The organism is Halomonas sp. 25-S5, assembly GCF_029889845.1.
Lineage (GTDB): Bacteria > Pseudomonadota > Gammaproteobacteria > Pseudomonadales > Halomonadaceae > Halomonas.
Window position 1 is genome coordinate 55,342 of record NZ_JARANV010000004.1, and the last position, 115,343, is coordinate 170,684.

95 protein-coding genes and 3 tRNA genes (2 of these 98 only partly in view) are annotated in these 115,343 nt (G+C 68.3%); 28 read left to right on the top strand and 70 right to left on the bottom strand.

Going from position 1 to position 115,343, the window contains the following annotated elements; all coding sequences use genetic code 11:
• From OP498_RS04640 to guaB, 3 genes are all read right to left on the bottom strand, one after another.
• Window positions 1-616 carry the 5' portion of a restriction endonuclease gene (locus tag OP498_RS04640; RefSeq protein WP_280552786.1) on the bottom strand. 320 nt of this gene lie to the left of the window's left edge, so only the first 616 of its 936 coding nucleotides appear in the window; its start codon is at window positions 614-616; its stop codon lies beyond the left edge, outside the window.
• Window positions 617-693: 77 nt separating this feature from the next.
• Window positions 694-2,271, bottom strand: a complete 1,578-nt coding sequence (guaA, locus tag OP498_RS04645) for a glutamine-hydrolyzing GMP synthase (RefSeq protein ID WP_280552787.1) — start codon at window positions 2,269-2,271, stop codon at window positions 694-696.
• A gap of 95 nt (window positions 2,272-2,366) precedes the next feature.
• Window positions 2,367-3,836 carry an IMP dehydrogenase gene (guaB, locus tag OP498_RS04650; protein ID WP_280552788.1) on the bottom strand — a complete coding sequence of 490 codons (1,470 nt, stop codon included), beginning with the start codon at window positions 3,834-3,836 and terminating at the stop codon, window positions 2,367-2,369.
• A gap of 190 nt (window positions 3,837-4,026) precedes the next feature.
• Here guaB and xseA point away from each other — a divergent pair, with 190 nt between their 5' ends.
• On the top strand, window positions 4,027-5,406 hold the full coding sequence (gene xseA, locus OP498_RS04655) for an exodeoxyribonuclease VII large subunit (protein ID WP_280552789.1): 1,380 nt from the start codon (window positions 4,027-4,029) through the stop codon (window positions 5,404-5,406).
• Between the two features lie 158 nt (window positions 5,407-5,564).
• A complete protein-coding gene (locus OP498_RS04660) occupies window positions 5,565-6,218 on the top strand; it encodes a peroxiredoxin (RefSeq protein ID WP_280546240.1) in 654 nt (217 codons plus the stop codon).
• Between the two features lie 62 nt (window positions 6,219-6,280).
• Here OP498_RS04660 and glrR read toward each other — a convergent pair whose 3' ends face one another.
• The 6 genes from glrR to OP498_RS04690 all read right to left on the bottom strand — a co-directional run bounded on the left by glrR (window position 6,281) and on the right by OP498_RS04690 (window position 14,246).
• On the bottom strand, window positions 6,281-7,675 hold the full coding sequence (gene glrR / locus OP498_RS04665) for a two-component system response regulator GlrR (protein WP_280552790.1): 1,395 nt from the start codon (window positions 7,673-7,675) through the stop codon (window positions 6,281-6,283).
• Between the two features lie 15 nt (window positions 7,676-7,690).
• Window positions 7,691-8,263 (bottom strand): hypothetical protein, encoded by a 573-nt coding sequence (locus tag OP498_RS04670; protein ID WP_280546244.1) that lies wholly within the window; start codon window positions 8,261-8,263, stop codon window positions 7,691-7,693.
• The gene (locus tag OP498_RS04675; protein WP_280552791.1) at window positions 8,260-9,765 is read right to left on the bottom strand and encodes an ATP-binding protein; all 1,506 of its coding nucleotides are present in this window, start codon (window positions 9,763-9,765) and stop codon (window positions 8,260-8,262) included. Before OP498_RS04675 ends, OP498_RS04670 begins: the two co-directional genes overlap by 4 nt.
• A gap of 834 nt (window positions 9,766-10,599) precedes the next feature.
• Entirely contained in the window at window positions 10,600-11,913 is a 1,314-nt protein-coding gene (argA, locus tag OP498_RS04680; RefSeq protein ID WP_280552792.1) for an amino-acid N-acetyltransferase, read from the bottom strand.
• Between the two features lie 313 nt (window positions 11,914-12,226).
• Window positions 12,227-13,492, bottom strand: a complete 1,266-nt coding sequence (locus OP498_RS04685; RefSeq protein WP_280552793.1) for an inorganic phosphate transporter — start codon at window positions 13,490-13,492, stop codon at window positions 12,227-12,229.
• A gap of 73 nt (window positions 13,493-13,565) precedes the next feature.
• Window positions 13,566-14,246: a TIGR00153 family protein gene (locus tag OP498_RS04690; RefSeq protein ID WP_280546250.1), complete on the bottom strand. Its 681-nt coding sequence runs from the start codon at window positions 14,244-14,246 to the stop codon at window positions 13,566-13,568.
• A 104-nt stretch (window positions 14,247-14,350) separates the two neighbouring features.
• Here OP498_RS04690 and OP498_RS04695 point away from each other — a divergent pair, with 104 nt between their 5' ends.
• On the top strand, window positions 14,351-15,235 hold the full coding sequence (locus OP498_RS04695; protein WP_280552794.1) for a CYTH domain-containing protein: 885 nt from the start codon (window positions 14,351-14,353) through the stop codon (window positions 15,233-15,235).
• 28 nt (window positions 15,236-15,263) lie between these two features.
• Window positions 15,264-16,196 carry an ion transporter gene (locus OP498_RS04700; protein ID WP_280552795.1) on the top strand — a complete coding sequence of 311 codons (933 nt, stop codon included), beginning with the start codon at window positions 15,264-15,266 and terminating at the stop codon, window positions 16,194-16,196.
• An 18-nt stretch (window positions 16,197-16,214) separates the two neighbouring features.
• Here the strand turns inward: OP498_RS04700 and OP498_RS04705 are convergent, their stop codons facing one another.
• Window positions 16,215-16,838 (bottom strand): L-threonylcarbamoyladenylate synthase, encoded by a 624-nt coding sequence (locus OP498_RS04705; protein ID WP_280552796.1) that lies wholly within the window; start codon window positions 16,836-16,838, stop codon window positions 16,215-16,217.
• Window positions 16,839-16,909: 71 nt separating this feature from the next.
• Window positions 16,910-17,812, bottom strand: a complete 903-nt coding sequence (locus OP498_RS04710) for a PHP domain-containing protein (RefSeq protein ID WP_280552797.1) — start codon at window positions 17,810-17,812, stop codon at window positions 16,910-16,912.
• A 121-nt stretch (window positions 17,813-17,933) separates the two neighbouring features.
• Between OP498_RS04710 and OP498_RS04715 the strand changes: the two genes are divergently transcribed.
• Together OP498_RS04715 and mnmC are read left to right on the top strand one after the other, a co-directional pair.
• On the top strand, window positions 17,934-18,233 hold the full coding sequence (locus tag OP498_RS04715; RefSeq protein WP_280552798.1) for a YciI family protein: 300 nt from the start codon (window positions 17,934-17,936) through the stop codon (window positions 18,231-18,233).
• Between the two features lie 158 nt (window positions 18,234-18,391).
• Window positions 18,392-20,437 carry a bifunctional tRNA (5-methylaminomethyl-2-thiouridine)(34)-methyltransferase MnmD/FAD-dependent 5-carboxymethylaminomethyl-2-thiouridine(34) oxidoreductase MnmC gene (mnmC, locus tag OP498_RS04720; RefSeq protein ID WP_280552799.1) on the top strand — a complete coding sequence of 682 codons (2,046 nt, stop codon included), beginning with the start codon at window positions 18,392-18,394 and terminating at the stop codon, window positions 20,435-20,437.
• A 7-nt stretch (window positions 20,438-20,444) separates the two neighbouring features.
• Here mnmC and OP498_RS04725 read toward each other — a convergent pair whose 3' ends face one another.
• The 13 genes from OP498_RS04725 to ccmA all read right to left on the bottom strand — a co-directional run bounded on the left by OP498_RS04725 (window position 20,445) and on the right by ccmA (window position 35,230).
• Window positions 20,445-20,714: a YheU family protein gene (locus tag OP498_RS04725; RefSeq protein WP_280546261.1), complete on the bottom strand. Its 270-nt coding sequence runs from the start codon at window positions 20,712-20,714 to the stop codon at window positions 20,445-20,447.
• Window positions 20,711-22,756: an NAD-dependent DNA ligase LigA gene (ligA, locus tag OP498_RS04730; RefSeq protein WP_280552800.1), complete on the bottom strand. Its 2,046-nt coding sequence runs from the start codon at window positions 22,754-22,756 to the stop codon at window positions 20,711-20,713. Before ligA ends, OP498_RS04725 begins: the two co-directional genes overlap by 4 nt.
• Before the next feature lie 175 nt (window positions 22,757-22,931).
• Window positions 22,932-24,413 (bottom strand): cell division protein ZipA, encoded by a 1,482-nt coding sequence (gene zipA / locus OP498_RS04735; RefSeq protein WP_280552801.1) that lies wholly within the window; start codon window positions 24,411-24,413, stop codon window positions 22,932-22,934.
• 226 nt (window positions 24,414-24,639) lie between these two features.
• Window positions 24,640-28,134, bottom strand: a complete 3,495-nt coding sequence (gene smc / locus OP498_RS04740) for a chromosome segregation protein SMC (RefSeq protein ID WP_280552802.1) — start codon at window positions 28,132-28,134, stop codon at window positions 24,640-24,642.
• A gap of 4 nt (window positions 28,135-28,138) precedes the next feature.
• Complete coding sequence (ccmI, locus tag OP498_RS04745; RefSeq protein ID WP_280546268.1) at window positions 28,139-29,383, bottom strand: c-type cytochrome biogenesis protein CcmI; 1,245 nt, start codon at window positions 29,381-29,383, stop codon at window positions 28,139-28,141.
• Window positions 29,380-29,847 carry a cytochrome c-type biogenesis protein gene (locus tag OP498_RS04750; protein WP_280546269.1) on the bottom strand — a complete coding sequence of 156 codons (468 nt, stop codon included), beginning with the start codon at window positions 29,845-29,847 and terminating at the stop codon, window positions 29,380-29,382. Before OP498_RS04750 ends, ccmI begins: the two co-directional genes overlap by 4 nt.
• Window positions 29,838-30,365, bottom strand: coding sequence for a DsbE family thiol:disulfide interchange protein (locus OP498_RS04755; protein ID WP_280546270.1), 528 nt, complete (start codon window positions 30,363-30,365; stop codon window positions 29,838-29,840). The genes OP498_RS04750 and OP498_RS04755 overlap by 10 nt, the downstream gene beginning before the upstream one ends.
• Window positions 30,362-32,365, bottom strand: coding sequence for a heme lyase CcmF/NrfE family subunit (locus OP498_RS04760; protein WP_280546271.1), 2,004 nt, complete (start codon window positions 32,363-32,365; stop codon window positions 30,362-30,364). The genes OP498_RS04755 and OP498_RS04760 overlap by 4 nt, the downstream gene beginning before the upstream one ends.
• A 12-nt stretch (window positions 32,366-32,377) precedes the next feature.
• The gene (ccmE, locus tag OP498_RS04765; RefSeq protein ID WP_280546273.1) at window positions 32,378-32,875 is read right to left on the bottom strand and encodes a cytochrome c maturation protein CcmE; all 498 of its coding nucleotides are present in this window, start codon (window positions 32,873-32,875) and stop codon (window positions 32,378-32,380) included.
• Window positions 32,865-33,101, bottom strand: a complete 237-nt coding sequence (gene ccmD, locus OP498_RS04770) for a heme exporter protein CcmD (protein ID WP_280546275.1) — start codon at window positions 33,099-33,101, stop codon at window positions 32,865-32,867. Before ccmD ends, ccmE begins: the two co-directional genes overlap by 11 nt.
• Window positions 33,101-33,841 carry a heme ABC transporter permease gene (locus tag OP498_RS04775; RefSeq protein WP_280546276.1) on the bottom strand — a complete coding sequence of 247 codons (741 nt, stop codon included), beginning with the start codon at window positions 33,839-33,841 and terminating at the stop codon, window positions 33,101-33,103. The genes ccmD and OP498_RS04775 overlap by 1 nt, the downstream gene beginning before the upstream one ends.
• 14 nt (window positions 33,842-33,855) lie before the next feature.
• Entirely contained in the window at window positions 33,856-34,557 is a 702-nt protein-coding gene (gene ccmB, locus OP498_RS04780; RefSeq protein WP_280546395.1) for a heme exporter protein CcmB, read from the bottom strand.
• 28 nt (window positions 34,558-34,585) lie between these two features.
• Entirely contained in the window at window positions 34,586-35,230 is a 645-nt protein-coding gene (gene ccmA, locus OP498_RS04785) for a cytochrome c biogenesis heme-transporting ATPase CcmA (RefSeq protein ID WP_280546279.1), read from the bottom strand.
• Between the two features lie 205 nt (window positions 35,231-35,435).
• Here ccmA and lexA point away from each other — a divergent pair, with 205 nt between their 5' ends.
• Together lexA and OP498_RS04795 are read left to right on the top strand one after the other, a co-directional pair.
• Window positions 35,436-35,906, top strand: a complete 471-nt coding sequence (lexA, locus tag OP498_RS04790) for a transcriptional repressor LexA (protein ID WP_280546281.1) — start codon at window positions 35,436-35,438, stop codon at window positions 35,904-35,906.
• A complete protein-coding gene (locus OP498_RS04795; RefSeq protein ID WP_280546282.1) occupies window positions 35,906-36,550 on the top strand; it encodes a YigZ family protein in 645 nt (214 codons plus the stop codon). The genes lexA and OP498_RS04795 overlap by 1 nt, the downstream gene beginning before the upstream one ends.
• A 31-nt stretch (window positions 36,551-36,581) precedes the next feature.
• Here OP498_RS04795 and OP498_RS04800 read toward each other — a convergent pair whose 3' ends face one another.
• From OP498_RS04800 to OP498_RS04810, 3 genes are read right to left on the bottom strand one after another with little or no spacing between them, the layout of a single operon-like run.
• Window positions 36,582-37,907 (bottom strand): sodium ion-translocating decarboxylase subunit beta, encoded by a 1,326-nt coding sequence (locus tag OP498_RS04800; RefSeq protein ID WP_280546283.1) that lies wholly within the window; start codon window positions 37,905-37,907, stop codon window positions 36,582-36,584.
• Window positions 37,908-37,918: 11 nt separating this feature from the next.
• Complete coding sequence (gene oadA / locus OP498_RS04805; protein ID WP_280546284.1) at window positions 37,919-39,760, bottom strand: sodium-extruding oxaloacetate decarboxylase subunit alpha; 1,842 nt, start codon at window positions 39,758-39,760, stop codon at window positions 37,919-37,921.
• A 50-nt stretch (window positions 39,761-39,810) separates the two neighbouring features.
• Window positions 39,811-40,065, bottom strand: a complete 255-nt coding sequence (locus OP498_RS04810; protein ID WP_280546285.1) for an OadG family transporter subunit — start codon at window positions 40,063-40,065, stop codon at window positions 39,811-39,813.
• Between the two features lie 171 nt (window positions 40,066-40,236).
• Between OP498_RS04810 and OP498_RS04815 the strand changes: the two genes are divergently transcribed.
• Entirely contained in the window at window positions 40,237-41,211 is a 975-nt protein-coding gene (locus tag OP498_RS04815) for a tRNA-dihydrouridine synthase family protein (protein WP_280546286.1), read from the top strand.
• 206 nt (window positions 41,212-41,417) lie between these two features.
• Here OP498_RS04815 and OP498_RS04820 read toward each other — a convergent pair.
• The 9 genes from OP498_RS04820 to OP498_RS04860 form a co-directional block, all read right to left on the bottom strand.
• Window positions 41,418-41,494 (bottom strand) — tRNA-Arg (locus OP498_RS04820).
• Window positions 41,495-41,565: 71 nt separating this feature from the next.
• Window positions 41,566-41,642: transfer RNA gene (locus tag OP498_RS04825), tRNA-Arg, on the bottom strand.
• A 21-nt stretch (window positions 41,643-41,663) separates the two neighbouring features.
• A tRNA-Ser gene (locus OP498_RS04830) sits at window positions 41,664-41,756 on the bottom strand.
• 113 nt (window positions 41,757-41,869) lie between these two features.
• Window positions 41,870-42,064, bottom strand: coding sequence for a carbon storage regulator CsrA (gene csrA, locus OP498_RS04835; RefSeq protein ID WP_089712664.1), 195 nt, complete (start codon window positions 42,062-42,064; stop codon window positions 41,870-41,872).
• A 199-nt stretch (window positions 42,065-42,263) separates the two neighbouring features.
• The gene (locus OP498_RS04840; RefSeq protein ID WP_280546290.1) at window positions 42,264-43,514 is read right to left on the bottom strand and encodes an aspartate kinase; all 1,251 of its coding nucleotides are present in this window, start codon (window positions 43,512-43,514) and stop codon (window positions 42,264-42,266) included.
• 105 nt (window positions 43,515-43,619) lie between these two features.
• Window positions 43,620-46,229, bottom strand: coding sequence for an alanine--tRNA ligase (alaS, locus tag OP498_RS04845; RefSeq protein WP_280552803.1), 2,610 nt, complete (start codon window positions 46,227-46,229; stop codon window positions 43,620-43,622).
• A gap of 301 nt (window positions 46,230-46,530) precedes the next feature.
• Window positions 46,531-47,025 carry a regulatory protein RecX gene (locus OP498_RS04850; protein WP_280546294.1) on the bottom strand — a complete coding sequence of 165 codons (495 nt, stop codon included), beginning with the start codon at window positions 47,023-47,025 and terminating at the stop codon, window positions 46,531-46,533.
• A 3-nt stretch (window positions 47,026-47,028) separates the two neighbouring features.
• On the bottom strand, window positions 47,029-48,096 hold the full coding sequence (gene recA, locus OP498_RS04855) for a recombinase RecA (protein ID WP_280546295.1): 1,068 nt from the start codon (window positions 48,094-48,096) through the stop codon (window positions 47,029-47,031).
• A 131-nt stretch (window positions 48,097-48,227) separates the two neighbouring features.
• Window positions 48,228-48,740 (bottom strand): CinA family protein, encoded by a 513-nt coding sequence (locus tag OP498_RS04860; RefSeq protein ID WP_280552804.1) that lies wholly within the window; start codon window positions 48,738-48,740, stop codon window positions 48,228-48,230.
• A gap of 144 nt (window positions 48,741-48,884) precedes the next feature.
• Here OP498_RS04860 and mutS point away from each other — a divergent pair, with 144 nt between their 5' ends.
• Both mutS and fdxA read left to right on the top strand, forming a co-directional pair.
• Window positions 48,885-51,473, top strand: coding sequence for a DNA mismatch repair protein MutS (gene mutS, locus OP498_RS04865; protein WP_280552805.1), 2,589 nt, complete (start codon window positions 48,885-48,887; stop codon window positions 51,471-51,473).
• Between the two features lie 163 nt (window positions 51,474-51,636).
• A complete protein-coding gene (gene fdxA / locus OP498_RS04870; protein WP_280546298.1) occupies window positions 51,637-51,960 on the top strand; it encodes a ferredoxin FdxA in 324 nt (107 codons plus the stop codon).
• Between the two features lie 497 nt (window positions 51,961-52,457).
• On the opposite strand, the gene eno is transcribed toward fdxA, so the two are convergent.
• The 12 genes from eno to pilM form a co-directional block, all read right to left on the bottom strand.
• Window positions 52,458-53,750, bottom strand: a complete 1,293-nt coding sequence (gene eno / locus OP498_RS04875) for a phosphopyruvate hydratase (RefSeq protein WP_280552806.1) — start codon at window positions 53,748-53,750, stop codon at window positions 52,458-52,460.
• A 35-nt stretch (window positions 53,751-53,785) separates the two neighbouring features.
• Window positions 53,786-54,658 (bottom strand): 3-deoxy-8-phosphooctulonate synthase, encoded by an 873-nt coding sequence (gene kdsA, locus OP498_RS04880; RefSeq protein WP_280546396.1) that lies wholly within the window; start codon window positions 54,656-54,658, stop codon window positions 53,786-53,788.
• Window positions 54,659-54,672: 14 nt separating this feature from the next.
• Window positions 54,673-56,328, bottom strand: a complete 1,656-nt coding sequence (locus OP498_RS04885) for a CTP synthase (RefSeq protein WP_280546301.1) — start codon at window positions 56,326-56,328, stop codon at window positions 54,673-54,675.
• A 400-nt stretch (window positions 56,329-56,728) separates the two neighbouring features.
• Entirely contained in the window at window positions 56,729-58,150 is a 1,422-nt protein-coding gene (locus OP498_RS04890) for an FAD-dependent oxidoreductase (RefSeq protein WP_280552807.1), read from the bottom strand.
• A gap of 118 nt (window positions 58,151-58,268) precedes the next feature.
• A complete protein-coding gene (gltB, locus tag OP498_RS04895; RefSeq protein WP_280552808.1) occupies window positions 58,269-62,717 on the bottom strand; it encodes a glutamate synthase large subunit in 4,449 nt (1,482 codons plus the stop codon).
• A 408-nt stretch (window positions 62,718-63,125) separates the two neighbouring features.
• Window positions 63,126-64,232 carry a 3-dehydroquinate synthase gene (gene aroB / locus OP498_RS04900; RefSeq protein WP_280552809.1) on the bottom strand — a complete coding sequence of 369 codons (1,107 nt, stop codon included), beginning with the start codon at window positions 64,230-64,232 and terminating at the stop codon, window positions 63,126-63,128.
• Between the two features lie 4 nt (window positions 64,233-64,236).
• Entirely contained in the window at window positions 64,237-64,779 is a 543-nt protein-coding gene (gene aroK / locus OP498_RS04905; RefSeq protein ID WP_280546308.1) for a shikimate kinase AroK, read from the bottom strand.
• Entirely contained in the window at window positions 64,779-66,854 is a 2,076-nt protein-coding gene (gene pilQ / locus OP498_RS04910; RefSeq protein WP_280552810.1) for a type IV pilus secretin PilQ, read from the bottom strand. The genes aroK and pilQ overlap by 1 nt, the downstream gene beginning before the upstream one ends.
• Window positions 66,855-66,914: 60 nt before the next feature.
• On the bottom strand, window positions 66,915-67,445 hold the full coding sequence (locus tag OP498_RS04915) for a pilus assembly protein PilP (protein WP_280552811.1): 531 nt from the start codon (window positions 67,443-67,445) through the stop codon (window positions 66,915-66,917).
• Window positions 67,442-68,074: a type 4a pilus biogenesis protein PilO gene (locus tag OP498_RS04920; RefSeq protein WP_280552812.1), complete on the bottom strand. Its 633-nt coding sequence runs from the start codon at window positions 68,072-68,074 to the stop codon at window positions 67,442-67,444. The genes OP498_RS04915 and OP498_RS04920 overlap by 4 nt, the downstream gene beginning before the upstream one ends.
• The gene (locus OP498_RS04925) at window positions 68,071-68,631 is read right to left on the bottom strand and encodes a PilN domain-containing protein (protein WP_280552813.1); all 561 of its coding nucleotides are present in this window, start codon (window positions 68,629-68,631) and stop codon (window positions 68,071-68,073) included. The genes OP498_RS04920 and OP498_RS04925 overlap by 4 nt, the downstream gene beginning before the upstream one ends.
• Window positions 68,628-69,689: a type IV pilus assembly protein PilM gene (gene pilM / locus OP498_RS04930; protein ID WP_280552814.1), complete on the bottom strand. Its 1,062-nt coding sequence runs from the start codon at window positions 69,687-69,689 to the stop codon at window positions 68,628-68,630. The genes OP498_RS04925 and pilM overlap by 4 nt, the downstream gene beginning before the upstream one ends.
• 264 nt (window positions 69,690-69,953) lie before the next feature.
• Between pilM and OP498_RS04935 the strand changes: the two genes are divergently transcribed.
• Window positions 69,954-72,482 carry a penicillin-binding protein 1A gene (locus OP498_RS04935; protein WP_280552815.1) on the top strand — a complete coding sequence of 843 codons (2,529 nt, stop codon included), beginning with the start codon at window positions 69,954-69,956 and terminating at the stop codon, window positions 72,480-72,482.
• Window positions 72,483-72,617: 135 nt separating this feature from the next.
• On the opposite strand, the gene OP498_RS04940 is transcribed toward OP498_RS04935, so the two are convergent.
• Window positions 72,618-73,889 carry a malic enzyme-like NAD(P)-binding protein gene (locus tag OP498_RS04940; RefSeq protein ID WP_280552816.1) on the bottom strand — a complete coding sequence of 424 codons (1,272 nt, stop codon included), beginning with the start codon at window positions 73,887-73,889 and terminating at the stop codon, window positions 72,618-72,620.
• A 264-nt stretch (window positions 73,890-74,153) separates the two neighbouring features.
• Window positions 74,154-74,366 carry a 50S ribosomal protein L31 gene (gene rpmE, locus OP498_RS04945; protein WP_280552817.1) on the bottom strand — a complete coding sequence of 71 codons (213 nt, stop codon included), beginning with the start codon at window positions 74,364-74,366 and terminating at the stop codon, window positions 74,154-74,156.
• Between the two features lie 159 nt (window positions 74,367-74,525).
• On the opposite strand from rpmE, the gene OP498_RS04950 reads away from it, so the two are divergent.
• The 13 genes from OP498_RS04950 (at window position 74,526) to tatC (ending at window position 87,091) form a co-directional block, all read left to right on the top strand.
• Window positions 74,526-76,766: a primosomal protein N' gene (locus OP498_RS04950; protein WP_280552818.1), complete on the top strand. Its 2,241-nt coding sequence runs from the start codon at window positions 74,526-74,528 to the stop codon at window positions 76,764-76,766.
• A 210-nt stretch (window positions 76,767-76,976) separates the two neighbouring features.
• Window positions 76,977-78,662 (top strand): arginine--tRNA ligase, encoded by a 1,686-nt coding sequence (gene argS, locus OP498_RS04955; protein WP_280552819.1) that lies wholly within the window; start codon window positions 76,977-76,979, stop codon window positions 78,660-78,662.
• Between the two features lie 3 nt (window positions 78,663-78,665).
• The gene (locus OP498_RS04960; RefSeq protein WP_280552820.1) at window positions 78,666-79,382 is read left to right on the top strand and encodes an SPOR domain-containing protein; all 717 of its coding nucleotides are present in this window, start codon (window positions 78,666-78,668) and stop codon (window positions 79,380-79,382) included.
• Between the two features lie 145 nt (window positions 79,383-79,527).
• Window positions 79,528-80,046 (top strand): ATP-dependent protease subunit HslV, encoded by a 519-nt coding sequence (gene hslV, locus OP498_RS04965; protein WP_280552821.1) that lies wholly within the window; start codon window positions 79,528-79,530, stop codon window positions 80,044-80,046.
• Between the two features lie 2 nt (window positions 80,047-80,048).
• On the top strand, window positions 80,049-81,371 hold the full coding sequence (hslU, locus tag OP498_RS04970; protein WP_280552822.1) for an ATP-dependent protease ATPase subunit HslU: 1,323 nt from the start codon (window positions 80,049-80,051) through the stop codon (window positions 81,369-81,371).
• Between the two features lie 129 nt (window positions 81,372-81,500).
• On the top strand, window positions 81,501-81,884 hold the full coding sequence (locus OP498_RS04975) for a DUF971 domain-containing protein (protein WP_280546330.1): 384 nt from the start codon (window positions 81,501-81,503) through the stop codon (window positions 81,882-81,884).
• A gap of 254 nt (window positions 81,885-82,138) precedes the next feature.
• Window positions 82,139-82,894 carry a bifunctional demethylmenaquinone methyltransferase/2-methoxy-6-polyprenyl-1,4-benzoquinol methylase UbiE gene (gene ubiE / locus OP498_RS04980; protein ID WP_280546331.1) on the top strand — a complete coding sequence of 252 codons (756 nt, stop codon included), beginning with the start codon at window positions 82,139-82,141 and terminating at the stop codon, window positions 82,892-82,894.
• A complete protein-coding gene (locus tag OP498_RS04985; protein WP_280552823.1) occupies window positions 82,894-83,550 on the top strand; it encodes an SCP2 sterol-binding domain-containing protein in 657 nt (218 codons plus the stop codon). Before ubiE ends, OP498_RS04985 begins: the two co-directional genes overlap by 1 nt.
• Window positions 83,547-85,169 carry a ubiquinone biosynthesis regulatory protein kinase UbiB gene (gene ubiB, locus OP498_RS04990; protein ID WP_280552824.1) on the top strand — a complete coding sequence of 541 codons (1,623 nt, stop codon included), beginning with the start codon at window positions 83,547-83,549 and terminating at the stop codon, window positions 85,167-85,169. The genes OP498_RS04985 and ubiB overlap by 4 nt, the downstream gene beginning before the upstream one ends.
• A gap of 44 nt (window positions 85,170-85,213) precedes the next feature.
• Entirely contained in the window at window positions 85,214-85,549 is a 336-nt protein-coding gene (locus OP498_RS04995; RefSeq protein ID WP_280546335.1) for a phosphoribosyl-ATP diphosphatase, read from the top strand.
• Between the two features lie 52 nt (window positions 85,550-85,601).
• A complete protein-coding gene (gene tatA, locus OP498_RS05000; protein WP_280552825.1) occupies window positions 85,602-85,880 on the top strand; it encodes a Sec-independent protein translocase subunit TatA in 279 nt (92 codons plus the stop codon).
• Between the two features lie 6 nt (window positions 85,881-85,886).
• Window positions 85,887-86,327 carry a Sec-independent protein translocase protein TatB gene (tatB, locus tag OP498_RS05005; protein ID WP_280546338.1) on the top strand — a complete coding sequence of 147 codons (441 nt, stop codon included), beginning with the start codon at window positions 85,887-85,889 and terminating at the stop codon, window positions 86,325-86,327.
• Window positions 86,324-87,091, top strand: coding sequence for a twin-arginine translocase subunit TatC (tatC, locus tag OP498_RS05010; protein WP_280546339.1), 768 nt, complete (start codon window positions 86,324-86,326; stop codon window positions 87,089-87,091). The genes tatB and tatC overlap by 4 nt, the downstream gene beginning before the upstream one ends.
• A gap of 93 nt (window positions 87,092-87,184) precedes the next feature.
• On the opposite strand, the gene elbB is transcribed toward tatC, so the two are convergent.
• The gene (elbB, locus tag OP498_RS05015; RefSeq protein ID WP_280546340.1) at window positions 87,185-87,847 is read right to left on the bottom strand and encodes an isoprenoid biosynthesis glyoxalase ElbB; all 663 of its coding nucleotides are present in this window, start codon (window positions 87,845-87,847) and stop codon (window positions 87,185-87,187) included.
• Window positions 87,848-88,064: 217 nt separating this feature from the next.
• Between elbB and hemB the strand changes: the two genes are divergently transcribed.
• Together hemB and ppk1 are read left to right on the top strand one after the other, a co-directional pair.
• Window positions 88,065-89,075, top strand: a complete 1,011-nt coding sequence (hemB, locus tag OP498_RS05020) for a porphobilinogen synthase (RefSeq protein ID WP_280546342.1) — start codon at window positions 88,065-88,067, stop codon at window positions 89,073-89,075.
• Between the two features lie 46 nt (window positions 89,076-89,121).
• Entirely contained in the window at window positions 89,122-91,326 is a 2,205-nt protein-coding gene (ppk1, locus tag OP498_RS05025) for a polyphosphate kinase 1 (RefSeq protein ID WP_280546343.1), read from the top strand.
• A 158-nt stretch (window positions 91,327-91,484) separates the two neighbouring features.
• Here ppk1 and OP498_RS05030 read toward each other — a convergent pair whose 3' ends face one another.
• The 9 genes from OP498_RS05030 to rho all read right to left on the bottom strand — a co-directional run bounded on the left by OP498_RS05030 (window position 91,485) and on the right by rho (window position 100,567).
• A complete protein-coding gene (locus tag OP498_RS05030) occupies window positions 91,485-93,635 on the bottom strand; it encodes a PhoX family phosphatase (protein ID WP_280546344.1) in 2,151 nt (716 codons plus the stop codon).
• A 101-nt stretch (window positions 93,636-93,736) separates the two neighbouring features.
• On the bottom strand, window positions 93,737-94,249 hold the full coding sequence (locus OP498_RS05035) for a DUF3087 family protein (protein WP_280546346.1): 513 nt from the start codon (window positions 94,247-94,249) through the stop codon (window positions 93,737-93,739).
• Between the two features lie 66 nt (window positions 94,250-94,315).
• Window positions 94,316-95,380, bottom strand: a complete 1,065-nt coding sequence (locus tag OP498_RS05040) for a 3-deoxy-7-phosphoheptulonate synthase (protein ID WP_280546347.1) — start codon at window positions 95,378-95,380, stop codon at window positions 94,316-94,318.
• A gap of 299 nt (window positions 95,381-95,679) precedes the next feature.
• The gene (locus OP498_RS05045) at window positions 95,680-95,805 is read right to left on the bottom strand and encodes a hypothetical protein (protein WP_280546348.1); all 126 of its coding nucleotides are present in this window, start codon (window positions 95,803-95,805) and stop codon (window positions 95,680-95,682) included.
• Between the two features lie 64 nt (window positions 95,806-95,869).
• The gene (locus OP498_RS05050) at window positions 95,870-95,998 is read right to left on the bottom strand and encodes a hypothetical protein (protein WP_280546349.1); all 129 of its coding nucleotides are present in this window, start codon (window positions 95,996-95,998) and stop codon (window positions 95,870-95,872) included.
• Window positions 95,999-96,082: 84 nt separating this feature from the next.
• A complete protein-coding gene (gene folM, locus OP498_RS05055; RefSeq protein WP_280546350.1) occupies window positions 96,083-96,796 on the bottom strand; it encodes a dihydromonapterin reductase in 714 nt (237 codons plus the stop codon).
• Complete coding sequence (locus OP498_RS05060) at window positions 96,793-97,572, bottom strand: NAD(P)H-flavin reductase (protein ID WP_280546351.1); 780 nt, start codon at window positions 97,570-97,572, stop codon at window positions 96,793-96,795. Before OP498_RS05060 ends, folM begins: the two co-directional genes overlap by 4 nt.
• 18 nt (window positions 97,573-97,590) lie before the next feature.
• Entirely contained in the window at window positions 97,591-99,078 is a 1,488-nt protein-coding gene (gene ubiD, locus OP498_RS05065; RefSeq protein ID WP_280546352.1) for a 4-hydroxy-3-polyprenylbenzoate decarboxylase, read from the bottom strand.
• A 229-nt stretch (window positions 99,079-99,307) separates the two neighbouring features.
• Window positions 99,308-100,567 (bottom strand): transcription termination factor Rho, encoded by a 1,260-nt coding sequence (rho, locus tag OP498_RS05070; RefSeq protein WP_280546353.1) that lies wholly within the window; start codon window positions 100,565-100,567, stop codon window positions 99,308-99,310.
• Between the two features lie 443 nt (window positions 100,568-101,010).
• On the opposite strand from rho, the gene ppx reads away from it, so the two are divergent.
• Entirely contained in the window at window positions 101,011-102,555 is a 1,545-nt protein-coding gene (ppx, locus tag OP498_RS05075) for an exopolyphosphatase (protein ID WP_280546354.1), read from the top strand.
• Here the strand turns inward: ppx and tilS are convergent.
• The 10 genes from tilS to bamA all read right to left on the bottom strand — a co-directional run.
• A complete protein-coding gene (gene tilS / locus OP498_RS05080; protein ID WP_280552826.1) occupies window positions 102,485-103,813 on the bottom strand; it encodes a tRNA lysidine(34) synthetase TilS in 1,329 nt (442 codons plus the stop codon). The genes ppx and tilS overlap by 71 nt on opposite strands.
• A gap of 120 nt (window positions 103,814-103,933) precedes the next feature.
• On the bottom strand, window positions 103,934-104,887 hold the full coding sequence (accA, locus tag OP498_RS05085; RefSeq protein ID WP_280546357.1) for an acetyl-CoA carboxylase carboxyl transferase subunit alpha: 954 nt from the start codon (window positions 104,885-104,887) through the stop codon (window positions 103,934-103,936).
• Between the two features lie 325 nt (window positions 104,888-105,212).
• A complete protein-coding gene (gene dnaE / locus OP498_RS05090; RefSeq protein WP_280546358.1) occupies window positions 105,213-108,716 on the bottom strand; it encodes a DNA polymerase III subunit alpha in 3,504 nt (1,167 codons plus the stop codon).
• Window positions 108,717-108,920: 204 nt separating this feature from the next.
• Window positions 108,921-109,559 carry a ribonuclease HII gene (gene rnhB / locus OP498_RS05095; RefSeq protein WP_280552827.1) on the bottom strand — a complete coding sequence of 213 codons (639 nt, stop codon included), beginning with the start codon at window positions 109,557-109,559 and terminating at the stop codon, window positions 108,921-108,923.
• Window positions 109,556-110,752, bottom strand: coding sequence for a lipid-A-disaccharide synthase (gene lpxB / locus OP498_RS05100; protein ID WP_280552828.1), 1,197 nt, complete (start codon window positions 110,750-110,752; stop codon window positions 109,556-109,558). The genes rnhB and lpxB overlap by 4 nt, the downstream gene beginning before the upstream one ends.
• 27 nt (window positions 110,753-110,779) lie before the next feature.
• Window positions 110,780-111,547 carry an acyl-ACP--UDP-N-acetylglucosamine O-acyltransferase gene (lpxA, locus tag OP498_RS05105; RefSeq protein WP_280546363.1) on the bottom strand — a complete coding sequence of 256 codons (768 nt, stop codon included), beginning with the start codon at window positions 111,545-111,547 and terminating at the stop codon, window positions 110,780-110,782.
• A complete protein-coding gene (fabZ, locus tag OP498_RS05110) occupies window positions 111,544-111,987 on the bottom strand; it encodes a 3-hydroxyacyl-ACP dehydratase FabZ (protein WP_133483556.1) in 444 nt (147 codons plus the stop codon). The genes lpxA and fabZ overlap by 4 nt, the downstream gene beginning before the upstream one ends.
• 105 nt (window positions 111,988-112,092) lie before the next feature.
• Window positions 112,093-113,130: a UDP-3-O-(3-hydroxymyristoyl)glucosamine N-acyltransferase gene (gene lpxD / locus OP498_RS05115; protein ID WP_280552829.1), complete on the bottom strand. Its 1,038-nt coding sequence runs from the start codon at window positions 113,128-113,130 to the stop codon at window positions 112,093-112,095.
• Window positions 113,131-113,158: 28 nt separating this feature from the next.
• The gene (locus OP498_RS05120; protein WP_280546367.1) at window positions 113,159-113,665 is read right to left on the bottom strand and encodes an OmpH family outer membrane protein; all 507 of its coding nucleotides are present in this window, start codon (window positions 113,663-113,665) and stop codon (window positions 113,159-113,161) included.
• Window positions 113,666-113,693: 28 nt separating this feature from the next.
• A protein-coding gene (gene bamA, locus OP498_RS05125) for an outer membrane protein assembly factor BamA (RefSeq protein ID WP_280552830.1) crosses the window boundary here: on the bottom strand, window positions 113,694-115,343 show its 3' portion. It continues 690 nt past the right edge of the window; the window shows 1,650 of its 2,340 coding nt (coding positions 691-2,340); its start codon lies beyond the right edge, outside the window — the gene reads right to left on this strand; its stop codon occupies window positions 113,694-113,696.

A 115,343-nucleotide genomic window follows, 5' to 3' on the forward strand; every position in this document is an offset into this window, starting at 1 on the left:
CGATGCCGCCATCCCCGCTCTGCCCGACCGCACGCGCCGCACCGAGTCGCTCGCCGCCGTAACCCATGGAGACCAGCACATCCACCACCAGCTGTTCGAAGAACGCGGGCGAGACTTGCTTAATCTGGTCCACCACTTCGGATTCCAGGTTCTCCTGGATCTCTTTCCATGCTTTGGCAAGTGCTTCTTCTGGCGTCTGGCCCTCATCTTCAAGATCGGGAGTGGGCTGCTCTACTGTCTCAGCAGTGGCATTCGATCTTTCGTTGTCACTGCGCTGGCTTCGGAACTCCCGAAAGGCCTCGAACTGCATCAGATAATTCAGTGTTATGCGCTCTGGTGCATCGACCAGGACCTTTTTCCCCTGCGAAGTGATGGCATAGACACCTCGACGTCGAGGCTCCAGAAGTCCAGCTTTTTTCAGATGGGTGACAGCCCACGCGACACGATTGCGGAACAGACGAACTCGACCACTGGGCAATAGCTGCTCTCTTTCTTCCTCCGAGAGCTGAAACTGGTCAGCCAATACGGGGTGAGTTTCCTTCATTGAGCGCTCTTCAGCACCCGCCGCAAACTCAAGCACCGGACGCATAAGCGTCTGAAAATCCGGTATTGCCATGTCGCCACCTCCCTGTGCGTTACACGAAGGGCCCACCAATGGTGGGCCCTTCAAAGCCTACATGATCGACGGAGCTATCACTCCCACTCAATCGTCGCGGGCGGCTTGCTGCTCACGTCGTAGGTCACGCGGGAGACGCCGCCGATCTCGTTGATGATGCGGTTGGAGACGGTCTCCAGCAGCTCATAGGGCAGGTGCGCCCAGCGGGCGGTCATGAAGTCGATGGTCTCCACGGCGCGCAGGGCGATCACCCACTCGTAGCGGCGGGCGTCACCGACCACGCCGACCGAGCGCACCGGCAGGAAGACGGCGAAGGCCTGGCTGGTCTTGTGGTACCAGTCCGCCTTGTGCAGCTCCTCGATGAAGATGGCGTCGGCCTCGCGCAGAATGTCGGCGTACTCCTTCTTCACCTCGCCGAGGATGCGCACGCCCAGGCCCGGCCCCGGGAAGGGGTGGCGGTAGACCATGTCGTAGGGCAGGCCGAGCTCGACGCCGAGCTTGCGCACCTCGTCCTTGAACAGCTCGCGCAGCGGCTCGACGAGCGTGAGCTTCATGGTCTCGGGCAGGCCGCCCACGTTGTGGTGCGACTTGATCACATGCGCCTTGCCGGTCTTGGCGGCGGCGGACTCGATGACGTCCGGGTAGATGGTGCCCTGGGCCAGGAAGTCGACACCTTCAATCTTGCTTGCTTCATCATCGAAGACGTCGATGAAGGTGTTGCCGATGATCTTGCGCTTGGCCTCGGGGTCGGCCTCGCCCTTCAGCTTGTCGAGGAACAGCTCCTCGGCGTCCACGCGGATCACCTTCACGCCCATGTGGCGGCCGAAGGTCTCCATCACCTGGTCGCCCTCTGCCTTGCGCAGCAGGCCGTTGTCGACGAACACGCAGGTCAGCTGGTCGCCGATGGCCTTGTGCAGCAGCGCCGCCACCACCGAGGAGTCCACGCCGCCGGAGAGGCCGAGCAGCACGTGACTCTCGCCCACCTGCTCGCGTACCCGCACAATCTGGTCCTCGATGATCTGCGCCGGGGTCCAGTTGCGCTCGCTGCCGCAGATCTCCAGCACGAAGTGCTCGAGGATGCGCTGGCCCTGCAGGGTGTGGGTCACCTCGGGGTGGAACTGCACGCCAAAGAAGCGCTTCTCCTCCCAGGCCATGGCGGCGATGGGGCAGCTGGGGGTGGAGGCGGTGACGGTGAAGGCGTCGGGCACCCGGGAGACCTTGTCGCCATGGCTCATCCAGACGTCGAGCAGGTTCTTGCCGGTCTCGTGGTCGATATGGTCCGAGATGTCGCGGAACAGCGCCGTCTCGGCGTCGAGGCGGATCTGGGCGTAGCCGAACTCGTGGACGTGAGAGCCCTCCACGGCGCCGCCGAGCTGCTCGGCCATGGTCTGCATGCCGTAGCAGATGCCCAGCACCGGCAGGTCCATCTCGAACACGCACTGGGGGGCGCGGGGCGAGTCCAGCTCGGTGACCGATTCCGGCCCGCCGGCGAGGATGATGCCGTTCGGGGCGTACTCGCGGATCTCGGCCTCGGTGATGTCGAAGGCGCGAACCTCGGAGTAGACGCCGAGCTCGCGCACCCGGCGGGCGATCAGCTGGGTGTACTGGGAGCCGAAGTCGAGGATCAGGATCTTGTGGGCGTGAATGTCGGTCATCTGGCCTTTCCTTTGAGAGGCGAACGGCCCGGAAACACGAAAGCTGGAAGCGGCGCGGCCACTTCCAGCTTCAAGCTTCCGGCGTCAAGCGTGTATCAACCCGCGCGGTAGTTCGGGGCTTCCTTGGTGATCTGCACGTCGTGCACGTGGGACTCGTTGAAGCCGGCCCCGGTGATCTGCACGAACTGCGGCTTGGTGCGCATCTCCTGGATGTCGCGGCAGCCGGTGTAGCCCATGGAGGCGCGCAGGCCGCCCATCAGCTGGTGGACGATGGCGCTCATCATGCCCTTGTAGGGCACGCGGCCCTCGATGCCTTCCGGCACCAGCTTCTCGGCGCCCTCGCTCTTGTCCTGGAAGTAGCGGTCGGCGCTGCCCTGGGTCTGGGACATGGCGCCCATGGAGCCCATGCCGCGGTAGGCCTTGTAGGTACGGCCCTGGAAGAGTTCGATCTCGCCCGGGGACTCCTCGGTGCCGGCCAGCAGGCCACCGGCCATCACGGTGCTGGCACCGGCCGCCACGGCCTTGGCCAGGTCGCCGGAGAAGCGCACGCCGCCGTCGGCGATCAGCGGGATGTCGTAGGGCACCAGCGCCGCGGCGACGTTGGAGACGGCGGTGATCTGCGGCACCCCGACGCCGGCCACCACGCGGGTGGTGCAGATGGAGCCGGGGCCGATGCCGACCTTGACGGCATCGGCGCCGGCCTCGGCGAGGGCCTGGGCGGCCTCGGCGGTGGCGATATTGCCGCCGATCACCTGGATCTGCGGGAAGTGCTCCTTGACCCAGCGCACCCGCTCGATCACGCCCCTGGAGTGGCCGTGGGCGGTATCGACCACCACCACGTCGACCCCGGCCTCGGCCAGGGCGGCCACGCGGTCCGGCGTCTCGGGGCCGGTGCCCACGGCGGCGCCGACCAGCAGGCGGCCGTCGGCATCCTTGGCCGCCAGGGGGAAGGTGCGGGCCTTCTCGATGTCCTGGAAGGTGACCAGGCCGCGCAGGCGGAAGTCGTCATCCACCACCAGCATCTTCTCGACGCGGTGCTTCTGCATCTTGCCCTTGATGATGTCGAGGCTGGTGCCCACCGGCACGGTGACGAGCTTCTCGCCGGGGGTCATGATGTCGGCCACGCTGTCGCCGTGGTTGGGCTGGAAGCGCATGTCGCGCTGGGTCACCAGGCCCACCAGGGTCTCCCCCTCCACCACCGGGAAGCCGGAGAAGCCGTGCTCCTCGGCCATCGCCAGCAGGTCCGCCAGCTTGGCCTTGGGCCCCACGGTGACGGGGTCCTTGACGATCACGCTCTCGTGCTTCTTGACCTTGCGTACCTCGGCCGCCTGGTGGGCGATGGTCATGCTCTTGTGGATGATGCCGATGCCGCCTTCCTGGGCCATGGCGATGGCCAGGCGGGCTTCGGTGACGGTATCCATGGCGGCGGAGACGAGCGGGATGTTCAGGAAGAGGTCGCGGGTCAGGCGGGTCCTGAGGCTGACCTCGTTGGGCAGGACATCGGAATACCCGGGCAGGAGTAATACGTCATCGAACGTAAGAGCTTCTTGGGCCATACGTAGCATATGCGGCAACACCCAGTGAACTGGTGGGAGGGAGTGAAGTTAATCCCCCATTATAGCGACCCTGGCCGGGGGCCGGCAATCCGCGTGGCGGCTATCCGGCTATCCGGCTCCCCTGCCGCCCCGGGCGCTGCCACCACAGCCGCGGCGCGTGCTAGGGTATTCCCCTCCACCCGCCAGGGATGATCGCGCCATGCCCCGCCCCGAGGATGCCCCGCTTTCCGTCAGCGAGCTCAACCGCCGCGCCCGCCAGGCGCTGGAGCAGGATGTCGGCGAGGTCTGGGTGGAGGGCGAGCTCTCCGGGGTGTCGCGGCCGGGCTCGGGGCACATCTACTTCACCCTCAAGGATGACCGGGCCCAGCTGCGCTGCGCGCTGTTCCGCACCCGGGCGCGCTTCGTCGCCGCCCCCCTGCGTGACGGCGACCGGGTCAAGGTGCGCGGCCAGGTGTCGCTGTTCGAGCCCCGCGGCGACTACCAGCTGATCGTCGAGGCGGTGCAGGCGGCCGGCGTTGGCGAGCTGCTGGCGGCCTTCGAGCGGCTGAAGGCCCGGCTCGCGGCCGAGGGCGTATTCGCCAATGCGCGCCCCCTGCCCTATCCGCCACGGCACCTGCTGGTGCTCACCTCGCCCACCGGCGCGGCGATCCGCGATGTGCTGGCGGTGCTCGCGGCGCGCTGGCCGCTTACGCAGGTGACGCTGATCCCGGTGCCGGTGCAGGGGCGCGAGGCCGCCCCGGCGCTGATCTCGGCGCTGGGCCTGCTCAACCGCCAGCAGGCGCTGGACCCGGCCCGCGACGCCATCCTGATCACCCGCGGTGGCGGCAGCCTGGAGGACCTGTGGGCCTTCAACGACGAGCACCTGGCCCGGGCGATCTTCCACTCGCGGTTGCCGGTGATGTCGGCGGTGGGCCACGAGGTGGACGTCACCCTGGCCGACTTCGCCGCCGACCTGCGCGCCCCCACCCCCTCGGCCGCCGCCGAGCAGCTGGTGCCCGACCGCCGCGAGCGGCGCCACCGCCTCGAGCGGCTGGCCGAGCGGCTCACCCGGGCCCAGCATGCCCGCCTGGAGACCGAGGCCCAGCGCCTGGACCACCTGCGGGCCCGGCTGCGTCACCCCGGCGAGGTGCTGGCCGCGCGCCGCCGGCAGCTGGCCCAGCTGGAGGGGCGGCTGCGGCGGGCCATGCAGGCCAGGCTCGCCAGCGAGCGGCGCCGCGAGCACCACCTGCGCCAGCGCCTCGCCCTGCGCTCGCCGGACCGGCTGGTGGAGCAGGCCCGGCAGCGCCTCACCCGGGCCCGCTGGCGGCTCCACCAGGCCATGCCGCGGGCGCTGGCCCGCCATCGCGAGCGGCTGGGCGGGTTGGTCCGCGAGTTGCAGGCCGTCAGCCCGCTGGCGGTGCTGGGCCGGGGCTATGCGATCCTCGAGGACGACCGGGGCCGGGTGGTGCGCCGGGCGGCGGACACGAGCCCGGGCCAGTCACTCGAGGCCCGGCTGGGCGAGGGGCGACTCGCGCTCACGGTGGCCGGCGTCGAGGCCGACAATCCCGGGTCCCATGGCGGGAAGACATCGAAGCGATAGATAATGGAATATATGTATTCCATAACATGATAACTACACTGATACCATCGCCTTGAGGACGACGAGCCCATACCCATATCCCAAGGAGCCAGGCACTTCCCCGGGCCCGACAATCGGACGCCCGGGGGTCACACCCCCAACCCACAGGGAGCAACACCATGTCACTACGCATCAATGACGTCGTACCCGATTTCGAGGCCGACACCAGCCAGGGCCCGATCCGCTTCCACGAGTGGCTCGACGACAGCTGGGCGATCCTGTTCTCACACCCCAAGGACTTCACCCCGGTCTGCACCACCGAGTTCGGCGCCGTGGCCAAGCTCGGCGAGGAGTGGAAGAAGCGCGGCACCAAGGTGATCGGCGTCTCCGTGGACGGCGTGGAGGACCACAAGAAGTGGATCAATGACATTTCCAGCTTCGCCAGCTGCGACGTCGGCTTCCCGATCATCGCCGACGAGGACCTCAAGGTCGCCAAGCTGTTCGACATGCTGCCGGCCGATGCCTACCTGCCGGACGGCCGCACCCCGGCCGACAGCGCCACCGTGCGCTCGGTGTTCATCATCGGCCCGGACAAGCAGCTCAAGCTCTCCATGACCTACCCGATGAACGTCGGCCGCAACTTCGCCGAGGTGCTGCGCGCCCTGGACGCCCTGCAGACCGCCAACGGCAAGGGCGTGGCCACGCCCGCCGACTGGACCGTCGGCGAGGACGTGATCATCCCGCCGACGGTCTCCGACGAGGATGCCAAGGCGAAGTTCGGCGAGTTCGAGACCATCTTCCCCTACCTGCGCAAGACCAAGCTGCCCAAGTAAGGCTAGCGGTTCGCCATACCCCACGATGACCCCTGCTCCGGCAGGGGATCTTGCGTTGGGGGCTAGTGGTGCTCGGGCTGGCGGGCGGCCGGCTTGAAGGCGCTGGGCTCGAGCTCGTGGCGGGCCAGCAGCTTGTAGAAGTCGGTGCGGTTGCGCCCGGCGATGCGCGCCGCCTGGGTGACGTTTCCCTCGGTGATCTTGAGCACCTTGACCAGGTAACTGCGCTCGAAGCCGGCGCGGGCGTCGTTGAAGGTCGGCAGGGCGTTGTCCTCGGCGGCCAGCGCCTGGGCCACCAGCCCCTCGGGGATCATCGGCGAGGTGGTCAGGGCCACGCACTGCTCCACCACGTTGACCAGCTGGCGCACGTTGCCGGGCCAGGCCGAGGCGGCCAGCAGGTTGAGCGCCTCCGGGGAGAAGCCCTTGACGAAGGGCTTGTGCCGGGCGGCGGCCTGGGCGACCAGGTGCTTGGCCAGCAGCGGGACGTCCTCGGCGCGCTCCTTGAGCGGCGGTAGCCGCAGGTTCACGACGTTGAGGCGGTAGTAGAGGTCCTCGCGGAACTCCCCCTCGTGCATGGCGCGGTCCAGGTCGCGGTGGGTGGCCGAGATGATGCGCACGTCGATGGGGATCGAGGTGGTGGAGCCGAGCGGGCGGATATGGCGCTCCTGCAGGGCGCGCAGCAGCTTGACCTGCAGCGTCAGCGGCATGTCGCCGATCTCGTCGAGGAACAGGGTGCCGCCGTTTGCCGCCTGGAAGAGGCCGCGGTGCTCGCTCACCGCCCCGGTGAAGGCGCCCCGGGCGTGGCCGAACAGTTCGCTCTCCAGCAGCTGCTCGGGCAGCGCGCCGCAGTTGATCGCCACGAAGGGCTTGTCGGCCCGCGAGCTGGCCTTGTGGATGGCGCCGGCCAGCAGTTCCTTGCCCGACCCCGAGGCGCCGGTGACCAGCACGCTGACATCCGCGGCGGCCACCATGCGGGCCTGCTCGAGGATGCGCTCCATCTCGGGGCTGCGGGTAATGATCGCCTCGCGCCAGTGGTCGTCGCCCTCGGTGCCGGAGGTGGAGGTCTGGGCCAGGGCATCGTCGATGGCGGAGAACAGCTCGTCGCGATCCACCGGCTTGGTGAGGAAGCCGAACACCCCCTGGCGGGTGGCGCTCACGGCATCGGGAATCGAGCCGTGGGCGGTGAGGATGATCACCGGCAGGCCCGGCACCCGGCGCTGCAGCTCCAGGAACAGGGCCAGGCCGTCCATCTCATCCATGCGCAGGTCCGACAGCACCAGGTCGGGGCGTGCGACCTCCAGCCGCTTGAGGGCCTCGCGGCCGCTCTCCGCGGTGGTGACACGGTAGCCGCGGCTCTCGAGCCGCATGCCCAACAGCTTCAACAGGCTGACGTCGTCATCCACCAGCAGGATGTGCGCACCATGGTCACCGGCGTTGGGCAGGCGTCCGGACTGCTTCATGTCGTCTCTCCCGGTTCATTCATTCTGCTGTCGCAGATTGATGCTCTGTTCGATGGCGGTGAGCTGCTCGAGCTTCTCGGCCATGGCCTCGAGCTCCTCGGTGAGGGCCGCGTTCTCCTCCACGGCGGCCTGGTGCTCGCCCCGGCTCTCGGCCAGCTGGCCGGCCAGGCGGCGACGCCCCTCCAGCTCGTTGAGCCAGTAGCGCAGCAGTGGCTGCAGCTCGGGCGGCGCACCGTGCAGATCGGCCTTGTAGAGCTCCGAGGCACGGTTCCACTGCTGTTCGTCACCCCAGGCGAGCAGCACGGCCCGCGCCAGGCGGCGCTCGGACCTCTCGCCGCCGAGGCGCGTCAGAGTGGCCTCTCGCCACACCCGGTCGCCGCGCTGGGAGGCCAGGCCGAAGGCCACCCAGTCGTCGAGCAGGCAGGGCGCGTTGTCGAAGTCCGGCAGCTCGGCATGGCAGCGCGCCGAGCCGGTGGTGGGGCTCTGGAGGGGCGAGGGGCCGGAGGGCGACTGCAGCGACTCGGGCAGGTATTGGCAGCCGGCCAGCCAGGCCGTGGCCAGGCACAGGAACCAGGGGCGCGCGGTCATGGGGTATCGTTCCTCGAGTGGGCGCCCGCCAGGGCGAGCGTCGGGTGGTCGTGATCCTGTTCGGGAGCCCGGGCCAGCCGCGGCAGGGTCAGGCGAAAGCACACCGCCAGCCGGGTATCGTCCACGAGCGCCAGGCTGCCGTGCTGGAGCCGGGCACAGTCGGCGGCCACCGAGAGGCCGATGCCGGAGCCCTTGAGCGGCCCCTTGCGGCGCCCGCGGCCCTGAAAGAAGGCCTCGAAGAGCCGCTCGCGATCCTCCTCGGCGATCGGCTCGCCGCTGTTGGCCACTTCGATCACCAGCCGGTCGCGCAGCGGCCGGGCGCGGATCTCCAGCGTACCGCCGTCCTCGCCGTAGGCGACGGCATTGGAGATCAGGTTGTCGAGGACCCGTGCCGTGGCGGTGCGGTCGAGCGCCCAGGCCAGGGGGCCATCGAAGCAGCTGACGCGCATCTCCTTGTTGTCCAGCGCCAGGCGGTGCTTGGCCAGCACCTCCTTGGCCACGGTGGCGACGTCCAGCCGCTCGATGTCCAGCTGGCGGTTGTGCTGGAGCAGGTTGTAATCCAGCAGCTGCTCGATCAGCTGCTGCAGCTCGCGCCCACTGGCATCGATCAGGTCGAGGATCTCGCGCTGGCGCGGCGTGACCTCGCCGGCCACGCCGTCGGCGAGCAGCGACGAGCCCTCGCGCACGCTGGCCAGCGGGGTCTTGAGCTCATGGGACATATGGCGCAGGAACTGCTGCTTCTGGGCCTCCAGCTCGTCGAGCCGCGAGGCCAGCCAGTCCAGCCGCTCGTCCAGGGTGACCAGTTCCGCCGGGCCCTTGAAGGGCCGCGGCGTCTGCGCCGCGTCCCCGCCCACGCTACCGATCCCCAGGATGCGCCGTTCGAGCTGGCGGATCGGATGGATGATCAGCCGGGTGAACAGCAGCATCAGCACCAGGCTCGCCGAGACCAGCGCTGCGGTCTGCCACCACAGGCGCACCTGCACGGCCTCGGCTCGGGCACGGATGCCCTCGATGCGCTCGTCGATGCGCCGGTTGGTGGCGCGGCGCATCGCCTCGGTGTGCTGGGCGAAGGGCAGGAAGTCGGAGAGCCGGGCGGTGAACGCCTCGAGCGGCAGGTCGGGCAGCTCGGCGAGGTCGTCGAGTTTCTCCTCCAGCGCTGCCACATCGGGATCATCGGGCAGCAGCTGACGCTGCTGGGCCAACAGCTCGCGGAACTCCTCGAGGCGCTCGCCGTAGATTTGCAGCAGGCTCTCCTGCTCGACCACGGCATACTGGCGCGCACCGCGCTCCATCTCCAGCGCCAGGGCACCCAGCGAGCGGGCACGCCGGGTCTCCTCCACCGCCTGGCGGGCACTGACATCCGCCAGGCGCGACAGCTCGGAGATGGCCTGCCCGGCCTGGATCATCAACACGGCCAACGGCAGCATCACCACCAAAAAGGCCAGCAGCACCAGCTGCAACAGCGAGCGCGGCCTCCAGCGACGCGTAACGGCTGAGGTCATGGACAACGTTCTTTGCAGGAAGGTAACGGGAACCACCATCGTTCATTCCTAAGGATACCAGAGTTCAGCCGAGCGCCCCGTGGCCAATCGGTGCCAGCTCGCAGCAAACATTCCGCCAGCAAACATTCCGCCAGAAAAAAAGGGCCGGCAGAGCCGGCCCAATACGCAGGGAACTGAAGGGTCAAGACATTCGCTCAATCGACGACCTGGTCCGTCCTTTGCCCGAATGTCCATGGGCCGGGGAGGCCCCGAAGCCATGAGGCGCCATCTGCCACCAGGGGCTGGTCATCCTCATGCGGGTGGCAAGCCATCGCATGGCGCGCCGCCCTGCTCCGTTCCTGGCACCACCGCCGCGACCGGAGGCCGATGGCGATGCTGCGCGATTCGATCCCCCACAACGGGGGAGAGGCATCCATGCCAGGGCGTCCTTGCCCTCTCGATACCGATCCTTGCCTGGCGGCGGTACCGTCTCATCGCAACCTAAAGTCACACATCGCTTGGAGCAGACACTGGCCGCGTCGGGGAGCGGGAGCACAGGGCAGTGATGGCCCGCCTCCCTTCGGCGACCGGGAAACGGTTCGAGCCGAATGAACCGTTTTCCCTTGCTCACCCTGACAACTGCCAGCGGCGTGCCATAACTCACACCATCCCTTTTATATCAACAGGTTGAAGACAGGAAAAAGGAGACAGATCGGCAGCGGCCTGCCGAGCGGCCAATCAGCGGGGGGGATCGCGGGATTTTCGTCGCCAAGTGACGACGCCTTTCGGCAGCTTTCCTGGATGGCGCTTATTTTCAGTCGGTTAGCGCGTCTCCGGATGGCGACAGCGCGCCCCTCAGGCGAGGGTCTTGACCAGGATCTTGGATTTGCGCGCGTGGCTGTAAGTGTCGCGACGCAGCGGCGGCAGGGCCTCGATGTCGGCCAGGCGGAAGCCGTGCTCGAAGAACCAGTGGGTGGTGTGGGTGGTCAGGGCGAACAGCGCCGAGAGCCCCAGGCGGCGGGCCCGGCGCTCGACCTCGGCGAGCAGCAGCTCACCGCGCGCCCCGCCCCGGTAGTCGTCGTGGACCGCCACGCAGGCCAGCTCCCCCATCGTGGCCTCGCCGAAGGTATGCAGGGCGGCGCAGCCGATGATCATGCCGTCGCGCTCGATCACCACATAGTCGTCGATCTCGTACTCCAGCCGCTCCCGGGAGCGCGGCACCAGCATGCCCCGCCGCTCCAGCGGCTCGAGCAGCTCGAGCAGGCCGCCGATGTCGCCAAGCTCCGCCGGCCGCAGCTGCTCGTAGCGATGCTCGGTGATCATGGTGCCCACGCCGTCGCGGGTGAACAGCTCGCCGAGCAGGGCGTCATGGTCATGCCAGGAGAGCAGGTGGGTGCGGGCCACGCCATGCCGCGCAGCGGCGCAGGCCGCGCCGAGGTGTCGGGTCAGCTCGCTGGACGGGTCGGCCTGCTGGAGCAGTGGCTCGGCCTGGCCCGGGGTCAGCTGGCGCTGCAGCTGGCCGCTGCGGTCGAACAGCCCGCTGGCCTCGCCGAGCAGGATCAGCTTGTCGGCGCCGAGCGCCGTGGCGGCATGGCGAGCCACCTCGGCGGCGTCCAGGTCGAAGACCTCGCCCGTGCTGGAGAAGCCCAGCGGCGGCAGTGCCACCAGCGAGCCGCGCTCGAGCAATCCCTCGATGGCCTCTGCCCGCACCCGACGCACCTCGCCGCTGTGGTCGAAGTCGACGCCTTCGCGCACGCCCAGCGGCTTGGCCATCACCAGGTTGCCGGAAACCACGGTCATCTCGATGCCGTGCAGCGGCGTGTTGGGCAGCCCCGGCGAGAGCCGCGCCTCCAGCCACAGGCGCTGCTCGGCGGCGATGCGCTCTACCCGCGCCATGATCGCCTCGTCGGCCACCCAGCGGCCCTGGTGGTAACGGGGCACGATGCCCGCCTCGTCCAGGGCCTGCTGCACCTGGGGACGGATACCGAACACCACCACCAGCCGCACGCCCAGGGTATGCAGCAGCGCCAGGTCCTGAATCAGCTGCTCCCCTCGCCCGCTGGCCATGGCCTCGCCCTCGATCAGGATCACGAAGGTGCGCCCCCGGTGGGCATTGATGTAGGGGGAGGAATTGCGGAACCAGTCGACGAAGGGGAAACGAGTATCCAAGGCCGCACTCCGGCAGCAGGTGAACGAAGGGGGAGTCGACAGCCACTATATCAGAGCGACGAAAAAGGCGGCACCGTCAAGCTGCCAAGCTGCCAAGCTGCCAAGCTGCCAAGCTGCCAAGCTGCCAAGCTGCCAAGCTGCCAAGCTGCCAAGCTGCCAAGCTGCCAAGCAGCAGCATGGAATCCGCCGCCGCAAAAGAAAACCCGAAGGCCGAGGCCTTCGGGTTTTCTTGTAGCTCGGCGCTTGTAGCTCGGCGCTTGTAGCTCGGCGCTTGTAGCTCGGCGCTTGTAGCTCGGCGCTTGTAGCTCGGCGCTTAGCCGAACATGCCCTTGAAGGTGAAGAAAAAGAGGATGGCGAGGCCGGCGCCGGCCGGCAGGGTGATCAGCCACGACATGGCGATGGTGCCGATGACCCGCAGGTTGAGTGCCGCCATGCCGCGGGCCAGGCCCACGCCCAGCACCGCCCCCACCAGGGTCTGAGTGGTAGAGATCGGCAGGCCGGTGCCCGACGCCAGTACCACGGTCACCGCGGCCGCCAGGGTGGCGGCGAAACCGCGGCTCGGGGTGAGCTCGGTGATGCCGGTGCCCACGGTGGCGATCACCTTGTGGCCGTAGGTGACCAGGCCGACGACGATGCCGCCGCCGCCCAGCACCAGCACCCACCAAGGCACCAGGGCCGCCCCCTCGATCTCGCCGCCGGTCTGCACCACGCTGATCACCGCCGCCAGCGGCCCCACGGCGTTGGCCACGTCGTTGGAACCGTGGGCAAAGGCCATGGCGCTGGCGGTGAAGATCATCAGCACGCCGAAGACACGCTCCACCCCGGAGAAGCCGAACTGGTCGGACTGGCGGCTCGACGCCTTGACGCGACGCTCCATGACCACGCCGAGCGCCGCGATCACCAGGCCGGCGAGGATGGCGAGCAGCAGGCTGGCGCCGAAGCCGAGATCCAGGCCGACGTGCTTGAGGCCCTTGGTGAGGGTCACCATGGTCACCGCGAAGCCGACCAGGAAGACGTACATGGGCACGTAGCGCTTGGCCGCGGCGAAGGGGTCGCGGGCCTCGAAGATCAGGTGTTGCACCGACTTGAAGAGGGTGAAGGCGATGGTACCGGCCAGCAGTGGCGAGACCACCCAGCTGGCGGCGATGGCGCCCACGGCCCCCCAGTCCACCGCGCCCGCGCCCAGCCCCGCCACCGCGAAGCCGACGATGGCGCCAACGATGGAGTGCGTGGTCGACACCGGCCAGCCCTTCATGGAGGCGAGCAGCAGCCAGGTCGCCGCCGCCAGCAGCGCCGCGAGCATGCCGTAGACCAGCAGCTGGGGGTCCTTCTGCAGCAGCTCGGGGTCGATGATGCCCTTGCGGATGGTGTCGGTGACTTCGCCGCCGGCCAGCCAGGCGCCGAGGAACTCGAAGATCACGGCGATGATGATCGCCTGCTTGATGGTGATGGCCCGAGAGCCCACCGAGGTGCCCATGGCGTTGGCCACGTCGTTGGCCCCGACGCCCCAGGCCATGAAGAAGCCGAAGAGACAGGCGAGGATGATGAAGATCTCACCGTGCTGCGCAATGATCGACATAGGGAGGGTTCCCTTGTAGCGGTCGGAAGAAGGTCGACACGACACGGCCCCGGGATCGCCGGGGCCGTTGCGTTCAGTTGGCCGTCATGATCTGTAGGCGGCTGCCGACGCGCTCGGCGCGGTCGGAGAGCTCGCCCACCCAATCGATGATCTTGTAGAGGAACATCACGTCCACCGGGGGCAGGCGGTCCTCCAGCTCGAAGAGCTGGCGGCGGATAGTCACCTGCTGGCCGTCGGCCTGCTGCTCGAGCGCGTGCAGCTCGCGGATCATCTTCTGCATCACGTCGGCGACGTTGCGACCGAAGCCGGACTCGAGCAGGTCCTTGAGCTCCTCCAGGGCGTGGCGGGCCTGGGCCACGCAGGCCACCGAGGTGCGCATGTAGTCGCGCATCGGCTGGGCCAGCTCCTGGGGCATCTGCATGCGGCGACCCAGCATGATGCCGGTGATGTCGCGGACCTTGTTGGCGATCTTGTCCTGGACGCTGATCAGGTCGAGCAGGTCGGAGCGCGACACCGGCAGGAACATGGTGTTGGGCAGGTTGAGGCGCAGGTCGGTCTTGAGCTCGTCGGCCTCATGCTCGAGGCGCGTGATGGTCTCGCGATGCTGGGCGGCGGTGTCCCAGTTGCCCACGAGGGAGGCCTCGAAGAAGGGCAGCAGCTCGTCGGCACACTCGTTGGCCTTGACGATATGGGCCAGCAGCGGATGGAATGGCGAGCGGCCGAACATCGCGGAGAAGGGATTGGATGTCACCATGGGGCATCTGTGAACCTGGAAAATGGCGGCGTCAGTATAGAGACTGACACCGCCACCGTCATGAAAAAATCATCCATTATTCATCGAACCGAGGTGGCGCCCCGATGGCAGACGAGATAGAGCTCAAGCTGGCCCTGGGGGCCGAGGCGCCCGAAGCCCTGCGCCGCCACCCCCACCTGGCTGGCCTGACCCCCGCGCTCACGCGCCTGGGCAACACCTACTACGACACCCCCGAGGGCGACCTGGAGCAGGCGCGCATGGCGCTGCGCCTGCGCCGCGCCGGCGACCGCCTGCTGCAGACCCTGAAGACCCGCGGCCAGGGCGGTGGCGGCCTCTCGACCCGCGGCGAGTGGGAGTGGGAGGTGCCGGGCCCGGGGCTCGACCTGCGCGGGCTGGCCGCCCTGCCCCCCATGGCCGAACGCGACCCGGGCCTGCTCGAGCGCCTGGTGCCGCGCTTTGCCACCGATTTCATGCGCGAGACCTGGTGGCTGGAGGAGGACGGCCTGAGCGTGGAGCTCGCCCTGGACCTCGGCGAGATCCGCGCGGGCGGGCAGGCGGTGGCGATCCGCGAACTGGAGCTGGAGCTCAAGGCGGGCGACCCGACCGCGCTCTGGGCCCTCGCCGACGCCCTGGCCGATACGGTCGCCTTGCGTGCCTCGGACACCAGCAAGGCGGCCCGCGGCGGGGCGCTGCTCGGCAGTGGCTGGACGCTGCCCGAGGGCACCGGCGCCGCGGCCTGGCTGCACCGTGCCAGCATGGCGCTGGATGCCCTGGCCGATACCGGCCAGGACGCCTGGCGCGACGAGGCGCGCCGGGCCTTCCAACGCCTGTCGGAACTGGGTGATGATGCCCTCGACGATGAGGCACTGCGCGACGACGCCCGAGGGCTCGCCGAGGCCCTTGGCGCCGAGACCTGGCTGACCCCCGCCTTCGGGCGCCGGATGCTGCGGCTGGCCCGCCGGCTGCCCGGCGACATCGACCTGGCCTGACCGGCCTCGACCACCACAAGGACGAAGCGTGAACCACCTCCCCAAGCCCGCCGGCGAAGGCCTGCGCACCCGGGTCTTCCAGATCATCTTCGAGTCCGACACTCCGCTGGCCAAGGGCTTCGATATCGCCCTGGTCGTGACGATATTCGCCAGCGTGCTGGTGGTGCTGCTGGAGAGCATCGCCAGCCTGCGCGCCGAGTACGCTAGCCTGTTCTTCTGGCTTGAATGGGGATTCACCATCGCCTTCACCCTCGAACTGGCACTGCGACTCTACTGCCTCGAGAAACCGTGGCTCTATCTGCGCAGCTTCTATGGCATCGTCGACGTGATCGCCATCCTGCCCACCTGGCTCACGCTGGTCCTGCCCGGAGCCCAGTCGCTGGTGGTGGTACGCCTGTTGCGTACCCTGCGTATCTTCCGTGTGTTGCGCCTGATGCAGTTTGTCGGCGAGTCGCGCCTGCTGCTCGATGCCCTGCATCGCAGCAGCCACCAGATCCTGCTGTTCTTCTTCGCCATCTTCTGCGTGGTTACCATTTTCGCCTCGGTGATGTACCTGATCGAGCCCCGGGAAGCCGGGTTCACCAGCATTCCCATGGCGATCTACTGGGCCATCGTCAGCCTGACCACGGTGGGCTATGGCGATATCGTGCCAGTGACCCCGCTGGGCCAGGCGATCACGGTGATGCTGATGCTGACCGGCTATTCCATCATCGCCGTGCCCACCGGCGTCTTCTCCGCCCAGGTAATCCGGGCGATCCGCGAGGACCGCTACTCCGACGAGGCCTGCCCCGGCTGCGGCCATGAACGCCACGAGCAACGCGCCCGCTACTGCCTGAAGTGCGGAACCTGGCTGGACGAGACCGCCCCCGACCCACGCCTCTCGGAGGAAGAACGCAAGGCCTGGCGGTACAAGCACGGCGACGAGGAGAGAGACGATAACGGGTCGCCGCCGGCACGCTGAGCCGGCGGCGCATGGAGGTCAGGTCTGGAAGGGGGTGATGTCGCCACGACCCTCGCGGACGATCTTCGGCGGCAGGTCGCGCAGGTCGATCACGCTGGTGGCATCCAGGTGGCAGGCGCCGCCGTCGATCACCAGGTTGAGGTGCGCCCCGAAACGCTCGCGGATCTCCTCGGCGTCGGTCATTGGCAGCTCCTCGCCGACCGGGATCAGGGTGACGCTCATCAGCGGCTCGCCCAGGGCGGCGAGCAGTGCCCGGGTGATGGCATGGTCCGGCACGCGCACGCCGATGGAGCGGCGCTTGGGGTGGAGCAGCAGCCGCGGCACCTCGCTGGTAGCATCCAGGATGAAGGTGTAGGCCCCCGGCGTATGAGCCTTGAGCAGGCGAAAGACATCGTTGTCCACCTTGGCGTAGGTGCCGATCTGGGAGAGATCGGAGCAGACCAGGGTGAAGTTATGCTTGTCATCCAGCGAGCGCAGCCACTTGATCTTCTCGATGGCCTTCTTGTCGCCCAGGTGGCAGCCCAGGGCATAGCCGGAATCGGTCGGGTAGGCGACCACGCCGCCATCGCGAATGATCTGGGTCGCCTGGTCGATCAGGCGCTTCTGGGGGTTGTCCGGATGGATCTGGAAGAACTGGCTCATGCGTGCTCCCTGTGGGGTGGCCGGTGGAAGGTGTCTGTCACTATAGCGCGTCGCGATCCGACGTCCCGGCCTCAGGCGGCTGCCGGGGCGGCGAGGCCGGCCAGGCGCGGGTGGGTCCACACCGGCGGCGTGGCGGTACGTGGCACCGGACTCATGCTGCCCGGCGCCAGGTGGCCGCCGGGGAAGTGGAAGTCGCTGCCCACCGAGCCGTAGAGGTCGCGCTCCTGCAACTGCCGCGCCAGGTCGCGGGTCACGTCGGCATTCTGGAAGCCACTGACCAGCTCGGCGGCCTGGCCCCCGGCGGCGGCGAAGTCGTCGAGCAGCAGGCCGCGCTTGCGCCGTGTCAGGCCGTGGCGCAGCGGATGGGCCAGCACCGCGACCCCGCCGGCATCGAGGATCCAGGCCACCGCCGCGGAGAGGAAGGGCCAGTGGGCCTTGATGTCGCCGGCCTTGCCGTTGCCCAGGTGCTTCTTGAAGGCGGTGCCGATATCGGGCACCAGCCCCGCCGCGACCAGCGCCCGGGCGAAGTCCGGGCGGCCCAGCGGGCGCGCCGATCCGGCCTGCTCGCGGGCCCGCGCCAGGGCATCGGTGAGTCCGACCTTCTCGAGCCGCTCGGCGATGCGCCACGAGCGCCGCTCGCGCGCCTCGGCCTGGGCCACCAGGCCTGGGACCAGATCGCCGCGGGGGCCATCGGGCAGCAACCCCACCACGTGGATGTTGATGCCGCGCCATTGCGTGGAGAGCTCGGTACCGGGAATCAGCCGGATCCCCTCGCGGCGGGCGGCCGCCTGCGCCTCCGCGATGCCGTCCATGGTGTCATGGTCGGTGAGCGCCATATGGGTCAGTCCCCGAGCCCGGCACAGCGCCACCACTTCGGCCGGCGGCAGGGCGCCGTCGGAAGTCGTGGAGTGCATGTGCAGGTCGATGGTAAGGGGATCGCCCTCGAAGCGCACGGGAAGTGCTGTCATGGGCATGACGCCGGCAGGTGACTTTGTCAGAATATCCTTCCATGTTGCGTGCCCGACCGGTGACGGTCAATGCCGGGCGCCAGTCACACCCGCGGCGCGAGCCGCCCACCACCGAGGAAGACCCGAGATGCTCTACGCCATCATCAGTGAAGATGTGAACAACAGCCTGGAGCGGCGCCTGGCCGCTCGTCCCGACCACCTGGCCCGCCTCGAGGCGCTGCGCGATGAGGGCCGCCTGGTGCTGGTCGGCCCCCACCCCGCCATCGACAGCGAGGACCCGGGCGAGGCCGGCTTCACCGGCAGCCTGGTGGTCGCCGAGTTCGAGGACCTGGAGAGCGCTCAGGCCTGGGCCGATGCCGACCCCTACATGATCGCCGGCGTCTACGCCAAGGTGACGGTGAAGCCCTTCAAGAAGGTCATGCCATAGCTCAACCATTTATCAACAGCGGGTTTCCCACAGCTACTGTGGACAAGCCTGTTGAAACGCGGCGGACGCCTTGCGCCAGCGCAGTCAGCAGGCCGCCGAGACGCGAGCGATCAAATCCTGACCAGCCCGCCCTTTCGACCCCCCTAGGGAGCCCCGCCTTGACCGCTGCCCCCGATGACCTGCCCCCGCTCTCCGGCCTGGAGAGCGCCCGCCTGGACTGGCGCCGGGAGGAAGGCGGCGAGGAGGCCCCCCACTCCACGGCCTTCGATGACGTCTATTTCTCGCGCCATGACGGCCGCGCCGAGACCGAGCACGTTTTCATCGCCGCCAACCGGCTGCCCGAGCGGTTCGCCGGCTGGCAGGCGGCGCGCCCCTTCGTGATCGGCGAGACCGGGTTCGGCACCGGGCTCAACATGCTCTGTGCCTGGGCCTGCTTCGATGCCCATGCCCCGCCGGCCGCCCGACTCCATCTGGTCTCCACCGAGAAGTTCCCGCTGCGCCGCGACGACCTGGCCCGGGCGCTGTCCGCCTGGCCGGACCTGGCCGAGCGCGCCGCACGCCTGGTCGCCCAGTGGCCCGAAGCGGTGGCCGGCGTGCACCGGCTATGGCTCGACGTGCGCGTCACCCTGGACCTGCACCTCGGCGACACCGCCGAGCGCCTGGCGCTGCTCGATGGCCGGGTGGACGCCTGGTTCCTCGATGGCTTCGCCCCCGCGAAGAATCCCGAGATGTGGCGACCCGAGCTGTTCGAGGCGATGGCGGCCCGCTCGCGCCCCAGAGCGACCCTGGCCACCTTCACCTGCGCCGGGGTGGTCAAGCGTGGCCTCGCCGCCGCCGGCTTTCGCTGGCGCAAGGTGCCGGGCTTCGGGCGCAAGCGCGAGATGCTGGCCGGCGAGATCGCCGAGCCCACCGCGGATCGCCGCCGCGAGCACTCCCCCTGGTTCTCGCCCCCGGCCCCGCACCGCACCCGTCATATCGCGGTGATCGGCGCGGGCCTCGCCGGCGCCAGCACCGCCGCCGCCCTGGCCCGGCGCGGCGTGACGGTCACCCTGATCGACCGCGAGGGGCCCGGCAGTGGCGGCTCCGGCAACGCCCAGGGCGCGCTCTACGTCAAGCTCGCGGCCGACACCAACCCCCAGAGCCGGGTCTATCTCGCCGGCCTGCTGCACAGCCGGCGCTGGCTCGAGGCCCTCGACCCCGACCGGGAACTCTGGGCGCCCTGCGGCGTGTTGCAGCTGGCCACCCACGAGAAGGAACAGGCCCGCCAGGCGCGCTTCCTGGCCCACCACCCCCTGCCGGAGGGCGTGGTGCGAGGGGTGACGGCGGACGAGGCTTCCCGGCTGGCCGGCACGCCAATCGACCACGGCGGACTTGAGTACCCCCAGGCAGGCTGGGTGCGGCCGGCCGCCCTCTGCGCCCGGCTGGCCGCCACGTCGGGCATCCAGGTTCGTCGCGCGGAGGTGGTCGGCATGACCCCGGACGAGCAGGGCTGGTCGCTGGCGCTGGCCGACGGCGAGCGCCTGGCGGCCGACCAGGTGGTGATCGCCAATGCGGCGCTGGCCAACCGCTTCGCGCCGACGGCGCGGCTCCCGCTGCAGCCGGTGCGCGGCCAGGTCAGCCGGCTCGCCCTGCCCCGGGGCGCCCCCGAGCTCGAACGGGTCATCTGCGCGGGCGGCTATGTGTCGCCGGCGCTGGACGGCGTGCTCACCTTCGGCGCCAGCTTCGCGCCCCGCGAGACGGACACCGGGATCCGCGAGGCCGACCACGCGGCCAACCTGGCGGAGCTTACGGCCACCCTGCCCGCCTTCGTGGCCGCCCTGCGCGAAGCGGGGGCCCGTCTCGACCCGTGTGACCTGGAAGGACGGGCCGCGGTGCGCGCCGCCAGCCCCGACAAGTCGCCCTATGCCGGCCCGGTGCCCGACGCCGAGGCCTGGCAGAGCGACTATGCGGCACTGGCCAGGGACGCCACCCGCGTGCCCGACACACCCGGCCGCCACCATGCGGGGCTATGGATCAGCGCCGCTCACGGCTCCCGGGGCCTGGCCAGCGCGCCGCTGTGCGCGGAGCTTCTCGCTTCACGGATCTGCGACGAGCCGCTGCCGCTGGAACAGCCGCTGGTGGACCACCTCCATCCCGGCCGGCGGCTGATCCGCGACCTGATTCAAGGCAAGCAGCCAGCGAGAGGCGTCGGAAACAGCTCGTAGAGGGAGCCTAGCCCTCCTCGTCGTCGGCCAGGTCGCGGCCGAAGGCGCGCCACTGGGCCAGGGTCATCACCTCGGTGGTCTCGGTCCTGAGGTCATGGGCGATCAGCAGCTCGCCGCGCTCGAGCTGGGCCTTGAGCTGGGCCACCCAGCCGCGCATGCCATCAGAGGTATCGGTGGTGTCATAGCCCTGGCGGGTGACGAAGGCCTCCAGCAGGGCGTCCAGGGTCTCGCCCGGCAGCATGCGGGACGGCACCTCGATAAAGCGATCGCCATTCATGAATCGGTCTCCCCCTTTTCCCAGGCGGCCAGCCGCTCGAGGAAGCTGGCCTCGTCGATGACTTCGACCCCTATCTGCTCGGCCTTCTCCCGCTTGCTGCCGACGGCCTCGCCGGCCACCACGCAGGCGGTCTTGCGCGAGACACTGCCCGCCACCTTGGCGCCCAGGGCCTGGAGTCGCGCCTTGCCCTCGTCGCGGGTCATGCTCTCCAAGGTGCCGGTGAGCACCCAGCTCTGGCCGGCCAGCGGCCGGGGGCGCTCGCCGACCTCCTCCTCAGGCCAGTTCAGCCCGCAGGCGATCAGGTCGTCGATGGTCTCGCGGTTGTGGGGCTGGCGAAAGAAGGTATGCACGTGGGCGGCGACGACGGGGCCCACATCCTCCACGGCCTCCAGCGCCTCGATGTCGGCCCCCATCAGCGCCTCCAGGCGGCCGAAGTGTCGGGCCAGGTTGGCCGCCGTGGCCTCGCCCACTTCACGGATGCCCAGGGCATAGATGAAGCGCGCTAGAGTGGTTTCTTTTGCCTTCTCCAGCGCCGCCACCAGGTTCTCGGCGGACTTCTTGCCCATGCGCGGCAGCTCGGCGAGGCGCTCGGTCTCGAGCCGGAAGAGGTCCGCCGGCGTGGTCACCCAGTCACGCTCCACGAGCTGGTCGATGAGCTTCTCGCCCAGGCCGTCGATGTCCAGCGCCCGGCGCGAGGCGAAGTGCTTCAGCGCCTCCTTGCGCTGGGCGGGACAGTAGAGCCCCCCGGAGCAGCGCGCCACCACCTCGCCCTCCAGGTGCTCGATGTCCGCGCCACAGGCCGGGCAGTGCTCGGGGAAGACGATCGCCCGTGCATCGTCCGGACGGCGCTCCTCCAGCACCCGGACCACCTGGGGAATGACGTCACCGGCGCGACGGATCGCCACGGTGTCGCCGATCATCACGCCGAGCCGGTCGATCTCGTCGGCATTGTGCAGGGTGGCGTTGGCGACGGTGACCCCGGCCACTGAGACCGGCTCGAGCCGGGCCACGGGGGTGATCGCCCCGGTGCGGCCGACCTGGAACTCCACGCCGTTGAGCCGGGTGGTCTCCTCCTGGGCGGGAAACTTGAAGGCGATGGCCCAGCGCGGGGCGCGCGCCACGAAGCCGAGCTCGCGCTGCCGACGCAGGTCGTCGACCTTGATCACCACGCCGTCGATGTCGTAGCCGAGTCCGTCGCGCTTCTCGCCGAGCCGCCGACAGTAGTCGATGATCCCCTCGGCCCCCTCGACCACCGCCAGCTCCTGACTGGTGCGAAAGCCGTACTCGCCGAGCCTGGCCATCAGCTGGCTGTGACTGGCGTCGTCTCGCTGCGGCTCGATGCGCGCCACCTGATAGGCGCTGAACTCCAGCCGGCGCGTTGCGGTGACCTTGGGGTCGAGCTGGCGCAGGCTGCCGGCGGCGGCGTTGCGGGGGTTGGCAAACACCTTGCCGTCCGACTCCCGGGCCCGCTCATTCAACGCCTCGAAGCCTTGATGGCTCATGATCACCTCGCCGCGCACCTCCAGCAGGTCGGGCGGGTCATCACCACGCAGACTCAGCGGGATGGAGCGCAGGGTGCGCAGGTTGGAGGTGATGCCCTCGCCGCTGCGGCCGTCGCCGCGGGTGGCGCCGTTGACCAGCATGCCTTGCTCGTAGACCAGCGACACGGCGGCACCGTCGAGCTTGGGCTCACAGCAGAAGGCCAGCGGCTCGCCATGGCCCTCCAGGCGGTCGGCGACGCGCCTGACGAAGGCCTTGATTTCCTCCTCGCTGAAGGCGTTGTCCAGCGAGAGCATGGGCACGGCATGCCGCACCTCGGGGAAGCCGGCATCGGGCGCGGCTCCCACCCGCCGGGTCGGCGAGTCGGGGGTCACCAGGTCGGGATAGGCGTCCTCGAGCTCCTGCAGGCGGCGAAGGCGGCGGTCATAGTCGGCATCGGTGAGCCGGGGCTCATCGAGGACATAGTAGCGGTAGTTGGCATCGTCGAGCTCGGCACGCAGGCGCGCCACCTCGTCGAGGATCTGCGGGTCGGCTTGGGTCATGACGTCCCTGGTCTGATAATTGCGGGAAAGCTCGAAGCTTGAAGCTTGAAGCTTGAAGCTTGAAGCTTGAAGCTAGGCATCATTTCGTATCCCTGATAACAGAACAACCCCATGGATTCATGGGGTTGTTCCGCTTCAAGCTTACGGCTTACGGCTCCGGGCGTAGCCCGGTCGGCTAATTCACCTGATAGCGGTTGAGGCGATTGCGCCGCTCGAACTCCTGGACCCGCTGGCGGGCGAACCCCACGGTCTGGGCGGTCATCACGCTCTGGTTCTCGTCCTTCAGCTCGCCGCCGAGGTGGCGGACGATGACCATGGCGGTCTCGACCATCGCCTCGAAGGCGGCCGCGGTATCACTGGCGCCCGGCAGCGGCATCAGCAGGGTGATGCCCTGGGTGCGGAAGTCGTCCATGGCCTCGATGGGGAAGGTCCCCGGCTTGACCACGTTGACCATGGAGAACTGCAGGCGGCTCTCGGGATCCTCGGTCTCGAAGCGATGGAAGATGCCCATGTCGCGGCCATAGCGCAGCCCGCAGGCCAGCATCAGGTCGAGCAATGCCGTCCCGGAGAAGCCCTCCTCGTCCCGGGACATCACGCTGATGACGATGATCTCGTCGGCCTGGCTCAGGGTCTCACGGGCATGCTCGGCGTTGACGTCATGGCGAAGGGCCCGTTCCAGCACCGGGTGGGTACGCACCACGTCGTCGCGCGGGGCCACGTCGTCCCTCGCGGTCTCGACCGGTGCCTCCTCGGACGCCTGCCGCGGGTGGTGGGCGGGGGTGAAGAGCGGGTCATCGTCATCGGCAAAGGCCACCGTCTCGGCCTCCAGGCGACGCCGCTCGGCCTCCCGGACGGCCTTCTCGTCCTCGGCCTGCTGGCGACACGCCGCCTCGCGAGCGGCGTTCTCGGCGCGCTGCTGCTCGCGGCGAACCTTCTCGCTGCGCTTGTGCTCACGCCGCTCGGTGAGGCTCTTCTGCAGGGAGGCCCCGAAGCGCTGCATGGAGGAGCCGACCCGCTTGGAGCCGCTCTTGAAGGAATCGCCCATGCCCTCGAGGTCCACCAGGCGATAGTGCTCCTCGTCGGCGTAGGTGTCGTGATCCTCGGGGTCGGCCGCCAGGGGCTGGGTATCCTGCCGTGCTGCAGCGGACTCCATGGGCTTATCATCCAGGCCATCCAGGCTCGAGAGCCCCGGCTCGCGGCGCTCGTCGGCCTCGGGGTAGAGACCCGTCGGCTCCTGATCCGCCGCCGGCGCCGTCACCGGGCCCCCGGCGGGACGGGCGACGCTCGGCTCTCGCTCGCCGGCCGGCCGGGGGCCCGATGCCTCGGGGCCGTCGGCATGCTGCCGGAACTCCGCCAGCACCCGCGAGGGGCCGGGGTGCTCCTGACGCTGCAGCTTGGGCTTGGATTGTACCCCCCGGTCGTCCGCCGGCCTGATGACCCGCGCCCCTCCGTTGGGCAGCTCCCAGTTGATTTCGGCCGCGCGGGCCGCGGCTTCAGGGTCCTCGTCGTTCCCCGTGGGGCCACGCTCGTCACGGTCCGCAGAGACCTGGTCGAGACGTGGAACACGACGCTGACGCTGCAGGCGACGCACACCATCGATGACGATGAGGGTCACCAGCGCCAGCCCTAGTAAGATCAGCCACTCTCTTAGTTCCATGGGTCGTCATGCCTTTTGCTAAGGCGCCATGCCTGATGGTTGTCCGTCAACAGCATAGCGCGATTGCCAAAAAAAGGGCCACTTTTTTTATTTGTCAAGCTCGGCATTTTGCTGCCGTAACCCGACCGGACCCTTCGCAATCGCCCTTAAGGTTCCCCGTGCTTCCGTGCAATGCAGTATTCATTGTCTTCCTTGTTAACCCGTTTGCCGTTCACGTTCAAGCCCATCAGGCCTCGGCCAGGGCCGCGGCCTCCTCGACGCCGACCGACACCAGGCGTGACACCCCGGGCTCCTGCATGGTCACCCCCATCAAGCGTTCCGACGCCTCCATGGCGATCTTGTTGTGGGTGATGTAGATGAACTGGACGGTGTCGGACATCTCCTTCACCAGCTTGGCGTAGCGTCCCACATTGGCATCATCCAGCGGGGCATCCACCTCGTCGAGCATGCAGAAGGGCGCCGGATTGAGCTGGAAGATGGCAAATACCATCGACAGCGCGGTGAGCGCCTTTTCCCCACCGGAGAGCAGGTGAATGGTGGTGTTCTTCTTACCGGGGGGGCGCGCCATGATGGCCACCCCGGATTCCAGCAAATCCTCGCCGGTCAGGGTCAACCACGCGGTTCCCCCACCGAATACCCGCGGGAAAAGCACCTGCAGGCCGGCATTGACTCGCTCGAAGGTGTCGCGGAATCGTGTCCGGGTTTCCTGGTCGATACGCCGTATGGCCCGGTCCAGGGTCTCCAGCGCCTCGCTCAGCTCGGCATGCTGGGCCTCCAGGTAGTCGCGCCGCTCGGCCTGCTGGTCGTACTCCTCGATGGCCGCCAGGTTGATGGCCCCCAGCCGGCGGACGCGCTCGCCGACCTCCTCCAGCCGGGTCTGCCAGGCGGACTCGGTGGCATTGGGATCAAGGGACTCGGACAGGCTCGCGGCGTCGTGGTTCAGCTCGGCGAGCTGCTCGTCCTGGGCCTCGGCCTTGAGGGAGAGGGCCTGGGCCTGCATGCGCGACTCCTGGAGACGCTCGCGAATGCCCTCGAGGCTGCGCTCGTGGCCCTGGCGGGCCTGCTCGTCCTCGCGCAGCCGCTCGACCAGTTCGGCGGCCCGGGCACGGGTCTCGTTGAGCACCCGCTCCTCGCGCTCGCGGCGCTCCAAGAGCTCGTCGAGCCGCTCGCGACGCTCCTCGTCGGGTTCATGGAGGCCTTCGCGCGCCTCCTCGAGCTCGGCACAGCGCAACTCGAGGCGCTCGCGCGCCTCGCCGGCGCGGCCCAGCTGCTCGGCCAGCCCGCTGCGTTCGGTGGCGGTCCGCTCCTGCTCCAGGGCCAGGCGCTGGGCCTGCTCGGCCAGGGGACGCTGCCGTGCGCGCAGCGCGGCCAGCGTCTCGCGGGCCTCGCGACGGTCCCGCTCGAGCCGCTCGCGGGTCTCGGCCCCCTCCTCCAGCCGCGCCATCGCCGCCTGCCACTGCTCGCGTGACTCCTCGAGGGCCAACAGGGCCTCCTCGCGGGATTCGGCCAGGCCCTCGAGTTCCTCGGCGAGTTCGGCGGCGCGCCCTTCCAGGTGCTCGAGCCGGCTGGCCAGCCCGCTCTCCTCCACGGCCAGCTGCTGGCGCTGCTGCTCGAGCTCGCGCTCTTCGAGTCGCGCCTGCTCCAGGTCCGCCTCGGCCTGTTCGACGCGGGCCGCGGCCTCCTCGAGGTGACGGTCCTGGTCGGCGAGGCGGGCTTCCACCCCGGCCAGCTCATCGCGCACCTCCGCCTCGCGGCGACGGCTGACCAGCAGCGCATCCGGGCCGTTGCCGGCGCCACGATGGCGCACCCAGCCGGCCCCCAGCCAGAGGCCATCGGGGCTAATCAGGCTCTCGCCGGCCGCCAGGCCCTCGCGGGCCGCCCAGGCCGCCTCGCGGTCGGCGACGCAACGGATCCCGGCCAGCCATTGGCCGGCCGCCCCGGCCCCACGCACCCGGGCCGCCAGGCTGCCGGCCGGGGCAGGCGACACCTCGGCCTCGAGCAGGCCGAGTTCGGCGTCCGGCGGCGAGGCCAGGGCCTCGCGGGCGCCGGGAAGCGACACCAGCCGCGCCCGCAGCCAGGGCGCCAGCACCCAGGAGACCGCCTCCTCCCAGCCGGGCTCGACCTCGAGGGCCTCGCCGAGACGCGGCTGCTGACCCAGTCCGTGTTCGGTCAGGTGCGCATCCAGCGCCTCGTCGTTATCGGCCAGGGCCGCCTGGATCAGCGCCTCCAGCGAGGCCAGCTCGCCCTGCAGGGTGCTGCGCCGCTGGCGGTCGGCCTCGCGGGCCGCCTCGGCCTCCCGCACCAGCTCCCGGGCGCCATCGCGGCTGGCCTGGTGCTCGCCGCGGCGCGCCTCGAGCTCGGCCAGGCGTGCCTCGAGCTCGGCATGGCGTTCGGCCAGTTCGCGGCGCTGCTCGCCCAGGCCGGCGATGTCGGGCAGCTCCTCGTGCTGCTGGCGGCGGCGGCGCTCGTCGGCAGCCAGGCGCTCGAGCCGACTCTCCAGGTCGCGCAGCCGGTCCTGGGCGCGCTCCGCCTCGCGGCTCTGTTCCTGCCAGCGCTCGCCGAAGCTCTCCCAGGCGGCATCGGCCTCCTCGGCCCGAGGCTCGGCCTCCTCCAGGGCGGCCTCCAGCTCGGCGAGCTGTTCCTCCACCTCTTCCTGTTCCGGCCCCAGGGTCGCGAGGCGCTCGTCCAGGCGAGCCAGGCGCGCGTCGTCGTCGTCACCGAGGCGGGCGAGCTCGGAAAGCTCGCGGCGCGCGGCCTCGAGATCGCGGGCCAGCTGCTGGTCCCGGGAGCGGGTGTGCTCCAGGTCCTGCTCCAGGCGGGCGATGGCGGTGGTGGTCTCGAAGAAGCTCGCTTGCCGGCCGTCGAGCTCCTCGGCGAGGCGGTCATGCTCGGCGCGGGCCTCTTCCAGGCGGCTCTCGGCCTGGCGCATGCCCAGCACCTCGCGCTCCACGGCGGTCTCCAGCTCGCGAACGCGGGACTCCTCCTCGGTCTGGCTGGCACGCAGGGCGCGACCGCGCAGCAGCGCCAGCTCGCCCTTGAGACGATGCTCCTCCTGCTTGAGGGTCTGGTAGCGACGCGCCGCCTCGGCCTGGCGCTTGAGCCGCTCGAGCTGCTTGTCGAGCTCCTCGCGGATGTCCTCCAGGCGCTCCAGGTTCTCCTGGGTGCGCCGCATGCGGTTCTCGGTCTCGCGGCGTCGCTCCTTGTACTTGGAGATGCCGGCGGCCTCCTCGAGGGTCGAGCGCAGTTCCTCGGGGCGCGCCTCGATCAGCCGCGAGATCATGCCCTGGCCGATGATGGCATAGGAGCGCGGCCCCAGGCCGGTGCCCAGAAACAGATCCGCGATGTCACGGCGGCGGCACTTCTGGCCGTTGAAGAAGTAGCTGGACTGGGCGTCGCGGGTGACCTGGCGCTTGACGGCGATCTCGGCGTACTGGGCATAGACGCCGCCCATGGCGCCGTCACGGTTGTCGAAGAGCAGCTCGATGGAGGCCAGCCCCACCGGCTTGCGGCCAGTGGAGCCGTTGAAGATGACGTCGGTCATCGATTCGCCGCGCAGGGTCTTGGCCGAGGATTCGCCCATGACCCAGCGCACCGCATCGATGATGTTGGACTTGCCGCAGCCGTTGGGCCCCACGATGGCGGTCATGTTGCCGTCGAAGGGCACGGTGACCGGGTCGACGAAGGACTTGAACCCGGCCAGGCGGATCGACGTCAGGCGCATGGGCTTACTCGACGACCCGGTCGATCACTACCTCGACGGGCTCGCCATCGGTGTCGCCCACCGTCACCCCCTCGAGGGTCCCGAGCAGGTCGCCGGGCCGGGGCGTGGCCTGGCCACTCGCCGAGACACGGACCCTCAGTCGCGCCTGGTCCACCTGGGAGATCCGCGCCTGGGGGGACATGGAACGGCCATCATCGAGCACCACGGTGGTCGGCAGCTCGCCCAGCCGGGCCCGGACCACGGCCAGCGGCGGCAGCTCCCCTGCGAGGTCCCGCGCCACCACGAAGACGGTGGCGTCGTCGTCGAGTCGCCCGGCGAGGTCATCTGCCAGGCGAACCCTGACGGTGATGCCGGGCCCCTCGGCGACGGTCTGCTCGGCCTCGTCCGGCGCGATCCCCAGGCGCTGCTGGGCGACGCGGATGCCCTGGCGCAGGGCGTCGGCGGTATCGGGGTCCTCCATGCCGGCGATGGCCCGGCGCCACTGGTCGATGGCGGCATCAAAGTCGCCCGTCTCGAAGGCCTCGACGCCGAGCATGCCGAGCAGCGTCGGCTGGGCGGGGTCCATCGCCAACACCTCGTCGACCAGCGCCTGGACCTCAGCGGTCATCTCACGGCCGGCGGCGAAGTAGCGGATCTGGGCGAGCTCGGCCAGCAGCCAGGGCTGGCGCCCCTCGAGCTCGACCAGCCGTTCCAGGGTGCGAATGGCCGCGTCGCTGCGGCCGCTGTCACGGTAGAGCGGGAACAGTGCCCGCCAGACGTTGGGATTGTCGGGCTGGCGGGCGGCCTGCTCCTCGAGCCGCTCGATCAGCATCGGCAACGAGGCCTCGGGGTCGTTCATCACCTGCTGCTGGACCGTATAGAGGGTGAGGTCGCCCTCCGCCCCCTCCTGGAGGTACCAGGTGAGGCTGGCCAGCACCACGGCCACCATGACGACCGGCACCGCCAGCTTGCCGGACGCGGCCGGCTTCAGCGGCGCGCGCGCCAGGCGCTCGGTATCCTCGAGCAGGCTGCGCTCGAGCTCCAGGCGATCCTCCTCGAAGCGCGACTGGTCGATGTCGCCCCGCTCCAGGGCCGCCTCCAGCGAGGCCAGCCGGCGGCGGTAGATGGCCAGGTTCTGGTCGGTCGTGCGGTCGTTGGCCTCGACGTCACGCTGGGCGGCACGCACGGAGGCGGCACGCCGCAGGGGGGCCACCAGCAGCCACAGGGCCGGCAGCAGCAGGACGGCAAGGGCGATCCATAGCAGGGTCATTGGGTCCTCTCGCGTTTGATCAGGGCATCCAGGCGCGCGCGCTCCTCGGCGCTCAGATCGCGGACCGAGGTGCGCCGACGGGCGCGCACCATGAGCACCACCACCAGGGCGCCCAGCAGCACCAGGCCCGCGGGGAGCCCCCACAACAGCAGGGTGCGTCCCTCAAGGCGCGGGTTATAGAGCACATAGTCACCGAAGCGGTTGACCATGAAGTCGAGGATCTCCTTGTCGGAGCGGCCGTCCTGGAGCTGGAGATAGACCCGTTCTCGCATGTCGCCGGCGATGGGCGAATCGGAGTCACCGATGGCCTGGTTCTCGCATTTGGGGCAACGCAGGGTCGCGGTGAGGTCGCGATAGCGCTGTTCGGTGACCGGGTCATCGAACTCGCGCACCTCCACCGCCGCCTGGCCCAGGATGGGCCACAGCAGGACGGCACACAGCAGCAGTCGGGGGATCAGCGCCATCTTTCCACCTCCGGCAGTATCGTCTTGCGCACGTCCTCCGGCCGGATATAGCCGGTATGGTGGTAGCGGATAATGCCGTCGCGGTCGACCAGGAAGGTCTCCGGGGCACCGTAGACGCCCAGGTCGAAGCCCAGGCTGCCCTCGGGGTCGAAGATGTTGACCTCGAAGGGGTTGCCGAACTCGGTGAGGAACTCACGTCCCTTATCCCGGGTGTCCTTGTAGTCGACCCCCACCAGGCGCACGCCGCGCTCGGCGAGGTCGAGCAGCTGCGGCATCTCCTGCTTGCAGGTCGGGCACCACTCGCCCCAGACGTTGACCAGAGTGACCTCGCCCTCGAGCAGCGAGGCATCCACCACCCGCTCGGGATCCTCGAGGGTGGTGAGCTCGAAGGCTGGGAACTCCCTCGCCATCAGCGCCGAATCTCGCTCGAAGGGATTGATCGACAGCCCCATGTAGAGGAAGGCACCGAGCACCAGGAAGCCGACCAACGGCAGCAGCAGCAGCAGGCGTCGCTTCATGTGGTGGCCTCCCGGGGCTCGGCGACTACCGCGCGTTCCGGGTCGCGGGCCTTCACGCTGCGCCGATAACGCCGGTCCGCCACGGCCAGCAATCCGCCGGTGGCCATCAGCAGGGCCCCCAGCCACAGCCAGCGCACGAAGGGCTTGACCTGCAGGCGCATGGCCCAGCTGCCGTCCCCCAGGTCCTCGCCCATGGCCACGTAGAGGTCACGGAACAGGCCGGGGCTCAGCGCGACCTGGGTCATCGGCATGCCCCGAGCGATATAGAGGCGCTTCTCGGGGGTCATGGTGAAGCGGCGCCGGCTGTCGCCGCGACGCACCTCGATCTCGGCGGCGTCCGCCAGGTAGTTGGGCCCCCGCCGATTGGTGAGCTCGGTCATGGTGAAGGTGTAGCCGGCCACCTCGACACTGTCGCCTACGCCCATGCGCACGTTGCGCTCGATGGCGTAGTTGGAGACCACGGTGACGCCGATGATGGTCACCGCGATGCCCAGGTGGCCCAGCACCATGCCCCAGTAGGCAAGCGACAGCCGCTTGATGCCGGCCAGGCGGCCGGCAGAGTGGCGGGACCTGGCCCAGAAGTCGCGAGCCATGGGCAACACGATCCACAGCGCCACCGCCACCCCCAGGCTCACCTTGAGGTTCCACTCCCCGCGATAGAGCAGCGGTGCAACCGCACCGATCACCAGGGCCGCCAGGCCGGCGAGCCAGCTGCGCCGGAAGAGGTCGCGGGGCGAGGTATCCTTCCAGCGCGACAGGGGGCCCAGGCCCATGAACAGGCAGAGCGCCACCGTCAACGGCACGAAGAGGGCGTTGAAGTAGGGCGGGCCGACGCTGATCTTGCCCAGGTTCAGGGCATCGAGCAGCAGCGGATAGACCGTGCCGAGCAGCACCGTGACGGTCATGATCACCAGCAGGATGTTATTGATCAGCAGCAGGGCGTCACGCGACAGCCAGCCGAAGCCCACCCGCTGGCTGACCCGCGGTGCGCGCAGCGCGAACAACAGCAGCGACAGCCCCACGGTGATGCCCAGCAACGCCAGGATGAACAGCCCGCGGGCGGGGTCGTTGGCGAAGGCATGCACCGAGGTGAGAACGCCCGAGCGCACCAGGAAGGTGCCCATCAGTGACAGCGAGAAGGTGAAGATCGCCAGCAGCACCGTCCAGCTCTTGAAGGTCCCCCGCTTCTCGGTCACCGCCAGCGAGTGGATCAGCGCCGTGCCGGCCAGCCACGGCAACAGCGAGGCATTCTCGACCGGGTCCCAGAACCACCAGCCGCCCCAGCCCAGCTCGTAGTAGGCCCACCAGCTGCCCAAGGCGATGCCCACGGTGAGGAAGGCCCAGGCGATGTTGGTCCAGGGCCGCGCCCAACGGGTCCAGGCCGCATCCAGGCGCCCCTCCAGCAGGGCGGCGATGGCGAAGGCGAAGACCACCGAGAAGCCCACGTAGCCCATGTAGAGCATCGGCGGGTGGACGATCAAACCGAAGTCCTGCAGCAGCGGATTGAGGTCGGCGCCATCCTGGGGGACGTTGGGCAGCAGCCGCTCGAAGGGGTTGGAGGTGATCAGCACAAAGGCCAGGAAGCCGACGCTGACCAGCCCCATGACGCCCAGTACCCGGGCCAGCATGTCGCGGGGCAGTCGCTTGGAAAGGTGAGCGACGGCGAAGGTCCAGCCCGCCAGGATCAGGCTCCACAGCAACACCGAGCCCTCGTGATTGCCCCACACGGCGCTGGCCTTGTAGTACCAGGGCAGCATCGAGTTGGAGTTGTTGGCCACGTTGGCCACGCTGAAATCATCCAGCAGGTAACTGGCGGTCAGGCAAAGATAGGCAATGCCCAGAAACAGGAACTGTCCAGTGGCCATGGGACGCGCGTAGGCCATCCACAGCGGGCGACGGGTGGCCGCCCCGGCGAGTGGCATCACCGCCTGGACCAGGGCCATCAGCAGGGCAATGATCAGGGCGTAGTGGCCGATTTCGGGGATCATCAGGGTCTGCATGGGTACTCCGGGTCAGTTCTGGCTGGCGCCGTCATCCTGCGCGTCCAGCCGCTCGGGCGCCTTGGCCTGGTAGTCCTCCGGCGAGTAGCCGGCCTCCTCCAGGGCCTGGGCCACCTCGGGGGGCATGTAGTTCTCGTCGTGACGCGCCAGCACCTGGTCGGCCCGCAGCCAGCCATCCTGCTGGAGCTCGCCGACCACCACCACGCCCTGCCCCTCGCGGAACAGGTCGGGCAGGATGCCGCTATAGCGCACCTCGAGGTCATCGACATAATCGGTGACGGTGAACGTCACCTCGAGACTCTGCTTGTCGCGATCCACCGAGCCCTCCTTGACCATGCCGCCAGCGCGGAGCTGGCGTTCCAGGGGAGCATCCCCGGCGGCGATCTGTACCGGGCTGAAGAAGAGGTTGATGTTGCTGCGCAGGGCATAGAGGGTCAGGCCCACGGCGATGGCGACCAGCGAGACCAGCCCCAGGATCACGAACAGCTTCTGCTTGCGTTTAGCTCTCACGGGCGCGGCCCTCTTGATGTGAAATCGGCGGTGCGGCGGCGCCCGAGGCGCCGTGGTATTGCGCGCGACGCGCCCGGCGCCGCAGGTCGCGCAACAGCGCTCGACGCTCGGCGCGGGCGTGAATGACCACCCCCACCAGCAGCAGCCCGGTGACGCCCCAGGCCGCCCAGACGTAGACGCCATGGCCGCCCATGGCCAGGAAGGCCGACAGGGAGTCGAACGCCATCAGCTCACCTCCTCGGCCAGCTCACGCACCCAGCGCTTGCTCGCTTCGCGACGCAGGATCTCGCTGCGGGTGCGCATCAGGGTCACCGCAATGAAGAAGCAGTAGAAGCCCAGCACCATGATCAGCAGCGGGGCCCACATCTCCAACGGCATGGCCGGGCGCGAGGTGACGCTGAAGGTGGCCGGCTGGTGCAGGGTGTACCACCAGTCCACCGAGTACTTGATGATAGGGATGTTGATTACGCCGACCATGGCCAGCACCGAGGCGGCCCGAGAGGCGCTGTCGCGGCTGGTGAAGGCGCCGCGCAGGGCAATGACGCCGAAGTAGAGGAACAGCAGGATGAGCATCGAGGTCAGGCGCGCGTCCCACATCCACCAGGTGCCCCAGGTCGGCACGCCCCACACCGCGCCGGAGAACAGCGCCACGAAAGTCATGGCAGCGCCCAGCGGGGCCATCATCGCCGCCGCCATGTCGGCGATCTTGATCTTCCAGACCATGAAGATGAAGCCGGCCACCGCCATGCTGACGAAGATCGACTGAGCCAGGAAGGCCGCCGGCACGTGCACGTAGATGATGCGGAAACTGTTGCCCTGCTGGTAGTCCGCCGGGGCGAAGGCCAGTCCCCAGGCGCTACCGACCAGGATCAGCACCACCGCCGCCGCCCAGAACCAGGGCGAGAGCCGCGCGCTGATGCCATAGAACCACTTGGGGGATCCGAGCTTGTGTATGAAGGCCCACATGCCGATTGTCGTCCTCAACCGTTGATACTGATGCGCAGTGACGCCGCGATCGCCCAGGGGGCGAGGCTCAGCGCCACTGCCAGGAGCGCACCCAGGATGGCCAGATGCGCCGAGACGCCATCGCCGAGGATGGCCGCCTGCACGGCCCCGGCGCCGAAGATCAGCACCGGGATATAGAGAGGCAGCACCAGCAGCGAGAGCAGCACGCCACCCCGCGAGAGCCCCACGGTCAGCGCCGCCCCGATGGCGCCGATCAGGCTCAGGCTGGCAGTGCCCAGCGCCAGCGACAGCGACAGCACCGCATAGCTGCCTGCCGGCAGCGACAGCATGATGCCCAGCAGCGGCGCCATCAGCGCCAGCGGCAGGCCGGTCAGCAGCCAGTGCACCGCTACCTTGGCGAGCGCCAACGCCGGCAGCGGCTGGGGCGAGAGCAGCAGCTGCTCCAGGGAGCCGTCGTCATAGTCGCTGCGAAACAGGCTATCCAGGGAGAGCAGCGCCGCGAGCAGGGCCGCCACCCACAGCAGGCCCGGGGCGATGGTCGCCAGCAGCTCCGGGTCCGGCGAGATGCCGATCGGGAACAGGGTGATCACCAGGGCGAAGAACACCAGCGGGTTGAGCACCTCGCTGCGCCGGCGCATCATCAGCACCAGGTCACGCTTCAGCGTCGCTCGAATTGCGACCCCGGCACCGCCCTCGGGTTCCCGGAACAGCGGCATGTCACCCGGCTCCTGCGCCAGGCGTGACTCAGCGTGCGGCATCGTCGCCCCCCTGCCCCAGCCGGATGCGCCGCAACGCAGGAGAATCGGCCAGTTCGTGGTGGGTGGTGACCAGCACGCAGCCGCCACGCCGGGCATGAGCCGCCAGGCGCCCCTCGAGGGCCGCCACGCCGTCGCGGTCGATGGCGGTGAAGGGCTCGTCGAGCACCCAGAGCGCACGCGGGATCAGCTCCAGCCGGGCCAGGGCCACCCGGCGCTGCTGGCCGGCAGAGAGCTGGCCGGCGGGCAGGTCCTCGAAGCCGGCGAGCCCCACGGCCGCGAGTGCCGCGAAGCGCGCGGCCTCGTCATCGGGCTCGCCCGCCAGGGCCTGGTACCAGGCCAGGTTCTCCAGTGGCGTCAGCGCCGCCTTGACCCCCGGCGCATGGCCCAGGTAGAGCAGGTTGGCCAGGAAGTCCTGGCGCGAGCGCCGCATGGGGTGGTCGTTCCAGTAGAGCTCACCCTGGAAGTCAGCCAGCTGCCCGGACAGGATCTTCAGCAGGGTGGTCTTGCCGCTGCCGTTGGGGCCTTCCACACGCACGATCTCGCCGGCATGAATGTCCAGATCCAGGTCTCGGAACAGCCAGCGATCGTCCCGCTCACAGGCCAGCTTTCGGGCTTGCAGACGCAGGCTCAAGGCACTCTCCCGGCATGGGGTATTTCGCTCGGAACTCTACACGGAAAGGGCCCTGGCTACCAGTCGAGCCGGCTGCGTCAGCCGGTCGCACTTGCCCTGGATCACGCCTTGCGTGGACCGCCATCCCTTGCCAGATTCCGGTCCGCTGCTATGCTCGTGAAACACTGTACGTATCGACAGTCATTGACGACAGGGGAAACATCGCATGCCCAACGTCACACCGCAGTACCTGGAGCGCCGCCCCAACCTCCCGCTCGCCCAGGCCTGGGCGGCCATCGCGGCCGACGACCTGACCGAGATCCCGCTGCTCGGCCGCGTCTCGGCGGGAATGCCCATCGAGGCCTGCCCCGAGGCCGGCTGCATCCAGGTGCCCACGCGCATGGTGCGTCGCAACACCTATGCCCTGCGAGTACGCGGTGACTCGATGGTCGATTGCAACATCTTCGACGGGGATGTGATCATCATCGAGCGCCGCGAGAGTGCCGAGAACGGCGAGACCGCCGTGGTGATGATCAACGACCAGGAGGTCACCCTGAAGAAGCTCTACATCGAAAAGTCAGGCGTGCGCCTGCAGCCGGCCAACGAGCGCATGGCCCCCATCTACCTGCGCAACGACGACATCCAGGTGATCGGCCTGGTGATGGGCGTGGTACGCCAGGTGGAGCTGGCCGCCTGATGCGCTATGCCGTCCCCGACGTTCCTGCGGGACGCTGGCAGGAGAGCGAACTGGAAGTGGAGAAGAGCCGCTTCATCACCTGGATCTGCCATGCGCCGGACACGACCGCCTTCGCGGCGATGCTGGCCGAAGCACGCCGCACCCACCCCAACGCCAGCCACCACTGCAGTGCCTTCATCGCCGGCCCGCCCGGCGAGCAGACCGCCATCGGCTTCTCCGACGACGGCGAGCCCGGCGGCACCGCCGGGCGCCCCATGTTCCAGGTACTGGAGGGCGCCGGCCTCGGCCAGGTCGGCTGTGTGGTCACGCGCTACTTCGGCGGCACCAAGCTCGGCACCGGCGGCCTGGCGCGCGCCTACTCCCGCGCCGTGGCCGAAGGCCTGGAGGCCCTGCCGCGCCGCGCGGTGGTCGAGCGCACCCCGCTGCGCCTGCGGGTCGACTTCGCCGGCGAGGCCGAGGCCCGCGCCTGGCTGGCCGAACAGGACGTCCCGGTCGAGCAGGCCGACTACGGCGCCGACGGGGTGGACCTCACCGTGGGCTGGCCCAGCGACGCCCCCGACGACCTGAGCGCCCTCGAGGCACGCCTGCGGGGAAGGCTGGCACGACTGGACGATCGACCCCACCACGACGAACGGCGCCCGTAGGCGCCGTTACGGGTCAACGGGGTCCTGCCGATCACCCCAGGTACTTGATCATCACCCCGGCGGCCACCGCCGAGCCGATCACCCCGGCCACGTTGGGCCCCATGGCGTGCATCAGCAGGAAGTTGTGGGGGTTGGACTCCAGCCCCACCTTGTTGGAGACCCTTGCTGCCATGGGTACCGCCGAGACCCCCGCCGAGCCGATCAGCGGGTTGATCGGCATGCGACTCACCGCATTCATCAGCTTGGCCATCAGGATCCCGCAGGCAGTGCCGATGGCGAAGGCCACCATGCCCAGCGCCAGGATCCCCAGGGTCTCCACGGCCAGGAAGCGGTCGGCCATCAGTTTGGAGCCCACCGAGAGGCCGAGGAAGATGGTCACGATGTTGATCAGCGCGTTCTGAGCGGTGTCGGAGAGCCGCTCCACCACCCCGCACTCGCGCATCAGGTTGCCGAAGCAGAACATCCCCAGCAGCGGTGCGGCATCCGGCAGGAAGAGCACCACCAGGATCAGCAGCGCCAGCGGAAAGACGATCTTCTCGAGCTTCGACACCGGCCGCAGCTGGGTCATGACGATCTCGCGTTCCCGCTTCGAGGTCAGCGCCTTCATGATCGGTGGCTGAATCAGCGGTACCAGCGCCATGTAGGAGTAGGAGGCCACGGCGATGGCGCCCAACAGCTCCGGGGCCAGGATACTCGACACATAGATCGAGGTGGGGCCGTCGGCGCCGCCGATGATGCCGATGGCGGCGGCCTGGTTGAGCGAGAAGTCCATCCAGCCCATGGCCGACATGCCCACCGCGCCGAGCAGGGTGGCGAAGATGCCGAACTGCGCCGCCGCGCCCAGGAACAGGGTCCGGGGATTGGCCAGCAGCGGCCCGAAGTCGGTCATCGCCCCCACGCCCATGAAGATCACCAGCGGGGCGATGCCCGAGGCGATCGCCACGCTGTAGAACTGGTAGAGCATGCCGTGGGCGAAGCCGGCGTCCATGGCCATGTCGTTGGCGGCCCGCAGCAGCGCCGGCGAGACGTCGCCATGCAGGACCTCGGTCAGGGTATGGCGCCAGGCGTCGATGCCGGCGGCCGGGTCGAGGCCGAGCTGCAGGGTCGCGGCCATCTGCTCGAGCAGCGCCGGCCGCGCCAGGTGCGCCGCCTGCTCGGCCGCCGACAGGGCGAGGCCCGCCTCGGGAATGTTGGCCAGGATGCCGCCGAAGCCGATCGGCACCAGCAGCAACGGCTCGAACTTCTTGGCCATGGCCAGCCACAGCAGCAGCAGCCCGACCAGCACCATCACCGCCTGGCCGAGGCTCAGGTTGTAGAGCCCCGAGCCGGTCCAGAGTGTCAGTATCTTCTCCGTCATGGGTACCTTCCTCAGAGCTCGATCAGGACATCACCGACGACGACGCTGTCGCCCTCGCTGACATTGACGGAGGAGACGGTGCCGGCAGCGGTGGCGCGCACCTCGGTCTCCATCTTCATGGCCTCGAGGATGATCACCACGTCGCCCTCCTCGACGCTGTCGCCCTGGCGCACGTTGACCTTGAAGATGTTGCCGGCGAGCGGCGCGGTGATCGCCTCGCCGGACGGCGCGGCGGGCTCGCTCGCGGCCGGCGCGCTGCCGCCCTGCTCGGCCACCTGGCCGACCTCGCCGCCTTCGGCGACCTCGACCACGTACTGCTTGCCATTGACCTTGACGGTATAGGTCTCGGGGCCGGCCGGGGCCGCGCCCTGGGTCGCCGGCGCCCTGGCCTCGGCCCCGCCTTTCTGTGGAGAGGCCGGCAGGCTGGCGTCGGACGTCTCTTTACCAGGAGCCTGGGGCGCCGGCTCGAAGGCATCCGGGTTGTCGCGGTTCTTGAGGAACTTCAGGCCGATCTGCGGGAAGAGCGCATAGGTCAGCACGTCGTCGATCTCGCGCTCGCCCTCGGCCAGGCGGATGCCCTCGGCCTTGGCCTTTTCCTTGAGCTCGGCGGCCAGCTTGTCCATCTCGGGGCTGAGGTTGTCGGCCGGGCGACAGGTGATCGGCTCGCCCCCCTCCAGCACACGCGCCTGCAGCTCCTTGTTGAACGGCGCCGGGGCGGCACCGTACTCGCCCTTGAGCAGCGCCTGGACCTCCTTGGAGATCGACTTGTATCGGCTGCCCATCATCACGTTCATCACCGCCTGGGTGCCAACGATCTGCGAGGTCGGGGTGACCAGCGGAATGAAGCCCAGGTCCTCGCGCACCCGTGGGATCTCCTGGAGCACGTCGTCGAGCTTGTCGCCGGCGCCCTGCTCCTTGAGCTGGCCTTCCATGTTGGTGAGCATGCCGCCCGGCACCTGGGCGATCAGGATGCGCGAGTCGATACCCTTGAGCGAGCCCTCGAAGGCGGCGTACTTCTTGCGCACCTCGCGGAAGTAGGCGGCGATCCCCTCGAGCAGCTCGAGGTCCAGGCCGGTGTCCCGCTCGGTGCCCTGGAGGATGGCCACCACCGACTCGGTGGGGCTGTGGCCATAGGTCATGGACATCGAGGAGATGGCAGTATCGACGTTGTCGATGCCCGCCTCGGCGGCCTTTAAGGCAGTGGCGGTGGACATGCCGGTAGTGGCATGGCACTGCATGTGGATGGGGATATCCACGGCGGCCTTGAGCTTGGTGACCAGCTCATAGGCATCATAGGGTTTGAGCAGGCCGGCCATGTCCTTGATGGCCAGAGAGTCGGCGCCCATGGCGGCGATGGTCTTGCCGAGCTCGACCCAGCCGTCCAGCGTGTGCACCGGGCTCACGGTATAGGAGAGCGTACCCTGGGCATGGCCCTCGACCTTGCGTACCGCCTGGATGGCCCGCTCCAGGTTGCGCGGGTCGTTCATGGCATCGAAGACGCGAAACACGTCGACGCCGTTGGCCTTGGCCCGTTCGACGAACTTATCCACCACGTCATCGGCGTAGTGGCGATAGCCGAGCAGGTTCTGGCCACGCAGCAGCATCTGCTGGGGGGTGTTGGGCATGGCCGCCTTCAACGCCCGTATCCGCTCCCACGGATCTTCGCCGAGGTAGCGGATACAGGCGTCGAAGGTGGCCCCGCCCCAGGACTCCAGCGACCAGAAGCCGACGCGGTCGAGCTTCTCGGCGATGGGCAGCATGTCATCGAGGCGCATGCGGGTGGCGAACAGCGACTGGTGGGCATCGCGCAGGACGACATCGGTGATGCCAAGTGGGCGTGTCTTGTCAGTCATGGTCGTGACCTTGTCGTTATGGATGGAAGGGGAAAGGGGGAGCGGCCGCCTCAGCGGCGGTGGCGGCGGCGATAGCGATGCACCGCGGTGCTAATGGCGACCATCACGTCATCGCCCTGGCTCGCCTGGGCTCTAGCCCCGCCCCGTGCCGGCGCCTCGGGCGCGACGGGCTCGGGGAAGAAGCGACCGATGGCCTTGGACATCAGCGTCGTGACGATCACCAGCACGGTAAGAAAAACAAAGACGAAGCCCATGCCGAGGCCCATCAGGGCAAGCCCCTCGTTGAGCAGCTGTGTGTCCTGCATGCGAATTCTCCTGTTTTTTGCGCTTAGTTTGCCTCGATCTTACGAGAAAACCCGGCTTGCGCATTTTTTAGGATGCTATAACCTGCCACATCCCCGACAGATTGCAATGGCGTCATGGTGGAAGCCATCGTTGTTAATTTACTACATAATGGACGGATCGGCCTAGCGCCCATGGAAGGGGTCATCGATGCGGTGACCCGCGACCTCCTGACCCGCACCCCCGGTTTCGACTGGGGGGTGACCGAATTCGTGCGCGTGGTGGACGCCTGCCTGCCGCCTCGCGTCTTCCACCGGCACTGCCCGGAACTGGCGCGCCCTGGCGTCACCACGCCGAGCGGCGTCCCCGTGCAGCTGCAACTGCTGGGCGCCGATCCCGAGGCCCTCGCGGCCAATGCCCGCCAAGCCCTGCGACTCGGCGCCACCGGCCTGGATCTCAATTTCGGCTGTCCGGCCAAGCTGGTCAACCGTCACGATGGTGGCGCCTCGCTGCTGCGTGACCCGCGACGGGTCCATGCCGCCGTATTGGCGGTGTCACGGGCCGTGGGCGACGAGATCCCGGTGACGGCCAAGATCCGCCTGGGCTTCTCCGATCGTCGCCTGGCCCTGGCCTGCGCCCTGGCCACCCAGGACGCCGGTGCCCAGCGGCTGGTGGTCCACGGCCGCACCCGCGACGAGGGATACCGCCCGCCTGCCCACTGGGAGTGGATCGGCCGCATCCACCAGCGCCTCTCCATCCCGGTGGTCGCCAACGGCGACATCTGGACCCTGGAGGACTACTGGAAGGCCCGCACCCTCTCCGGGTGTCGCGACGTGATGCTCGGCCGCGGCGCCCTGGCCGACCCCTGGCTGGCGGCGCGCATCCGCCATTGGCAGGCGACGGGCGAGCGATTGCCCGGCACGCCCTGGCGGGCCCGCGCGCAGATCCTCGCCGATTTTGCTGCATTGCAGCGTAGCACACTTCCTGAGCGTGTCGTCACGGCCCTGATCAAGCAGTGGCTCAACCATATGCGCCAGCGCGACGATGAGGCGGCTCGCCGCTTCCAGGCGGTGAAGCGGCTACGCGAGCTGGACGCCCTGCTCGCCGGCCTCGAGCCCCCTGCTGCCGCCACCTGGCCGCCTCTGAGCGTTCGCGCCGAGACGGCCTGAGGGCGGGGACACCGGAGGGCGACAGGCGCCCACAAAAAAGAGACGCTCGTCGCATCACGACGGCGCCTCAAACGATCGCCGGGCCGGCACGCGAGGAACGCCGACCCGGCTAGCAGAAGGCCGGAACCCGAGACACCGGTGAAACCTCGGAACAGCGGGTCCGGAAAGCAGAAGACCCGCCCTCGCAGTGAGGACGGGTCGATATCTGGCGCGCCCGGGAGGATTCGAACCTCCGACCACCTGATTCGTAGTCAGGTACTCTATCCAGCTGAGCTACGGGCGCGTAAGGCAACGAGCAGAGTCATTGCAGGGATGGGCCAGGCAGCATGCCGCTGATCACATCCGGTGTGAAGATGGCGCGCCCGGGAGGATTCGAACCTCCGACCACCTGATTCGTAGTCAGGTACTCTATCCAGCTGAGCTACGGGCGCTTGACCTTCGCGTGACGACGATGGCGGAGAGGGAGGGATTCGAACCCTCGAAGAGGCTATAAACCCCTTACTCCCTTAGCAGGGGAGCGCCTTCAGCCACTCGGCCACCTCTCCCTCATCGGCACGGTGCGTATCCTACCGTTTTAGAAGGCCATTGTCCAGCGACCCGGGCGATTTTTCGCCATGACCCCGCGATGGCGCTCCCGCCTCGAGCACCCGGCCGCGTGCTAGTCATCGCTCTCGAGGCCGGAATCGGCCTTCTCGCGCTGGATGCGCTGGTAGATCTCCTCGCGATGCACGGCGACATCCTTGGGGGCATTGACGCCGATGCGGACCTGATTGCCCTTGACGCCAAGGACGGTCACGGTGATGTCGTCACCGATCATCAGGGTTTCGCCGACACGGCGGGTCAGGATGAGCATGACTGATCTCCTTCTCAGACTTCTGGCTACGGGATGCTCGCCGGCAGGGACGACGAAGTTACATTGTGCGACATGTCGTCGTCCCTGACCAATGGCGCCGACCCATGAGACGCCCGCGTCACGTTGAAAGGAAGCCCTGTGGCACGGGTGTCGCGGTCTTCCCTACAAGCGTAGAAGGTGTCGCCGCCCCGAGGGAGCCCTATTCGGGCTCGATATCGCTCTTGTCGAGGCCGAAGGCCTTGTGCAGCGCCTTGACCGCCAGCTCCATGTGCTTGTCGTCGATCACCACGGAGATCTTGATCTCGGAGGTGGAGACCATGCGGATATTGATGTTCTCGTCGGCCAGCACGCGGAAGAACTTGGCGGCGACCCCGGCATGGGAGCGCATGCCCACCCCGACCAGCGAGACCTTGGCGATGTTGTCGTCCCCGCGCAGTTCGCCGCCGCCCAGGTCGGGAATGACCTGCTCCTGGAGGATCTTCATGGTCTGCTTGTAGTCGCCCTTGGCCACCGTGAAGGTGAAATCAGTGTAGTCACCGGCCGGCGCCACGTTCTGGACGATCATGTCGACCTCGATGTTGGCATCGGCGATCGGCCCCAGGATGCGCGAGGCCACACCCGGCACGTCGGGCGTATTGAGCAGGGTCAGCTTGGCTTCGCTGGCGGTGAAGGCGATGCCGGAGATCAGCGGTTCTTCCATGGAATCCTCGTCTTGGTCGGAGTCTGCAACGATCAAAGTGCCGGGGCCATCCTCGAAGCTGGACAGCACGCGCAGCGGGACATTGTACTTGCCGGCGAATTCGACGGCGCGAATCTGCAGCACCTTGGAGCCCAGGCTCGCCAGCTCCAGCATCTCCTCGACGGTGATGGTGTCGAGGCGCTGGGCCCTGGAACAGACCCGCGGGTCGGTGGTGTAGACGCCGTCGACGTCGGTATAGATCTGGCACTCGTCGGCCTTCAGCGCCGCCGCCAGCGCCACGCCGGTGGTGTCGGAGCCGCCGCGGCCGAGGGTGGTGATGTTGCCCTCCTCGTCGACGCCCTGGAAACCGGCGACCACGACCACCTGGCCGTCGTCCAGGTCGGCCTGCAGCTCATCGGTCTCGATGCGCTGGATGCGCGCCTTGGTGTGGGCACTGTCGGTGCGGATGCCCACCTGGGACCCGGTATAGGAGGTCGCCGGCACGCCGATCTTGTGCAGCGCCATGGCCAGCAGCGAGATGGTCACCTGCTCGCCGGTGGAGACCAGCATGTCCATCTCGCGCGGCGTCGGCTCGTCGTTGATCTCGTTGGCCATGCCGATCAGGCGATTGGTCTCGCCGCTCATGGCGGAGACCACCACGACGATCTGATGGCCGTTGTCGCGACAGCCCTTGACCTTCTCGGCCACGGCCTTGATGCGCTCCACGGAGCCCACCGAGGTGCCGCCGAACTTCTGTACGTATAGTGCCATATGCCGATTTCCCTCGTGCGTCGAGTGCGCGTCGCGCTCGGATGAGTGAAAGGTGAGTGAAGATGACGAGGGCCGGGGCATCGCTGTCGCCGGCCCTGCCAGCCCTTACGGGAGTCGCTGCTCGACCCAGGCTGGCACGCCTTGCAGCGCGCCGGGCAGTGCCGTGACGTCGCTGCCGCCGGCCTGGGCCATGTCGGGCCGACCACCGCCCTTGCCGCCGACCTGGGCCGCCACGTGGTTGACCAGCTCGCCGGCCTTGATGCTGCCGGTCAGGTCATCGGTGACGCCGGCGATCAGGCTGACCTTGCCGGCCTCGGCGTCGGCCACGCCCAGCACCACGATGCCGGAGCCGAGCTTGTTCTTGAGCTGGTCGAGCATGCCGCGCAGCTCCTTGCCGGCCACACCCTCGAGGTGCTTGGCCAGCACCTTGACGCCCTTGACCTCGCGGGCCTCATTGACCATGTCGTTGCCCGCGGCGCTGGCCAGCTTGGCCTTGAGGCGCTCGAGCTCCTTCTCCAGGGTGCGGTTGCGTTCGAGAAGCGACTCGAGGCGCTCCTCGGCCTGCTCCGGCTTGGCCTTGAGGCGCTCGCCGATGCGATTAAGGCGCGCCTCCTGCTCGCGGAACCAAGCCAGCGCCCCCTCGCCGGTAATCGCCTCGATGCGGCGCACGCCGCTGGCGATGCCTGCCTCGCTGACGATATGGAAGCAGCCGATATCGCCGCTGCGCGCCACGTGGGTGCCGCCGCACAGCTCGATGGAGAAGTCGTCGGCGCCGATGGTCAGCACCCGCACGCTGTCGGCATACTTGGCCTCGAACAGCGCAGCGGCGCCCTTGGCCTTGGCCTCGTCGAGGCTCATCTGCTCGATGCGGGTCGGCGCGTTGGCGAGTATCTGAGCGTTGACCAGGCGCTCTACCTCGGCCAACTGCTCCGGGGTCATGGGCTCGAAGTGGCTGAAATCGAAGCGCAGCCGCTCGGGGGTGACCAGCGAGCCCTTCTGCGCCACGTGGTCGCCAAGCACCAGGCGCAGCGCCTTGTGCATCAGGTGGGTCGCGGAGTGGTTGCGTACCGTGGCCGCCCGCAGGCTGGCGTCGACCCGGGGGCGGACATCGGTCCCCACCGCCAGCGCCCCTTCGAGCAGCACGCCGTGGTGCAGGTGATGGCCGGCCTGCTTCTGGGTATCGGTCACCAGGAAGCGTCCGCCGTCGAGCTCCAGGTAGCCGGTATCGCCGACCTGGCCACCGGACTCGCCATAGAAGGGCGTGCGGTCCAGCACCACCACGCCGCGCTGCTCCGGCTCGAGCCGCGCCAGGGGATTACCCTCGTGATCGACCAGGGCGGTGACGGTGGCGCGATCCTCCAGCAGGTCATGGCCGGTGAAGGCGGTCTCGCCCTCCAGGTCCAGGGCGGCAGCGTAGTCGGCGCCGAACTGGCTGGCCGCGCGGGCACGCTCGCGCTGGGCCTGGAGCTCGCGCTCGAAGCCGGCCGCGTCGAGGCTCACGCCGCGCTCCCGGCAGACGTCGGCGGTCAGGTCGAAGGGGAAGCCGTAGGTGTCATAGAGCTTGAAGACCGTCTCGCCGGGCAGGGTATCGCCCCCGAGCCCCGCCAGGGCCTCCTCGAGCAGGCCCATGCCATGCTCCAGGGTACGGGCGAACTGCTCCTCCTCCTTGAGCAGGACGCGCTCGATCTGGTGGCGCGCCTCGCGCAGCTCGGGAAACGCCTCGCCCATCTCCACATCCAACGCGCCCACCAGCTTGTGGAAGAAGTTGCCGCGCGCGCCCAGCTTGTGCCCGTGGCGAATGGCGCGACGGATGATCCGGCGCAGCACGTAGCCGCGCCCCTCGTTGGAGGGCATCACGCCGTCGGCAATCAGGAAGGCGCAGGAACGGATATGGTCGGCGATGACCCGCAGTGACGGTGTGGAAGTATCGGCATGGCCGGTGGCGCGGGCCGCGGCCTCGAGCAGGTTCTGGAAGAGGTCGATCTCGTAGTTGGAGTGCACGCCCTGCATCACCGCGGCGATGCGCTCCAGGCCCATGCCGGTATCGATGGAGGGTTTGGGCAGCGGGTGCAGGGTACCGGCCGCATCGCGGTCGAACTGCATGAACACCAGGTTCCAGATCTCGATGTAGCGGTCGCCGTCCTCCTCGGGACTGCCGGGCGGCCCGCCCCATACCTCGGGGCCGTGATCGAAGAAGATCTCGGAGCTCGGCCCGCAGGGGCCGGTGTCGCCCATCTGCCAGAAGTTGTCCTCGTCGAGCGTGGAGAAGCGCTCGGGGTCGATGCCCATCTCGTCCTTCCAGATGCGCTCGGCCTCATCGTCGCTGACGTGCACGGTGACCCACAGCTTCTCCTTCGGCAGCCCCAGGGTCTCGGTGAGAAACTCCCAGGCAAAGCGGATGGCATCGCGCTTGAAGTAGTCACCGAAGCTGAAGTTGCCCAGCATCTCGAAGAAGGTGTGGTGGCGGGCGGTATAGCCGACATTGTCGAGGTCGTTGTGCTTGCCGCCGGCGCGCACGCAGCGCTGGGACGAGGCCGCACGCACGTAGGGACGGGGGTCACGACCCAGGAAGACGTCCTTGAACGGCACCATGCCGGCATTGGTGAACAGCAGGGTCGGGTCGTTGCCGGGAACCAGTGAGCTGGAGGGCACGACGGTATGGCCGTGCGCCTCGAAGTAACTCAGAAAGGCCTGTCTGATGTCTGCGCTTTTCATGGGGTATCCGTGGCGATGAACATGGTGGCCCGGTGGGCACCACGCAGCGCAGTCTCCAGGCGCATCGTGGTGCCGCGGAATGCCACCCGGGGCGTTCGCAAAGGGAGCCATTATAGCGCAGTTGTCAAGGGACTGAAGGGGCGCCAGGCTACTGCAGTCGCTTATCAAGGAGGGGCGCCGGGGGGAGGCCGAAGAGGAGGTCCTACGCCAGGGATGGCGTCGGTAGCGCCCAGGGAGGGGTTCACAGCGCCTCCTCGAAGGCCTTCCGCCGGAACAGCCCCGAGCAATACAGCTGTCTATGCTACCCGCTGGGTGTGTCATCGTCCCAGGCGTGTTCCAGGGCATGGCGCACCTGGTCGAAGTCGAAGCCCCGTTGGGCCAGGAAGCGCTCGCGGCGGGCGCGCTCGCGAGGCGACTCGCCGGGCCCCGTGAAGCGCCGCGCGAGCGCCTCGCAGGCCAGGGCGAACCAGTCGCCCTCGCCCTGCCCTTCCTGTTCCGCGAAGGCAGCGTGAATGAGCTCGCGCTCGAGGCCGCGTCGCTCGAGCTCGATGCGGATCTTCAGCGGCCCCTGGCCCCGCAGGATGCGTGAGCGCAGGAAGCTCTCGGCGAAGCGGGCGTCAGACTGCAGCCCCTGCTCGGCCAGGTCATCGAGGCACTCGGCGATGCTCTCGGGGGCGTGTCCCTTGGCCGCCAGGCGCTCGGCCAGTTCTCGGCGCGAATGCTCGCGCCGGGCCAGCAGGCGGATGGCATCGTCCCGGGGCGACGACTCGCCGCCGCCGGTGGGCTGTCCGAACATGACTTATGGCTGGTCGTCGTCGCGGCCGGCCTCGGCGGTGACCGCCTCGTCGACGGCCTCCTCCTTCTTGGGCTCCACCGGCGCGAGCAGCTGGCCGCGGACCTGGCTCTCGATCTCCTCCATCACCGCCGGATTATCCTCGAGGAATTGGGCGGCATTGGCCTTGCCCTGGCCAATCTTGTTGCCCTGATAGCTGTACCAGGCACCTGCCTTGTCGACCAGCTTGCACTGTACGCCCAAATCGACCACCTCCCCGGCATGGTAGATCCCCTTGCCGTAGAGGATCTGGAACTCCGCCTGGCGAAACGGTGGCGCGACCTTGTTCTTGACCACCTTGACCCGTGTCTCGTTGCCGGTGACCTCGTCACCTTGCTTGACGGAGCCGGTGCGGCGGATGTCCAGGCGCACGCTGGCGTAGAACTTGAGCGCATTGCCGCCGGTGGTGGTCTCGGGGCTGCCGAACATCACGCCGATCTTCATGCGGATCTGGTTGATGAAGACCACCATGCAATTGGCGTTCTTGATGTTACCAGCGATCTTGCGCAGGGCCTGGGACATCAGGCGTGCCTGCAGGCCCACGTGGGAGTCGCCCATCTCGCCCTCGATCTCGGCCCGCGGCGTCAGCGCCGCCACCGAGTCGATGATGATCACGTCGACGCCGCCCGAGCGCACCAGCATGTCGCAGATCTCCAGGGCCTGCTCGCCGTTGTCGGGCTGGGAGACCAGCAGGTCGTCGAGGTTGACGCCGAGCTTCTCGGCATAGCTCGGATCCAGGGCATGCTCGGCATCGATGAAGGCGCAGGTCTTGCCCTGCTTCTGGGCCTGGGCGATCACCGACAGGGTCAGGGTGGTCTTGCCCGAAGATTCGGGGCCGAAGATCTCGACCACCCGGCCCAGCGGCAGGCCGCCGATGCCCAGGGCGATGTCCAGGCCCAGCGAGCCGGTGGAGACCGAGGGCATCACCACGCGCGGGGCGTCGCCCAGGCGCATCACGGTGCCCTTGCCGAACTGGCGGTCGATCTGGGAAAGGGCGGCATCCAGCGCCTTGCTGCGGTTTTCGTCCTGAGCCATGTAAGGAACTCCTGAGAGATAGCGAATGAAGGTGACGATGGCCGATAACTACTGTATGACTGCACAGTAGTATGGCGAAAAAATCCCGGCGCGACCAGCGTTGCGGTCACGCCAGCGCGGCCTGCTCGGCGTCAGTGCGGCTCCAGCCGCCGCACCAGGCCGACCAGCGCCTCGCGCACCGCCTGCTCGCGCACGGCCGCACGGTCGCCACCGAAATGGCGGCACTCCGACTCGGCCCGTTCGGCATCGCCCCAGGCCAGCCAGACGGTGCCCACCGGCTTGTCGGGACTGCCGCCGCCGGGGCCGGCCACCCCGCTGACCGCCACGCCGAGCCCGGCGCCGCTGTCGCGGCAGGCGCCGGCCACCATCGCCTCGACGACGGCGCGGCTCACCGCCCCCTGCTCGGCCAGCAGCGCTTGCGGCACGCCCAGCAGCCGGGTCTTGGCGCCGTTGGCATAGGTCACGTAGCCGGTCTCGAACCAGTCGGAGCTGCCGGCCACGGCGGTGATGGCGCTGGCCACCCCGCCCCCGGTGCACGACTCCGCCGCGGTGACGGTCACGCCGCGTGCCCGACAGCGCTCACCGAGCCGCTCGGCGAGGGCCACGAGATCGAGATCGGCCAGGCGGGACGCATTGGGAGGCATGGCAGGACTCCTGGGCATTCGCCGCGGCCGAGGCGACGCCGGCCGCGCGTGAGCGATGACTTTTCCGTACAATAACGGCTTTGTCAGCGACATGCATGGCGCATTCGACGCCAGCCATCCGTCATCCGTCAGAGCAGGAACCCGATGTCACAGGCCAGTGCCCAGCATACCCCCATGATGAGCCAGTACCTGAAGATCAAGCGCGAGCACCCCGACGTGCTGCTCTTCTACCGTATGGGCGACTTCTACGAGCTGTTCTTCGACGATGCCCGGCGCGCCGCCGCCCTGCTCGACATCACCCTGACCCAGCGTGGCCAGTCCGCGGGCCAGCCGATTCCCATGGCCGGCGTGCCCTACCACAGCGCCGAGGGGTATCTGGCCCGCCTGGTGGCCGCCGGCGAGTCGGTGGCGATCTGCGAGCAGATCGGCGACCCGGCCACCAGCAAGGGCCCGGTGGAGCGCCGCGTGGTGCGCATCGTCACCCCGGGCACCCTCTACGACGAGGCATTGCTGGATGCCCGCCGCGACAACCTGCTGGTCGCCGTGGCCCCGCTCGGCGAGCGCTGGGGGCTGGCCTGGCTGGAACTCTCCAGCGGACGCTTCAACGTGCTGGAGGTCGAGGGCGAGAGCGAGATGCTCGCCGAACTGCAGCGTCTCGACCCCGCCGAGCTGCTGGTCGCCGAGAGCCTGGCTCTGCCGGCCGCGCTGGAGGGGCGTCGCGGCCTGCGTCGCCAGAGCGACTGGCTGTTCGACCTCGAGAGCGCGACGCGCACCCTGTGCGACCAGTTCCAGGTCCAGGACCTGCGCGGCTTCGGCTGCGCCCACCTGGAGGCCGCCATCACCGCCGCCGGGGTGCTGGTCGACTATGCCCGGGATACCCAGCGCACCGCCCTGCCCCATGTCACCGCCATCGGCGTGGAGAGCCGCGACGACGCCGTGGTGATCGATGCCGCCAGCCGTCGCAACCTGGAGATCGACGCGAACCTCGGCGGCAGCGCCGACAACACCCTGGCCAGTGTGCTCGACACCACCGCCACGGCCATGGGCTCGCGGTTGCTCAAGCGCTGGCTCAACCGCCCGCTGCGCGACCGCGCGCAGGTCGGCGGCCGCCAGGCGGCGGTGGCGCTGCTGCTCGACGACGAGGGCTTCGCCACCCTGCGTGAGTCACTCAAGGCGATCGGCGACGTGGAACGGATCCTGGCCCGGGTGGCCCTCTACAGCGCACGACCCCGGGACCTGGCCCGCCTGCGCGACGCCCTGGTCGCCCTGCCCGACCTCCAGGCCGACCTCGAGGCCTACGGCGAGGGCAGCACGCTGGACGAGCTGCGGCACCATATCCAGCCCTTCCCGGCGCTGGCCGACACCCTGACCCGCGCCCTGGTGGAGAACCCGCCGGTGGTGATCCGCGACGGCGGGGTGGTCGCCGGAGGCTTCGACGCCGAGCTCGACGAGCACCGCGGGCTCGCCGAGCACGCCGGCGACTATCTGGTTCGCCTGGAGGCCCGGGAGCGCGAGCGGACCGGGCTGCCCGGCCTCAAGGTGGGCTACAACCGGGTCCACGGCTACTACATCGAGATCCCCCGGGCCCAGGCCCGGGACGCCCCCGTCGACTATGTCCGTCGCCAGACCCTGAAGAACGCCGAGCGCTTCATCATCCCCGAGCTCAAGGAGTTCGAGGACAAGGCCCTCTCGGCGAAATCCCGCGCCCTGGCCCGGGAGAAGCTGCTCTACGACGGTCTTCTCGACACCCTGAACGCCGAGCTCGCCGCGCTGCAGGGTACCGGGCGGGCACTGGCGGCACTGGATGTGCTGTGCGCCTTCGCCGAGCGCGCCCAGGCCCTGGACTTCGTGCGCCCGGCGCTGCCCGAGGCGCCGGGCATCGACATCCGCGGCGGCCGCCACCCGGTGGTCGAACGGGTCACCGGGACACCCTTCGTGCCCAACGACCTGGTGCTGGACGACGTGCGCCGCATGCTGGTCATCACTGGCCCTAACATGGGCGGCAAGTCCACCTACATGCGCCAGGCCGCGCTGATCACCCTGCTCGCCCACACCGGCAGCTTCGTGCCGGCGGATGCCGCCACCATCGGGCCGGTGGACCGCATCTTCACCCGCATCGGTTCCTCGGACGACCTGGCCGGCGGGCGCTCCACCTTCATGGTGGAGATGACCGAGACCGCCAGCATCCTGCACAACGCCACCGACCACAGCCTGGTGCTGATGGACGAGATCGGCCGCGGCACCAGCACCTTCGATGGCCTGTCGCTGGCCTGGGCCAGCGCCGAACACCTGACCCGCACCCGCGCCTTCACGCTGTTCGCCACTCACTACTTCGAGATGACGGCACTGGCCGAGCAGGCAGAAGGGGTCGCCAACGTGCACCTGACGGCCGCGGAGCACCGCGACGGGATCGTCTTCATGCACCGGGTGGAGGACGGTCCGGCCAGCCAGAGCTACGGCCTGCAGGTGGCCCAGCTCGCCGGCGTCCCCCAGGGGGTGATCGCCCGCGCCCGGGAGAAGCTCGCCAGCCTGGAGCAGCAGGAGATCGACCAGGGCAGCCGGCTGCCGGCCGCCACGACGAGCGAGGGAGAGCGCCCGGCGGCGCCACGCCAGGCCGACCTCTTCGCCAGCACGCCCCACCCGCTGGTCGAGCAGCTGGGCAGCCTGGATCCTGACGCGCTGTCACCCCGCCAGGCCCTGGAGCTGCTCTACCGCTGGAAGGAGGCGCTGTGAATGGCCGACAATGGCGCCGAGCCCGGCTTGCGAGGTTGCCCTCGCCGCGACTAGAATGGCTCGATCAAATTCCTGACATTATAAGAATATTTTTTCTTATAACTCATTTTGCATCATCGACTACCGGCCGCGCCCTGCCACGGCCAGAGAATGGGAGACTGGCATGACATTCGTCGTCACCGAGAACTGCATCAAGTGCAAGTACACCGACTGTGTCGAGGTCTGCCCGGTGGACTGCTTCTACGAAGGCCCCAACTTCCTGGTGATCCACCCCGACGAGTGCATCGACTGCGCCCTGTGCGAGCCGGAGTGCCCCGCCGAAGCGATCTTCGCGGAGGATGAGATACCCGAGGGGCAGGAGCAGTTTCTCGAGATCAACGCCGAGCTGGCCGAGGTATGGCCCAATATCAGCGAGAAGAAGGATCCCCCGGAGGATGCCGAGGAGTGGGACGGCAAGCCGGGCAAGCTGGAGCTGCTCGAGCGCTGAACCGCCGACACGGACGGACACGACGACGCCGGATGTCATGAGACATCCGGCGTCGTCGTTTCTGCCCTGAGCGAAGAAGGAGAACACTCGGCAAAAAGGCGGCCCGCAGGCCGCCCGCTCCCAGCCGATCCTCGAGCGGCTCCCTCCGCCCGACTCCCGTGATGCCTTCCCTGCCCGGGAGCGGCCTCCTGCCGCACCGTGCGCATCACTTGACGCATCCCGTTGCATCCTGCCGGAAGAGCATCCCCGCTCTCCCACATCCCGAATGCAGTGTGGCATAGCCGCATTGCCGCACAACCCCGCCCGTGACGCGCCGGGGGGAGGGGCACGCCTGCCTGCCCCGTACCACGGCAAAAATGAAAACCCATGAAAATCAACAAAATGAAAGGGTCGACCCCATGAAGGGTCGACCCTGTCCGACGCCAGAATGGCGAATCTCTTCGTCACCCTGTAGGCGATCTCCTACAAGAGATCACGCAAAAGGCAACACTGTTCGCTTACTGCCCCTTGATCGCGGCGCGCCCCGGATAGTCCACCTGGCCGTCCAGCTCCTGTTCGATCACCAGCAGGCGGTTGTACTTGGCCACGCGGTCCGAGCGGCTCAGCGAGCCGGTCTTGATCTGGCCGGCGCAGGTGCCCACGGCCAGATCGGCGATGGTGGTGTCCTCGGTCTCGCCGGAGCGATGGGAAATCACCGCGGTGAAGCCGGCATCCTGGGCCATGCGGATCGCCTCCAGGGTCTCGGAGAGCGAGCCGATCTGGTTGAACTTGATCAGGATGGAGTTGCCGATCTGCTCGTCGATGCCACGCTTGAGAATCTTGGTGTTGGTGACGAAGAGGTCGTCGCCCACCAGCTGGATCTTGTCGCCCAGCCGGTCGGTCAGCACCTTCCAGCCGTCCCAGTCGGACTCGTCCATGCCGTCCTCGATGGAGACGATCGGGAACTGCTCGCACAGCTCGGCCAGGTAGTCGACGAAGCCGGCGGCGTCGAAGGTCTTGCCTTCACCGGCGAGGTCGTACTGGCCGTCCCGATAGAACTCGGAGGAGGCGCAGTCCAGCGCCAGGGTCACGTCGTCGCCCAGGCGGTAGCCGGCGTCGGCCACGGCCTGCTGGATCACCGCCAGAGCCTCGGCATTGGAGTCGAGGTTCGGCGCGAAGCCGCCCTCATCGCCCACCGAGGTGGCAAGTCCTCGGGCGCTGAGCACCTTCTTCAGGGCATGGAAGATCTCGGCGCCCATGCGCAATCCCTCGCGAAAGCTCGGCGCGCCCACCGGCTGGATCATGAACTCCTGGATGTCGACGTTGTTGTCGGCATGCTCGCCGCCGTTGATGATGTTCATCATCGGCACCGGCATCAGGTACTGCCCGGGCTGGCCGTAGAGCTCGGCAATATGCGCGTAGAGCGGCATGCCCTTGGCATTGGCCGCCGCCTTGGCCGCCGCCAGCGACACCGCCAGGATGGCGTTGGCACCCAGCGATGCCTTGTTGTCGGTGCCGTCCAGCACCAGCATGGCATCATCCAGCCCGCGCTGGTCACGGGCATCCATGCCCACCAGGCGCGCACGGATGGTCGTGTTGACGGCCTCCACGGCCTTCAGCACGCCCTTGCCCAGGTAGCGACTCTTGTCGCCATCACGCAGCTCCAGCGCCTCGCGGGAGCCGGTAGAGGCCCCGCTGGGCGCACAGGCTACGCCGGTGGCGCCGCTTTCCAGGCGCACTTCGGCCTGCACGGTGGGATTGCCGCGTGAATCGAGCACCTCGAGGGCGCGGAGTTCGACGATCTTGGTCATCTTGTGGGTCCTTGTCGTGTCAGCGTGGGGGGGAATCAGGAAATCTCGAGCGGGGTAAAGCCCTTCACGAGGTCATCGACGGCCTTCAGCTGAGCCAGGAAGGGCTCGAGGCGATCCAGCGGCAAGGCACAGGGGCCGTCGCACTTGGCGTTGTCGGGATCGGGGTGGGCCTCCAGGAAGAGGCCGGCCAGGCCGACCGCCACCCCGGCACGGGCCAGCTCGACCACCTGCTGCCGACGCCCACCGGCGCTGTCGGCCCGGCCACCCGGGCGCTGCAGGGAGTGCGTGACATCGAAGAAGACAGGATAGCCGGTCTGCTTCATGTCACCGAAGCCAAGCATGTCGACGACCAGATTGTTATAGCCGAAGCTGGATCCGCGCTCGCAAAGCAACAACCTGTCGTTGCCGGCCTCTTCGCACTTGCGAATGATGTGGCGTACCTCGTGGGGCGCCAGGAACTGCGGCTTCTTGATGTTGATCACCGCCCCGGTCTCGGCGATGGCCACTACCAGGTCGGTCTGGCGCGCCAGGAAGGCCGGCAGCTGGATGATGTCGGCGACCTCGGCCACAGGCTTGGCCTGCCAGGGCTCGTGGACGTCGGTGATGATCGGCACCCCGAAGCGAGCCTTCACCTCGGACAGGATCGCGAGCCCCTTCTCCAGGCCGGGGCCGCGGAAGGAGTGGATGGAGCTGCGGTTGGCCTTGTCGAAACTCGCCTTGAAGACGTAGGGCATGCCGAGGCGGCGGGTCACCGACGCATAGGTCTCGGCGACCTCGAGGGCCAGCTCGCGGGATTCCAGCACGTTCATGCCGCCCAGCAGCATCAGCGGCAACGAATTGCCGGCCGTCAGGCCGGCGACTGATATATGACGCTCTGGGATCTGGCGTTCGGGGGCAGACTCGCTCATCACGGACATGGGCCTCACTCCTGGTGGGAGGACTGGGCGCGGATGCGTGCCGCCTTATGCTCCAGCGCCGCATTGACGAAGCCGGTGAACAGCGGATGGCCGTCACGCGGCGTGGAGGTGAACTCCGGGTGGAACTGGCAGGCGACGTACCAGGGGTGATCCGGCAGCTCGACCATCTCCACCAGGGAGTCGTCGACGCTCTTGCCGGAGACCACCAGGCCGGCCTTCTCCAGGTCGTCGATGAACTGGTTGTTCACCTCGAAGCGGTGGCGGTGGCGCTCGACGATCTCGTCGCTTGCGTAGGCCTCGCGCGCCCTGCTGCCGGCCTTGAGCTGGCAGACCTGGCCGCCCAGGCGCATGGTACCGCCGAGGTCGGAGGCCGCGTCGCGCAACTCGACCTTGCCCTCGGGACTCAGCCACTCGGTGATCAGGCCGACCACCGGATGCTGGGTGTCGTGGGTGAACTCGGTGGAATTGGCATCCTCCCAGCCGGCCACGTTGCGGGCAAATTCGATCACCGCCACCTGCATGCCGAGGCAGATGCCGAGATAGGGAATGCCGCTCTCGCGGGCAAAGCGGGCGGTGGCGATCTTGCCTTCCACGCCGCGCTCGCCGAAGCCGCCGGGCACCAGGATGGCATCCTTGCCGGCCAGGCGCTCGGTGCCGTGGTGCTCGATGTCCTCGGAGTCGACATAGTCGACGTTGACCTTCACCCGGGTCTGGATGCCGGCGTGGATCAGTGCCTCGTTGAGCGACTTGTAGGCATCGAGCAGTTCCATGTACTTGCCGACCATGGCGATGTTGATCGACTTCAGCGGGTTGAGCTTGGCATCGAGCACGTGCACCCACTCGCCGAGGTCGGCCTCGGCGGCTTCGAGTCGCAGCTTGTCGCAGACGATATCGTCGAGGCCCTGCTCGTGGAGCATCAGCGGGATACGATAGATGGTGTCGGCGTCCTGCAGCGGGATGACGGCACGCTCTTCCACGTTAGTGAACAGCGCAATCTTGCGTCGCTCTGTCTCCTCGAGCTCCACCTCGCTGCGGCAGATCAGGATGTCCGGCTGGATGCCGATGGAGCGAAGCTCCTTGACGCTGTGCTGGGTCGGCTTGGTCTTGGTCTCCCCCGCCGTCTTGATATAAGGCACTAACGTCAGGTGCATGAAGATCGCCCGGCTGGCCCCCAGCTCGCTTCTGATCTGGCGGATCGATTCCAGGAAGGGCAGCGACTCGATGTCACCCACGGTGCCGCCGATCTCGACCAGGGCCACGTCGAAGCCCTCGCCACCGGCATAGACACGGCGCTTGATCTCGTCGGTGATGTGCGGGATCACCTGCACGGTGCCACCCAGGTAGTCGCCGCGGCGCTCCTTGCGCAGCACGTTCTCGTAGACGCGCCCGGTGGTGAAGTTGTTGGCCTGGGTCATCTTCGTGCGGATGAAGCGCTCGTAGTGGCCCAGGTCCAGGTCGGTCTCGGCGCCATCCTCGGTGACGAACACCTCGCCGTGTTGGAAGGGACTCATGGTGCCCGGATCCACGTTGATGTAGGGATCGAGCTTGAGCATGGTGACCCTGAGGCCGCGCGCCTCGAGAATCGCCGCCAGCGAGGCCGATGCGATGCCCTTGCCGAGTGAAGACACAACGCCGCCGGTCACGAAGATATATCGTGTCATGGAGAACCTGTCGAAACGTGATCGGTAGGCACGGCAGGAAGCCGCGCCAGGATGGGACGACAGACTAGCAGAATACGACCAATGGCTCAATTTCAGCGCCGGCGGCCTGGCTCGACGCTTATCCATATTCAAGACGGAGCCAAACTCGCGGCTTACCCGGCGACAGGCCTTCGAGGGGGCGCTGTGAATACCTCCCTGTACGCTACCGATGCCATCCATGGCATAGGACCCCCTCTACGACCTGTCCCCGGCGCCGCTCACTCTTGGTGGAGCCATCGAACTTCGAGCTTCGAGCTTCGAGCTTCGAGCTTCGAGCTTCGAGCTTCGAGCTTCGAGCTTCGAGCTTCGAGCAGCATGATAATTCCGAACGGCTCACTGCGCATTGCCCGAAGCCCGTAGCTCAGACCCCCAGGTAGTCCAGGATGCCCTCGCCGGCCTGGCGGCCTTCGTAGATGGCGGTGACTACCAGGTCGGAGCCGCGCACCATGTCGCCGCCGGCGAAGATCTTCTCGTTGGTGGTCTGGAAGGCATGGGCGCCCCCCTCCTCCGGTGCCTTAACCCGGCCGCGCTCGTCGATCTCGATGCCCACGGTCTCGAACCAGGGCGCCGGGCTCGGCTGAAAGCCGAAGGCCACGACCACCGCATCGGCGGAGATGATCTCCTCGGAACCGGGCACCACTTCCGGGCGCTGCCGGCCGTTCTCGTCGGGCTCGCCCAGGCGGGTGCGCACCACCTTCACGCCCTCGACCTTGCCCTCGCCGACCACCGCCACCGGTTGGCGGTTGAACAGGAACTCCACCCCCTCCTCGCGGGCGTTGGCCACCTCGCGCTTGGAGCCGGGCATGTTCTGCTCGTCACGGCGGTAGGCGCAGGTCACGCTGGTGGCGCCCTGGCGGATGGCCGTGCGGTTGCAGTCCATGGCGGTATCGCCGCCGCCCAGCACCACCACCCGCTGGCCCTTCAGCGAAGTGAACTCCCGCGGGTCCTTCTCGAAACCCAGGCAGTGATTGACGTTGGCGATCAGGTAGTCGAGGGCCTTGTACACACCGGGCAGGTCCTCGCCGGGGAAGCCGCCCTCCATGTACTTATAGGTGCCCATGCCCAGGAAGACGGCATCGTACTCCTCGAGCAGGCGATCGAACTCGACGTCCTTGCCCACCTCGACGCCGAGGCGGAAATCCATGCCCATCTCCTCGAAGACGGCCCGACGGCGCTCCATCACCGTCTTGTCGAGCTTGAACTCGGGGATGCCGAAGGTCAGCAACCCGCCGATCTCCGGATACTTGTCGAACACCACCGGCTTGACGCCGTTGCGCACCAGGATGTCGGCGCAGCCCAGCCCCGCGGGGCCGGCACCGATCACCGCCACCTTGCGGCCGGTCTGGGTGACGCGGGAAAGATCCGGGCGCCAGCCCATGGCGAAGGCGGTGTCGGTGATGTACTTCTCCACCGAGCCGATGGTCACCGCGCCGAAGCCGTCGTTGAGGGTACAGGCCCCCTCGCAGAGGCGGTCCTGGGGGCAGACCCGCCCGCACACCTCGGGCAGCGAGTTGGTGCGGTGGCACAGTTCCACCGCCTCGAGGATGTTGCCCTCGCTGACCAGCTGCAGCCAGTTGGGAATGTAGTTGTGGACCGGGCACTTCCACTCGCAGTAGGGGTTGCCGCAGTGCAGGCAGCGGTGTGCCTGCCCGGCCGCCTCCTGGGGCTTGTAGGGCTCGTAGATCTCGGCGAACTCCCTGGCCCGGGTGCGCGCCTCCTTCTTCTGCGGGTCCTGGCGACCCACGTCGATGAACTGGAAATCGTTGCTCAAGCGGTTAGCCATGGTCTCTGCTCCTGATGTCTGCGGGGCGATCTCGTCGTCTCGGCGGTGGCTGATTCCGGCCGACGCCGATTCACCTACTCCGGCTGACGCCGGCCCTTATTCCGGCTGACGCCGACCCTTATTCCGGCTGACGCCGGGATTGGGCCAGCAGGCTGCCCAGGCTCGCGGCCTTGGGCTTCACCAGCCAGAAGTGACGGACGAAGTCGCTGAAGTCCTCGAGAATCGCGCGGCCGCGCGCGGAGCCGGTCTCGGCCACGTACTCCTCGATGATCTCCCGCAGATAACGCCGATAGGCCTCCATGACCTCGGTGTTCACCCGATGGATCTCCACCAGTTCATGGTTGTACTTGTCGACGAAGGTGCGGTCCTCGTCGAGCACGTAGGCGAAGCCGCCGGTCATGCCCGCGCCGAAGTTGACGCCCACCTCGCCGAGCACGCAGACCAGGCCGCCGGTCATGTACTCGCCGCAGTGGTCGCCGGCGCCCTCGATCACCGCATGGGCGCCGGAGTTGCGCACCCCGAAGCGCTCGCCGGCGGTACCCGCGGCGAACAGCTTGCCGCCGGTGGCGCCGTACAGGCAGGTATTGCCGATGATGGCGGTCCGGTGGCTCTCGAAGGCACTGCCGGCCGGCGGCACGATCACCACCTTGCCGCCGTTCATGCCCTTGCCGACATAGTCGTTGGCATCGCCCTCCAGGTAGAGATTGAGGCCGCGGGCATTCCAGACGCCGAAGCTCTGGCCGGCCACGCCGGTGAAGCGCGCGGTGACCGGCGCATCCTCGAGCCCCGCCTCGCCATAGCGCTTGGCGATGGCCCCGGAGGTCAGCGCCCCGACGCTGCGGTCGCAGTTGGTGATGGTGAAAGTGAACTCGCCGCCGGACTTCGCCTCGATGGCGTCCTTGAGCGCCTCGAGCACCTCCTGGTTCTTGGCCCCCGGGTCATGGGGGACGTTGCGGCTGACCGCACAGAACTGCGGCGCGTCTTGCGGCACGAAGTCGTTGCCCAGCAGCCCCGACAGGTCGAGCTTGCGCTGGGAGGCGGTGACGCCCTCCAGCACCTCCAGCAGGTCGGTGCGACCGATCAGGTCGGTGAGCTTGCGCACACCCAGCAGGGCCATCAGCTCGCGCACCTCCTCGGCAATGAAGCGGAAGTAGTGCTTGACCATGTCCACGGTGCCGCGGAAGTGCTCGTCGCGCAGGTACTGCATCTGGGTGGCCACGCCGGTGGCGCAGTTGTTGAGGTGGCAGATGCGCAGGTACTTGCAGCCCAGCGCCACCATGGGCGCGGTGCCAAAGCCGAAGCTCTCGGCGCCGAGGATCGCCGCCTTGACCACGTCGAGGCCGGTCTTCAGGCCGCCGTCGGTCTGCAGGCGGATCTTGTCGCGCAGGCCGTTGATGCGCAGCGCCTGGTGCACCTCGGGCAGGCCCAGCTCCCAGGGGCTGCCGGCGTGCTTAATCGAGGTCAGCGGGCTCGCCGCGGTACCGCCGTCGTAGCCGGAGACGGTGATCAGGTCGGCGTAGGCCTTGGCCACGCCGGTGGCGATGGTGCCGATGCCGGGCTCGGAGACCAGCTTCACCGAGACCTGGGCATCGGGGTTGACCTGCTTCAAGTCGAAGATCAGCTGCGCCAGGTCCTCGATGGAGTAGATGTCGTGGTGCGGCGGCGGCGAGATCAGGGTCACGCCGGGCACCGAGTAGCGCAGCCGGGCGATCAGCTCATTGACCTTGCCGCCGGGCAGCTGGCCGCCCTCGCCGGGCTTGGCGCCCTGGGCCACCTTGATCTGCAGCACCTCGGCATTGACCAGGTAGGCCGGCGTGACGCCGAAGCGCCCGGAGGCGATCTGCTTGATCTTGGAGGAGCGGAGGGTGCCGTAGCGGGCCGGGTCCTCGCCCCCCTCGCCGGAGTTGGAGCGCCCGCCGGCCTCGTTCATGGCCTGGGCCAGGGCCTCATGGGCCTCGGGCGAGAGGGCGCCGAGACTCATCCCGGCGCTGTCGAAGCGTGGCAGCAGGTCCTCGACCGCCTCGACCTCCTCCATCGGCAGCGGCTCGGTGGCAGGCCTGAGCCCGAGCAGGTCACGCAGGGTGGCCGGCGAGCGCTCGTTGACCAGCCGGGCAAACGTCTTCCACTTGGCGTAGTCGCCCTCCTGGACCGCCTCCTGCAGCGACATGACCACATCGGGATTGTAGGCGTGGTATTCGTGGCCATGGACGTACTTCATCAGGCCGCCCTGGGGGACGCCCTTGCGCGGCGTCCAGGCCTCGCGTCCCAGCAGCTCCTGCTGCAACTGCAGCTCGCTGAAGCCGGTGCCCTCGATGCGCGAGGCCATGCCGGTGAAGCACAGCTCGACCACCTCCGAGGCGAGGCCCACCGCCTCGAACAGCTGGGAGCCCCGGTAGGAGGCGAGCGTCGAGATGCCCATCTTGGACAGTATCTTGAACAGCCCCTTCTGCAGGCCCTTGCGGTAGTGCTCCCGGGCATCGGCGGGGTTGCCGACCAGCTCGCCGGTATGGTGCATGTCGGCCATGACCTGGTAGGCCAGCCAGGGGAAGACCGCGGTGGCCCCCACCCCGAACAGCACCGCCATCTGGTGGGCATCGCGGGCATAACCGGTCTCCACCACGATGTTGCAGCGCGGGCGCAGGGCCAGGCGGCCCAGGTGGTGGTGCACCGCACCCACGGCCAGCGCCGCATGGATGGGCACCCGCCCCTTGTCCAGCTCGCCGTCGCTGAGCACCAGGATCACCTTGCCGTCGTTGACCGCCTCCTCGGCCTGGCGGCAGAGCTCATGGATCGCCCCCTTGAGGCCGATCTCCTGGGGGTCATAGCCCAGCGACAGGGTGTGGCTGGTGAAGGCCGGGTCATCCTGGTTGACCAGGGCGGCGAACTTGCGCGGCGAGAGGATCGGCGTGGTCAGGATGATGCGGTGGGCGTGCTCCGGGGTCGCCTTGAAGACGTTGAGCTCGGCGCCGACGCAGGTCTCCAGCGACATCACGATCGCCTCGCGCAGCGGGTCGATGGCCGGGTTGGTGACCTGGGCGAACTTCTGGCGGAAGTAGTCGGTGAGCATCCGCTGCTTGCCGGAGAGCACCGCCATGGGGGTGTCGTCGCCCATGGAGCCCACGGCCTCCTGGCCGCTCTCGGCCAGCGGCCGCAGCACCTGGTCGCGCTCCTCGAAGCTGACCTGGAACATCTTCTGCTGGGTGAGCAGGGCCTCGGGGTCCATGTTCTGGAAGCTGGCGAGCTCGGTCAGCGCCGACTCCAGGTACTGGGCCTCCTGCTTCAGCCAGCGCTTGTAGGGATAGGCGGACTTGAGGCGCTCGTCGATGTCAGAGGTATGCAGCACCTCGCCGGTTTCGGTGTCCACGGCCAGTATCTGGCCCGGGCCGACACGCCCCTTGGCCACCACGTCCTCGGGCTTGTAGCCGTAGGTGCCGATCTCCGAGGCCAGGGTGATGTAGCCATTCTTGGTGATCACCCAGCGGGCCGGGCGAAGCCCGTTGCGGTCGAGCATGCAGACGGCCTGGCGACCATCGGTCATCACCACCCCGGCGGGGCCATCCCAGGGCTCCATGTGCATGGAGTTGTATTCGTAGAAGGCGCGCAGGTCGCCGTCCATCAGCTCCACGTTCTGCCAGGCCGGCGGCACCATCATGCGCACCGCACGATGCAGCTCCATGCCGCCGGTGAGCAGCACCTCGAGCATGTTGTCCATGCTCGAGGAGTCCGACCCGGTGGTATTGACGATCTCGTCGAGCTCGACGATCTCGGGCAGCCTGTCGCTTAAGAAGTTCTCCTTGCGCGAGTTGGCCCAGCCGCGGTTGGCCTCCACGGTATTGATCTCGCCGTTGTGGGCCAGCAGGCGGAACGGCTGGGCCAACGGCCAGCGCGGCGCGGTGTTGGTGGAGAAGCGCTGGTGGAAGACGCAGATCGCGGTCTCCAGGCGCTCGTCGCCCAGGTCGGGGTAGAAGGCCGGCAGGTCCACCGGCATCATCAGCCCCTTGTAGGAGACCACCTCGCGGGAGAGCGAGCAGACATAGAAGTCCTCGTCGTCGCGCAACGTCTCCTCGGCGCGGCGGCGGGCCATGAACAGATCCACATCGAAATGCCCGGCCTCGTCGCTCCCCGCCTCGACGAACAGCTGGCGGATCCGCGGCAGGCAGTCGAGTGCCATGGGCCCGCAAACGCTGGCATCCACCGGCACGTCGCGCCAGCCGGCCACCCGCAGGCCACGCGCCTCGAGCTCGGCGACCAGGGTCTCGCGGCCGCGGGCCTCACGGGCGTCGTCGTCAGGCAGGAACACCACGCCCACGGCGAAGTGCTCGCCCAACTCCACACCGAGAGATTCCTTGGCGACGTCGCGCATGAAGGCATCGGGCATCTGGAGCAGCAGCCCGCACCCATCGCCGGTCTTGCCGTCGGCCGCAATACCGCCACGGTGGGTCATGCAGGTCAGGGACTCGATGGCGGTCTTGAGCAGGTCGTGGCTGGCCTGGCCCTCCATATGGGCGATCAGGCCGAACCCGCAGTTGTCGCGGAACTCGCCAGGCTGATGAAGACCTCTGTTCATGGGCGGTGCCTCGGGTTGAAGAGTTTATTTGGCAGTCATCACATGTTATCGTTATCGTTTTTTCTTATTTCATGCTGCGCCTGAAGCGGCCGCACGACTGCTCGACAAAAGGCCGACCAGCATAGCCAGAGCCGCCCCCACCGCGCAATATTTCGCCCCCCGCACGCCATGAAAAACCATCGACAAATCCGCGACTTGCACCGAAAATAATCCAAAAAAAACCCGCTATCTCAATGGCTTGCAAGGCCCAACCACGGCCCAGCCACGCGCCGGAGAATGCATTAGACTTTAGGCTAATATCTTCCCATTTCCCCATGCCGATCCGGCATACGCCATGCAAATGCTTGTCCCGACACGAAGACGCCCGCGCAGGGCGGGCGTCATCAGGCAGGCAGGCGCTGGTCGGCATCAGCGGCGTGGGAACGCCTCGATCAGCGCGGCCAGGGTCTCGGTTGGGGTCGCGTCATGGATGCAGGCCTCGCCCAGGGTGTGCAGCAGGATCAGGCGCAGGCGGCTGTCGAGGTTCTTCTTGTCGAGACGCATGATAGCGAGGAAGTCGTCCACCGACATGTCGGCCGGGGCCGCCAGGGGCAGGCCAGCGGCCTCGATGATCGCCCGGGTGCGCGCCACCTCCGCATCGCTCAGCCAGCCCAGCCGCCGGGAGAGCTCGGCGGCCATCAGCATGCCGGTGCCCACGGCCTCGCCATGCAGCCAGTGGCCGTAGCCCTGGTGGGCCTCGATGGCGTGGCCGAAGGTATGACCGAGGTTGAGCAGCGCCCTCACCCCCTGCTCGGTCTCATCCTCGGCGACGATCTCGGCCTTGAGGGCACAGCTGCACTCGATGGCCCGGGTCAGAGCGGCGGCGTCGAGGCCGCGCAAGGCGTCCATCTGCGCTTCCAGCCAGGCCAGGAAGTCGGCATCGCGGATCAGGCCGTACTTGATCACCTCGGCGAGCCCTGCGGAGAGCTCGCGGGCCGGCAGCGTCGCCAGGGTGTCGGTATCCACCAGCACTGCCCGCGGCTGCCAGAAGGCGCCGATCATGTTCTTGCCCCGCGGGTGGTTCACCCCCGTCTTGCCGCCCACCGAGGAGTCGACTTGGGCGAGCAGCGTGGTCGGCACCTGCACGAAGGCCACGCCGCGCTGGTAGCAGGCCGCGGCGAAGCCGACCATGTCGCCGATCACCCCGCCGCCCAGGGCAATGAGGGTGCAGCGACGGTTGAAGCCGGCCGCCAGCAGGGTATCCCAGATCCGCTCGACGCTGGCGAGTGTCTTGGTGGCCTCGCCATCGGGCAGCACCAGCTCGCGCACGTCGAGGTCATCGCCGAGCCCCTGCCTGAGGCGTGCCAGGTAGCGCGGCGCCACCGTCTCGTTGGTCACCACCATGACCTGGCGCCCGGCCAGGTGCGGGGCCAACCAGCGAGGATCGCCCAGCAGCCCGGGGCCGATGTGGATGGGATAGCTGCGGCTGCCCAGCGCCACCTCGAGGGTGCTCGGAGCCTTGCGGGAATCGTTCATGGCGTCAGGCCTTGCATTGCAGGGGATCGACCAGGCGCGTGACGCGCCGCACGATCTCGTTGACCACGGCACGCGGGCCGCGCCGGTCGGTGCGCACCACCACATCGGCGGTGGCGCGGTAGAGGGGGTCACGCAGCGCGAACATGTCGCGCAGCAGCTGCTCGCGGTCGCCGTGCTGCAGCAGCGGTCGGTTGCGGTCCTTGGCGGTGCGCCGCAGCTGCTGCTCCACGGTGGTGAGCAGATAGATGACGGTGCCACTCTCGCGCAGCACCCGGCGGTTCTCCTCGCGCAGCACGGCGCCGCCACCGGTGGCGATGACCACACCGTCGTGACGGGTCAGCTCGCGGATCATCTGGGTCTCGCGATCGCGGAAGCCCGCCTCGCCCTCGACGTCGAAGATCCACGGGATGTCGGCGCCGCAGCGCGCCTGGATCTGGTGGTCGCTGTCGTAGAACGCGCGTGACAGTTCGGCCGCCAGCAGGCGGCCGATGGTGCTCTTGCCGGCCCCCATGGGGCCGATCAGTATCAGGTTGGGTAGTGCCTGCATCAGCGAATGGCCAGGTTGTCGTCCAGTATTCGGGGCGTGATGAATACCAGCAACTCTACCTTATCATTGGTGTTCTCGGTATAGCGGAAGAGGTTGCCCAGCACCGGCAGGTCGCCCAGGAAGGGCGTCTTGAACAGGCTGCGTACCTCCTCGGTGGTGAGGATCCCTCCCAGCACCACGGTCTCGCCGTTATCCACCAGCACCTGGGTCTCGATGGAGTTCGTGTCGATGGAGGGCACACCGTTGAAGAGCTCCCCCACCGTATCGTTGTTGATCACCAGGTCCATAATGATGCGATTGTCCGGGGTAATCTGCGGTGTTACCTCCAGCGATAGCACCGCATCCTTGAACTCGGTATCGGTCGCGCCGCTGGACGTGGATTCCTGAAAAGGAATCTCGGTGCCCTGCTTGATCACCGCGGTGCGCTGGTTGGCGGTGATTACCCGCGGCTGGGAGATGGTCTGGCTCTTGCCCTCGCTCTCCAGGGCACGCAGCTCCAGGTCGAGCAGGATATCGCCGGAGAGATAGCCGAAGCTGAAAGCTGTATTCGCGACATCAGAACTGCCCATATCCACGGAGAGGCCACCAAATGACCGCCCAACACCTCCACCTCCTTCAACATCCTCTGTAGCATCTCCAATGATGTTGCTTGAGCCTACTTGTTGATTGTTTGACGACAGCCCCCAGTTTACCCCCAGCTCGCGGGTGGCACTGTCCCGGGCGATGACGATGCGCGCCTCGATCTGCACCTGGCGCACGGCGATATCCAGGCGCTCCAGGGTGGCCAGGATGGCATCGATCTGGTCGGCGGTATCCTGTACCAGCAGGGTATTGGTGCGCGGGTCGACGGCCACCCGGCCGCGCTCGGTCAGCAGGCCGAAGCCGCTCTCGCCGCGCAGCAAGCGGGCCATGTCATCGGCCTTGGCATACTTCACCTGGATGTACTCGGTCTCCAGCGGGGCCAGAGTCTCGAGCTGCTCGCGGGCTTCCAGCTCCTGGCGCTCCAGGCTGGCCAGCTCATTGGCCGGGGCCACCACGATGACGTTGCCCTGCTGGCGGCTCGCCAGGCCGTGGCTCTTGAGCACCAGGTCCAGGGCCTGGTCCCAGGGCACGTCCTGCAGGTTGAGGGTGACGCGGCCGGTCACGCTGTCGCTGGCCACCAGGTTGAGGCCGGTGAAGTCGGCGATGATCGCCAGCACCGAGCGCACCTCGATGTCCTGGAAGTTCAGGGTGATGCGCTCGCCGGAATAGGGGAACTGCTCGCGGGTGCGCTCCTCGCGCTCCTCCCGGGTGACCGGCTGGGCCTCGATGGTCAGCTGGCGGCCGCTCTGGGTGGAGAGCATGGCGAAGCCGCCCTCACCCTCGATATCCAGGGTCACGCCATCGCGCCCCACCCGCGGGGTGACGCGCTTGAGCGGCGTGCCGAAGTCGCTGACGTCGTAGACCTGGTCCAGGAAGGTCGGCAGCTCGACCCCGCGCAGCTCGGCGACGATGCGGTTGCGCCCGCTCTCGCGCACCCGGGCATCCACCCCCGTGCGGTTGAAGGTCACGACCAGCCGCCCGGCCCCGTCGCCGCCGCGGCGGAAGTCGATGTCCTGGATGCTCGGTCGGCCGGACGCCATGGCAGTGTCCCGGCTCGGCCTCGTTGAGGCGGTGGTCGTAGCGGTCGTGGTCGAAGCCGCCGCCGGCTGGCCGGCCCCGCCGCCGATGGACAGGTGCAGGCGGTCGCCCTGCTGACGGGTGTCGTAGGGCAGGGGCCCTTCGAGCTCGAAGACCAGGCGCGTGCGCGAACCGGCCTCCAGGGCCGTGACCCGCTCGACCCCGCCGATGCCGAGCTCCTCGCGGCGGCGCTCCAGGGCGCTGTCGGTGTCCATCAGGTCGATGGTCAGCCGGGCCGGGTCGTCGAGGCGATAGCCGCGCACCTCGGGAACCGGGCCACGAAAGTCGAGATCCACCTCCAGCGCCCCGTCACTACCCTGGCGGAACGCCAGGTCGGTGAGGGTGGAGGCCGCCACGGCGGCCGTGGAGACCGCCAGCAGTGCCACGATTGCGAGACCACGAATCATCGGTTGCATTGTTCCCTTCCCCCTGCTGGCCCCTGCCGCCTACTGCCCGGCGGCATGGCATCATGTTGTCTAGTCGTCGAGTGTCAGCCGGGTGCCGCGCTCGGTCCAGCCGCCCCGCCCGGTGGGCACGATCTCCACCAGCTGCACCGAGGCCCCGGTGATGCCGATGATGCGCCCGAAGTCGGATCCCAGGTGGTTGCCGGTGTGCAGGCGATGCACCTTGCCGTCCGGCGCCTGGATCAGGGCCGAGGGCTGCCCGCCCACCGTGAGGGTGCCCACCAGCTCGAGCTCGCTCAGGTCATAGGCCTCCAGCGGCTCCTTCGGACGCGATTCATCCGGTGCCAGGTCGCTGTCGGCACCGCCTCCGGGCAACTCCTCGGGCTCCGGCAGGCGCGCCTGGAAGGGGCTGCGCTCGTCGGCGAAGTCGTAGTCCACCGAGGTATAGGTCGGCATGGGCGGCACCGGCTCCAGGTCCACCTGGCCGGGGTCGACCCGCATTGCCTCCAGCTCCCGTTCGAGGGTAGGCAGGTTCGCGTCACGGCAGGCCCCCAGGGCGAGCAGCAGGGCCATCAGGGCGCCTCTGGTCAGCCAATGAGTCATGGCGTTCCCTCCTCGGCGGTGGCCTGGGGCGGGCGGTAGCTGTAGGTCTTGGCCAGCATCGACAGCTGCAGGCGGTTGCCGCCATCGACCGGCGCCAGGCTGAAGTCATGCTGGGTGACGATGCGCGGCAGATCGGCGACGCCGGCGATGAAGGAGGCGATGCGGTGGTAGTCGCCCTTCACCCGGATATCGAAGGGACGTTCGGTGTAGAACTCCTGCAGGACGGGGCTACGCAGGCGGATGAAGTCGATGGACAGCTGGTTGTCCAGCGCCGTCTCGCTGATGTCGTCGATCAGCGACGGGATCTCGGGACCGCCCGGGAGCATGGCTACCAGCCCCGATAGCCGCTTATCGAGCTCCTCGACCTGCTCACGCAGCGCCGGCAGGTTGGCGGCCTGGGCCGACTTGCTGCGGTAGTCGCGCAGCAGGCTCTGCTCCTCGCGCTGGGCCTGCTCGAGCTCCTCGACCTTGGGCGCGGCCAGGTACCAGTACATGCCGGCGAGGGTCAGGCCCACCACCAGCACGCAACAGATCAACTGCAGCAGGAAGGGCCAGCCGCCGGACTCCTTGATGTCCAGCTCTCCCCAGTCCATGTCGCTCAGTCGACGAACTTCCGTGGACAGATTCATGGCGCCTCCGTGCCTTCCCCGTCGGGCATCTGCTGGTTCACGCTGAGGTTGAAGCGACGCATCGCGCCGTCGGTGGACTCCACCTCGGAGAGCACCGGCACGTCGAAGACCGCAGAGGCCTCCAGCTGGCGCAGCTGGTCCGAGACCCGGCGGTTGTCTTCGGCCAGGCCGGTGAGCCGCAGCTGGCTGCCCTGGCGGTTGAGCCCGGAGTAGTAGACGCCCTCCTCCAGGCTCCCCGCCAGCGCGTTGAAGACGTGGACCGTCTGCGGACGGCCCATCTGCAGCTGCTCGAAGACCTCGATCTGGCGCTTCAGCGACGTGACCTGCTCCTCGTACTGGCTCACCGCGCGGATATCATGATCCAGCTCGGCGGTGCGGTCACTGATCAGCTGCTGGCGCTGCTGCTGGTCGGCGAGCCGCTGCTCGTAGTACCAGGTCATGCCATAGCCGCCGCCGAGGCCGATCAGCGCCATCAACGCCAGTGCCAGGAAGAACCGCTTGCTGCGCCGGGCACGCACTTCCTCCCGCCAGGGGAGCAAGTTGATCTCGATGGTCATTTGCCTACCCTCATCGCCAGGCCGCAGGCCGTGAGCATGGCCGGGGCATCGCCGGCCAGGGTCGGGACGTCGATGCGGGGGTTCACCTTCATGCGCCGGAAGGGGTTGGCGATCACCACCTCCATGCCGCTCTCCTCGGCCAGGCGCTCCGCCAGCCCCGGCAGCACGCTGGTGCCACCGGCCAGGATCATGCGCCGCACCTCCTGCTTGCGCCCGGCGGTATAGTAGAGCTGCAGCGAGCGTCCCACCTGCTGAACCAGGGTATCGAGGAAGGGGTCGAGCACGCTGCGCTGGTAGTCATCGGGCAGGCCGCCGCGCTTCTTGGCCAGACCCGCCTCCTCGAGGGTCAGCCCGTAGCGATTGCGGATCTCGTCGGTCAGCTGGCGGCCACCGAACACGGTATCGCGGCTGTAAGTGACGCGCCCCTCGCGCAGCACATGGAAGGCGTTCATGGTGGCGCCGATATCCACCAGGGCCACGCACTCCTGCTCGACCTCGGTCGCGGGCAGCTGGTGGCGAAGCTCCTGGAAGGCGCGCTCCATGGCGAAGGTCTCGACATCCACTGCCGCCGGGGTGAGCCCGGCCTGCAGCACGGCCTCGGTCAGCTGATTGACGTCCTGCTGGCGGCAGGCGACCAGCAGGACGTCCTGCTGGTCGCCGTAGCGCGCGTTGAGGCCCAGCCGCTGGAAGTCGAAGGCGACCTCACTGAACGGAAAAGGGATGTGCTTGTCAGATTCGAGCTGGATGCGCGCCTCGATCTCGTCGTCGTCGAGCGAGGCGGGTAACGTGAGGGTCTTGGTGATGGCGGCACTGGCCGGCACGGCCACGGCGGCATTGCGCGATCCCGGCCGGGCATGGTCCACGGCGCGCTTGAGGGCGTCCACCACGGCCGACATGTCGCGTATGCGCCGCTCGATCACGGCGCCTTCGCGCAGCGGCCGTACGGCGTAGCTTTCAACCTGGTAGTGACTACCAGCACGCTTGAGTTCGATGACCTTGACGGTTGCCGAGGTGATATCGACACCGACCAGTCCCTTGCCGGATGCTCTCAGTCGCATCTTGAGTCATGCCCCTGCCTGGTCCATGCGGCGTGCCGCTCATTATGATTATCCACTCCGAATCGGAGCGGAACACATGAAATTCATCATACCCGATCCGTAATCGAAGGTTACATGATATTTCCGGATCTCACACGAATGACGGTGTCGCCGCATGTCAACGCTGGTGACCACCTCCTCGGCTTCCTATAATGGCAGCCGCAAGGGAAGGCCTCTTCATCGCCACCATTCCGCCCCCGTTCCCAGCATGGATACCGCGTTTTCATGAAGTTACTCAGAACCCTGGCTGTCTCTCTCCTCTGGCTGCTGGTCTCGCTCTTTGCCGCCGGGGTACTGGGCGTGGTGGGTGCCGCGCTCTATTTCGCCCCCGGCCTGCCCGATGTGCGCCAACTGCAGGACTTCGAGCTGCAGACCCCGCTGCGCATCTTCACGCGCGACGGCAAGCTGATCGGCGAGTTCGGCGAGGAGCGCCGCACCTTGGTGGAGTATGAGGAGATCCCCCAGGAACTCATCGGGGCCCTGCTGGCCGCCGAGGATGCCACCTTCTTCGACCACCGCGGCGTCGACCCCAAGGGCCTGGCGCGTGCCGCGGTAGAGCTGGTGGCCAGCGGCGGCGACATCCAGTCCGGAGGCTCGACCATCACTATGCAGGTGGCGCGCAACTATCTGCTCACTCTGGACAGGACCTTCACTCGCAAGATCCGCGAGATCCTGCTGGCACTGCAGATGGAGCAGATCCTCTCCAAGGAGGAGATCCTCGAGCTCTACGTCAACAAGATCTATCTCGGCAGCGGCGCCTACGGCATCGCCGCCGCCGCGGAGGTCTACTACGACCGGCCCATGGCCGAGCTGACCCTGGCGGAGGCGGCGATGATCGCCGGCCTGCCCAAGGCGCCCTCCGCCTTCAACCCGCTGGCCAACGCCGAGCGCGCGCTGATCCGCCGCAACTGGATCCTGTTCCGCATGCGGGAGTTGGGGATCATCGACCAGGCGGCCTATGACGACGCCGTGCAGGCCCCGGTGACCGCGCGGCGCCACCTGGCCCAGCTCGAGGTGGAAGCCGACTACGTCGCCGAGATGGCTCGCCAGTTCGCCGTGGAGCGTTACGGCGACCGAGCCTACACCGGCGGGTATCGCATCCATACCACCCTGGATAGCGAGCTGCAGCCGCTGGCCGGCCAGGCCCTGGCCAACGGACTGATCACCTATGACACCCGGCACGGCTGGCGTGGCCCCGAGCAGACCGACATCCCGCGCAGCCTGGCCGAGGCCCAGGAGCAGACCGGACGCGAGGGCCTGGAGGAGGAGCTCGCCGAGTCGCCCGAGATCATGCAGACCGCCCGTCGCGCCGCCGAGCGCAGCCAGACCGAGGTCGAGGGTGTCGAGGGCGATGTCAGCAACTGGCTGCAGGTGCTCGAGCGCACCTCCGCCTATGGCCCCCTGCAGCCAGCCATCGTGGTGGAGAACGAAGGCCGCGAGATGCAGGTGCTGGTTCGCGGTGGCGAGCTGCACACCCTCGACTGGGCCGGCCTGGAGTGGGCGCGCCCCTATCGCAGCGCCAGGAGCCGGGGGGCCGCCCCGGGCTCGGCCAGCGAGATTGCCAGCCGCGGCGACCTGGTGCGCATCCTGCAACGGGAAGACGGCAGCTGGCGTCTCTCCCAGCGCCCCGACGCCGAGGGCTCGCTAGTGGCGATGGCCCCCGACACCGGGGCCATCCTGGCCCTGCAGGGCGGCTTCGACTTCGATGCCAGCAAGTTCAACCGCGCCACCCAGGCCCGCCGCCAGTCCGGCTCGATCTTCAAGCCCTTCATCTACCTAGCGGCGATCAACAGCGGCGAGATGAACCCAGCCAGCGTGGTCAACGATGCCCCCGTGGTGGTGCAGGACGGCAGCAACGAGCTATGGCGCCCGGCGAACTCCAGCGGCGATTTCCTCGGCCCGACCCGGCTGCGGGATGCCCTGGCGCACTCGCGCAACCTGGTCACTATCCGCGTGCTGCAGGCCCTGGGGCTGGATCGCACCATCGCGTTCCTCCAGGGCTTCGGCTTCGCCGGCGACCAGCTGCCGCGCGGCCTCTCCCTGGCGCTGGGCAGCGCGAGCCTGACCCCGCTGGAGATGACCAACGCCTATGCGGTGCTGGCCAACGGCGGCTTCAAGGTGTCGCCCTGGTTCATCGAGCGGGTGACCCGCGTCGATGATACCACCGTCATCGACGAGGCCAGCCCGCGCGTCGCCTGTCGCGACTGTCGCGACGGCCAGCAGACCGTCGAGCGCGACGGCGAGACCTTCGAGGTCGCTCCCCGGGTCGCCGACCCCGCCGCCGTCTACATCCTGCGCGACATGCTGCGCGACGTGGTCGAGCGCGGCACCGCGCGCAAGGCCCTGGAGCTCGGCCGCAGCGACATCGTCGGCAAGACGGGCACCACCAACGACCAGCGCGATGCCTGGTTCGCCGGCTTCAACAGCGACCTGGTGACCACCGCCTGGGTGGGCAAGGACGACAACACCCCCACCGCCGAGTACGGCTCCCAGGCCGCCCTGCCGATCTGGATGGACTTCATGGGCCAGGCCCTGGAGGGCCAGCCGGAGCGCTGGCCCGAGCGGCCGGAGAACGTGGTCACCGAGCGGGTCGACCCCGACACCGGTCGCCTGCTGCGCGATGGCCAGGGCGGCGGCATCGAGGAGCTGTTCATGGCCGACCATCTGCCCGGCTTCCAGCCGCGCCGGGTCGAGCGTGAGGTCGAGCGCGAGAGCGGCTCCCAGGGCACCGGCGCCTACGAGGCCATCTTCTAGAACGTCACCCGCACCGGGCGGCAGGGACGCCGCCCGGTCACCACATCCTCGGTTTCCCGACATCCTCAACTGCACACACGACACCGCCGGCCCTGAGGCCGGCGGTGTCGTGTGTGCAGTTGAAGGCGCTAACGCTTAACCACCGTAAACGTCGTCTACGGTCTTCAGCGGATAATGCGAGGGATAGGGCTTGCGTGCCACCCCGGAGTCCACCGCGGCCTGGGCCACCGCCGAGGAGATCCGGTCGAGCAGACGGACATCCACGGGGGTGGGAATGATGTACTCCGGCCCGAAGTGCATCTCGTCCATCTCGTAGGCCTCGAGCACCTCCTTCGGCACCGGCTCGCGGGCGAGATCCTTGAGGGCGTGGACGGCGGCGACCTTCATCTCCTCGTTGATGCGGGTGGCGCGCACGTCGAGCGCCCCGCGGAAGATGAAGGGAAAGCCCAGCACGTTGTTGACCTGGTTGGGGTAATCGGAGCGGCCGGTGGCCATGATCACGTCCGGGCGCGCCTCCCGGGCCACGTCGGGGTGGATCTCCGGGTCGGGGTTGGTGCAGGCGAAGACCACCGGATTGGGGGCCATGCGGCGGATGTGATCGGCACTCATCAGCCCCGGGCCGGAGAGGCCGACGAAGACGTCGGCGCCCTCGATGGCATCGGCCAGGGTGCGCTTGTCGGTCTCCACGGCGAACATCGCCTTGTACTGGTTCAGGTCCTCGCGACCGCTGTGGATCACCCCCTTGCGGTCGAGCATCACGATGTTCTCGGCATGCGCGCCGCAGGAGACCAGCAGCTTCATGCAGGCGATGGCCGCGGCGCCGGCCCCCAGGCAGACGATGCGCGCGCCGTCCAGCGACTTGCCAGCGATGTCCAGGGCATTGAGCATGCCCGCGGCGGTGACGATGGCGGTGCCGTGCTGGTCGTCATGGAACACCGGGATGCTGCACTGCTCGACCAGCGCCTGCTCGATCTCGAAGCACTCCGGGGCCTTGATGTCCTCGAGGTTGATGCCACCCCAGGTGTCGGCGATGCGCGCCACGGTGTCGATGAAGGCCTGCGGGCTCTCGGCGTTGACCTCGATATCCACCGAATTGATGCCGGCAAAGCGCTTGAACAGCACCCCCTTGCCCTCCATCACCGGCTTGCTGGCCAGCGGCCCCAGGTTACCGAGACCGAGGATGGCGCTGCCGTCGGAGATCACGGCCACCAGGTTGCCCTTGCCGGTGTAGAGGTAGGCGTTCTCCGGGTCATTGGCGATCTCGCGAACCGGCTCCGCCACGCCCGGGCTGTAGGCTAGCGAGAGGTCCCGGGCGGTGGCGGTGGGCTTGGTGAGCTCCACCGACAGCTTTCCGGGGATGGGTTTCGCGTGGTAGTCCAGCGCCGCCTTCTTCTTCGCGTCAGTCATGCTGAGAGGATCCGGTAAAACAGTTAGAGACCGGCTAGCGTATACAAAAAGCACGGCGCGCTCAACTCGCCAGACATCCCTCCCTGTTGTACGCTCGTTTGAAGACGTTGCGGCCATTTGCCGACACTTATGGCTAACCCCTCCAGCCACGACGCTTCGCTTATCCCCGCGGCCAGCAGGCGGCCAACGGGAGCGCCGACAGCCGGGCATAAAGAAACCCGCCATGATAGGCGGGTTTCTCGATGGTGCGATGGGCCAGGCGGCTTAGCGCTTGATGGCGGCACCGAAGCGCTTGTTGAAGCGCTCGACGCGACCACCGGTGGTCGCCTGCTTCTGCTTGCCGGTATAGAAGGGGTGGCACTGGGAGCAGACGTCCAGGGAGAAGTCGTGACCGGCGGTGGTGCCGACCTCGAAGGTGGCGCCGCAGGAACAGGTCGCGTTGACCATCTTGTAATCCGGGTGGATACCTTGTTTCATCTTGAGCCTCATAAAGCTGTATGCCGCCACCTGATCTTCTGCCAGGCACCGCATACGGGTTGTCTGTCGATGCGAACCGGTTGCCGCCACGCACCCTCCCACGCACTCTGGGTGTCCGCAGCGGCGGAGCATTCTAGCAGAACCGACGCCGGAGGCCAATTGCCCGATTCCCCCTGCCCGCCCGTGCCACGCGTACTGGGCGTTGCCGTGCCCTCGCCGCTGCGCCGGCTGTTCGACTATCGCCCCTGCGGCGAGTCTCCCCCCGGGGGCTGGCAGCCCGGCCTGCGGGTGCAGGTGCCCTTCGGCCGCCGAGAAGTCGTCGGCGTGGTGGTGGAATGCCGCGACGCAAGCGAGCTGCCGCTGTCGAGTCTCCGGCCGGTGGCGGGCTGCCTCGACGGCGCCCCCCTGCCCGCCGACTGGCTGTGGCTGTGCCGCTTCGCCGCCCGCTATTACCAGCATGCCCTGGGCGACACCCTGCACCAGGCGATGCCGGGGCTGCTGCGCCAGGGCCGGGCGCTCGAGGCCCGCACCCGCGAGCGCTGGTGCGTGACCGTGGCCGGCCATCAGGACGCCCCGCCGGGCCTGGCCCGGGCCCCCCGCCAGGCCGAACTGCTGAGCATGCTGCGCCAGCATCCCCACGGACTGGTCAGCCAGGCGATCCTCGCCCAGTCGTTCAGCCGCGACCAGCTGCGCGCCCTGGCCGACAAGGGCCTGGTGGCCCGTCACGAGGAACCCCTGGCCGCCTCGCCGGCGGCCGAGGGCGACGCGGGGCTGACCGAACCCGCCCTGCCCCTCAACCGTGAGCAGGCGGTGGCGCTGGCCGCCATCCACGAGCGGCTCGACGGCTTCCACCCCTGCCTGCTGCATGGCGTCACCGGCAGCGGCAAGACCGAGGTCTACCTGCAGCTCATCGAGGCGGTCATCGGCCGCCACCGCCAGGCCCTGGTGCTGGTCCCCGAGATCGGCCTGACGCCCCAGAACCTCGCCCGCTTCCGCCGCCGCTTCCGGGCGCCGGTGGTGGCCCTGCACTCGGGGCTCACCGATCACGAGCGCCTCGATGCCTGGGAAGCCGCCGCTAGCGGTCGGGCGCCCATCGTGCTGGGCACCCGCTCGGCCATCTTCACCCCCCTGGCCCGCCCCGGGGTGATCATCGTCGACGAGGAGCACGACGGCTCCTACAAGCAGCAGGACGGCCTGCGCTACCATGCCCGCGACCTGGCCGTGGCCCGTGCCCACCACCACCACATCCCGCTGCTGCTGGGCAGCGCCACGCCGTCGCTGGAGTCCCTGCAGCGGGCGCTGCACGGCGACTACCGCCACCTGCGCCTGACCCGCCGGGCCAGCCGCCATGCCCCGGCCCGCCTCGAGCTCGTCGACCTGCGCGGCCGCCGCCAGGGCGGACTGATCCCGCCGGTGATCGAGACGGTGCGCGAGACCCTGGCCGCCGGCCACCAGGTGCTGGTCTTCATCAACCGTCGCGGCTTCGCCCCCACCCTGGCCTGCCACGCCTGCGGCTGGATGGCCGAGTGCGACCACTGCGATGCCCGCATGACCCTGCACCGACAGCCGCCGCTGCTGGCCTGCCACCACTGCGACCGGCGCCGTGCCCTCCCCGACACCTGCCCCGAGTGTCACAGCGTCGACCTGCGCCCCCTGGGCAGCGGCACCGAGCGCACCGAGGAGACCCTGGCGTCGCTGTTCCCCGAGGTGCCGGTGCACCGCATCGACCGCGACAGCACCCGACGCCGCGACGCCCTCGAGCAGATGCTGGCCGAGGTGCGCCGCGGCGAACCCTGCCTGCTGGTGGGGACCCAGATGCTGGCCAAGGGGCACCACCTGCCCCATGTCACTCTGGTGGTGGTGGTCAATGCCGATGCCGGGCTCTATGCCAGCGACTTCCGGGCGCTGGAGCACAGCGCCCAGCTGCTCGAGCAGGTGGCGGGCCGCGCCGGCCGCGCCGCCCACCCTGGCCGGGTACTCGTGCAGACCCTGCATACCGACGACCCGCACCTGCGCCTGCTGGCCGAGCGTGGCTACGACGCCCTCGCCAGCCAGCTGCTGGAGGAGCGCCGCGCGGCCCGGCTGCCGCCCTTCCGCTTCCTGGCCCTGCTGCGGCTGGAGGCACCCCGCGAGGCGGCCGTGGTCGACTTGGGCGGCCTGGCCGCCGAGGCCCTGCGCCAGCGGATCGGCGAGCGAGGCCTCGAGGTCGACTGCCTGGGGCCGGTCCCGGCCCCCATGGAACGGCGCCAGAACCGCTATCACCTGCAGCTGATGCTGGCCGCCGACCGCCGCAGCCAGCTGCACGAGGCCGGCGCCTGGCTGGTCACCTGGCTCGAGGGCCGCCCCGAAGCACGACGGGTGCGCTGGTCGCTGGACATCGACCCCCAGACCCTGGCCTGAAAGCCGTAAGCCGTAAGCCGTAAGCCCGGAGGCTGTTTTTGGTGCTGCCGATGGCAAGGGCTTTCTCTTGTAGCGTAACGCTTATGGCTTGCAGCTCCGGGCGAAGCCCGGCCGGGCTTTAAAGCCCGGCGCCGATTGCCGATAATGACGCCCCAGACTCGCCCGGCGGTCGCCCCGCACCGCCCACGCCACAGGACACCGGACATTTCCATGAAAGAGACCATCATCGCGCTGCTCGAGGGCGCCCTGGACCACCTCCGGCAGCAGGGCGTGCTGCCCGCCGATCTCGCGCCGAGCATCAAGGTCGACCCGACCCGCGACAAGGCCCACGGCGATTACGCCACCAACCTGGCGCTGATGCTCGCCAAGCCGGCCGGCCGAAAGCCCCGCGAGCTGGCCGAGGCGCTGGTCGCGGCCCTGCCGGCCAGCGACGCCGTGCAGAAGGTGGAGATCGCCGGCCCTGGCTTCGTCAACTTCTTCGCCGCCACCGACGCCGCCGCCCAGGTCGTGCGCCAGGTGCTCGAGGCCGGGGATGCCTATGGCCGCAGCCTCACTGGCCAGGGTCGCCGGGTGCAGGTGGAGTTCGTCTCCGCCAACCCCACCGGGCCGCTGCACGTCGGCCATGGCCGCGGGGCGGCGATCGGCGACTGCATCAGCCGCCTGCTCGAGGCCACCGGCCATGAGGTGACCCGCGAGTTCTACTACAACGACGCCGGCGCCCAGATCAGCAACCTGGCGCGCTCGGTACAGGCGCGGGTCCAGGGTATCGATCCCGGCGACCCGGGCTGGCCGGAGGACGGCTACCGCGGCGGCTACATCATCGACGTGGCCAACGCCTACCTGGCCGGGGAGACGGTGCATGCCGATGACCGTCACGTCACGGCGGCAGGTGACCCGGGCGACCGCGACGCCATCCGCGAGTTCGCCGTGGCCTACCTGCGCCGCGAGCAGGACCTCGACCTCAAGGCCTTCGGCGTGACGTTCGACGTCTACTTCCTGGAGTCCTCGCTCTACGAGCAGGGCAAGGTCGAGGCCACCGCCGCACGGCTGATCGAGAAGGGCCATACCTTTGAACAGGACGGCGCCCTGTGGCTGCGCACCACCGACTTCGGCGACGACAAGGACCGGGTGATGCGCAAGTCCGACGGCCACTACACCTACTTCCTGCCCGACGTCGCCTACCACCTCGACAAGTGGCAGCGCGGCTTTACGACGGTGATCAACGAGCAGGGCGCCGACCACCACTCCACCGTGACCCGGGTACGCGCCGGGCTGCAGGCCCTCGAGGCCGGCATTCCTGAGGGCTGGCCCGACTACGTGCTGCACCAGATGGTGATGGTCACCCGTTCCGGGGTCGAGGTGAAGCTCTCCAAGCGCGCCGGCAGCTACGTCACGGTGCGCGACCTGATTGACGAGGTGGGCCGCGATGCCACCCGCTTCTTCCTGGCGGCGCGGCGCGCCGACTCCCAGCTCACCTTCGACATCGACCTGGCCCGCTCGCAGTCCAACGACAACCCGGTCTACTACGTGCAGTACGCCCACGCCCGGGTGTGCAGCATGCTGCGCAAGGCCGAGGCCGAGGACCGGCCCTTCGACCACGCCCTGGCCATGGCGCAGCTCGCCCTGCTCGACAGCGACCAGGAGAAGGCGCTACTCAACCGCCTGGCCCGCTATCCCGAGGTGATCCAGCACGCCGCCGCCGCCCATGAGCCCCAGCAGATCGCCCAGTACCTGCTCGACCTCGCCGCCGACTTCCACACCTGCTACAACGCGGTGAAGGTGATGGTCGACGAGGATGCCCCGCGCAACGCCCGGCTGGCGCTGGGGCTGGCCACGCGACAGGTCCTGCGCAACGGCCTCGACCTGATGGGTGTCGGCGCGCCCGAGGAGATGTAAGCCATGGCCAGCAGCCGCAAACCGGCCCCCCGCAAGCGCGGCGCCACCAGCAGCCCGCGCCGCCGCGCCGCCTCGCCCCCACGCCGCGGCATCCCGGGCTGGCTGTGGGGCCTGGTCGGCCTGGTGGCCGGCTTCCTGCTGGCCCAGCACCAGCAGGGCATCGCCCCCTGGCAGGAAGGCAGCGACTCGCCGCTGGCCACGGTGCTGACCAAGCCTGGGGACCGCCAGGACTCCCGGGAAGGCGAACCGGCCGCCACCCCCGAGGAGCCGCCGATGCCGACCTTCGAGTTCTACACCCTACTGCCGGAATCCGAGGTGATCGCCCCCGGGGGCAAGGTGCCGGCCTCCACGGCCACCCCGCCGGAGCGCCCCGAGACGCCCGAAGCGGCGACCAGCGACGATCCCATCGCCCAGGTGATCGCCGCCAACATGGAGGCCGACGAGACGACACGGCCCGCCGCGACGAGCGCCTCGGACGCCGATTCTCGCTTCATGCTGCAGGCCGCCTCCTTCCGCGAGGCGGGGGATGCCAGCAAGCTGGCGGGCCGGCTGCGCGACTTCGGCCTGCTCGCCAAGATCAGCGAGGTCAAGGCCGGCGGCGGCGACACCTGGCACCGTGTCCAGGTCGGCCCCTACAGCGACCGGCGCGAACTCAACCGCGCCCAGGACCTGATGGTCACCCAGGGCATCGAGCCGCTGCTGATCCAGCTGCAGAACTGACCCCCCGGACGAGGAAGGCACGACCAAGGTTGAATTCCTCGCCCTCCGCCCGCACTACCTTCCTGAGTTCATCTACGGCGCCCCAGGCCTGCCCGCGGCGCCGCCAGTCATCGGGAGCCCTCAGCTCCCCCAAGGAGTCCCCTCCATGACCACGATCGTTTCCGTGCGCCGCGGTGACCAGGTGGCGCTGGCCGGTGACGGCCAGGTCTCGCTGGGCAATACCGTGATGAAGGGCAACGCCAGCAAGGTGCGCCGCCTCTACCACGGCCAGGTCCTGGCCGGCTTCGCCGGCGGCACCGCCGACGCCTTCACCCTCTTCGAGCGCTTCGAGGCGCAGCTGGAGAAGTACCAGGGCAACCTGGTCAAGGCCGCCGTGGAGCTGGCCAAGGACTGGCGCACCGACCGCGCCCTGCGCCGTCTCGAGGCGCTGCTCGCCGTGGCCAACAAGGACGCCTCGCTGATCATCACCGGCAACGGTGACGTGGTGGAGCCCGAGGGCGGCATCATCGCCATCGGCTCCGGCGGCAACTTCGCCCTGGCCGCCGCCCGTGCCCTGCTCGAGAACACCGACCTCGGTGCCCGCGAGATCACCGAGAAATCACTATCCATCGCCGGTGACATCTGCGTGTTCACCAACCACAACGTCACCCTGGAAGAGCTCTGACCATGACCCGGATGACCCCCCGCGAGATCGTCCACGCCCTGGACCAGTACATCGTCGGCCAGCAGGATGCCAAGCGTGCCGTGGCCATCGCCCTGCGCAACCGCTGGCGTCGCATGCAGATCGACGGCGAGCTGCGCCAGGAGGTGACGCCCAAGAACATCCTGATGATCGGCCCCACCGGCGTGGGCAAGACCGAGATCGCGCGCCGCCTGGCCAAGCTCGCCGGCGCCCCCTTCATCAAGGTCGAGGCCACCAAGTTCACCGAGGTGGGCTATGTGGGCCGCGACGTCGAGTCGATCATCCGTGACCTGACCGAGGCCGCCATCAAGCTGGTGCGCGAGCAGGCCAAGGCCGAGGTGGGCCACCGCGCGGAAGACGCCGCCGAGGAGCGCATCCTCGACGCCCTGCTGCCACCGCCCCGCGGCCAGGAGGACGCGCCCCGCCAGGACAGCTCGACCCGCCAGATCTTCCGCAAGAAGCTGCGCGAGGGACAGCTCGACGACAAGGAGATCGACATCGAGGTCACGCCCCAGGGCTCCGGCGTCGACATCATGACCCCGCCGGGCATGGAGGAGATGACCAGCCAACTGCAGAACCTCTTCGCCGGCATGGGCAAGCAGAAGAGCGAGACGCGCCGGGTGGCGGTGAAGGACGCCTTCGGCCTGTTGCGCGACGAGGAGGCCGGCAAGCTGGTCAACGAGGACGACATCAAGAGCCGCGCCGTCGAGGCGGTGGAGCAGAACGGCATCGTCTTCCTCGACGAGATCGACAAGGTCTGCAAGGGCAGCGGCCAGTCCAGCGGCGGCGAGGTCTCCCGCGAGGGGGTGCAGCGCGACCTGCTGCCGCTGATCGAGGGCTCCACGGTCTCCACCAAGTACGGCATGGTGCGCACCGACCACATCCTGTTCATCGCCTCCGGCGCCTTCCACCTCTCGCGCCCGTCGGACCTGATCCCCGAGTTGCAGGGCCGGCTGCCGATCCGTGTCGAGCTCAACGCCCTGACGCCGGAGGACTTCAAGCGCATCCTCACCGAGCCCTCCGCCGCGCTGACCAAGCAGTACCAGGCGCTGCTGGCCACCGAGGGGCTCGAGGTCGCCTTCACCGAGGACGGCATCGCGCGCATCGCCGAGATCGCCTGGAAGGTCAACGAGGGCACCGAGAACATCGGCGCCCGGCGCCTGCACACCGTGATGGAGCGCCTGCTCGAGGAGGCCTCCTACCTGGGCGGCGACTTCGGCAGCCCGCTGTCGATCGATGCCGCCTACGTCGACTCCCAGCTCGGCGAGCTGGCGATGGACGAGGACCTGTCGCGTTACATTCTTTGAACGAGCTATAAGCTGTAAGCTTGAAGCTGGAAGAACGCCGCTGCGCGGCGAAAGGCTGGAAGACATCACCTCACTTGGGGGTTAACTTCCAGCTTACAGCTTCAGGCTTACGGCTCACCGAAGGTGCTTATGACAGCCCCGATTCCCACCAACGTGCACTACCACCGCAAGGAGCGCGAGCTCGAGCTCACCTACGCCGAGGGCGAGTCCTATCGGCTGCCGGTGGAGTACCTGCGGGTCTTCTCGCCCTCCGCCGAGGTGCGCGGCCATGGCCCCGATACCGCCACCCTGCAGGTGGGCAAGAAGCACGTGGGCCTGAAGGACATCACCCCGGCCGGGCGCTACGCGCTGAAGCTGCACTTCGACGACGGCCACGACAGCGGTCTCTTCAGCTGGGACTACTTCTTTGATCTGATCCGCCGCCGCGAGGCCAACTGGGCCGACTACCTGCGCCGACTGGAAGAGGCCGGCGCCTCCCGGGAGCCCCTGGGCATCGAGATCAAGCAGCTCTGACAGTAGGATTCGTCGCCTGCCCTCCCCTCGGCTGATCCGGCGACAGGCCTGCGAGGGGGCGCTGTGAACCCTTCCCTGGGCGCTACCGACGCCATCCATGGCGTAGGACCCCCTCTTCGGCCTGTCCCCGGCGCCCTCGGGGTCACGTCAGTGACTCCCTGCGTCAAGACAATCGCCGCTGGGGAAGGCTACAATGGCGCCCATCGCGAGGCCGCCAGGCCTCCCCCACCGCAGCGATTCGGGAGCCCCACGGCATGAGCGCCAGTGACAAGCACACCACCCACTTCGGCTACCAGGAAGTCCCGGTCGAAGAGAAGGCCTCGCGCGTGGCCCATGTCTTCCACTCGGTGGCGGCCCGCTACGATGTCATGAACGACCTGATGTCGATGGGCATCCACCGCCTGTGGAAGCGGCTGACCATCGAGCGCTCCGGCGTCAGGCCCGGTCACAGCGTGCTCGACATCGCCGGCGGCACCGGCGATCTGACCCGGAAGTTCGCGCGCATGGTGGGCCCCCGCGGACGGGTGGTGCTGGCCGACATCAACGAATCCATGCTGCGGGTCGGCCGCGACAAGCTGCTCGACCACGGCGTCGGCGGCAACGTCGAGTACGTCCAGGCCAACGCCGAGTGCCTGCCCTTCCCCGACAACAGCTTCGACTGCATCACCATCGCCTTCGGCCTGCGCAACGTCACCGACAAGGATGCCGCCCTGCGCTCCATGGCCCGGGTGCTCAAGCCGGGCGGGCGCCTGCTGGTGCTGGAGTTCTCCACGCCGGGCAACCCGCTGTTCTCCAGGGCCTACGACGAGTACTCCTTCCGCCTGCTGCCGAAGATCGGCGAACTGGTGGCCAGCGACGGCGAGAGCTACCGCTATCTGGCCGAGTCGATCCGCATGCACCCCGACCAGGAGACCCTCAAGACGATGATGGAGGCCGCCGGGCTGGAGCGGGTCGAGTACACCAACCTGACCGGGGGCATCGTCGCCCTGCACCGCGGCATCAAGTTATAATGTTATTGCTAGCCGGCCTGGAACGCACCCTGAATGCCCTGCTCGCCCGCGACCCGGCGGCGCCGTCGCGCCTGGCCCGGCTGGCCGGCCAGCGCCTCCTGGTACGCCTGGAGCACCCCGCCCTGGCGCTGGCGATCCACTTCCACCCGGCCGGCCTCGACCTGCTGCGCCCCGACGACACCGACGAGACGGCCCTCGACGAGACGGCCCTCGACGAGGCGGCCTTCGACGCGGTGGTCGAGCTGGATGCCGAGACCCTCGGCGAGTTGCTGGGCGGGGCCTCCGTCGAACGCTTGATGTTCCAGGGCAAGCTCGCCGTGCGGGGGCGCATCCAGCTGCTGGAGGCGACCCGCGACCTGCTGCTCGACCTCGACCTGGACTGGGAGGCGGAGCTCGCCCGCTGGCTCGGCGACATCCCGGCCCATAGCCTGGCCGAGGGGCTGCGCAGCCTCTCCCGCTGGGGCCTGCGCACCCGCCAGGAGTTCTGCGCCGACGTGGGCGAATATGTCTTCGAGGAGGCACGGCTGCTGCCGGGGCGCCACCAGCTCGAGGCGCTGCGTGACCACCTGACCGAGATAGAGATCGCCACCGACCGCCTCGAGGCGCGCCTGGCACGGCTGCGACGCCGCCTGGCCGTGCCGGAGGCGACCCGATGATCCTGCGGCTCACGCGCATCGTCTGGGTGATCACCCGCTACCGGCTCGACACCCTGCTGCCGCTGGAGCGGCTGCCCTGGTGGCTGCGCGGCCTGTTCACGCTCTCGCCGCTGCGCCTGGTGCCGATCGGCGAACGCTCCCGGGGCGTGCGCCTGCGCCTGGCGCTGGAATCGCTGGGGCCGATCTTCGTCAAGTTCGGCCAGATGCTCTCGACCCGCCGCGACCTGCTGCCCGAGGACATCGCCGATGAGCTGCAGCGGCTCCAGGACCAGGTGCCGCCCTTTCCCGGCCACCAGGCCATGGCGCTGGTCGAGGAGGAGCTGGCGATGTCGCTGGAGGATGCCTTCGCCGGCTTCGAGCCCGAGCCGCTGGCCTCGGCCTCCGTCGCCCAGGTGCATGCCGCCCGGCTGCATGGGGGTGAGGCCGTGGTGGTCAAGATCATCCGCCCGGGGATCGAACGCGTGATGCGCCAGGACATGGCGCTGATGTATCGCTTCGCCAGCGTGCTGGCACGGATTCCCGAGGCCCGCCGGCTACGCCCGGTGGAGGTGGTCCGCGACTACGAGGCGACGCTGTTCGACGAGCTCGACCTGACCAAGGAGGCCGCCAACACCTCCCAGCTCAAGCGTAATTTCAAGGGCTCGCCGCTGCTCTACGTGCCGGCCATCCACTGGGGGCTGACCCACCGCCGGGTGATGGTGCAGGAGCGCATCTACGGGGTGCCGGTGGCCGATACCGCGGCGCTGCTCGCCCAGGGCACCGACCTCAAGAAGCTGGCCGAACGCGGCGTGGAGATCTTCTTCACCCAGGTGTTCCGCGACAACTTCTTCCATGCCGACATGCACCCGGGCAACATCTTCGTCTCCTTCGAACATCCCCAGGACCCGCAGTACATCGCCATCGACTGCGGTATCGTCGGCAGCCTGACCCGCGAGGACCAGGACTACCTGGCGCGCAACCTGCTGGCCTTCTTCCACCAGGACTACTACGAGGTGGCGGCGCTGCACATCGAGTCGGGCTGGGTGGGCGAGGGGACCCGGGCCAACGAGTTCGCCGCGGCGATCCGCACCGTGTGCGAGCCGATCCTCGAGAAGCCGCTCAAGGACATCTCCTTCGGCCAGGTGCTGCTGGGCCTGTTCCAGACCGCGCGGCGCTTCAACATGGAGGTCCAGCCGCAGCTGGTGCTGCTGCAGAAGACCCTGCTCAACATCGAGGGTCTGGGCCGCCAGCTCTACCCCGACCTGGACCTGTGGAGCACCGCCAAGCCTTACCTGGAGCGCTGGATGAAGGAGCGCGCCGGCGCCGGCGGCCTCTGGGAGTCGCTCAAGCGACAGGCCCCGGAGCTCTCTCGCCAGCTGCCCGAGCTGCCAGTGCTCGCCCATCAGGCCCTCAATCGTGCCGAGCAAGAACACCGCCAGCGGCGCCATCAGGCCGATGCCTTGGGCGGCATCTCCCGACAGCTGAGCCAGCGGGGCAGGCGCCAGTGGCGACTGCGCCTGGGCCTGCTGCTGGTGGCCGCCGCACTCGTCTGGCAGCCGCTGAGCGAGTGGGCCGCGGGTCAGCCCTGGCCGGCCCTGGCCGCCGCCGCCATAGGCGTGCTGCTGCTGGCCTGGCACTGAGCGCCCGCCCCGCTCTTCCACCCACTGCAACGGAACCTTCACCCATGAGCGATATCCTCGACCGTCTTCACGTTGTGCTCGAAGAACGCCGCCGGGCGGAGCCACAGGATTCCTATGTGGCGGCCTTGCATCACAAGGGACTGAACAAGATACTCGAGAAGGTCGGCGAGGAAGCCACCGAGACCCTGCTGGCGGCCAAGGACGCCGAGCATGGTGACGAGCCGGCACGCCAAGCGTTGATCGCCGAAACGGCCGACCTGTGGTTTCATAGCCTGGTAATGCTCTCGCACCTGGGCCTCGACCACCGCCTGGTCCTGGATGAGCTGGCCCGCCGCTTCGGCGTCTCCGGACACGACGAGAAGGCCGCACGGCAACCCTAGCGTCAACTGGCCCTTCCGGGACCTCCCGGAGCCCCAACCTGAGGAAGCAACTATGTTAGGTGGTATCAGTATCTGGCAGCTGCTGATCGTTCTCGGCATCATCATCCTGATCTTCGGCACCAAGAAGCTGCGCAACGTCGGCGGCGATCTGGGCGGTGCCGTGAAGGGCTTCAAGAAGGCCATGCACGAGGAGGAGAAGGAAAAGGACGAGGGCGAGAAGGCGGATGATCCCCAGTCCCGCGTCAGCCATGACGAGGAGGTCAACACCTACGACGTCAAGGCCGAGCAGAAGGCCCACGACCAGGAAGAGCACCAGGAAGAGCGCAAGTAACCCGCCATGTTCGATATGGGCTTTCTCGAACTGATGCTCATCGGCGTGGTGGGCCTGCTGGTGCTGGGTCCCGAGCGCCTGCCCAAGGCGGCGCGCACCCTGGGGCTGTGGATCGGCAAGATCAAGCGCAGCGTCTCGGGCATGCAGCGCGAGATCAGTGCCCAGCTCGAGGCGGAAGAGCTGCGCCAGAAGCTCAACGAGCAGCAGAAGAAGCTCGACGAGGGCGTCCAGCAGGTCAAGCGTGGCGTGGAGAGCATCGCCGAGGAGGACAGCGGCAAGCGCCCGTCGGCCTCGGCGGGTGACGATACCGGCGAGGCCACGCCGGCCGCCCCTCCCGAGCAGCGGCTCGACGACGCCCTCGCCAGGGCCCGCACGGGCAGCGAGGACGATGAACCCCAGCGCCCCGCCGACGCCTCCACCGCCGACAAGGATTCTGCCCCCCGATGAGCAAGACCGGTGACCCCCAGGAGCAGAACCAGGCCCCGCTGATCGAGCACCTGATCGAGCTGCGCTCGCGCCTGATGCGCGCGGTGATCGCGATCCTGGTGATCTTCCTGGGCCTCTATGCCTTTGCCAACGACATCTACTCCTTCGTCGCCCAGCCGCTGATGGCGCTGCTGCCGGAAGGCTCGCAGATGATCGCCACCGAGGTGGCCTCACCCTTCCTCGCGCCCTTCAAACTGACCCTGGTGGTGGCGGTGTTCGCCGCCATTCCCTATGTGCTGCACCAGGCCTGGGCCTTCGTGGCCCCGGGGCTCTACGACAACGAGAAGGCGCTGGCGCTGCCGATCCTGGCCTCCAGCGTGGCGCTGTTCTACGGTGGCGCCGCCTTCGCCTACTACGTGGTCTTCCCGCTGCTGTTCCAGTTCTTCACCCAGACCGGGCCGGAGAACGTCGCGGTGATGACCGACATCAACCAGTACCTGAACTTCGTCCTCAAGCTGTTCTTCGCCTTCGGAGTGGCCTTCGAGATACCCATCGCCACCTTTCTGCTGATCCTTTCGGGCGCCACCACGGTGGAGAGCCTGTCGAAGAAGCGCCCCTACGTGGTGCTGGGCTGCTTCGTCATCGGCATGCTGCTCACCCCGCCGGACGTGGTCTCCCAGAGCCTGCTGGCGGTACCGATGTACCTGCTCTACGAGGTCGGCCTGCTGTTCGGTCGCCTGGTACGCCGCAAGCGGGAGAAGGACGAGGAAGACCAGGAGCTGTAAGCTGTAAGCCATAAGAAACCCCCAAGGCTCAATGCCCTAGAGGTTTAACTTACAGCTTACGGCTTATCGCTTCCAACTCCCGGCGTAGCCGGGTCAGAGATCCATCAGCTCGTCGACACGCTCGACCAGTTTGAAGATGCCGGTGGCGGCCTCGCTGATGCGCGTGGCCAGCATGTAGGCCGGGGTGGTCACCACGCGATTCTCGAAATCCACCACGATATCCTCGACCCCGCAGCTGCGATGCAGGCCGCCCATGGCACTGATCGCCCCGGCGACACCCGGGTCAAGCCCGACGGTCACGGCGATGCCGGGACCGAGCAGGCGCGGCACCAGCACCGGGCTGATGCACATCAAGCCGATCGGCTTGCGCGCCTCATGGAAACCAGACAGCGCCTCGCTGAGCGCGTCGAGCACCTGCATGCCATCGCCCGCCTCGGTAAAGTTCGAGAGGTTCTTGGCGACACCGAAGCCACCGGGGAAGATGGCCGCATCGAAGTCGTCAGCCTCGAGCTCGTCGAGCGGCGAGATCTCGCCGCGGGCCAGGCGCGCCGACTCGGTCAGCACGTTGCGGCGCTCGCCCTCGGCCACTTCGCCGCGACGATGATCGACGACATGATGCTGCTCGATGTCGGGGGCGAAGCAGCGATAGCCCAGGCCCAGCTGATCGAGGCGCAGCAGGGTCAGGGTGGTCTCGTATATCTCGGCACCGTCCTGCACCCCGCATCCCGAAAGGATGACCGCCACCTGTTTGCTCATGCCTTTCTCCTTGAAGGTAGGCGCCCGGCGAAGCCAGGCCCTGAAATCCGCAAGCCTTCACTTTAGAGAGTCGGCCCGGGTGCGACAAGGCGCGGCTTTCGACGCCGGGCGACACTGATATACTCGAGGCATTCGACTCCCGCTGTCATCAAGCCGTCATCCTGCATCACCATCATGACGGGACGGCGGTCCCGATCCGCATATCCGGAGAGACGCCTTGAGTTTCATGACCCCACGCCAGTTCCCGACCTCGCGCCTGCGCCGCATGCGTCGCGACGACTTCTCGCGCCGCCTGATGCGCGAACACACCCTGACCGCGGCAGACCTGATCTGGCCGGTGTTCGTGCTCGAGGGCGAGGGCCAGCGCGAGGCGGTGGCCTCCATGCCGGGCGTCGAGCGGCTGTCGCTCGACCTGCTGATCGAGGAGGCCCGGGAGGCGTTCGCGCTCGGCATCCCGGCCATCGCCCTCTTCCCGGTGGTGGGCACGGAACTGAAGAGCGAACTGGCCGAGGAGGCCTACAACGCCTCGGGCCTCGTCCAGCGCAGCGTGCGCGCCCTCAAGGAGGCGATCCCCGGGCTCGGCGTCATCACCGACGTGGCGCTCGACCCCTACACCAGCCACGGACAGGACGGCATCCTCGACGAGGCGGGCTACGTCCACAATGACCGCACCGTGGAGACGCTGCTCAAGCAGGCGCTCTCCCACGCCGAGGCCGGCGCCGATGTGGTGGCGCCCTCGGACATGATGGACGGGCGCATCGGCGCGATCCGCCATGTGCTGGAGCAGGAGCAGCTGGTCAATACCCGGATCATGGCCTATAGCGCCAAGTACGCCTCGCGCTACTACGGCCCCTTCCGCGACGCCGTGGGCTCCGCCGGCAATCTGGGCAAGGCCAACAAGACCACCTACCAGATGGACCCGGGCAACGGCGACGAGGCGCTCCACGAGGTGGCCCTGGACCTGGCCGAGGGGGCCGACATGGTGATGATCAAGCCCGGCATGCCCTACCTGGACGTGGTGCGCCGGGTGAAGGACGAGCTCAAGGTGCCCACCTTCGCCTACCAGGTGAGCGGCGAGTATGCCATGCACATGGCCGCCTTCGAGAACGGCTGGCTGGAAGCGGACGCGGTGATCCTCGAATCGCTGCTCTGTTTCAAGCGCGCCGGCGCCGACGGCGTGCTGACCTACTTCGCCAAACGGGCTGCCAGGCTGCTCGCGACGACATAGACGACGGGAGGGATAGCGCCTTTCCGCCCGACGACAGGGAAATCCCATGGAAGAGACACGCGGTCCCGACCGGCAGCCCGACACGCCCACGCCTGCGCGGGGCGGCGAGCCCCCCGAGCCGCCCACCCCGCGGCTGAACCAGACCCGCACCGGCATCAAGCCCAAGGCGCTGCCAGACCCGGAGGCGGACCTGGCCGACCCCGGGCTCTACTTCAACCGCGAGCTCTCCCATCTACAGTTCAACGTCCGGGTCCTGGAACAGGCCCTGGACGAGGCCCATCCGCTGCTCAACCGGCTGATGTTCCTGCTGATCTTCTCCTCCAACATGGACGAGTTCTTCGAGATACGCGTGGCGGGCCTCAAGAACCAGGTCCTGCTCGACGATGACTCCACCGGCGCCGACGGCCGTTCGCCCCGCTCGGTGCTGGCCGAGATCGCCCAGATTGCCCATGCCCAGGTGGCGCGCCAGTACCAGATCCTCAACGAGGTCCTGATTCCCGCCCTGGAGGCCCAGCGGCTGCGCTTCCGCCGCCGCGGCGACTGGTCCGAGGCCCAGCGCGCCTGGGTGCGTGACTACTTCGAAACCGAGATCATGCCGGTGATCAGCCCCATCGGCCTGGACCCTTCCCACCCCTTCCCGCGCCTGGTCAACAAGAGCCTCAACTTCATCGTCCAGCTGGAGGGCAAGGACGCCTTCGGCCGCGAGGGAGGCCTGGCCATCCTGCCGGCCCCCCGCTCACTGCCGAGGGTGATCGCCCTGCCCGAGGCGCTTTGCGAGGCGGGCTTCAGCGAGTACGTCTTCCTCTCCTCGATGATCCATGCCCATGCCGAGGAGGTCTTTCCCGGCATGACGGTCCTCGGCTGCTACCAGTTCCGGCTGACCCGCAACGCCGACCTCTCCGTGGATCCCGACGAGGTCTCCGACCTCGCCTCGGCGCTGCGCGGCGAGCTGCTGTCGCGGCGCTACGGCAGTGGGGTCCGGCTGGAGGTGGCCGACAACTGCCCCGACGAGCTGGCCGAGTTCCTGCTCAGGCAGTTCCAGCTCGAGAAAGCGGACCTCTTCCGGGTCAACGGCCCGGTGAACCTGACGCGCATGATGTCGGTGCTGGGCGACGTGGAGCGTCCCGAGCTGCTCTACCGCCCCTTCACCCCCGGCCTGCCCAAGTCACTGCGCAAGGCCGACAGCGTGCTGGCCGCGATCACCGATGGCGACATCCTGCTCCACCACCCCTTCCAGTCCTTCTCGCCGGTGGAGGAGATGCTCGGGGAGGCCGCCCGGGACGCGGACGTGCTGGCCATCAAGCAGACCCTCTACCGCACCGGCGCCGACTCGCCCATCGTCAACGCCCTGGTCGAAGCCGCCGGCAACGGCAAGGAAGTCACGGTGGTGATCGAGCTGCGGGCACGCTTCGACGAGGCCGACAACCTGGCCCTGGCCTCGCGCCTTCAGGAAGCCGGGGCCATCGTCATCTACGGGGTGATGGCCTACAAGACCCACGCCAAGATGATGCACATCGTGCGTCGTGAACGAGGCAAGCTGCGCCACTATGCCCACCTGGGCACCGGCAACTATCACTCGCGGACCGCCAAGCTCTACACCGACTACAGCCTGCTCACCGCCGACCCCGTGCTCTGCGCCGACGTGCACAAGGTCTTCCAGCAGCTCTCGGGCATGGGCCGGGCCCGGCATATCGAGCAGCTGCTGCACGCCCCCTTCACCCTGCACGAGCAGATGGTGGCCCGAATCGACCGGGAGGCCGAGCATGCCCGCAAGGGCAAGCGCGCCCACCTGATCATCAAGTGCAACTCGCTCACCGAGCCGAAGCTGATCCAGGCCCTCTACCGGGCCTCCCGGGCCGGGGTGGAGTGCGACCTGATCATCCGCGGCATGTGCTGCCTGCGCCCGGGCATTCCCGGCATCTCGGAGAACATCCGGGTGCGCTCGATCATCGGCCGCTTCCTGGAACACACCCGGGTGTTCCATTTCCACAACGATGGCAAGCCGGAGACCTGGGGCTCGAGCGCCGACTTCATGGCGCGCAACATGTTCCATCGGGTGGAGACCTGCTTCCCGCTGCTGGACAGGAAGCTGGCCGCCCGGGTGCGCAAGGACCTCGAGACCTACCTGGTGGACAACTGCCAGAGCTGGCTGCTGCGCAGCGACGGCCTCTACGTCAAGCAGCAGCCCGGCGGCGCGGCCCCGATCAGCGCCCAGGAGACCCTGCTCTTCGCCTATGCCGCCAGGGCGTGAGCGAAGCTGGAAGCTGGAAGCTGGAAGCTGGAAGCTGGAAGCTGGAAGACAGCAGGATCTCGGAAAGCAGAAACCAACACCCCCGCAGCTGAGCTGCGGGGGTGTTCTTCTTCAAGCTTCCAGGCGCGAAGCGCCGCTCTTCCAGCTTTCGGCTTTCTTTACACGGCGATCTGACCGCCGTCTTCCCTCTGGATCACCACCGTGGAAGCCCGCGGGCGAACGCTGCCTTCAGTGGTATGGGTGGCATCCTCGGATGCCGGCCAGTTGCCCGGGTGCTGGATGTTGATGAACAGCGCGGTCTTGTCCGGCGTGGCGAAGATGCCGGTCACCTCGGAGCCGTTGGGCCCCACGGCGAAGCGCTTGAGCTGCTGCTGGTTGCCGGCGTTGACCACCGCGGCACCGTCACCCGTTTCCAGGCCGTTGGGCACCACCGCCAGGACCTGATCGTTGGTGTCGTCGGCAACACCCGCGTAGCCGTTGTCGGTCTGGATCCACAGGATGCCATCGCCGTTGCCACGATCGTCGTACCAGAGGCCGTCGGGGCTGGCGAACTGGTTGAGCTCGGTCAGGCCGGAGAAATTGTCGGCATCCGACGCGGCGGCACCGAACACGAACACCTCCCAGTCGAAACGGGCGACGTCATCGCCATCCCGCCAGCGAATGACCTGGCCGGCACCGTTCTCGGCACGCGGGTTGGGGGCGTTGACCGGTGCGGTGGCGAAGCCCACGCCTGTCTCGGTGACGTCGCTGCCACCGTTGGTGTAGGTGGGCTCGCTACCCTCGGCGGTGCGCTGACTGTTGTTGGTCAGGGTCATGTAGACATCGCCCGAGGTCGGGTCCACGGCGCCCCACTCGGGACGGTCCATGGGCGTCGCGCCCATCAGGTCGGCGGCATCACAGGTGTGGATGAGGATGCCGGCCGTGTCATCGGCCGCCAGGCTCAGGGCCTCGTGCAGGAGCCGGCCATCGCGGGTCCTGGCAGCCGGGGTCAGCGGCAGCCACTCGCCGCGGCCGTCGGCATCGAAGCGCGCCACGTACAGGGTGCCCTCATCCAGGTACTTGGCGCCGATCGCCAGGCGGTCGATATTGGCGCCCGGGCGGTTGGCATCGGCGGGACTCCAGGTCGCCCTGGAGACATACTTGTAGATGTACTCGTTGCGCGAGTCGTGGCCGGAGTAGAAGACCACCGGCTCGCCCGGCACCAGCTTGCCCAGCCAGCAGCCTTCGTGGCGGAAGCGGCCCATGGCGGTGCGCTTGACGGCGCGGCGGCTGCCGTCGTAGGGGTCGACCTCGACCTGATAGCCGTAGGTACGGGCCTCGTTGCGGTAGTCGCCGGTGGCGTCGGCGGCGTGAGGGGTGGTGTCGAAGCGCGCGAACTCGTCGCTCTGCTCGACGGCATCGCCGGCGGCGGTCTCCCAGCCATAGCGGCCGCGGCCGCTGGCGATCCCCAGACGCTCATCGTCCAGCTGGCGGTCGGCGTTGCGCACGAAGTAGCCGGGCCAGTTCTCCTCGCAGGCCAGGTAGGTGCCCCAGGGCGTATAGCCGTTGCCGCAGTTGTTGGAGGTCCCGCGCGCCAGCAGACCCTCCGGGGAAAACTTCGTCCTGGCATAGTCGCTGCCAGCCACCGGGCCGCCGAGTTCCATTGCAGAGGCGTTGGTAATGCGGCGGTTGTAGGGTGAGTCGACCACGTGGGTCCAGCGGCCATCGGCCTGCTTCTTCACGTGCACGACGGCGACACCATGGGCATTGATCTCGGTGCGCACCTCGTCGGCCGGCCTCTGGCCCTCATCGGCATTGGTCGGGCCACCCTGGGGCGCCCAGAGGGCGCTCTGATCGATGTACTCGTGGTTGATGGCGAGCAGGAATTCCCGGGACTCGCTGCCCTTGTTCAGCGGAAAATGGTACATGCCGTCGTGGTGCATCCCGAGGGCGTTGGCCTGGATCTCCGGGGTCATCTCGAGATCCTCGCGCCACTCGGGAACGTCACTGGTGAGCCGCGCGCCCCAGGGAATCAGCACCTGGGCCGTATAGCCCTCGGGCACCACGACGCCATCGAGTTTCGCGCCACGAATGGACTCGAACGCCAGCGTCAGGGGCTTCTTTCCCGGCGCGCTGGCGCCCTTTATGCCGGTTCGGGCATCCGAGCCGGCCATGGCGCTCGCCGCGCCGAATCCCATCACCGACACGGCGGCGAGGCCCAGGCCACCCCGCATCATGTCACGACGCGACACGTGCTTGCCCAGAACGGAAGAAAATGGCTCGTTCCCGCTGCGGTTGAAGTTACGATGATCCTCGATTTCCTTGCTCATGATCCTGCACCTCGGCGAGTTGATGACGGCCGACAGGCCACCTTGTCGATACCGAGCTCCAGACTAGAGAAGGGAGTTGACAAAAATGTGAAGGCTTGCCGTCAACCCCTGCGGAACGCCTCGAGGTCGTGGAGATCGAGCCCGGATACGCGCTCGGGCAGGCCATGCTCGCGACGAGCGGCGCGCACCACCTCGCGCTCGGCGAGCAGTTCGGCATCGTCGTCCAGGGTGCGGCCGTTGAGCTCGGCGAGCTGGGCCATGCCCTGGTGGTAGAAGGCGAGCACCGCCAGCGCCGTGTCGTGGCCCTCTGCCATGCCGCGGCGCAGCGCTGGCAGGTAGCCGCTGACCCGGGACAGCCGGTGCTTGAGCTGCCAGACATAGCGCATCTCGGTCATCCAGGGGCGCTCGCGCAGCACCACGAACACCAGGCTGGTCGCGACCAGCCCCAGCAGCACGCCCAGTACGTTTAACCAGAAACCGCCATCGAAGGCAGCCTGCAGCAGCTGCGAGAACACCAGCCCGCAGACGATCAGCTGGCCGGCCATGGCCAGGCTGATCAGCTTGCCCTTGCGGCGATAGGCCTCGGGGTCGTGGTCTTCGAACTGGAACGGCATGGGCCCTCCGGGCGGCGAGTCGGCAATCGACGACATTATCCCGACATCGCCCCCCGCGGTACAGGGCTAACGCAGACGCTCCGCGGCCGTGAGCAGCAGGTGCTCGGTGGTCTCCCAGCCGATGCAGGCGTCGGTGACCGAGACCCCATGGCGCAGCCGGCCCGGATCCAGCGGCTGCTTGCCCTCGTGGAGATGGCTCTCCAGCATCAGCCCCGCCAGCGCCGTCTCGCCGGCCTGGCGCTGGGCCAGCACGTCGAGCAGCACCTCGCTCTGGCGGCGGTGGTCCTTGCGGGCGTTGGCGTGGCTGCAGTCGACCATCAGCCGCGGCGACAGGCCGGCGTCCTCCAGGGCGTGGCGCGCCGCCTGGACATGGGCGGCCTGGTAGTTGGGCTCGCCGTAGCCGCCGCGCAGCACCAGCTGGGTGTGCGGGTTGCCGTCGGTCTCCGCCACCACCGGGCGCCCGTCCTCATCCAGCCCGAAGTGGCTGTGCGGATGCGCCGCGGCGCGCATGGCGTCCAGTGCCACGCCGATGTCGCCGCCGGTAGCGTTCTTGAAGCCCACCGCCGCATCGAGGCCGCTGGCCAGCTCGCGGTGCAGCTGCGACTCGGTGGTGCGGGCCCCGATGGCCACCCAGGAGAGCAGGTCCTCCAGGTAGGGCGCCAGCATGGGCTGCAGCAACTCGGTGGCCACCGGCAAGCCCAGCTCGGCCACCTCGCGCATCAGCCGACGCGATACCTCGAGGCCGCGGGCCATATCGTCTGAACCATCCAGATCGGGATCATAGGCCAGTCCCTTCCAGCCCACGGTGGTGCGCGGCTTCTCCACGTAGACGCGCATTACCGGCAGCAACCGGTCCTCGACCTGGGGCGCCAGGGCGGCCAGGCGGCGGGCGTACGCCAGGGCCGCCTCGGGATCGTGGATGGAGCAGGGGCCGACCACCACCAGCAGGCGGCCGTCGTGGCCGGCGAGGATCTCGTGGATGGCCTGGCGCTGGGCCTCGATCCGGGCCGCCAGCTCGGGAGAAAGCGGCAGCTCGCGGCGCAACTCACCGGGGGTGGGCAGCGGCCGGGCCGGGTTGGCGGCACGGCGCAGGGGCTCGGTCAGGGGGGCGGCAGCAAGGGAAGCGTTCATGGCGTCATCAACTCCGGGTAGCGGTCATACATCGTGTCGGTCGGGTGCCACCGATCTCGCTACGGCCGGGCGTGGCGGAGTGAGCCGACCGCAGCTCGCTAAATCGCCAGTAGCCGTAATAACCCGCGAAGCCTGGGGTCTGGCGGATGGCGATGGATGCGATCATGGTCTCTCTCCTGGATATCATCTGTGTGGTCGTGTGGTGTGAAACGCAGAACCCCCGGGCGGGGCTGCCGTCCGGGGGTTCTGGCGGAGGCGGCCCTGGTGGGGAGTGCCTCCGGCGATGTCGCGTCTTGCGCTCAGGACATGGCCACGGGCACCCCGGGGATAAACCAGTAGCCAAACCAATAGCCGCGCACTGCGAACGCCCCACTGCCATTGCGGGCAACGCGAAAAGCGGGCTGTGTGCGGTGAATCATGGTCATGGGTCGCTCCTGAGGTCTCGTCTCATCCTGCCGCATTGCCACATGCCTGGCAAGGGCCGGCCGCTCAGCCGGCGAACAGCTGCAACCAGCCGATGGTGGCCGGCAGGCAGCTCATGGCCACCAGCACCACCAAGCCCAGCACCACCGACAGCAGGCCGCTGTCGTCCTTGAAGTTCGTGTCGTGTCCCGCCATGTGTCACTCCTCCGGATCGTGTCAGGGTAGGACCGCATTCTAGCGAAGATGTCGCCACACGGCACGGCACCGATGGTCGCAGACTCAGCGCAGGTGGCGTCCGCCGTCCACGGGTAGCGTCACACCGGTGACGTAGCGATTGTCGAGCAGGTAGCGCAGGCTCTGATAGATCACCCCGGGGCCGGGGATCATCTCCATCGCCGACTTGGCGCGGGCCTTCTCGGCGTAGGCCTCGTCATCGCCCTCGTTAAGCATGATCATTGCCGGGGCGATGGCATTGACCTGAATCGCCGGGGCATACATGGCGGCAAAGGACAGCGTCAGGTTGTCCAGGCCCGCCTTGGTGGCGGCGTAGGCGGCATGTTTCCTGGAGCCCTTCTGCACCACATAGTCGGTCATGTGCACGATGTCGCGCTGGGGCTCGCTGCACGCCTCGAGCAGCGCCCGGGCGTGCAGGTTGATCAGGTAGGGCGCCAGCATGTGGATGCGAAACAGCCGCTCGAAGGTGGCCCCCGCCTCGGGGCCGCTGGCGTCCGGCGCCCAGGCGCTGGCGTTGTGGACGATGGCCCGCAGCGAGGTCGTCTCAGCCCTGAGCCGGTCGAGGAACGCCAGGATGCCCGCCTCCGTCGAGAAGTCGGCCGGCAGGGTGACGATGCCCCGCTCACGCAGCGCATCGAGCTCGGGGCGCTCGCGGCGATAACTGATGATCACTGGGTGGCCATCGTCGACCAGGCGCTCGGCACAGTGGCGACCCAGCCGCTGGGCACCACCGGTGATCAGGATCGGTGAGGCGCTCAAGACCGCTCCTCCCGCACCAGACTGCCCGCGGTGGGCACGATGGGATCCCGAGGCGCATAGGCGAAGACATCCGAGAAGACCCGCGAGGGCACAAGCCCCAGCGAGGCGAGCACGTCGACGCAGGCATAAACCATGCCCGGTGAACCGGAGACATAGACGTCATGCCCCGAGACATCATCGAGGGTCGTCGCCAGGGCCTGATCGATGCGGCCACGGTGGCCGATGACCCGCTCCCCTGTCACGGCTTCCTCGGGCGCGACCTCGGTCACGGCATGGAAGCGGACATTGGCATGCCCTTCCGCCCACGCCCGGGGCAGGCGCTCCAGGTAGAGATCGCGACGCTCGCGGGCCGCCCACCAGAGGTCGATCTCGCGCGCCGGGTCGGCATGCAGCGCCGCCTCGACGATCGCCTTCATCTGGGCGAAGCCGGTACCGGCAGCGATCAGCAGCAGGGGGCGCGTGCTGTCCGGGTCGATTATGCAGTCGCCACCGGGCAGGCGCAGGGTCAGTCGCTCGGCCACTTGCATCAGCTCGCGCAGCCGGGCGGAGTTCTCGCGCTCCGGCCAGTGCTGGATGTGAAGCTCGATGGTGCCATCGCCGGCATGAGCGTGGGCAATGGAGAACGGCACCCATAGGCCCTCCTCCAGCTTCAGTTCCAGATACTGGCCGGGATCATGGGCCACGGCCTCGGGCCGGCCCTCCAGCTGGACGCGGAAGACGTCCGGAGTGAGATCCTCGACCTCGGTGACCAGGCAGGTCAGGGTCCTTGGCGTCATGAAAGCCTCATGCAGTTGTCAAAACGTCGTGTTGTCGGGGCATTCGATGCCCAGCTCGTTCCAGCGCTCGCTGACGCGGGCCTTGACGGCCGCGTCCATGACGATGGGCGTGCCCCACTCGCGATCGGTCTCGCCGGGCCACTTGCAGGTAGCATCCAGGCCCATCTTGGAGCCCAGCCCGGCCACGGGGGAGGCGAAGTCCAGGTAGTCGATGGGCGTGTTCTCCACCATCACGGTATCCCGGGCGGGGTCCATGCGCGTGGTGATGGCCCAGATCACGTCCTTCCAGTCGCGGGCGCTGACGTCGTCGTCGAGCACCACGACGAACTTGGTGTACATGAACTGGCGCAGGAAACTCCACACCCCCATCATCACCCGCTTGGCATGGCCCGGGTACTGCTTCTTCATGGTCACCACCGCCATGCGGTAGGAGCAGCCTTCCGGCGGCAGGTAGAAGTCGACGATCTCGGGGAACTGGCGGCGCAGGATGGGCACGAAAACCTCATTGAGCGCGAGACCCAGGATCGCCGGCTCGTCGGGTGGCCGGCCGGTGTAGGTGGAGTGGTAGATGGCGTTCTCGCGCTGGGTCATGCGCGTCACCGTGAACACCGGGAAGGTCTCGACCTCGTTGTAGTAGCCGGTATGGTCGCCGTAGGGGCCCTCGGGCGCCATGTCGTCGGGGTAGATGAACCCTTCTAGGATGATCTCGGCGGAGGCCGGCACCTGGAGGTCGGCATGGCCGCAGTTGACCAGCTCGGTGCGCGAGCCACGCAGGAGGCCGGCGAAGGCGTACTCGGAGAGGCTGTCGGGCACCGGCGTCACGGCCCCCAGGATGGTGGCCGGGTCGGCGCCCAGCGCCACCGCCACCGGGAAGGGCTCGCCGGGGTGTTCCTGCTGGAACTCCTGGAAATCCAGGGCGCCGCCGCGATGGGAGAGCCAGCGCATGATCAGGCGGTTGCGGCCAAGCTTCTGCTGGCGATAGATTCCCAGGTTCTGGCGGGACTTGTGAGGCCCCTTGGTGATTACCAGGGGCCAGGTGACCAGCGGCGCGGCGTCGCCCGGCCAGCAGTGCTGGATCGGCAGGCGGTCGAGGTCGACCTCCTCCCCCTCGTAGGCGAGCGCCTGCACCGGCGCCGAGCGCACCGTCTTGGGGCTCATGCTCATCACCTGCTTGAAGATCGGCAGTTTGCTCCAGGCGTCGCGGAACCCCTTGGGCGGCTCGGGCTCTTTGAGGAAAGCGAGCAGCTCGCCCACCTCGCGCAGCGCGGCGACCGAGTCCTGGCCCATGCCCATGGCCACCCGCCTGGGCGTGCCGAAGAGGTTGCCGAGCAGCGGCATGGTGTGGCCCTTGACGTTCTCGAACAGCAGCGCCGGGCCCCCGGCGCGCAGGGTGCGATCGCAGATCTCGGTGATCTCGAGGTAGGGGTCGACCTCGGCGGTGATGCGCTTGAGCTCGCCCTGGGCCTCGAGCATCGCGATGAACTCGCGCAGGTCCTTGTACTTCATTCGGATTTCCCGGTTCCAGAATGACGAAAGGGGCAGCATAGCATGCCCCTTGAATACGTCTGCTGTGTTGCCATGGCAAGCGGCGGCGGGGACAGGCCGGAGAGGGGGTCCTATGCCAGGGATGGCATCGGTAGCGCCCAGGGAGGGGTTTACAGCGCCCCCTCGACGGTCCGGCGCTCCGGGGCCTGTCGCCGGGTCAGCCGCGCAGTGGCATTCCCGGCAGCCGTGGTCAGCGGCGTTTCATCGCTTCGAAGAACTCGAGGTTGGTCTTGGTATCCTTCAGGCGGTCGATCAGGAACTCGGTGGCCGCGGTGTCCTCCATGGGGTTGAGCAGCTTGCGCAGGATCCACATGCGCTGCATCTCGTCCTCGGAGGCGATCAGGTCCTCGCGGCGGGTACCGGAGCGGCGAATGTTCATCGCCGGATAGACGCGCTTCTCGGCCAGCTTACGGTCCAGATGCGCCTCCATGTTGCCGGTGCCCTTGAACTCCTCGAAGATCACCTCGTCCATCTTCGAGCCGGTGTCGACCAGCGCCGTGGCGATGATGGTCAGGCTGCCGCCCTCCTCGATGTTGCGCGCCGCGCCGAAGAAGCGCTTGGGCTTCTCCAGGGCGTGGGCGTCGACGCCGCCGGTGAGCACCTTGCCGGAGCTCGGCACCACGGTGTTGTACGCCCGCGCCAGGCGGGTGATGGAATCGAGCAGGATCACCACGTCCTTCTTGTGCTCCACCAGGCGCTTGGCCTTCTCGATAACCATCTCGGCGACCTGAACGTGGCGCGCCGGCGGCTCATCGAAGGTCGAGGCCACCACCTCACCGCGCACCGTGCGCGACATCTCGGTCACTTCCTCCGGGCGCTCGTCGATCAGCAGCACGATCAGGTGACAATCGGGATCGTTGCGGGTGATCGAAGTGGCGATATTCTGCAGCATCAGCGTCTTGCCCGCCTTGGGCGGGGAGACCAGCAGGCCGCGCTGGCCCTTGCCGATGGGCGCGGTGAGATCGATGATCCGTGCCGTGAGGTCCTCGGTGGAGCCGTTGCCGATCTCCATGCGCAGCCGCTCCTGGGGGAACAGCGGCGTGAGGTTCTCAAACAGGATCTTGTGCTTGGCGTTCTCCGGCTTGTCGAAGTTGATCTCGCTGACCTTGAGCAGCGCGAAGTAGCGCTCGCCTTCCTTGGGCGGCCGGATCTTTCCGGAGATGGAGTCGCCCTTGCGCAGGTTGAAGCGGCGGATCTGCGAGGGCGAGACATAGATGTCGTCGGGCCCCGCCAGGTAGGAGCTGTCGGCGCTGCGCAGGAAGCCGAAGCCATCCTGCAGGATCTCCAGCACGCCATCGCCGAAGATCGGCTCACCGCTCTTGGCATGCTTCTTGAGGATGGCGAAGATGATGTCCTGCTTGCGGGAACGCGCCAGGTTGTCGATGCCCATCTCGCGGGCGATCTCCAGAAGCTCCGGCACTGGCTTTTGCTTGAGTTCAGTAAGATTCATCGGTGTGTTCAGAATTCGCTCGTGGAAGCCGGGCGGCAGTGCGCCGTGAGGGAAAGACAGGAGGCGAGACGATGACGCCCTGTGGATGCGTTCAGAGCCCGGACAGGCTACCTCTCGTCATGCTGCATCGTATGGCCAAGGGCGGGCGACCGCACTCTGGGGTTGCCGGGCCGATATCGGAAGCGAGGAAGCAGGTTCGTTTTCGCCTGACCTGCGGGTCCGGGCCAGGCGGCCGGGATCGCGGGCTGAAGCAGTGGGCTGTCTGACGACTTGGAAACTGACCGTGACGGGATCGCCGTGAAACGGTCGGGAAGCATTCGGAACAGGCGAACGACCCGATACTAGTCAAGGCGGCGGGCGAACGCAAGCCCTGGGACACGCGACAATTGACACGACCGGGAGCGCCGCGCACCCTTGCCCCAGACCGATCCGAAGGAACTGCCATGACCTCGCCACAGGACCCGGCGCCCTCCGCTGCCGACCCGCTTCCGGCTGCCGTGGCCGGCGACCCCACCCGGCTCGCCGCCATCGACCTCGGCTCCAACAGCTTCCACCTGCTGGTGGCCAACTATCAGGACGACCGCCTGCAGGTGGTGGCCCGCCTCGGCGAGAAGGTCCAGCTGGCCGCCGGTCTCGACGAGGACGGACGGCTCGGCGAGGCGGCCATGCAGCGTGCTCTCGACTGCCTGTCACGCTTCGCCCCCTTCCTCGAGGACATCACCCCGGGCCACCTGCGGGTGGTGGGCACCAACGCGCTGCGCGATGCCACCAACAACCAGGCGCTGATCGAGCGTGCCGAGGCCCTGCTCGGCCACCGCATCGAGATCATCGCCGGCCGCGAGGAGGCCCGCCTGATCTACCTGGGCGCGGCCCACGCCCTGGCCGAGGACGGCCGCCGGCTGATCGTCGACATCGGCGGCGGCTCCACGGAGTTCATCATCGGCGAGCGCTTCGAGCCCCTGGCGCTGGAGAGCCTGCGCATGGGCTGCGTGACCTTCGCCCGCCGCTTCTTCGAGGGGGGCGAGATCAGCGAGAAGCGCATGCGCAAAGCGGAGCTTGCCGCCCTATCGGAGCTGGCCAACATCCAGCGCCCCTACCAGCGCCTGGGCTGGGTCGACCCGGTGGGGTCCAGCGGCACCATCAAGGCGGCGGCCGCGGTGATCGCGGCCGCCGGGGATGCCCCCGAGGGCGTGATCACCCGCACCGGCCTGGCCGCCCTGCGCAAGCGCCTGATCAAGTGCCGCAAGCTCGACAAGGTGGCCATGGAAGGGCTCAAGGCCGACCGCTCACGGGTCTTTCCGGCCGGTGTGGCAATCCTCGGTGCGGTCTTCGAGGCCTTCGAGCTGGAGCAGATGCGCTATGCCGACGGCGCCCTGCGCGAGGGGGTGCTCTACGACATGGTGGGGCGCAACAGTCCCGAGGACTCGCGCCTCAAGACCCTGGACAACCTGGCCCGCAACTACCAGGTGGATGGCCGGCAGGCCGACAACGTGGCGGTCACCGCCGGCGCCCTGCTCGACCAGGTTCGCGAGGCCTGGGGGCTGGACGACGACCAGGCACGCTTCCTCGACTGGGGCGGCCGACTGCACGAGATCGGCCTGGCCATCTCCCACAGCCAGTTCCATCGCCACGGCGCCTACCTGCTCGAGTACTCCGACCTGGCCGGCTTCTCGCGCCCGGAACAGCGACTGCTGGCCTTCCTGGTGCGCGCCCACCGCCGCAAGTTCCCAGTCAAGGAGTGGCAGGCCCTGCCCGAGTCGGAACGCCGCCCCCACGCCCGGCTGGCCCGACTGCTGCGCCTGGCGGTGATCCTCAACCACTCCCGTCCCGAGCACCCCCCCGCCGTGCCACAGCTCGAGGCCGAGGGCGAGACGCTGACGCTGACTCTCGCTGGCGAGGAGCCCCCGGCACTCCTGCTCAACGACTTGGAGCAGGAAGCGGCCTACCAGCAGAGTGCGGACTACCCCCTGGTGCTGCGTCGCGACTAACCCAGCCATCGGCCAGGGCCTGCCACCGCGCCTGAGGGTCCAGCACCGCCACCGACGCACCTCCTTCCCGGACCACCAGCAGCCGCCCTCGCTCCCAGGGCGGCACGCCGAGCTCCTGCAACAGCCGCTTGAGGTCGCGCCGGCCACGGCCGGGCAGCCGCAGCCGTTCGCCCCCCTGCCGCGGCCCCACTTTCAGGCGGACCGGCGCCCCATCGAAACGGCCCAGCGAGACCTGCACCTCCCCCAGCGGGGTGACCAGCGGCGCGTGGCCATCCCACTCGGCCTGCCAGTCGGCCGGCAGCGGCTCAGGGGGCGCCAGCAGATGGAGCTGCCCTCGCCAGACCCTGGCCTCCGCGCCGTGCCAGGCCACCCGCACCTCGCCGTCCACGCGCGCCTCGAGCTGGTCGAGCAGCGATTCAAGGCGCCGGGCGGGCGGGGTCGAGAGACCCAGGCGTTGGCAGGCGTAGCGAATCAACAGCCGTTGGCGCGGGGCGGAGAGCGCCTTGAGCCCCGCCGCCGGCAGGCGGGCCGCATCGCCGCCCAGGCGCTCGAGGTCCAGTCCGGCGAGCTCATCGAGCAGGGCGTCGGCCTCGCCGGCAAGCGCCGCGCTGCGCGAGAGCGCCTCGCCGGCATGGGGCCAGCGGGACGCCAGCAGCGGCAGCACGGCGTGGCGCAGGAAGTTGCGGTCCAGGGTCTCGTCGTCGTTGGAAGGATCCTCCACCCAGGCCAGGCCCCGGCGCTGCCCCTCGGCCTCGAGGGTCGACCGCGCGATACCCAGCAGCGGCCGCTCGAACCGCCGGCCCCGCCAGTCGCGGCCCGCCGTCATCCCGGCCAGGCCGCGCACCCCGCTGCCGCGCAGGGCGGCCAGCAGGAAGGTCTCGGCCTGGTCATCCCGGTGCTGAGCCAGCCACAGGGTCTCCCCCGGCGCCACTCGCCCGGCGAAGGCGGCATAGCGCGCCGCCCGGGCCGCCCCTTCGTGTCCCTGTCCGGCCCCCAGGTCGACGCTCACCCGCTCGACGACCAGCGGCACGCCGAGTCGTGAACAGAGCCGTCGGCAGTGACGCTCGAAGCCGTCGGCCGCGGCCTGCAGGCCATGGTGGACATGCAGGGCTCGCAGGGGGCGGGGGTAATGGTGAGCGGCCGCGGCCGCGAGGGTCAGCAGCAGCAAGGAATCCAGGCCACCGGAGAGGGCCACCCAGACGCAACGCCCCGGCGGAGTCCGTGCCAGGGCGCTGTCGATCAATGACTGCAGGGACATGGTGCGCCCACGCCCATGGGGTCAGACCCGGCGGCGGCGATGGGTCGAGAAAGGAGCACGGAGACCGACAGGGTCGCTCGGCCGGGGTCTGACCCCATGAACGTCGCCGAGGCCATCTTGTTACGCCGGCGCCCCATAGCTCATCAGGCGTTCGTAGCGCCGCTCGAGCAGGGTATCGGTGTCCATCGTCTCCAGGCGGTCAAGGCTCGCCAGCAGCGACGCCTTGACCCGCTCGGCGGTGGGCATCGGGTGGCGATGGGCACCGCCCAGGGGCTCGGGAATCAGGGTATCGACCAGCCCCAGCTCCTTGAGGCGCTCGGCGGTGATGCCCATGGCCTGGGCGGCATCGGAGGCCTTCTCGGCGCTCTTCCACAGGATGGAGGCGCAGCCCTCGGGGGAGATCACCGAGTAGGTGGAGTACTGCAGCATGGCCAGCTCGTCGCAGACGCCGATGGCCAGCGCCCCGCCGGAGCCGCCCTCGCCGACCACGGTGGCGACGATCGGCGTGCGCAGACGCGACATCACCGCCAGGTTGTGGGCAATGGCCTCGGACTGGCCGCGCTCCTCGGCGTCGATGCCGGGATAGGCCCCCGGCGTGTCGATGAAGGTCAGTACCGGCATCTTGAAGCGCTCGGCCATCTCCATCAGCCGGCAGGCCTTGCGGTAGCCCTCGGGGCGCGGCATGCCGAAGTTGCGGCGCACCTTCTCGTGGACATCGCGGCCCTTCTGGTGGCCGATCACCATCACCGGCCGGTCGTCCAGGCGCGCCACGCCGCCGACGATGGCGGCATCGTCGGCGAACTTGCGATCGCCGTGGAGCTCTTCGAAGTCGCTGAAGACGTGCTCCAGGTAGTCCAGGGTGTAGGGGCGCTGGGGATGGCGCGAGAGCTGGGAGACCTGCCAGGGGCTCAGGTCCTTGAAGATCGACTCGGTGAGCTTGCGGCTCTTCTCTTCGAGCCGGCCGATCTCGTCGCTGAGGTTGACCTGGCTGTCGTTACCGACCAACCGCAGCTCCTCGATCTTGGCCTGGAGCTCGGCGATGGGCTGTTCGAAGTCGAGATAGTTCGGATTCATTGGCCGGATGCCTTGTCGTGTTTCACCGCCCTGACCGTCAAGGCCAGGTGCGGCGCGAAAAATGAAGTGGTTGGCATTATCGCACCCTCAACGTGGCACGCAAGGCGAGTCCCGTTCGCCGCAGGGCTATCGCAGATGGCAGCACCGCTCGAGGCTGTTCCGGCAACAGGCCCCGGAGCGCCGGACCGTCGAGGGGGCGCTGTGAACCCCTCCCTGGGCGCTACCTCGGCCATCCATGGTCCTCGGACCTCCACTTCAGCCTATCTCCGGTGCCCCTCGCCGGCATTATGCGGACCACAGCACGCTACTATCGCCCATCGCCGGTCTAGCGGTACTTCAGCCGAACCCCGTCCTGGCCCTGCACCTCGCGCAGCCCGGTGAGCAGCTCGTCGCTGGGGGTGACGCGCCACTCCTCGGCGAGCTCCAGCCAGCCGGTGGCCTCGGCATTGCGGTAGCGCAGCCTTACCGGCAGGCCTTCGGCGTCGCAGAAGGGCGCGAGGCTCGCGCGCAGCGAGTCCACCAGGCGGCCGTTGAGGCGACCGCCGTCCAGGGAGATCTCCACCGCCTGGCCGAAGCGGCTGCGCGCCTCGACCATCGGCGTGACCTCCTTGCCACGCAGGCGCAGGCCGCCAGAGTAGTCGTCGCTTGCGACCTCGCCCTCGACGATCATCACCTGGTCGGTTTCGAGACGGCCGCGCAGCTGGTCATAGAGCTCGCCGAACAGCGAGGCCTCGATGCGCCCGGTGCGATCGTCCAGAGTCATGAAGGCCATGGTGTCGCCGCGCTTGGACTTCATGGTCCGCACGCCGACCACCAGGCCCGCCACCCGTTGGGGCTCCCGGGAGGGCTTGAGGTCGCTGATGCGGGTGGAGACGAAGCGGGCGAGCTCGCCCTCGTACTCGTCAATGGGATGGCCGGTGAGGTAGAGCCCCAGGGTCTCCTTCTCGCCGGCGAGGCGCTCCTTGTCGCTCCACTCCCGGGCCTCGCGGTACTCGGCGTAGACGTCGTCCTCCTCCGGGGCGTCGGCGAAGGCCTCGCCGAACATGTCCATCATCCCGGCATTCTGGTTCTGATGGTTCTGGGCCGCGGCGCGCAGTGCGTCTTCCAGCGCCGCCGCCAGCGCCGCTCGATTCGGCCCCAGGGTGTCCAGGGCGCCAGAGCGGATCAGCGCCTCCAGGGTGCGCTTGTTCATGCGCTTGGGATCGACCCGACGGCAGAAATCGAACAGGTCCTCGAAGGGGCCGTTGGCCTCGCGGGCCTCGACGATGGCACCGATCGGGCCCTCGCCGACCCCGCGGATCGCCCCCAGGCCATAGACGACCCGTGCCCGGTCGTCGACGGTGAACTTGTAGCCGCCGACGTTGACGTCGGGCGGGGTCACCGTGAGCGAGAGGTGGCGGCACTCCTCGATCAGCGGCACCACCTTGTCGAGGTTGTCCATCTCGGTGGACATCACCGCCGCCATGAAGGGGCCGGGATAGTGGGCCTTCAACCAGGCGGTCTGATACGACACCAGCGCATAGGCCGCCGAGTGGGACTTGTTGAAGCCGTAGCCGGCGAACTTCTCCACCAGGTCGAAGATGTTGCCGGCGAGGTCCTTGTCGATGCCGTTGGCCGCACAGCCCTCCATGAAGCCGGCGCGCTGCTTGGCCATCTCCTCGGGCTTCTTCTTGCCCATGGCGCGGCGCAGCATGTCGGCCTGGCCCAGCGAGTAGCCCGCCATCACCTGGGCGATCTGCATCACCTGCTCCTGATAGAGGATGATGCCGTAGGTGGGCCCGAGTACCGGCTTGAGCAGCTCGTGCTGGTAGTCCGGGTGCGGATAGGAGATCTCCGCCCGGCCATGCTTGCGGTTGATGAAGTCGTCGACCATGCCCGACTGCAGGGGCCCGGGGCGAAACAGCGCCACCAGGGCGATCATGTCCTCCAGCGAATCCGGCAGCAGGCGCTTGATCAACTCCTTCATGCCGCGGGACTCGAGCTGGAAGACAGCCGTGGTCTCGGCCTTCTTGAGCATCTCGAAGGTCGGCACGTCATCCAGCGGGATGGTGTCGATGTCCAGCGGCCCCTGACCCTCGGTGGCGCGCACCTTGTCGACCATCTCCAGCGCCCAGTCGATGATGGTCAGGGTGCGCAGGCCGAGGAAGTCGAACTTGACCAGCCCGGCCTCCTCGATGTCATTCTTGTCGAACTGCACCATCAGGCCGCTGCCGTCCTCGTCGCAGAGCAGCGGCGAGAAGTCGGTGAGCCTGGTCGGCGCGATCACCACGCCGCCGGCGTGCTTGCCGGTGCCACGGGTGATGCCCTCGAGCTTGAGGGCCATCTCCCAGATCTCGGCAGCCTCCTCGTCGTTGTCGAGAAACTCCTTGAGCGCCGGCTCGGCCTCGATGGCCTTGGCGAGTGTCATGCCCACCTCGAAGGGAATCAGCTTGGAGAGCTTATCGCCCAGCGAGTAGGGCTTGCCCTGGGCGCGCGCCACGTCGCGCACCACCGCCTTGGCCGCCATGGTGCCGAAGGTGACGATCTGGGACACTGCGTCGCGGCCGTAGCGGTCGGCGACGTAGTCGATCACCCGGTCGCGCTTCTCCATGCAGAAGTCGACGTCGAAGTCGGGCATCGAGACCCGCTCGGGGTTGAGGAAGCGCTCGAACAGCAGGTCGTAGCCGATGGGGTCGAGGTCGGTGATCTTCTGAGCGTAGGCGACCAGCGAGCCGGCCCCCGAGCCACGCCCCGGGCCTACCGGGACGTCGTTGTCCTTGGCCCACTGGATGAAGTCCATGACGATCAGGAAGTAGCCGGGGAAACCCATCTGGATGATGATCTCGAGCTCGAAGTCGAGCCGCTTGCGGTAGCGGGCATCGATCTCGGCATACTCCGCCCCGTCTCGCGGATAACGCCCCGCCGGAAAAAGGGCGTTCAGGCGCTCGGTGAGGCCGTCGTGGGAGATCTTGCGGAAGTACTCGTCCTGGGTCATGCCCTCGGGAATCGCGAACTCGGGCAGGAAGATCTCGCCTAGGCGCACCTCCACGTTGCAGCGCGCGGCGATCATCACGCTGTTCTCCAGCGCCTCGGGGATGTCGGCGAACAGCTCCGCCATCTCGGCGGGGCTCTTGAGGTACTGCTCCTCGGTGTAGCGTCGCTCGCGGCGCTTGTCGTCCAGCGCCTTGCCCTCGCCGATGGCCACCCGGGTCTCGTGGGCCCAGAAGTCCTCGCGCGCCAGGAAGCGCACGTCGTTGGTGGCCACCACCGGGGTGCCGGTCTCGACGGCCAGGTCCACCGAGAGGTGGACGCACTCTTCCTCCAGCGGACGGCCGGTGCGAGTCAGCTCCAGGTAGAAGCGTCCCGGGAAGGCGGCGCTCCACTCCTCGAGCAGGGCGTGGGCCTCGTCGTGATGGTCGCTGAGCAGGTGGCGGCCGACCTCGCCTTCCCGGCCACCGGACAGGGCGATCAGCCCCGCGCTCTGCTCGAGCACCCAGGCCTTGTCCAGCAGCGCCTGGCCCTGGCGCTGGCCGAGCATCCAGCCCCGCGAGATCAGCTCGGTGAGGTTGCGGTAGCCGGTCTCGTCCATGGCCAGCAGCGTCAGGCGATAGGGGTGCCCCTCGTCATGCGGGTTGGCCAGCCACAGATCGCTGCCGATTATCGGCTTGAGTCCCGCACCTTGGGCGCCCTTGTAGAACTTGACCAGGCCGAAGAGGTTGGTCTCGTCGGTCAGCGTCACGGCGGGCAGGCCCTGGGCCACTGCGGCCTGGACCAGCGGCTTGAGACGCACCAGGCCGTCGACCAGGGAGAATTCGCTGTGCACGCGAAGATGAACGAAGGGCGTGGTCATATAAGGGCTCGGGGCTTGGCGGTAAATAATCAGTACAGGAAGCGCGAGGCTATCCCGGCAATATCGCTCGGGGCTGATCCGGCGACAGGCCTGCGGGGAGGCGCTGTTAATACCTCCTTGTACGCTACCGATTCCTTCCCTGGAATCGGACCTCCCCTTCGGCCTATCACCGGCGCCCCTCGCTATCAGGGGCGACTGGCAGACCTAGAACAGCGCGAGCTGGCGCTTGACGGGACCGAAGGAGCGACGGTGCTCCGGCAGCGGCCCCAGGCGTTCCAGGGCGGCCAGGTGCTCGCGGGTCGGGTAGCCCTTGTGGCGGGCGAAGCCGTAGTCGGGATGCCGGGCATCGAGGGCCAGCATGCCTGCGTCGCGCTCGACCTTGGCCAGTATCGAGGCGGCGGCGATGGCCGGATGACGGGCATCGCCCTTGACCACTGCCTGACCGGAGACATGATGCCCGGGCAGCCGGTTGCCGTCCACCAGCAGGTACTCGGCCGCCGGCGCCAGGGCGTCGATGGCGCGACGCATGGCGAGGTGCGTGGCATGGTAGATATTGAGCGCGTCCACCTCGGCGGCCGACGCCTCGGCCACGGCGCAGGCCAGTGCCCGTGCGCGGATCTCGAGGGCCAGGGCCTCGCGACGCCGCGCGGTGAGCGCCTTGGAGTCGGCGAGGCCCGCGATGGGCCGTGCCGGGTCGAGGATCACCGCGGCGGCGACCACCGGGCCGACCAGCGGGCCGCGGCCCACCTCGTCGACCCCGGCCAGGTGCTCGCCCGCATAGTCGATCACCAGCGGCGGCAGCTCGCGGCCTCCTTTCCCTCTCGCAGGCGCCTTGGCCGTCATGGCGCCACCTCGTCGGCCAGTTCCGGGGCCACGCTGGCCGGCAGCGGACGGCCCGCGACCAGCGCCTCGATGGCCTCGGCCGCCCGCCGGCTGGCATCGCGCTGCAGGCCAGCATGCATGGCGGCGAAGCGGGCCTCCAGGGCCGCCCGCCCCGCGGGATCGTCGAGCATCTCGCCCAGGCGCTCGGCGATCGCCTCGGGGGTGGCCGCGTCCTGGATCAGCTCCGGCACCAGGGCCTCGCGGGCGATCAGGTTGGGCAGCGAGATCCACTCGGTCTTCACCAGTCGCTTGGCCAGCCAGTGGGTCATGGGCGCCATCCGGTAGGCGACCAGCATCGCGCGGTGGCAGAGCATCGCCTCCAGGGCCGCGGTGCCCGAGGCGAGCAGCACCGCATCGCTTGCCAGCATGGCTTCCCGGGCCTGGCCGTCGACCAGGGTCAGGCGCGCCGTCAGGGCGGGATGCTCGGCCATCAGCGCCTCCAGCTCGCCGCGGCGTTCGGGTGTCGCCGCCGGGACCACCACCCGCAGCCCGGGGCGCGATGCGCAGAGCCGCTCGGCGGCAGCGAGGAAGGTCTCGCCCAGGAAACGGATCTCGCTGGCCCGGGAGCCGGGCAGCACCGCCAGTACCTGCTCGGCATCGGCCAGGCCCAGGTCGGCACGCGCGGCCACGCGGTCGTTGTCGAGGGGCAGCTCGTCGGCCAGCGGGTGGCCGACGAAGGCCACCGGTACCCGGTGGCGCGCATAGAAGGCGGCCTCGAAGGGCAGGAAGGTGAGCATGGCATCGACCGAGCGGGCGATGCCCTTGACCCGCCCCTGGCGCCAAGCCCAGACGGAGGGGCTGACGTAGTGGGCGGTGGTCAGGCCCGCCTCGCGCAGCTGTCGCTCCAGCCCGAGGTTGAAGTCCGGGGCATCGATGCCGATAACGATATCGGGCTGCCAGGCCAGGGCATCGCGCCTGAGTTCGCGACGCACCCGGACCAGGCCGGGCAGGTGCCGGATCACCTCGACCAGGCCCATCACCGACAGGGTCTCCAGGGGGAAGCGGCTGTCGATGCCCTCGGCGATCATGCGCGGGCCGCCGATGCCGCGGAACTCGACCCCGGGATGGCGCGCCTTCAGCGCACGCATCAGGCTGGCCCCCAGGATGTCGCCCGAGAGCTCGCCCGCGACCAGGTAGACGCGCCGGACCGTCATGATGCCACCCTCATCAACGCGCCATGCTCAGCGGATGATGCCGCGAGTCGAGACCTCGATGGAGGCGGCGAAAACCTCGGTCTCGGGCAGCGCGAAGCGCTCCCGGACCTGGCTCAGGGCCTGCTCGGTCGTCAGTCCCTGTCGGTAGACCAGCTTGTAGGCCTCACCCAGCGCACGGATAGCTTCCTTGGTGAAGCCGCGGCGCTTGAGTCCTATCAGGTTGAGTCCGTGGACCTGGGCCGGGTTGCCGTTGATCATCACGTAGGCCGGGGTGTCCTTGGTGATGATCGAGCCGCCGCCAGCCATGGCATGCTCGCCGAAGTGGCAGAACTGGTGGATGGCCGAGAGCCCCCCGAGGATAACGGAGTCGCCCAGGGTCACATGGCCGGCGAGCGTCACCTGGTTGGCCAGGATGCAGTCGTCGCCGATCACGCAGTCGTGGCCGACGTGCACATAGGCCATGAAGAGGTTGCGCGAGCCGATGGTGGTCTCGCCGCGATCCTGGGCGGTGCCGCGGTGCAGGGTGGCCCCCTCGCGGATGATGTTGTCGTCGCCCATGACCAGGCGGGTCGGCTCCCCCGCGTACTTCTTGTCCTGGCAGTCCTCGCCCACCGAGGCGAACTGGAAGATGCGGGTGCGCGCGCCCAGCACGGTGGGCCCCTTGAGCACGACATGGGGGCCGATGCGACTGCCGGGCCCGATCTCGACATCGGGCCCGATCACCGTAAAGGGCCCGACCTCGACATCGTCGGCCAGGCGCGCCGCGGGATCGATCAGGGCGGTGGGGTGTATCAAGCGACCTTCCTCTCGGCGCAGGTGATGTCGGCCTCGCAGACCAGCTCGCCGTCCACTGTGGCGCGGCAGGCGAATTTCCAGATGCCGCGCTTGGTACGCTCGACCCGGGCTTCCAGCACCAGCTGGTCACCGGGCATCACCGGGCGCTTGAAGCGCACGTTGTCGCTGGCCACCAGGTAGTAGACGTAGCCGTCGGCGGGCAGCTTGTTGACGGTCTTGAAGCCGAGGATGCCGCAGGCCTGGGCCAGCGCCTCGACCACCAGCACGCCGGGCATGATCGGATGATGCGGGAAGTGGCCGTTGAAGAAGGGCTCATTGATGCTGACATTCTTGTAGGCAACGATGGCTTCGCCCAGGGTGATCTCCGTCACCCGGTCCACCAGCAGGAAGGGGTAGCGGTGGGGCAGATACTCACGAATCTCGTTGATGTCCATTACCATCGTAGCGACCTCTGAAAGACAGGATGCCCTTCCCGTGGAGGGGCATGGCCGGCAGCAAGGGCCGGCGGAAACAGGCGGTGGATTATACCGCCCTGTGACGCGGCCTCAACCGCTGCGGCCGGCCTTCTCGAGCCGCGCCAGGCGCCGGGCGATGTCGTCGAGCTGCTTGAAGCGCACCGCGTTGCGACGCCACTGGGCGTTGTCCATGGCGCCGGTCCCGGACGAGTAGATCCCGGGCTCGAGGATCGAGTTGGTCACCAGGCTCATGCCGGTGACCTGCACCCCGTCGGCGATGGTCAGGTGGCCGGAGAGCCCCACCCCGCCCCCCAGCATGCAGTGGCGGCCCACCCGGGTGGAGCCGGCGATGCCCACGCAGCCGGCCAGGGCACTGTGGTCGCCGATCTGCACGTTGTGGGCGATCTGCACCTGGCTGTCGATCTTGACGTCATCGCCGATCAGGGTGTCACCGAGCGCGCCGCGATCGATGCTCGAGCAGCTGCCCACCTCGACGTCGTCGCCCAGCACCACGCCGCCCAGTTGGGCGATCTTGTGCCAGCGTGAGCCGTCATGGGCGAAACCGAAGCCGTCGCCGCCGATCACGCAGCCGCTGTGCAGGATGGCCCGGGCCCCGATCACCACGCCATGGCAGACGGTGACATTGGCGTGCAGCCGCGATCCGGGGCCGATGCGCGAGTTGGCGCCCACCACGCAGCCCGGACCGATGACCACCTCGTCACCCAGCTCGACGCCCGACTCGATCACCGCCTGGGGGCCGATGGCCACCTCCGCGCCCAGGCGGACGTCGTCGGCGACCAGCGCCGTGGGATGGATCCCGGCCGGGGTGCGGCCGGCCAGGGGATCGAAGAGCCGCGACAGCTCGGCGTAGCCGAGGTAGGGATTATCCATCTCCAGGCGCGCCACCGGGCAGCTCTCGGCATGGCCGGGCGGTAGTAGCACCGCCGCGGCCCGGGTTCCCGGCAGGTCCTTGAGGTAGGCGCGGTTGGCGAGGAAGGCCACTTGGTCCGGCTCGGCCTCCCGGAGCGTGGCCAAGCCGCACACCCGCCGTCCGCCGTCGCCCTCCAGGTGGGCTCCCAGGCGCTCGGCGATCTCGGCCAGTGTGAGGGTTCGGGCGTCTTGGTTCATGGGGACTCGCTGTGGTGGGGCGGCCGGCTCAGTAGAGGGTGTTGAGGATCTCGGTGACTTCCCCGGTCAGGTTCTGCAGCTCCCGTTCGGAATGCAGCACGCCGTTCGGGTCCACCAGCACCTCGACCCCGTGGCGATCGATGACCTGCTGGACGGCCTGGTCCAGCTTGGGCTCGGCCTGCTGGAGGAACTGCTGCTCGGACTGCTGGCGCGCCTGGCCGATCTCCTGGCGCAGCTGCTCGAAGCGCTGCCCCTTGCGCTGGAACGCCTGCATGGCCGTGCGCCGCTCAGTCTCGGTCATGCTCTCGCCCTGCTGCTGCAGGCGCTGCTGCATCTGCTCAAGCTCCTGGCCCAGGGATTCGGCCTCCTGCTGCTGGCTGGCGAGGCGATTGCGCAACTCGTTCATGGAACGCTGGGCGACGTCGGTCTCCATCAGCGCGGCGCGCCAGTCGAGCACGGCCACCTCGTCGGCCTGGGCCGGCAGGGTGACGGCGGCCAACAGGCTGAGGCAGAGGGCAGCGGACAGCTTGCGCATGCGAGGGACTCCTCGATAGGGGGCTGGATCAGAAGGTCTGACCCAGCGAGAACTGGAAGAGTTGGGTGTCGTCACCGTCCTTGTCGTTGAGCGGCTCGGCGACGCTGAAGGTCAGCGGCCCCACCGGGGTCAGCCAGGAGAGGCCGACGCCTGCGCTGTAGCGCAGCTCGCCCAGGTCGATGCCGGAGTCGCACGAAGAGGTGAACCCCTCGGGCACGTCATAGCAGTCGGTCAGGAAGGTGTTGCCGGCATCCAGGAACAGCGAGGCCTGAAGCGAGCGCTGGTCCTCGACGAAGGGCACCGGGAAGAGCACCTCGGCGCTGCCCTCCACCAGAATGTTGCCGCCGAGGGTGCGGTCGTCGCCACCGTTGCGCTCGGTGGTGGCCGGCCCCAGGGTGTTGCCGGTGAAGCCGCGTACCGAGCCCAGGCCACCGGAGAAAAAGTTCTCGTAGAACGGATAGGGGTCGTCACCGACGCTGTCCGCGTAGCCCAGCTCGCCGCTGAACTTCAGCCCCCAGGTCTGCTCCTCGTTGAGGGGGAAGATCTGGCGGGCCCGGGCGCGCAGCTTGTAGTACTCGGCGTCGCTGCCCGGCACCGCACTCTCCAGCGACAGGCGCTGGTAGTTGCCGGCGGTGGGCATGATGCCGCGGTTGAGGTTGTTGCGGGTCCAGCTGGCGGTGAGCTTCAGGCTCTGGGCGTCACTACCCTGATCCTCCTCATACTGGATGATTTCGGCCGGTGTATCGCGGAAAGTCCTGAGGGTCAGGTCCTCGACCGCGGCCCCGAAGTTCAGGCGGGCCAGCTCGTTGATCGGATAGCCGAAGTTGATGCCCCCACCGTAGGCGTCGGTGGAGTAGGTCGAGATGTCGGAGTCCTCATAGTCGGTCTCGCGGTAGTAGAGGTTATAGCCGCGCGAGATGCCGCCCAGGGTCCAGTACGGGTCAGTGTAACCGAAGTTGAGGCTGGTGAAGGTGTCGCTGCGCTGGGCACCGATGTTGACCCGGTTGCCGGTCCCCAGGAAGTTGTTCTGGGACAGCGAGGCGCCGTAGATCACCCCGGCGCTCTGGGAGAAGCCGATGCTCGCCGAGATCGAGCCGGAGGGCTGCTCCTCCACGGTGTAGGTGACGTCCAGCTTGTCAGGTTCGCCGGCCACCGGACGGGTCTCCACGTCGACCTGCTTGAAGAAGCCCAGGCGCTCCAGGCGCTGGCGCGACTGGCTGATCGACTCGGTGGAGGCCGGCGCGCCCTCCATCTGGATCATCTCGCGACGCAGCACCTCGTCCTGGGTGGTGGTGTTGCCGATAAACTCTATACGCCGCACGTAAGCCCGGCGCCCCGGCTCGATGCGGAAGGTCAGGTCCACGGTGTCGCCGGTGGTGGCGACCTCGGGAATGCCGTCCACGTTGGCGAAGGCAAAGCCCTCGGCCCCCAGCCGCGAGCGCAGGGCCTCCGCGGAGGCGGTCACGTCGCTGCGCGAGAAGATCTCGCCGGTTTCCACCTCCAGCAGCCCACGGGCCTCGCGCTCGGGGACCCGCAGATCACCGGCGAAGCGGATGTCGCCCAGCCGGTACTGACGCCCCTCGTCGATGTTCACGGTGACAAAGATCCGTGACTTGTCGGGGCTGATCGAGACCTGAGAGGACTCGATGTTGAAGTTCACGTAGCCGCGGTCCAGATA

Coding starts and splice junctions, on each gene's coding strand:
- guaA (WP_280552787.1), bottom strand. CDS start 2,271: ATGACCGACATTCACGCCCACAAGATCCTGATCCTCGACTTCGGCTCC.
- guaB (WP_280552788.1), bottom strand. CDS start 3,836: ATGCTACGTATGGCCCAAGAAGCTCTTACGTTCGATGACGTATTACTC.
- xseA (WP_280552789.1), top strand. CDS start 4,027: ATGCCCCGCCCCGAGGATGCCCCGCTTTCCGTCAGCGAGCTCAACCGC.
- OP498_RS04660 (WP_280546240.1), top strand. CDS start 5,565: ATGTCACTACGCATCAATGACGTCGTACCCGATTTCGAGGCCGACACC.
- glrR (WP_280552790.1), bottom strand. CDS start 7,675: ATGAAGCAGTCCGGACGCCTGCCCAACGCCGGTGACCATGGTGCGCAC.
- OP498_RS04670 (WP_280546244.1), bottom strand. CDS start 8,263: ATGACCGCGCGCCCCTGGTTCCTGTGCCTGGCCACGGCCTGGCTGGCC.
- OP498_RS04675 (WP_280552791.1), bottom strand. CDS start 9,765: ATGACCTCAGCCGTTACGCGTCGCTGGAGGCCGCGCTCGCTGTTGCAG.
- OP498_RS04685 (WP_280552793.1), bottom strand. CDS start 13,492: ATGTCGATCATTGCGCAGCACGGTGAGATCTTCATCATCCTCGCCTGT.
- OP498_RS04690 (WP_280546250.1), bottom strand. CDS start 14,246: ATGGTGACATCCAATCCCTTCTCCGCGATGTTCGGCCGCTCGCCATTC.
- OP498_RS04695 (WP_280552794.1), top strand. CDS start 14,351: ATGGCAGACGAGATAGAGCTCAAGCTGGCCCTGGGGGCCGAGGCGCCC.
- OP498_RS04705 (WP_280552796.1), bottom strand. CDS start 16,838: ATGAGCCAGTTCTTCCAGATCCATCCGGACAACCCCCAGAAGCGCCTG.
- OP498_RS04710 (WP_280552797.1), bottom strand. CDS start 17,812: ATGCCCATGACAGCACTTCCCGTGCGCTTCGAGGGCGATCCCCTTACC.
- OP498_RS04715 (WP_280552798.1), top strand. CDS start 17,934: ATGCTCTACGCCATCATCAGTGAAGATGTGAACAACAGCCTGGAGCGG.
- OP498_RS04725 (WP_280546261.1), bottom strand. CDS start 20,714: ATGAATGGCGATCGCTTTATCGAGGTGCCGTCCCGCATGCTGCCGGGC.
- ligA (WP_280552800.1), bottom strand. CDS start 22,756: ATGACCCAAGCCGACCCGCAGATCCTCGACGAGGTGGCGCGCCTGCGT.
- zipA (WP_280552801.1), bottom strand. CDS start 24,413: ATGGAACTAAGAGAGTGGCTGATCTTACTAGGGCTGGCGCTGGTGACC.
- smc (WP_280552802.1), bottom strand. CDS start 28,134: ATGCGCCTGACGTCGATCCGCCTGGCCGGGTTCAAGTCCTTCGTCGAC.
- ccmI (WP_280546268.1), bottom strand. CDS start 29,383: ATGACCCTGCTATGGATCGCCCTTGCCGTCCTGCTGCTGCCGGCCCTG.
- OP498_RS04750 (WP_280546269.1), bottom strand. CDS start 29,847: ATGGCGCTGATCCCCCGACTGCTGCTGTGTGCCGTCCTGCTGTGGCCC.
- OP498_RS04755 (WP_280546270.1), bottom strand. CDS start 30,365: ATGAAGCGACGCCTGCTGCTGCTGCTGCCGTTGGTCGGCTTCCTGGTG.
- OP498_RS04760 (WP_280546271.1), bottom strand. CDS start 32,365: ATGCAGACCCTGATGATCCCCGAAATCGGCCACTACGCCCTGATCATT.
- ccmD (WP_280546275.1), bottom strand. CDS start 33,101: ATGGCGTTCGACTCCCTGTCGGCCTTCCTGGCCATGGGCGGCCATGGC.
- OP498_RS04775 (WP_280546276.1), bottom strand. CDS start 33,841: ATGTGGGCCTTCATACACAAGCTCGGATCCCCCAAGTGGTTCTATGGC.
- ccmB (WP_280546395.1), bottom strand. CDS start 34,557: ATGCCGCTGTTCCGGGAACCCGAGGGCGGTGCCGGGGTCGCAATTCGA.
- lexA (WP_280546281.1), top strand. CDS start 35,436: ATGCCCAACGTCACACCGCAGTACCTGGAGCGCCGCCCCAACCTCCCG.
- OP498_RS04795 (WP_280546282.1), top strand. CDS start 35,906: ATGCGCTATGCCGTCCCCGACGTTCCTGCGGGACGCTGGCAGGAGAGC.
- OP498_RS04800 (WP_280546283.1), bottom strand. CDS start 37,907: ATGACGGAGAAGATACTGACACTCTGGACCGGCTCGGGGCTCTACAAC.
- oadA (WP_280546284.1), bottom strand. CDS start 39,760: ATGACTGACAAGACACGCCCACTTGGCATCACCGATGTCGTCCTGCGC.
- OP498_RS04810 (WP_280546285.1), bottom strand. CDS start 40,065: ATGCAGGACACACAGCTGCTCAACGAGGGGCTTGCCCTGATGGGCCTC.
- OP498_RS04815 (WP_280546286.1), top strand. CDS start 40,237: ATGGAAGGGGTCATCGATGCGGTGACCCGCGACCTCCTGACCCGCACC.
- csrA (WP_089712664.1), bottom strand. CDS start 42,064: ATGCTCATCCTGACCCGCCGTGTCGGCGAAACCCTGATGATCGGTGAC.
- OP498_RS04840 (WP_280546290.1), bottom strand. CDS start 43,514: ATGGCACTATACGTACAGAAGTTCGGCGGCACCTCGGTGGGCTCCGTG.
- alaS (WP_280552803.1), bottom strand. CDS start 46,229: ATGAAAAGCGCAGACATCAGACAGGCCTTTCTGAGTTACTTCGAGGCG.
- OP498_RS04850 (WP_280546294.1), bottom strand. CDS start 47,025: ATGTTCGGACAGCCCACCGGCGGCGGCGAGTCGTCGCCCCGGGACGAT.
- recA (WP_280546295.1), bottom strand. CDS start 48,096: ATGGCTCAGGACGAAAACCGCAGCAAGGCGCTGGATGCCGCCCTTTCC.
- OP498_RS04860 (WP_280552804.1), bottom strand. CDS start 48,740: ATGCCTCCCAATGCGTCCCGCCTGGCCGATCTCGATCTCGTGGCCCTC.
- mutS (WP_280552805.1), top strand. CDS start 48,885: ATGTCACAGGCCAGTGCCCAGCATACCCCCATGATGAGCCAGTACCTG.
- fdxA (WP_280546298.1), top strand. CDS start 51,637: ATGACATTCGTCGTCACCGAGAACTGCATCAAGTGCAAGTACACCGAC.
- eno (WP_280552806.1), bottom strand. CDS start 53,750: ATGACCAAGATCGTCGAACTCCGCGCCCTCGAGGTGCTCGATTCACGC.
- kdsA (WP_280546396.1), bottom strand. CDS start 54,658: ATGAGCGAGTCTGCCCCCGAACGCCAGATCCCAGAGCGTCATATATCA.
- OP498_RS04885 (WP_280546301.1), bottom strand. CDS start 56,328: ATGACACGATATATCTTCGTGACCGGCGGCGTTGTGTCTTCACTCGGC.
- OP498_RS04890 (WP_280552807.1), bottom strand. CDS start 58,150: ATGGCTAACCGCTTGAGCAACGATTTCCAGTTCATCGACGTGGGTCGC.
- gltB (WP_280552808.1), bottom strand. CDS start 62,717: ATGAACAGAGGTCTTCATCAGCCTGGCGAGTTCCGCGACAACTGCGGG.
- aroB (WP_280552809.1), bottom strand. CDS start 64,232: ATGAACGATTCCCGCAAGGCTCCGAGCACCCTCGAGGTGGCGCTGGGC.
- aroK (WP_280546308.1), bottom strand. CDS start 64,779: ATGCAGGCACTACCCAACCTGATACTGATCGGCCCCATGGGGGCCGGC.
- pilQ (WP_280552810.1), bottom strand. CDS start 66,854: ATGCAACCGATGATTCGTGGTCTCGCAATCGTGGCACTGCTGGCGGTC.
- OP498_RS04915 (WP_280552811.1), bottom strand. CDS start 67,445: ATGACTCATTGGCTGACCAGAGGCGCCCTGATGGCCCTGCTGCTCGCC.
- OP498_RS04920 (WP_280552812.1), bottom strand. CDS start 68,074: ATGAATCTGTCCACGGAAGTTCGTCGACTGAGCGACATGGACTGGGGA.
- OP498_RS04925 (WP_280552813.1), bottom strand. CDS start 68,631: ATGACCATCGAGATCAACTTGCTCCCCTGGCGGGAGGAAGTGCGTGCC.
- pilM (WP_280552814.1), bottom strand. CDS start 69,689: ATGCGACTGAGAGCATCCGGCAAGGGACTGGTCGGTGTCGATATCACC.
- OP498_RS04935 (WP_280552815.1), top strand. CDS start 69,954: ATGAAGTTACTCAGAACCCTGGCTGTCTCTCTCCTCTGGCTGCTGGTC.
- OP498_RS04940 (WP_280552816.1), bottom strand. CDS start 73,889: ATGACTGACGCGAAGAAGAAGGCGGCGCTGGACTACCACGCGAAACCC.
- rpmE (WP_280552817.1), bottom strand. CDS start 74,366: ATGAAACAAGGTATCCACCCGGATTACAAGATGGTCAACGCGACCTGT.
- argS (WP_280552819.1), top strand. CDS start 76,977: ATGAAAGAGACCATCATCGCGCTGCTCGAGGGCGCCCTGGACCACCTC.
- OP498_RS04960 (WP_280552820.1), top strand. CDS start 78,666: ATGGCCAGCAGCCGCAAACCGGCCCCCCGCAAGCGCGGCGCCACCAGC.
- hslV (WP_280552821.1), top strand. CDS start 79,528: ATGACCACGATCGTTTCCGTGCGCCGCGGTGACCAGGTGGCGCTGGCC.
- hslU (WP_280552822.1), top strand. CDS start 80,049: ATGACCCGGATGACCCCCCGCGAGATCGTCCACGCCCTGGACCAGTAC.
- OP498_RS04975 (WP_280546330.1), top strand. CDS start 81,501: ATGACAGCCCCGATTCCCACCAACGTGCACTACCACCGCAAGGAGCGC.
- ubiE (WP_280546331.1), top strand. CDS start 82,139: ATGAGCGCCAGTGACAAGCACACCACCCACTTCGGCTACCAGGAAGTC.
- OP498_RS04985 (WP_280552823.1), top strand. CDS start 82,894: ATGTTATTGCTAGCCGGCCTGGAACGCACCCTGAATGCCCTGCTCGCC.
- ubiB (WP_280552824.1), top strand. CDS start 83,547: ATGATCCTGCGGCTCACGCGCATCGTCTGGGTGATCACCCGCTACCGG.
- OP498_RS04995 (WP_280546335.1), top strand. CDS start 85,214: ATGAGCGATATCCTCGACCGTCTTCACGTTGTGCTCGAAGAACGCCGC.
- tatA (WP_280552825.1), top strand. CDS start 85,602: ATGTTAGGTGGTATCAGTATCTGGCAGCTGCTGATCGTTCTCGGCATC.
- tatB (WP_280546338.1), top strand. CDS start 85,887: ATGTTCGATATGGGCTTTCTCGAACTGATGCTCATCGGCGTGGTGGGC.
- tatC (WP_280546339.1), top strand. CDS start 86,324: ATGAGCAAGACCGGTGACCCCCAGGAGCAGAACCAGGCCCCGCTGATC.
- elbB (WP_280546340.1), bottom strand. CDS start 87,847: ATGAGCAAACAGGTGGCGGTCATCCTTTCGGGATGCGGGGTGCAGGAC.
- ppk1 (WP_280546343.1), top strand. CDS start 89,122: ATGGAAGAGACACGCGGTCCCGACCGGCAGCCCGACACGCCCACGCCT.
- OP498_RS05030 (WP_280546344.1), bottom strand. CDS start 93,635: ATGAGCAAGGAAATCGAGGATCATCGTAACTTCAACCGCAGCGGGAAC.
- OP498_RS05035 (WP_280546346.1), bottom strand. CDS start 94,249: ATGCCGTTCCAGTTCGAAGACCACGACCCCGAGGCCTATCGCCGCAAG.
- OP498_RS05040 (WP_280546347.1), bottom strand. CDS start 95,380: ATGAACGCTTCCCTTGCTGCCGCCCCCCTGACCGAGCCCCTGCGCCGT.
- OP498_RS05045 (WP_280546348.1), bottom strand. CDS start 95,805: ATGACCATGATTCACCGCACACAGCCCGCTTTTCGCGTTGCCCGCAAT.
- OP498_RS05050 (WP_280546349.1), bottom strand. CDS start 95,998: ATGGCGGGACACGACACGAACTTCAAGGACGACAGCGGCCTGCTGTCG.
- OP498_RS05060 (WP_280546351.1), bottom strand. CDS start 97,572: ATGACGCCAAGGACCCTGACCTGCCTGGTCACCGAGGTCGAGGATCTC.
- ubiD (WP_280546352.1), bottom strand. CDS start 99,078: ATGAAGTACAAGGACCTGCGCGAGTTCATCGCGATGCTCGAGGCCCAG.
- rho (WP_280546353.1), bottom strand. CDS start 100,567: ATGAATCTTACTGAACTCAAGCAAAAGCCAGTGCCGGAGCTTCTGGAG.
- ppx (WP_280546354.1), top strand. CDS start 101,011: ATGACCTCGCCACAGGACCCGGCGCCCTCCGCTGCCGACCCGCTTCCG.
- tilS (WP_280552826.1), bottom strand. CDS start 103,813: ATGTCCCTGCAGTCATTGATCGACAGCGCCCTGGCACGGACTCCGCCG.
- accA (WP_280546357.1), bottom strand. CDS start 104,887: ATGAATCCGAACTATCTCGACTTCGAACAGCCCATCGCCGAGCTCCAG.
- dnaE (WP_280546358.1), bottom strand. CDS start 108,716: ATGACCACGCCCTTCGTTCATCTTCGCGTGCACAGCGAATTCTCCCTG.
- rnhB (WP_280552827.1), bottom strand. CDS start 109,559: ATGACGGCCAAGGCGCCTGCGAGAGGGAAAGGAGGCCGCGAGCTGCCG.
- lpxB (WP_280552828.1), bottom strand. CDS start 110,752: ATGACGGTCCGGCGCGTCTACCTGGTCGCGGGCGAGCTCTCGGGCGAC.
- fabZ (WP_133483556.1), bottom strand. CDS start 111,987: ATGGTAATGGACATCAACGAGATTCGTGAGTATCTGCCCCACCGCTAC.
- lpxD (WP_280552829.1), bottom strand. CDS start 113,130: ATGAACCAAGACGCCCGAACCCTCACACTGGCCGAGATCGCCGAGCGC.
- OP498_RS05120 (WP_280546367.1), bottom strand. CDS start 113,665: ATGCGCAAGCTGTCCGCTGCCCTCTGCCTCAGCCTGTTGGCCGCCGTC.